96 protein-coding genes (1 of these 96 running past the window's edge) are annotated in these 115,343 nt (G+C 43.8%); 53 read left to right on the forward strand and 43 right to left on the reverse strand.

Going from position 1 to position 115,343, the window contains the following annotated elements; translation table 11 throughout:
• The first annotated feature begins 36 nt into the window (after positions 1–36).
• From R7093_RS16315 to R7093_RS16360, 10 genes are all read left to right on the forward strand, one after another.
• A complete protein-coding gene (locus tag R7093_RS16315; protein WP_318146736.1) occupies positions 37–7,419 on the forward strand; it encodes an Ig-like domain-containing protein in 7,383 nt (2,460 codons plus the stop codon).
• A complete protein-coding gene (locus tag R7093_RS16320; protein ID WP_318146737.1) occupies positions 7,416–9,587 on the forward strand; it encodes a type I secretion system permease/ATPase in 2,172 nt (723 codons plus the stop codon). The genes R7093_RS16315 and R7093_RS16320 overlap by 4 nt, the downstream gene beginning before the upstream one ends.
• Positions 9,584–10,897, forward strand: a complete 1,314-nt coding sequence (locus tag R7093_RS16325) for an HlyD family type I secretion periplasmic adaptor subunit (protein WP_047102180.1) — start codon at positions 9,584–9,586, stop codon at positions 10,895–10,897. Before R7093_RS16320 ends, R7093_RS16325 begins: the two co-directional genes overlap by 4 nt.
• Positions 10,898–10,912: 15 nt before the next feature.
• On the forward strand, positions 10,913–12,226 hold the full coding sequence (locus tag R7093_RS16330; protein ID WP_005377756.1) for a TolC family outer membrane protein: 1,314 nt from the start codon (positions 10,913–10,915) through the stop codon (positions 12,224–12,226).
• On the forward strand, positions 12,219–12,839 hold the full coding sequence (locus tag R7093_RS16335) for an OmpA family protein (protein WP_053303115.1): 621 nt from the start codon (positions 12,219–12,221) through the stop codon (positions 12,837–12,839). The genes R7093_RS16330 and R7093_RS16335 overlap by 8 nt, the downstream gene beginning before the upstream one ends.
• Entirely contained in the window at positions 12,829–13,671 is an 843-nt protein-coding gene (locus tag R7093_RS16340) for a phosphate ABC transporter substrate-binding protein (protein ID WP_248525161.1), read from the forward strand. The genes R7093_RS16335 and R7093_RS16340 overlap by 11 nt, the downstream gene beginning before the upstream one ends.
• Before the next feature lie 177 nt (positions 13,672–13,848).
• Positions 13,849–14,622: a DeoR/GlpR family DNA-binding transcription regulator gene (locus tag R7093_RS16345; RefSeq protein ID WP_053306490.1), complete on the forward strand. Its 774-nt coding sequence runs from the start codon at positions 13,849–13,851 to the stop codon at positions 14,620–14,622.
• Positions 14,623–14,633: 11 nt separating this feature from the next.
• Positions 14,634–15,674, forward strand: a complete 1,041-nt coding sequence (locus R7093_RS16350; RefSeq protein WP_005377752.1) for an oxidoreductase — start codon at positions 14,634–14,636, stop codon at positions 15,672–15,674.
• Entirely contained in the window at positions 15,671–16,141 is a 471-nt protein-coding gene (locus R7093_RS16355) for a heme-degrading domain-containing protein (RefSeq protein WP_248525162.1), read from the forward strand. Before R7093_RS16350 ends, R7093_RS16355 begins: the two co-directional genes overlap by 4 nt.
• Positions 16,142–16,326: 185 nt before the next feature.
• On the forward strand, positions 16,327–17,904 hold the full coding sequence (locus R7093_RS16360; protein WP_213877531.1) for a sensor domain-containing diguanylate cyclase: 1,578 nt from the start codon (positions 16,327–16,329) through the stop codon (positions 17,902–17,904).
• A 51-nt stretch (positions 17,905–17,955) separates the two neighbouring features.
• Here R7093_RS16360 and R7093_RS16365 read toward each other — a convergent pair whose 3' ends face one another.
• Positions 17,956–18,513: a DUF3750 domain-containing protein gene (locus R7093_RS16365; RefSeq protein WP_213893819.1), complete on the reverse strand. Its 558-nt coding sequence runs from the start codon at positions 18,511–18,513 to the stop codon at positions 17,956–17,958.
• A 480-nt stretch (positions 18,514–18,993) separates the two neighbouring features.
• Between R7093_RS16365 and R7093_RS16370 the strand changes: the two genes are divergently transcribed.
• The 5 genes from R7093_RS16370 (at position 18,994) to R7093_RS16390 (ending at position 23,324) form a co-directional block, all read left to right on the forward strand.
• Positions 18,994–19,356: a hypothetical protein gene (locus tag R7093_RS16370; RefSeq protein ID WP_025766707.1), complete on the forward strand. Its 363-nt coding sequence runs from the start codon at positions 18,994–18,996 to the stop codon at positions 19,354–19,356.
• 35 nt (positions 19,357–19,391) lie between these two features.
• On the forward strand, positions 19,392–19,856 hold the full coding sequence (locus R7093_RS16375; protein ID WP_064353881.1) for a GNAT family N-acetyltransferase: 465 nt from the start codon (positions 19,392–19,394) through the stop codon (positions 19,854–19,856).
• Between the two features lie 248 nt (positions 19,857–20,104).
• Positions 20,105–21,523 (forward strand): SLC13 family permease, encoded by a 1,419-nt coding sequence (locus R7093_RS16380; RefSeq protein ID WP_017634015.1) that lies wholly within the window; start codon positions 20,105–20,107, stop codon positions 21,521–21,523.
• A gap of 3 nt (positions 21,524–21,526) precedes the next feature.
• On the forward strand, positions 21,527–22,864 hold the full coding sequence (locus R7093_RS16385) for an ATP-binding protein (protein WP_005389108.1): 1,338 nt from the start codon (positions 21,527–21,529) through the stop codon (positions 22,862–22,864).
• Positions 22,851–23,324 carry a response regulator gene (locus R7093_RS16390; protein WP_005377744.1) on the forward strand — a complete coding sequence of 158 codons (474 nt, stop codon included), beginning with the start codon at positions 22,851–22,853 and terminating at the stop codon, positions 23,322–23,324. The genes R7093_RS16385 and R7093_RS16390 overlap by 14 nt, the downstream gene beginning before the upstream one ends.
• Before the next feature lie 107 nt (positions 23,325–23,431).
• Here the strand turns inward: R7093_RS16390 and R7093_RS16395 are convergent, their stop codons facing one another.
• Positions 23,432–25,135: a putative bifunctional diguanylate cyclase/phosphodiesterase gene (locus tag R7093_RS16395; RefSeq protein WP_248525171.1), complete on the reverse strand. Its 1,704-nt coding sequence runs from the start codon at positions 25,133–25,135 to the stop codon at positions 23,432–23,434.
• Between the two features lie 487 nt (positions 25,136–25,622).
• On the opposite strand from R7093_RS16395, the gene R7093_RS16400 reads away from it, so the two are divergent.
• From R7093_RS16400 to R7093_RS16415, 4 genes are all read left to right on the forward strand, one after another.
• On the forward strand, positions 25,623–26,840 hold the full coding sequence (locus R7093_RS16400; RefSeq protein WP_248525173.1) for an HD-GYP domain-containing protein: 1,218 nt from the start codon (positions 25,623–25,625) through the stop codon (positions 26,838–26,840).
• A gap of 202 nt (positions 26,841–27,042) precedes the next feature.
• Complete coding sequence (locus tag R7093_RS16405) at positions 27,043–27,666, forward strand: LysE family translocator (RefSeq protein ID WP_025766704.1); 624 nt, start codon at positions 27,043–27,045, stop codon at positions 27,664–27,666.
• A gap of 212 nt (positions 27,667–27,878) precedes the next feature.
• Positions 27,879–29,423, forward strand: a complete 1,545-nt coding sequence (locus R7093_RS16410) for a YjjI family glycine radical enzyme (protein ID WP_248525175.1) — start codon at positions 27,879–27,881, stop codon at positions 29,421–29,423.
• A gap of 22 nt (positions 29,424–29,445) precedes the next feature.
• On the forward strand, positions 29,446–30,327 hold the full coding sequence (locus R7093_RS16415) for a YjjW family glycine radical enzyme activase (protein ID WP_248525177.1): 882 nt from the start codon (positions 29,446–29,448) through the stop codon (positions 30,325–30,327).
• 19 nt (positions 30,328–30,346) lie between these two features.
• Here R7093_RS16415 and R7093_RS16420 read toward each other — a convergent pair whose 3' ends face one another.
• The gene (locus tag R7093_RS16420) at positions 30,347–31,285 is read right to left on the reverse strand and encodes a LysR family transcriptional regulator (RefSeq protein WP_005377737.1); all 939 of its coding nucleotides are present in this window, start codon (positions 31,283–31,285) and stop codon (positions 30,347–30,349) included.
• A 411-nt stretch (positions 31,286–31,696) separates the two neighbouring features.
• Between R7093_RS16420 and R7093_RS16425 the strand changes: the two genes are divergently transcribed.
• Complete coding sequence (locus R7093_RS16425) at positions 31,697–32,467, forward strand: TerC family protein (RefSeq protein ID WP_005377734.1); 771 nt, start codon at positions 31,697–31,699, stop codon at positions 32,465–32,467.
• A gap of 160 nt (positions 32,468–32,627) precedes the next feature.
• Positions 32,628–33,230, forward strand: coding sequence for a 2OG-Fe(II) oxygenase (locus R7093_RS16430; protein WP_005377733.1), 603 nt, complete (start codon positions 32,628–32,630; stop codon positions 33,228–33,230).
• A gap of 54 nt (positions 33,231–33,284) precedes the next feature.
• On the opposite strand, the gene R7093_RS16435 is transcribed toward R7093_RS16430, so the two are convergent.
• Entirely contained in the window at positions 33,285–34,550 is a 1,266-nt protein-coding gene (locus R7093_RS16435; protein WP_104979136.1) for an HD domain-containing phosphohydrolase, read from the reverse strand.
• A 629-nt stretch (positions 34,551–35,179) separates the two neighbouring features.
• Here R7093_RS16435 and R7093_RS16440 point away from each other — a divergent pair.
• The 8 genes from R7093_RS16440 (at position 35,180) to R7093_RS16475 (ending at position 45,826) form a co-directional block, all read left to right on the forward strand.
• Entirely contained in the window at positions 35,180–36,373 is a 1,194-nt protein-coding gene (locus tag R7093_RS16440; RefSeq protein WP_017634023.1) for an iron-containing alcohol dehydrogenase, read from the forward strand.
• Positions 36,374–36,534: 161 nt separating this feature from the next.
• On the forward strand, positions 36,535–37,740 hold the full coding sequence (locus R7093_RS16445) for an aromatic amino acid transport family protein (RefSeq protein ID WP_054701450.1): 1,206 nt from the start codon (positions 36,535–36,537) through the stop codon (positions 37,738–37,740).
• Between the two features lie 274 nt (positions 37,741–38,014).
• Positions 38,015–39,139, forward strand: coding sequence for an HD-GYP domain-containing protein (locus R7093_RS16450; RefSeq protein WP_115385952.1), 1,125 nt, complete (start codon positions 38,015–38,017; stop codon positions 39,137–39,139).
• 87 nt (positions 39,140–39,226) lie between these two features.
• Complete coding sequence (locus tag R7093_RS16455; RefSeq protein WP_005377723.1) at positions 39,227–39,445, forward strand: hypothetical protein; 219 nt, start codon at positions 39,227–39,229, stop codon at positions 39,443–39,445.
• A gap of 324 nt (positions 39,446–39,769) precedes the next feature.
• Positions 39,770–40,534: an ABC transporter ATP-binding protein gene (locus R7093_RS16460; RefSeq protein ID WP_005389081.1), complete on the forward strand. Its 765-nt coding sequence runs from the start codon at positions 39,770–39,772 to the stop codon at positions 40,532–40,534.
• A gap of 11 nt (positions 40,535–40,545) precedes the next feature.
• The gene (locus R7093_RS16465; RefSeq protein WP_047102208.1) at positions 40,546–41,430 is read left to right on the forward strand and encodes an iron-siderophore ABC transporter substrate-binding protein; all 885 of its coding nucleotides are present in this window, start codon (positions 40,546–40,548) and stop codon (positions 41,428–41,430) included.
• The gene (gene fhuB, locus R7093_RS16470; protein WP_176310947.1) at positions 41,427–43,403 is read left to right on the forward strand and encodes a Fe(3+)-hydroxamate ABC transporter permease FhuB; all 1,977 of its coding nucleotides are present in this window, start codon (positions 41,427–41,429) and stop codon (positions 43,401–43,403) included. The genes R7093_RS16465 and fhuB overlap by 4 nt, the downstream gene beginning before the upstream one ends.
• 200 nt (positions 43,404–43,603) lie before the next feature.
• Positions 43,604–45,826: a TonB-dependent siderophore receptor gene (locus tag R7093_RS16475; protein ID WP_171345384.1), complete on the forward strand. Its 2,223-nt coding sequence runs from the start codon at positions 43,604–43,606 to the stop codon at positions 45,824–45,826.
• A gap of 42 nt (positions 45,827–45,868) precedes the next feature.
• Here the strand turns inward: R7093_RS16475 and R7093_RS16480 are convergent, their stop codons facing one another.
• The 6 genes from R7093_RS16480 to R7093_RS16505 all read right to left on the reverse strand — a co-directional run bounded on the left by R7093_RS16480 (position 45,869) and on the right by R7093_RS16505 (position 53,801).
• Positions 45,869–46,417, reverse strand: a complete 549-nt coding sequence (locus R7093_RS16480) for a hypothetical protein (RefSeq protein WP_017820633.1) — start codon at positions 46,415–46,417, stop codon at positions 45,869–45,871.
• Between the two features lie 250 nt (positions 46,418–46,667).
• A complete protein-coding gene (locus R7093_RS16485) occupies positions 46,668–48,443 on the reverse strand; it encodes an ABC transporter transmembrane domain-containing protein (protein ID WP_318146738.1) in 1,776 nt (591 codons plus the stop codon).
• Between the two features lie 3 nt (positions 48,444–48,446).
• The gene (locus R7093_RS16490) at positions 48,447–50,186 is read right to left on the reverse strand and encodes an ABC transporter transmembrane domain-containing protein (RefSeq protein ID WP_318146739.1); all 1,740 of its coding nucleotides are present in this window, start codon (positions 50,184–50,186) and stop codon (positions 48,447–48,449) included.
• Positions 50,187–50,457: 271 nt separating this feature from the next.
• Positions 50,458–50,949: a type II secretion system protein gene (locus R7093_RS16495; RefSeq protein WP_005377704.1), complete on the reverse strand. Its 492-nt coding sequence runs from the start codon at positions 50,947–50,949 to the stop codon at positions 50,458–50,460.
• Between the two features lie 204 nt (positions 50,950–51,153).
• Positions 51,154–52,497 (reverse strand): sodium/glutamate symporter, encoded by a 1,344-nt coding sequence (locus R7093_RS16500; protein WP_042522897.1) that lies wholly within the window; start codon positions 52,495–52,497, stop codon positions 51,154–51,156.
• A 425-nt stretch (positions 52,498–52,922) separates the two neighbouring features.
• Complete coding sequence (locus R7093_RS16505) at positions 52,923–53,801, reverse strand: LysR family transcriptional regulator (RefSeq protein WP_005377700.1); 879 nt, start codon at positions 53,799–53,801, stop codon at positions 52,923–52,925.
• Positions 53,802–53,904: 103 nt separating this feature from the next.
• Between R7093_RS16505 and R7093_RS16510 the strand changes: the two genes are divergently transcribed.
• Positions 53,905–54,192, forward strand: coding sequence for a putative quinol monooxygenase (locus R7093_RS16510; protein ID WP_005377698.1), 288 nt, complete (start codon positions 53,905–53,907; stop codon positions 54,190–54,192).
• Positions 54,193–54,203: 11 nt separating this feature from the next.
• Positions 54,204–55,181, forward strand: a complete 978-nt coding sequence (locus R7093_RS16515) for a Gfo/Idh/MocA family oxidoreductase (RefSeq protein ID WP_318146740.1) — start codon at positions 54,204–54,206, stop codon at positions 55,179–55,181.
• Between the two features lie 86 nt (positions 55,182–55,267).
• Here the strand turns inward: R7093_RS16515 and R7093_RS16520 are convergent, their stop codons facing one another.
• The gene (locus R7093_RS16520; RefSeq protein ID WP_039842930.1) at positions 55,268–55,954 is read right to left on the reverse strand and encodes a DNA-3-methyladenine glycosylase I; all 687 of its coding nucleotides are present in this window, start codon (positions 55,952–55,954) and stop codon (positions 55,268–55,270) included.
• 86 nt (positions 55,955–56,040) lie between these two features.
• Here R7093_RS16520 and R7093_RS16525 point away from each other — a divergent pair, with 86 nt between their 5' ends.
• On the forward strand, positions 56,041–56,235 hold the full coding sequence (locus R7093_RS16525) for a hypothetical protein (protein ID WP_005377692.1): 195 nt from the start codon (positions 56,041–56,043) through the stop codon (positions 56,233–56,235).
• A gap of 85 nt (positions 56,236–56,320) precedes the next feature.
• Here the strand turns inward: R7093_RS16525 and R7093_RS16530 are convergent, their stop codons facing one another.
• The 3 genes from R7093_RS16530 to R7093_RS16540 are packed head-to-tail and all read right to left on the reverse strand — an operon-like array spanning position 56,321 to position 61,798.
• Entirely contained in the window at positions 56,321–59,146 is a 2,826-nt protein-coding gene (locus tag R7093_RS16530; protein ID WP_318146741.1) for an Hsp70 family protein, read from the reverse strand.
• 55 nt (positions 59,147–59,201) lie between these two features.
• On the reverse strand, positions 59,202–61,166 hold the full coding sequence (locus R7093_RS16535; RefSeq protein ID WP_238952326.1) for an Hsp70 family protein: 1,965 nt from the start codon (positions 61,164–61,166) through the stop codon (positions 59,202–59,204).
• Complete coding sequence (locus tag R7093_RS16540; RefSeq protein ID WP_017634945.1) at positions 61,166–61,798, reverse strand: DUF2760 domain-containing protein; 633 nt, start codon at positions 61,796–61,798, stop codon at positions 61,166–61,168. Before R7093_RS16540 ends, R7093_RS16535 begins: the two co-directional genes overlap by 1 nt.
• 291 nt (positions 61,799–62,089) lie before the next feature.
• On the opposite strand from R7093_RS16540, the gene R7093_RS16545 reads away from it, so the two are divergent.
• Together R7093_RS16545 and R7093_RS16550 are read left to right on the forward strand one after the other, a co-directional pair.
• Positions 62,090–63,631 carry a sensor domain-containing diguanylate cyclase gene (locus R7093_RS16545; RefSeq protein WP_005377686.1) on the forward strand — a complete coding sequence of 514 codons (1,542 nt, stop codon included), beginning with the start codon at positions 62,090–62,092 and terminating at the stop codon, positions 63,629–63,631.
• A gap of 83 nt (positions 63,632–63,714) precedes the next feature.
• Positions 63,715–64,245, forward strand: coding sequence for a 3'-5' exonuclease (locus R7093_RS16550; RefSeq protein ID WP_213891665.1), 531 nt, complete (start codon positions 63,715–63,717; stop codon positions 64,243–64,245).
• A gap of 241 nt (positions 64,246–64,486) precedes the next feature.
• Here R7093_RS16550 and R7093_RS16555 read toward each other — a convergent pair whose 3' ends face one another.
• The 3 genes from R7093_RS16555 to R7093_RS16565 form a co-directional block, all read right to left on the reverse strand.
• Positions 64,487–64,927: a TerB family tellurite resistance protein gene (locus R7093_RS16555; RefSeq protein ID WP_017820644.1), complete on the reverse strand. Its 441-nt coding sequence runs from the start codon at positions 64,925–64,927 to the stop codon at positions 64,487–64,489.
• Between the two features lie 189 nt (positions 64,928–65,116).
• Positions 65,117–67,057: an alkaline phosphatase D family protein gene (locus tag R7093_RS16560; protein ID WP_017634943.1), complete on the reverse strand. Its 1,941-nt coding sequence runs from the start codon at positions 67,055–67,057 to the stop codon at positions 65,117–65,119.
• A gap of 9 nt (positions 67,058–67,066) precedes the next feature.
• Positions 67,067–67,417 (reverse strand): hypothetical protein, encoded by a 351-nt coding sequence (locus R7093_RS16565; RefSeq protein ID WP_017634942.1) that lies wholly within the window; start codon positions 67,415–67,417, stop codon positions 67,067–67,069.
• 235 nt (positions 67,418–67,652) lie between these two features.
• Between R7093_RS16565 and R7093_RS16570 the strand changes: the two genes are divergently transcribed.
• On the forward strand, positions 67,653–68,957 hold the full coding sequence (locus tag R7093_RS16570; RefSeq protein WP_104980013.1) for a MipA/OmpV family protein: 1,305 nt from the start codon (positions 67,653–67,655) through the stop codon (positions 68,955–68,957).
• 164 nt (positions 68,958–69,121) lie between these two features.
• The gene (locus R7093_RS16575; protein ID WP_258495718.1) at positions 69,122–69,409 is read left to right on the forward strand and encodes a hypothetical protein; all 288 of its coding nucleotides are present in this window, start codon (positions 69,122–69,124) and stop codon (positions 69,407–69,409) included.
• A 94-nt stretch (positions 69,410–69,503) separates the two neighbouring features.
• Here R7093_RS16575 and R7093_RS16580 read toward each other — a convergent pair whose 3' ends face one another.
• Positions 69,504–70,088, reverse strand: a complete 585-nt coding sequence (locus R7093_RS16580; RefSeq protein WP_248525183.1) for an FMN-dependent NADH-azoreductase — start codon at positions 70,086–70,088, stop codon at positions 69,504–69,506.
• Between the two features lie 185 nt (positions 70,089–70,273).
• Between R7093_RS16580 and hrpA the strand changes: the two genes are divergently transcribed.
• The 5 genes from hrpA (at position 70,274) to R7093_RS16605 (ending at position 78,096) form a co-directional block, all read left to right on the forward strand.
• A complete protein-coding gene (gene hrpA, locus R7093_RS16585) occupies positions 70,274–74,260 on the forward strand; it encodes an ATP-dependent RNA helicase HrpA (RefSeq protein WP_171344686.1) in 3,987 nt (1,328 codons plus the stop codon).
• 182 nt (positions 74,261–74,442) lie between these two features.
• Positions 74,443–74,922 carry an outer membrane beta-barrel protein gene (locus R7093_RS16590; protein WP_021033871.1) on the forward strand — a complete coding sequence of 160 codons (480 nt, stop codon included), beginning with the start codon at positions 74,443–74,445 and terminating at the stop codon, positions 74,920–74,922.
• Between the two features lie 199 nt (positions 74,923–75,121).
• On the forward strand, positions 75,122–75,637 hold the full coding sequence (locus R7093_RS16595) for an outer membrane beta-barrel protein (protein ID WP_005377661.1): 516 nt from the start codon (positions 75,122–75,124) through the stop codon (positions 75,635–75,637).
• A 362-nt stretch (positions 75,638–75,999) separates the two neighbouring features.
• Complete coding sequence (locus R7093_RS16600) at positions 76,000–77,580, forward strand: BCCT family transporter (protein WP_005377659.1); 1,581 nt, start codon at positions 76,000–76,002, stop codon at positions 77,578–77,580.
• Positions 77,581–77,706: 126 nt separating this feature from the next.
• Positions 77,707–78,096 carry an AAA family ATPase gene (locus R7093_RS16605; protein ID WP_047102237.1) on the forward strand — a complete coding sequence of 130 codons (390 nt, stop codon included), beginning with the start codon at positions 77,707–77,709 and terminating at the stop codon, positions 78,094–78,096.
• A 19-nt stretch (positions 78,097–78,115) separates the two neighbouring features.
• On the opposite strand, the gene R7093_RS16610 is transcribed toward R7093_RS16605, so the two are convergent.
• The 16 genes from R7093_RS16610 to R7093_RS16685 all read right to left on the reverse strand — a co-directional run bounded on the left by R7093_RS16610 (position 78,116) and on the right by R7093_RS16685 (position 96,525).
• On the reverse strand, positions 78,116–78,754 hold the full coding sequence (locus R7093_RS16610) for a sugar transferase (protein ID WP_005377654.1): 639 nt from the start codon (positions 78,752–78,754) through the stop codon (positions 78,116–78,118).
• Between the two features lie 10 nt (positions 78,755–78,764).
• Positions 78,765–79,955 (reverse strand): glycosyltransferase family 2 protein, encoded by a 1,191-nt coding sequence (locus R7093_RS16615; protein WP_205390867.1) that lies wholly within the window; start codon positions 79,953–79,955, stop codon positions 78,765–78,767.
• Complete coding sequence (locus R7093_RS16620; protein WP_318146742.1) at positions 79,948–81,066, reverse strand: glycosyltransferase; 1,119 nt, start codon at positions 81,064–81,066, stop codon at positions 79,948–79,950. The genes R7093_RS16615 and R7093_RS16620 overlap by 8 nt, the downstream gene beginning before the upstream one ends.
• A gap of 221 nt (positions 81,067–81,287) precedes the next feature.
• On the reverse strand, positions 81,288–82,721 hold the full coding sequence (locus R7093_RS16625; protein WP_005377649.1) for a GumC family protein: 1,434 nt from the start codon (positions 82,719–82,721) through the stop codon (positions 81,288–81,290).
• The gene (locus R7093_RS16630) at positions 82,718–83,842 is read right to left on the reverse strand and encodes a glycosyltransferase family 1 protein (protein WP_047102245.1); all 1,125 of its coding nucleotides are present in this window, start codon (positions 83,840–83,842) and stop codon (positions 82,718–82,720) included. Before R7093_RS16630 ends, R7093_RS16625 begins: the two co-directional genes overlap by 4 nt.
• 115 nt (positions 83,843–83,957) lie before the next feature.
• A complete protein-coding gene (locus R7093_RS16635) occupies positions 83,958–85,322 on the reverse strand; it encodes an O-antigen ligase family protein (protein WP_318146743.1) in 1,365 nt (454 codons plus the stop codon).
• Positions 85,319–86,749 carry a lipopolysaccharide biosynthesis protein gene (locus R7093_RS16640; protein ID WP_017820656.1) on the reverse strand — a complete coding sequence of 477 codons (1,431 nt, stop codon included), beginning with the start codon at positions 86,747–86,749 and terminating at the stop codon, positions 85,319–85,321. Before R7093_RS16640 ends, R7093_RS16635 begins: the two co-directional genes overlap by 4 nt.
• A complete protein-coding gene (locus R7093_RS16645) occupies positions 86,742–87,914 on the reverse strand; it encodes a glycosyltransferase (RefSeq protein ID WP_017634933.1) in 1,173 nt (390 codons plus the stop codon). The genes R7093_RS16640 and R7093_RS16645 overlap by 8 nt, the downstream gene beginning before the upstream one ends.
• 11 nt (positions 87,915–87,925) lie before the next feature.
• Complete coding sequence (locus R7093_RS16650; protein ID WP_318146744.1) at positions 87,926–89,110, reverse strand: glycosyltransferase; 1,185 nt, start codon at positions 89,108–89,110, stop codon at positions 87,926–87,928.
• A gap of 144 nt (positions 89,111–89,254) precedes the next feature.
• The gene (locus R7093_RS16655; RefSeq protein WP_017820658.1) at positions 89,255–90,325 is read right to left on the reverse strand and encodes a glycosyltransferase family 4 protein; all 1,071 of its coding nucleotides are present in this window, start codon (positions 90,323–90,325) and stop codon (positions 89,255–89,257) included.
• Positions 90,300–91,826, reverse strand: a complete 1,527-nt coding sequence (locus R7093_RS16660; protein WP_085569876.1) for a sigma-54-dependent transcriptional regulator — start codon at positions 91,824–91,826, stop codon at positions 90,300–90,302. The genes R7093_RS16655 and R7093_RS16660 overlap by 26 nt, the downstream gene beginning before the upstream one ends.
• Before the next feature lie 308 nt (positions 91,827–92,134).
• Positions 92,135–92,515, reverse strand: a complete 381-nt coding sequence (locus R7093_RS16665; RefSeq protein WP_005377636.1) for an Hpt domain-containing protein — start codon at positions 92,513–92,515, stop codon at positions 92,135–92,137.
• Between the two features lie 11 nt (positions 92,516–92,526).
• Entirely contained in the window at positions 92,527–93,213 is a 687-nt protein-coding gene (locus tag R7093_RS16670; protein WP_005377635.1) for an AAA family ATPase, read from the reverse strand.
• Positions 93,213–95,315 (reverse strand): SLBB domain-containing protein, encoded by a 2,103-nt coding sequence (locus tag R7093_RS16675; RefSeq protein WP_033905259.1) that lies wholly within the window; start codon positions 95,313–95,315, stop codon positions 93,213–93,215. Before R7093_RS16675 ends, R7093_RS16670 begins: the two co-directional genes overlap by 1 nt.
• Positions 95,312–96,178: an OmpA family protein gene (locus R7093_RS16680; protein WP_033905260.1), complete on the reverse strand. Its 867-nt coding sequence runs from the start codon at positions 96,176–96,178 to the stop codon at positions 95,312–95,314. The genes R7093_RS16675 and R7093_RS16680 overlap by 4 nt, the downstream gene beginning before the upstream one ends.
• A 26-nt stretch (positions 96,179–96,204) precedes the next feature.
• Positions 96,205–96,525, reverse strand: coding sequence for an STAS domain-containing protein (locus R7093_RS16685; protein ID WP_017634929.1), 321 nt, complete (start codon positions 96,523–96,525; stop codon positions 96,205–96,207).
• A 423-nt stretch (positions 96,526–96,948) separates the two neighbouring features.
• Here R7093_RS16685 and R7093_RS16690 point away from each other — a divergent pair, with 423 nt between their 5' ends.
• On the forward strand, positions 96,949–97,794 hold the full coding sequence (locus tag R7093_RS16690; protein ID WP_017634928.1) for a DNA ligase: 846 nt from the start codon (positions 96,949–96,951) through the stop codon (positions 97,792–97,794).
• A 15-nt stretch (positions 97,795–97,809) separates the two neighbouring features.
• Here the strand turns inward: R7093_RS16690 and R7093_RS16695 are convergent, their stop codons facing one another.
• Together R7093_RS16695 and R7093_RS16700 are read right to left on the reverse strand one after the other, a co-directional pair.
• Positions 97,810–98,808, reverse strand: coding sequence for a DUF3080 domain-containing protein (locus R7093_RS16695; protein WP_047102254.1), 999 nt, complete (start codon positions 98,806–98,808; stop codon positions 97,810–97,812).
• Between the two features lie 134 nt (positions 98,809–98,942).
• Entirely contained in the window at positions 98,943–100,313 is a 1,371-nt protein-coding gene (locus R7093_RS16700) for an MATE family efflux transporter (protein WP_005377626.1), read from the reverse strand.
• A gap of 392 nt (positions 100,314–100,705) precedes the next feature.
• Here R7093_RS16700 and R7093_RS16705 point away from each other — a divergent pair, with 392 nt between their 5' ends.
• Positions 100,706–101,317, forward strand: coding sequence for a riboflavin synthase (locus R7093_RS16705; RefSeq protein WP_005377625.1), 612 nt, complete (start codon positions 100,706–100,708; stop codon positions 101,315–101,317).
• Positions 101,318–101,392: 75 nt separating this feature from the next.
• Here the strand turns inward: R7093_RS16705 and R7093_RS16710 are convergent, their stop codons facing one another.
• Both R7093_RS16710 and R7093_RS16715 read right to left on the reverse strand, forming a co-directional pair.
• Positions 101,393–101,587 carry a CPXCG motif-containing cysteine-rich protein gene (locus tag R7093_RS16710; protein ID WP_047102257.1) on the reverse strand — a complete coding sequence of 65 codons (195 nt, stop codon included), beginning with the start codon at positions 101,585–101,587 and terminating at the stop codon, positions 101,393–101,395.
• A gap of 253 nt (positions 101,588–101,840) precedes the next feature.
• The gene (locus R7093_RS16715) at positions 101,841–102,707 is read right to left on the reverse strand and encodes a fructosamine kinase family protein (protein ID WP_318146745.1); all 867 of its coding nucleotides are present in this window, start codon (positions 102,705–102,707) and stop codon (positions 101,841–101,843) included.
• Positions 102,708–102,931: 224 nt separating this feature from the next.
• Here R7093_RS16715 and R7093_RS16720 point away from each other — a divergent pair, with 224 nt between their 5' ends.
• The 3 genes from R7093_RS16720 (at position 102,932) to R7093_RS16730 (ending at position 105,403) form a co-directional block, all read left to right on the forward strand.
• On the forward strand, positions 102,932–103,906 hold the full coding sequence (locus R7093_RS16720; RefSeq protein WP_021033872.1) for a response regulator: 975 nt from the start codon (positions 102,932–102,934) through the stop codon (positions 103,904–103,906).
• Positions 103,906–104,868 carry a GGDEF domain-containing protein gene (locus tag R7093_RS16725; protein WP_047102261.1) on the forward strand — a complete coding sequence of 321 codons (963 nt, stop codon included), beginning with the start codon at positions 103,906–103,908 and terminating at the stop codon, positions 104,866–104,868. The genes R7093_RS16720 and R7093_RS16725 overlap by 1 nt, the downstream gene beginning before the upstream one ends.
• Positions 104,869–105,058: 190 nt before the next feature.
• Positions 105,059–105,403: a DUF3802 family protein gene (locus tag R7093_RS16730; RefSeq protein WP_169630891.1), complete on the forward strand. Its 345-nt coding sequence runs from the start codon at positions 105,059–105,061 to the stop codon at positions 105,401–105,403.
• 45 nt (positions 105,404–105,448) lie between these two features.
• Here R7093_RS16730 and R7093_RS16735 read toward each other — a convergent pair whose 3' ends face one another.
• Entirely contained in the window at positions 105,449–105,943 is a 495-nt protein-coding gene (locus R7093_RS16735) for an NlpC/P60 family protein (protein WP_025998640.1), read from the reverse strand.
• A 134-nt stretch (positions 105,944–106,077) separates the two neighbouring features.
• On the opposite strand from R7093_RS16735, the gene R7093_RS16740 reads away from it, so the two are divergent.
• The 5 genes from R7093_RS16740 (at position 106,078) to R7093_RS16760 (ending at position 109,985) form a co-directional block, all read left to right on the forward strand.
• On the forward strand, positions 106,078–108,096 hold the full coding sequence (locus tag R7093_RS16740; protein ID WP_005389543.1) for a methyl-accepting chemotaxis protein: 2,019 nt from the start codon (positions 106,078–106,080) through the stop codon (positions 108,094–108,096).
• 207 nt (positions 108,097–108,303) lie between these two features.
• On the forward strand, positions 108,304–108,723 hold the full coding sequence (locus R7093_RS16745) for an NUDIX domain-containing protein (protein WP_033905264.1): 420 nt from the start codon (positions 108,304–108,306) through the stop codon (positions 108,721–108,723).
• The gene (locus R7093_RS16750) at positions 108,713–109,126 is read left to right on the forward strand and encodes an NUDIX hydrolase (RefSeq protein ID WP_033905265.1); all 414 of its coding nucleotides are present in this window, start codon (positions 108,713–108,715) and stop codon (positions 109,124–109,126) included. Before R7093_RS16745 ends, R7093_RS16750 begins: the two co-directional genes overlap by 11 nt.
• Before the next feature lie 211 nt (positions 109,127–109,337).
• On the forward strand, positions 109,338–109,718 hold the full coding sequence (locus tag R7093_RS16755) for a hypothetical protein (protein WP_033905266.1): 381 nt from the start codon (positions 109,338–109,340) through the stop codon (positions 109,716–109,718).
• Between the two features lie 48 nt (positions 109,719–109,766).
• Positions 109,767–109,985, forward strand: a complete 219-nt coding sequence (locus R7093_RS16760) for a hypothetical protein (protein WP_033905267.1) — start codon at positions 109,767–109,769, stop codon at positions 109,983–109,985.
• 104 nt (positions 109,986–110,089) lie between these two features.
• Here the strand turns inward: R7093_RS16760 and R7093_RS16765 are convergent, their stop codons facing one another.
• Positions 110,090–110,905 (reverse strand): sterol desaturase family protein, encoded by an 816-nt coding sequence (locus tag R7093_RS16765; RefSeq protein ID WP_033905359.1) that lies wholly within the window; start codon positions 110,903–110,905, stop codon positions 110,090–110,092.
• Between the two features lie 140 nt (positions 110,906–111,045).
• Between R7093_RS16765 and R7093_RS16770 the strand changes: the two genes are divergently transcribed.
• Together R7093_RS16770 and nagK are read left to right on the forward strand one after the other, a co-directional pair.
• Positions 111,046–111,795, forward strand: a complete 750-nt coding sequence (locus R7093_RS16770; RefSeq protein ID WP_005389532.1) for a tRNA-uridine aminocarboxypropyltransferase — start codon at positions 111,046–111,048, stop codon at positions 111,793–111,795.
• Positions 111,796–111,970: 175 nt separating this feature from the next.
• Positions 111,971–112,879, forward strand: coding sequence for an N-acetylglucosamine kinase (gene nagK / locus R7093_RS16775; RefSeq protein WP_005377586.1), 909 nt, complete (start codon positions 111,971–111,973; stop codon positions 112,877–112,879).
• A gap of 219 nt (positions 112,880–113,098) precedes the next feature.
• Here nagK and R7093_RS16780 read toward each other — a convergent pair whose 3' ends face one another.
• From R7093_RS16780 to mobA, 3 genes are all read right to left on the reverse strand, one after another.
• Positions 113,099–113,365, reverse strand: a complete 267-nt coding sequence (locus R7093_RS16780) for a DUF2960 domain-containing protein (protein WP_005377584.1) — start codon at positions 113,363–113,365, stop codon at positions 113,099–113,101.
• 74 nt (positions 113,366–113,439) lie between these two features.
• Positions 113,440–115,218: a bifunctional molybdopterin-guanine dinucleotide biosynthesis adaptor protein MobB/molybdopterin molybdotransferase MoeA gene (locus R7093_RS16785; RefSeq protein ID WP_318146746.1), complete on the reverse strand. Its 1,779-nt coding sequence runs from the start codon at positions 115,216–115,218 to the stop codon at positions 113,440–113,442.
• Positions 115,215–115,343 carry the end of a molybdenum cofactor guanylyltransferase MobA gene (mobA, locus tag R7093_RS16790; RefSeq protein ID WP_005377572.1) on the reverse strand. The gene runs 459 nt beyond the window's last position, so the window shows 129 of its 588 coding nt (coding positions 460–588); its start codon lies off the right edge, out of view; it ends in the stop codon at positions 115,215–115,217. Before mobA ends, R7093_RS16785 begins: the two co-directional genes overlap by 4 nt.

Raw genomic sequence — 115,343 nt, forward strand, 5'->3', positions numbered from 1 at the left:
GAAGCGATTGATCATGGTGTAGGTCAAGATGAGCTGGTGACTAACGTATTGGTTGAAAGCACTCAAAGTGATGCTGATGGTACACAAGAGACGGTTGTGGCACCGTTAACGATTACTATTTATGACTCTGATCCGGTGATTAGAGATGACACATACTCAGTCGTAGAAGATCAAACAATTACGGGCAATGTACTTGAAAATGATATTGATCTTGATGGAACACTTTATGTGAAATTTGTAGAGGCTGGCGGGGAGCAGAAGTCAATTCTAGAGGGGGGATCCGTAAGTTTTAGTTTAGAAAAAGGCGAATTAACCGTATTTTCTGATGGCTCTTGGCAGTTTGATGCAGGTCGAAACCTAGATCATTCGGTCGAGCAAAGTGTTTCTTTCAGCTATTTAGCTGCAGATGACTCCCAAGACTATGGCTTGGCTAACGCGACGATTGATATTAGTGATGGACAAGCAGGTTACGTAGGCAATGCGACTATAGACGTAACAGAAGTCCCTTTGGATGGCCCGATATTGAACTCTGAAGGAACTGTTAATATTGTCGTGGGATCTGACAATCCGGATCCGAGTAGTTTGTATTTCGGTGGGTCATCTATTACTAAGTTAGAAGCATTAGGGCTTACAAGCTCAGTCTCTGATAATGAGCTTAGCTACACGTTAAGTTCCAGTGGAAAGCAAATCACAGCATTTGCCAATGGTGTCACTGTATTTACGTTAACATTGAGTGGCGTTGAGTCGGGTAGCGATGTATTAGCTTCAATTTCACTTACTCTTGAGCACCCTATCGATCAATTCAATAGCAGTGATACGGTAACCTTCCCGTTGACCATTGGTGGCGTAGATTTAGATGCCACACCGCTTGTAGAGAATGAAATTGACTATGTTCTAAAGGATGGCGCAGACCCAACTTTAAATAATTTGAATGGGGTAGAAGTAAAAGAATTTGATCTCGCAAATGGAAGTGTGTTGAGCTCAGGGAATTTTCAAGTTGAGGTTGGCAGTGATTACCTCGAATCTTTGTCGTTCATCGTCTCTGAACAACCCTTGTTGACGAGTGGTGAACAAGTTGTGCTTTATCAAGTCTCTGCGGATGGCAAAACACTTGATGGTTATATTCTTGACGAAGATGGGCAAACTCAGATTCCCATCTTTCAAGCTACCCTCAGTGCTTCATTACCTATTGATGCAAATAGCGACATTACCTACTCCTTTGAGCTTTTTCAGGCTCTCGACCAACAAGAAAATACTGATCCAAACGTACCTCTCGTTGTTACTGCAATGGACTCAGACCAAGATAACACGTCTGTCGTTTTAGACATTAATGTGATAGATAACGACAATGGACAAGCGTTAATCAATAGTGGCAATGTCGAGTTAACCGAAACACCTGTCGATACAAACATTGCTCCTGATGGGGTTTCAGCCATAGCGAATACGGATGTGATAGTTACGTCATCATTCGATCCGATTGTGTATCTGGGTGTTGACATAAATGATGGAGATACTGTCAAAACTACACTTGGTGATGCTGTTACTTATAACGGAGAGGCTGTCACTTGGTACGATAACAATGATGGAAGCTTTGACGCAATTTCTGACACTGGAGACGTTATATTTAGGGTCACGTTACCTAGTGACTTCTCTTTGCCATCAAATGATACGTCTACCGTTAATGTAACTGTAGAGCTTTATCACTCGCTTGACCATGTTTTAGGTGATGGGACGCAATTGTCGATCTCTATGCCCATCGTGGCGAGAGATTCTGATGGAAGCGAGATCTCTACGGAGTCCAACATACAGGTCTATGATGGCTTGTTTCCGGAACTAGTAATTACAGAGGGAATCACAGTCAATGAAAGCGGGTTGAATGATGATTCGCTTGATTCTGGCATCGAGGGCTCGTCACCATCCATTACGCTAGTACAAGGTTCAGACTCTATCGCCAGTGTGAGCGTGAATATCGATATGTTCAATGCGCTCGGCTATAAAACAAGTAGTGGCAGCCTGGTTGCGCTTGATTCACCGGACTCGAATGGTTGGTTATATGCAAGAGATGAAAGCGAGCAAGACGTCTTTAGAATTAGATTTAATACCGATGGGACTGTCGAGTTTGATCTATACCGTGCACTTGAACACGATGAACCTGACGGTGTTCCAGCGGACGAGAACACATTAGAACTCAGTTTTTCAATTTATGCCGTTGATAAGGATGGCGACCAGTCTGAAGCTGAGATATATACCGTTAGTGTAGTGGATGATATCCCCGAAGACACAAGCTCACCAATAGAAATTGAACTTACCGAGGGGGATGAGTTTTCGGGAAACTGGTTTAGCAATAATGCCGACTTAATCAGTTCAGATGGCACGTTGATTTCAAGTTTGACCTATGCAGGTGAAACATACGATACGGCGAGTTCGGTATTTAGCAATGATGCTTGGACCATCGATTTAATCAATAGTAGTGATGGTAACTTAAAATATGGAACGCTGACTATTGCTCAAGATGGGACATTTACGCTAACTACCGAGCTTATTGTTAATACGCCTGTAGGTGGTTTGCTTGATGATCTAACGATAACTGTGACGGATGCAGACGGTGACCAAGCAAGCAGTGAAGCTCAATTAATTCTTGATGATGCTAGGGGCTTTATTCGAACCGTTAATGTAGATACGTTAGAAGATAATGGCGCGAATAATAGTGGAGACCCTACGCCAGTCGCGTTACCGATTAGAGTTTCTCCTGGGGATACGGAGAATAATGAGCGTGTTGAAGCGATAAGGATCTCTGTTGAATCTCTACAAGGAGGGGCTCTGTTTTTAGACGGAGCGCGCCTTGAAGATGATGATAATGACGGATTTATTAGTCTTTCTGGTACAGAGCTAATGGGGGTGGGTATATTCACCGTTCCAAATGGTGATCTCACTTATCAACCAGCACTAAACCTGTCGGGCAACACTATCAAAGTTTCGTTAGCAGTGTCTGCATTAATCGTATCTGATGTCGAACCAGATGGTTTTGTATTACAAGGCAATAACACGTTAAATGTTAACGTTTTACCGGTTGCAGATTTGCCAGAGTGGTCTAATGATTCGGACTTTTCTTATCAAAGTGTTGAAGATTCCGCTGAATCACTTTCGCTCAATATTGTCGCTGAAAAGTTTGACCAAGACGGTTCTGAAACGCTCCACTACCAAATTTCGAATATTCCAGATGGACTTATATTAACACTTAACGGAAGTGCTATTGAGGAAGGGAAAGCGTACAGCCAATCCGAGTTAGATCAAATTGAAATCACATCTAACGAAAACTTAGCCGGAAGATTTACTTTTGATGTAACGGCAGTAACGACTGAGTCGGGTAGTGTGTTTGCCGATGAGCAAGATAAAACAGCGGAGATCACTGAGCAAGTTGTTATCGATATATCTCCAGATGCCGATGTGCCTACGCTGACCGTTAAAAACATTCAGGGGCTTGAAGACCAAGCGATTGACTTAAAAGATTACATCCTAGGGCGGCTCACTGACACAGATGGCTCGGAGTCTCTTTCTTATCGCATAGAAGTTCAAGATGGTTGGACATTGCCTGTTGGAGCTGGGATTACGCTTATCGGTATTAATACCTACCTAGTGACCTCCAATGCTCTAGCCAATTCAGAGGCGTTACTTCAACCAAAATCGGATATCAGCTCATTTACTGAATCTCTATCCCTTCAAGTAACCGCCATTTCAACAGAGTCGACTATTGATGGCTTAGCACCTATTAATGAAACCGCCGAGAGCCAATTTGCAACCATTGATATTAAGCTAAAAGGCGTGGTCGATGAACCAATTGTTCTAGATGGTGGACAGGGGAATTGGCAATATGATCAAGCGACTAAAGTAATTAGTAATCTCTCTACGTTAGACGAAGATAACCTGATACAACTGGATTTTATCATCCAGACATCAGACGACGACCTATCAGAAGAAATTAATATCTTGCTTCAGAACATCCCTTTGGGAACACAACTGACAGATGTAAATGGTGACCCTATTGTTCTTCCAATTGCTTACGTGGACCCAATAACGGGGCCAGTTTATCAGGTCTCAAACGCTGTTCTTGAAAACACTTACCTCAAAACAGAGCAAGATTTTAGTGGAACACTGAGCATGGATATTATCGTCGTTTCAACAGAGCCGGATGGTGATTCTGCTGAAACCCCTCTTAAAGTGGAAATGGAAATCTCACCTATTGTTGATCAAACTGACAGTCAAGAATTACAAAGCAATGGTATTGAGGACAATTTCATCACACTAAATCTTGAGCCTGTCGTTAATCAAGATATAGATTCTAGTGAGTCCTTGACAGGATACACCATTGTATCCATTCCAGATGGCTTAACGCTTTACTTTGATGGTAATGCAGTAGAGAAAAGTAACTTACCGTTAGAACTCAATGAACTACTTGATGGTAGCTCGGCAGCATTATCTGAGTTGTTAAACAGTGGACGAATCACTGTAAAAGCTAATGAAGACCTAAGTGGGACATTTAGCCTGAAAGTTCAGTACGAAGTGACAGACACGTCTCCGACGATGGAGACTGATGTAAAGGCAATCAATGGCTCTTTGAGCGTCGTGGTTTCTGGCAAAGTGGATATTGGTAATGAAGATATTGACAAAACACGTTTAGAAGGTGCGACTGAAGTATTCACAAGTACCGATGGGTCTGCTGTCGACGTGAGTGGAGGCATTACATTTACAGAAGCGGATATTGATGGTTCAGAGTATCTTGATTACATCGTTTTACAGATACCGCAGGGTCAAGACCTCATTGTTACTCATCCGAATGGTGCTTCTCAAGATGCCGATGGGAACTGGCTGATTCCAATGGAAGGAATCACAAGTGATAGCGTGTTGGAAACCGCTCAAGATTTGCTTGCTAGCGCATCGATTTATAGCCCATCTAATACAGAGATACTTGATGTGAATGTGTTAGCGTATGTTCGAGATGGAACGGATGCTCAATACATCACAGGTCAGTTCCAAATTCAAATTACTGGCCATGAAGGAGATGGAGACCAGTGTGCTGATCCTGGTGAACCAGGAAGCGTTCAAAGTGGGGATATTGTAGGTAAAGAAGGTGAAGATGTCTCAATTGGGGCGTTTTTAAACCCTGATGTAGCGAGTAGTGATGGTAACTTAGTTTCCTTCTTTGTCGCCGCAGATTCTTTACCTGAAGGAGTCGAGCTTACTGGCGAAGGTGTGATACCTGCTTATGATAATGCGGGCAATCTGTTGGGTTATTCAATTTCTAGCGCTGGATTGTCTTCCTTGACGCTTACTGGCGTGGATGAGGACTTTGCTGGTTGCATTACTTTCAATTTAGAAGTGACAGAAACGGCCCCATGCGATGGTGACTCGAAAACAACCTCTCAGACCATTACGGTACAAATCTCTCCTGTTGTCGATGATATCGCGATAGCACCAAGCCAAGTTACGGTTCAAGAAGATACTATAACCAACCTGAATCTTGCTCTTGTATTGGGCGATAGTGAAGGGCCAATGCAGTCCATTACTGGAGAAGGTGACGCAGCGACTGGCCTTGAAAGTGTCAATTGGGTTTCTTTATCGGTGTCTGACGAGAATGCGCGGTTTACTGCCGTGGACCCGAGCCTACTCATTGACAACGGTGATGGAACATGGGTGGTGACAGATGTTACGCGTCTAAACGAAATTCAGTTAATCCCACCTGAAAACTACAGTGGAGAGCTTGTTATTTCCGTTGACGCAAACATTACTGATGAAGTCACGGGAAGTTGTTTAAGTACTGACAGTGCGAAAGATACTCAAACTAAATCAACAGAAGTTACCGTTACCATTGCCCCAGTGGTTGATAAAGCGGTTCTGGAAACAGAAGACGTAGTTGGTAATGAAGATAATTATATTTATTTAGGAAACTTATCTGCATCATTAATCGATCAAGATGGTTCTGAGTCGATGTCTTTGGTCATGACAGGAGTGCCAGACGGAGCCGTGTTGGTTTGGGACAATAATGGGACGCTCGAATTACTCCCTGATAACGGTTCAACGGATGGTGAGAGCAAGGAGTGGCAGCTAACTCAAGCACAACTTGATAAGGTTTACTTTCTACCGCCACTAGATTTTAGTGGGGATATTTCATTAACACTGCAAGCTATTACCCAAGAGTCTGGATCAAACGACTATAACTATACCACTTCTCAGTTCAACGTCGGCGTAAAACCGATTGGCGATGATGTATCGTTGAATACAACCTCTAACACGTTCACTGGAGATGAAGGTGATTCCATTTCGATTGACTTTTTAGCGAGCGGTTTTGAAACAAATAGCAACGAATATATAGAAGTGTCGATGTTGATCAAAGCAAGCTCTGAACCCTCTGCATTGGAAGGCTTAGGTAGGATTCGTATTGGAACTCAATTCTCATCCTTTACCTTCGATGACGCGGGCAATGCCGTGGCGACGGTATTAGTGCGAGCAAATGAAGTGTCAGGTTTGGAGTTCATTCCGAAGGATGCATTTGGAACGATGGATGTTGCTCTCAATGTTAGAACGTTTGATCAAGCGATAGTGTCAGAGACACTCGAAACCGATTTTGGAGATGTGCAAACTACCGATCTAACCATTGTTGTTACCCCTGAAGCTGATGAGCCAACACTAACGGCCGATTATCAGTCTATTGTGTCTGAAGCGTCTGGGAGTATTCCTTTGGGGTTGAGCATGAATTTAGTCAATCCTGCACCCGAAGAGTTTGGAAGTGTGGAGATTCGCGGATTACCAACAGATCTAGAGTTGAGTCATGGTGAAAGATTGAACGGCATTTATACTGTTGATCAAGAGGATGTCGCTGATCTTTCCATCGTTGGCGGGTTTAGCGGTGCAAGTGATTTTACGTTGTCGATAAAACCGATTGCAACACTGGGTGCTACAGTCGCAGAAGGTGCTGCTCAGACAGTCAATGTTACCTTAGTGGAAGAAGGGGGCCAAACATTACTTGCGACAGATGCTAATGATTTGCTTATTGGAGGAAGTGGCAGCGATGTATTCCAGTTTGACAGTTCAGGGCTCGGTAACGAGTTAAAGCCCTCGTACGATGTGATCAACGACTTCCAAATATCCGTTATTGGTGATGATAATGACACAATTGATATCGCCTCGATAATCACCGCTACCTCGATAACAGAAGTCGATAATAAGCTCGATTTAACAGAGAATGATGATGGCGTAACGCTTCACATAAAACCAGAAGAGACGGGGACAAAACAACAGATTCTTATGCAGGGCGTCACTCTCGATCAGCTTTACAAAGGTGACTCGACTGGCGTAGCCGAAGAAAATGTCTTACAGAAGATGATTGATGACAACAACTTGCTAGTAGGTGGTATGTCATGAAGCATCACTCATCCTCATCAAGTGAGCTGACTAACGATCCTTGGGGGCATTCGTTAACTTGGTTGATGCGTTATTTTGAGGTTAGACACCATACAAAAAAGGTGCTTTCTGGATTACCTCTTGTTGAGGGTAGATTGGATGTTGACTTATTCATCAGAGCCGCTGAGCGAGCCGATCTTGAACTCACATTAATCGATTTAAAATCCACCGCAATGTTGAGCTTTCCATTGGTGGTAATCAATAGGAAGACGTTACAACCCGCTATTATATCTGAGCGACATAACAGCGATTATCAAGTCACGTTATTTAGTGAAGATCAAGGTGAAACGCAATACGTCACGAGCGAGGAACTGCATAATCGATTCCAGCCTCAAGCATGGCAAGTTTCTATGCGTCCAGAGCTGGACAAACGGATAAGTTCTATTCAAGCGGATTATAATGAACATTGGCTTTTCGCCGTAGTGAAAGAAATGTCTCCGTGGTATCGAGATCTTTTGATTGCCTCTTTCCTTATCAATACGCTAGCGCTAGTTATTCCGCTTTTCACTATGAACGTTTACGATCGTGTAGTGCCTAATCAAGCTTTCAGTACATTATGGGTTTTGGTCGCTGGTGTCTCCGTCATCATTATTTTTGATTGGCTATTGCGTAAAGCAAGGGGAGTTGTCACTGATACCGCGGGTAAGTACATCGATAACAAGCTTTCTTCGATACTTTTTTCTAAAGTTATGGGGATGAAACTTGAACACCGTCCTGCATCAGTCGGTGCATTCGCTCGACAACTACAAGATTTTGATAGTGTTCGCGATTTTTTTACTTCTGCATCTCTTGTGACCTTAGTTGATCTCCCATTTACGTTGTTATTTTTAGTCTTAATAGGTTGGCTAGGTGGGGCAATGATGTTCATACCTATTGCCGTCATGTTTACCCTGCTGATCCTTGGCTTTGCGGTAAAAGCAAAAATAGAACAATCACATACGGAAAGTGCTGCACTATCCATGAAGCGACAAGCTCACTTGTTTGATTCATTGTCCTCTTTAAAAGAGATTAAGCAAAATAACGCTACGGGAGAAGCACAAAAGCGTTGGGAGCAAACGGTATCCATGCTTTCTGATTGGCAAAATCAATCGCGAAACTATTCGAATATCGTTGCTTACTCCATTCAATCTAGCCAGCAGATAATTACCGTAATGTTACTTGTAACAGGCGTGTACAGAATTTCTGAGGGATTGCTCAGCATGGGGGGGCTCATTGCTATTGTCATGCTTAGCGGTCGTGCTGCAGGGGCGATTAACCAGTTAGCTATGCTGTTACTTCGCTATCAACAGACAAAAACAGCGGTTGAAGGCTTAAATTCTATCATGTCTTTACCTCAGGAGGCGCAACGCAGTCAGGTCATTACGTCTGCCGAATTTACAGGGAATATACGTTTAGAAAACGTGAGCTTCCAATACCCAGATGTTGATATGCCATGTTTGAGAGATATTAATCTTACTATCAAGCAAGGCGAACGCGTTGGCGTTATTGGTAGTGCAGGAGCAGGAAAGTCTACACTCCTTTCTATTATTACCAATCAACTCAGTGCCTTACAGGGTAGCGTTTATTTTGATGACATTGACAGTCAGCTTTGGCCCGCCGAATTGATAAGAGAGAAAACGGGTTGGGTTAGCCAAGATTCGCATCTTATATACGGCAGCATTATGGAAAACATAGTATTAGGACATCATGTTATTGATCAAGAACGATTACGCCGTGCGATAGAATTATCGGGTTTGAACCAGTACATGAGTCGCCTTCCTCATGGTCTAGAAACGCAAGTCGGAGAAGGAGGGCGTTATTTGTCGGGGGGGCAAAGGCAAGCTGTAGCGATTTCAAGAGCTTTTTATCGAAACCCAGCAGCATTAATTTTAGACGAGCCAACCAGTTCCTTAGACCAGCCAGCTGAGAATGCGTTGTTTAATGCTCTTAAATCGTTGCCGCACTCGACGACGATGATTATTAGCTCTCATAAACATTCCTTATTATCGCTTTGTGATCGAATTGTTGTGCTTGATAAAGGCACAATTTTGAGGGAAGGAGCGCCCCAAGAAATTTTTGCTAAACAACAGTCTAACGCGAAAACGAACAGAGTACGCGCAGTATCAATTGTACGCGAAGGAGGTCAATGATGAGCACAGTTCGTTGGAGTAATGCTCATTTAGCAAACCGTTCGAGAACGTTGATTTGGTTGTCTGCCGCGTTAGTGCTAAGTGTGATTATTTGGGCCTCGTGGGCGAGGTTAGACGAAGTGGTTGTCGGCGAAGGAAAGGTTGTTCCTACTTTGTCTGTTCAGACGATTCAGAGCTTAGAGGGAGGTATTCTAAAGGAGTTACTTGTCATGCCTGGTGAAAGCGTCACTAAGGGGCAAACCATCGCTATTCTGGATGATACAAGGTTTAAGTCGACCTATTCGGAGACCTCTGAACAAGTTGAATCTTTGCTCGCCAGAAAGCAGAGGCTTCAAATTGAATTAGAAACGGTAAAAGTGAATAGCCTCCAACTGGATTGGAAACAACAAGTGAGTATCGAGCCTCAGACATTTGATATTTCGATGACCGGCCACTCTGCCTATCTGAATGCCAAAGCAAACTATCTTGAGCGGTTGAGCCAACTGGAGTCTGAGCTGGAGGAGGCTAAATTGCGAATTGAGCAACAATCGCAAGCTTATCTAGATACCTTGAATACCATTCAAACACTAAAAAGCAGTCTGGTTATTGTCTCGAAAGAGCGAGATATGCTGAGAGAGGTGGTTTCTAGTGGCGCGGTAGCTGAAGTGGAATTATTAAAACTGAATAGAGACGTTATAAAGCTCAAAGGAGACATCGCGAGTTCACAAGCTGCTGCCCAAAAGCAAAGGGCTGTGTATTCTGAATCCATCGCAGATTATCGTGGTACTGCGCTTGCTTTTAGGGCAGAGGCACAAGGGCAGCTCAATGAAGTTGTGACGCAACTAGCGCAGCTCAATGAAAGTCGTCAGGCGATTGCGGATCAGTTGAATCGAACGCAGTTACTTTCTCCGGTCGATGGAACCATCAAAGATGTTTTTGTCAGAACCATCGGAGGTGTGGTTAAGCCGGGTGAGCCTATTTTAGAAATAGTCCCTCGTAATAGCACGTTAATCGTTGAAGCGAGAATTTCTCCTCAGAATATCGCCTTCATAAGGCCTGGCCTGCCGGCAACGGTAAAGTTGTCTGCCTATGACTTTGTCATTTACGGAGGCCTAGAAGGAGAAGTGACCTACGTAAGCGCCGATGCACTTCAAAATGAAGAGGGCAATGCCTACTACCGTGCCAACGTTACTTTCAAGGTTGATGATAAGTTTACGATCATCCCGGGAATGCAGGTTGTGGTAGACATTCTTACAGGAGAAAAAACAGTACTGAATTATTGGTTAAAACCTATATTACGTGCGAAAGAGAATTCGCTCAGAGAAAGATAGACATAAGGATATAAGATGCGGCTTAAATCAACGTTATTGGTCTTGTTTGCAGTATCATCGTCGCCAAACGCTTTGACTTTAGAAGAGTCAGTTACGTTATCTCTCGATAGCTCCCCCAGTTTGCTTGCTCGCTATTCTCGCTATGAGTCGATGGTACGAGACCGAAATGCCATAAATGGTTCATTTCTTCCTCAGGTTAATTTGTATGCAGCAGCAGGGTACGAAGGTACTCGATATAACAACGGAAACTACATCGACAGTGAAGATAGAACATTAGAAAGAACGGAGATGGGCGTAAGAATCTCCCAACTGTTATTTGATGGATTTAAAACAAGTGCTGATGTTGATCGCCTATCTTACGAGGCTGAAGCTGAACGCTTGGACTTATTGGCATCTGCGGAAAATGTTGCATTAGATACTGTCAGAGCGTATGTGGATGTTTTACATGCCCGAGAGTTGATGAAACTGACAGAAAGAAACCTAAATGAACACCAAGAGATCTACCGTTTCATTCTAGATAAAAAAGAAAAAGGTTTAACCAGCAACTCCGACTTAGCGCAGGTTTCTTCGCGTGTCGCGACAACACAGTCCTCATTGATTGCCGCCCAAAACAATCTTTCCGATGCTAGAACAAGATTTGTACGTTTGGTTGGTCGAGCGCCGCAAAACTTAGTTGAACCTGTTTACCCGCAGGAGTTGCTTCCGAATAAGCTTGACGAAGCACTCAAACAAGCGGTTAGGTTGCACCCATCCATACAGTCAGCGATGAAAGATTTAGAGGCGGCTCGACATGAAGTAAAAAGAGAAAAGGGGGATTACTACCCAGAGCTCAAGCTTGAGCTGTCAGCCAACAAAACAGACAACGTGGATAATATTGAAGGCATTAACGAAGATGCAAAGGTTATGCTGACGGTCAACTACGATCTTTTTAACGGCTTTTCTACAGACTCCCGAGTGGAGTCATCTGCCTGGCGAGTAGAGGAGGCGAGGGCTATTCGAGCAAATGCAGAACTAGATGCGAATGAAGGTGTAAGGCTGGCATGGGACGCACATACATTGCTTCAACAGCAAATGGAGTTTTTAAAAGTCAACGTTGATGCGGCGAAAGTAACTGAATTAGGGTACATCCAGCAGTTCAATGTAGGGCGACGCAGTTTGTTAGATGTATTAGATGCCAAAGTTGAAACGTTTGTTGCGAGACGGAACTACACCCGAACAAAGTACGATCATTTGGTTGCCACTTACCGTTTATTCAACTCGATGGGGATTCTGACTTATGCGTTGCGAGTTGAGTATCCAGAGAACTGGAAGGAGAACAATAATGGATAAATTCGCAGTGACGAGTCTTCTAGTTTTCATGTTAGCAGGCTGTGCTGAATCACCGAATACGACGTTGACCACTTACCAGTACAACGACCTTAAAGACAATGATAGTGATGGCGTGATAAACCAACGAGATAACTGCGCAGATACGCCAAAAGGTGTGGTTGTTGACAGTGAAGGCTGTGCGAATTGGGTCAACGACTCGCAGACACACCTGATCAGCTTTTTCTTTGCGATGGATGAGCATCAGGTAACGCCATCTCATGATATGCCGCTAAGCGAGTTGAAAGCACTGCTTCAGAGTAACCCAAATGCGCAAGTCATACTGATAGGAGACACAAGCCCTGAAGCGTCACTCGAATACAACAAAGCGTTGGCAAAGAAAAGGACGGCAGCTATACGAGAATTGCTAGTGAGAAACGGCATTCAAGATAATCGAATTGAAGAGCAAGAGTTTTATCAGAATACGGCATTGACGGTACAACTAAAAAAACGGGAAAGGCGCACAATTGCTGTTGTAAACACGAAAGCTGAAAGTACTGAACAAGCGTGGACTATATTTAGTTCGGACAGCGAGTTGACACCTAATTCGAAGTTGGAGCTGAATTATGAAAATTAAAGTCTTGCCTTTCCTTGCTCTAACTTCATGTTTGATTTCACCGCTGGCATTTTCTGACTCTGAGGCTCGAACATCGATTTTTGTCGAACCAGAAATACTAGAAACGATAGAAACATTGATAGATGAGCCAAGTGTAAATGTAGCGCTTGCATCTCAGTCTGGTGGTTTTAACGACATGCTAAATGACGGAGCCTCTATTGCGATCACATCTAAGAAATGGTCAGATGAAAACATCTCCCGATTTCAACGAGAAAGAGGCCACAGGCCTACACGTTTGTTTTTAATGGCAAACGCTATTGTCGTAATCAATAGTCAAAAGAGTACGGTAGATAGTGTTTCCGTTAGTGAATTGAAACGCTGTGATGCAAATACGTATGCTTTCGGGGAGATGCGTTTAAGTAACCCAGATGTGAGCTCTAATGGTTGTCAATCATCGATTCAAATGCTTGATGAAGACCGATTGAAACGGGCTTTAAGCGACGACTTGTCAGCCAAAGCTTATATGCGATACTCCGATTTTAAATACTCAGAACAGTGGTCGAGCTACAAGGCTCTCTCTGTTCATCATAACGATGACTCATGCTCTTTGAGCACAGATTGCATCTATTCTCTTCGCTATCCATTTTCCGTGGTCTATTACGTTTATATAAATAAACAATTCGACACTAATCAGAAGATCAAAAAATCAAAGCTATTTGAACTCCTTACAACCGACAACAATACACAACAGGTACGAAATGCTGGGTTTATTCCACTACCAAAAGCGCTTATTAAAATAAATAGGGTGAAGTTAGGGCTAGATGAGCCAGTTGTTTTAAACGGGTATAAATAAACTTCATACGCCTAACTATGTGGGCTTGAGTGAACGTACCGCTCTAGGAAGTTTGCCTTGCTGCTCATTTATCTTTGGTTAACCTTTGGTCAATTGAGTTGGTTGTAAGTGGTTTTGTTGGTAATTTTTCTATCATTGTGGCAAGTTTACTTAAAACTACTTAAGTGAATTTAAGTTATGACACAAGAAGAAAGACTCGTAGCACTCAGAGCGAAGCTGGAGCAGCAAAACAAAGTAACGTTGTCTGAAGTTTGTGAGTACTTTGGTATCTCGCGAGATTCAGCTCGCCGAGACTTAGTTAAGTTGAGTCAGCAACCTGGGTTACAAAGAATACGAGGTGGTGTCATGCTTGCGCCGATCTCTTCCCATACCGAGGCATACGCGAGTCGACCCGTGAGTGACGTTAAACATCGACTGGCTCAATCTGCCGCAGCGTTGTTGGATGAGCGCGACCATCTTGTTATTGATACCAGCACCATTTTATCTCTGCTCCCACTCTATGCAGGAAAAGCGCGTTGTGGAGAAAACAAGCTCAACGTCGTTACTAACAGCATTGATGTGCTGACCGCTGCTGAGACAAACGACACAATGGACGTTTATTTCTTAGGCGGACACTTTGACCCTTATGCCAGAGCAGTTTTAGGGGCGCAAGCAGAGCAGCAAATGCAGCATTATCACGTGAACAAAGCGTTCATTGGCGTGTGTGCGTTGTCATCCCGAGGGCTGACAACAAATAGTTTGTTAGAAGCAACAATGAAACAAGCGATGATTGCTCAAGCTCAGCAGGTCATCGTCGTTTGTGAATCCCGAAAAATTGGTAGCGACAATTTCCACCACGTATGTGATTTGTCAAAGATCGACATCATTATTACAGACCATCCCCCTCAATCAGATTTTCAACAACTCCTCGATCACAATGATATTGAATGTATTGTTGTATCACCGAAATAAGGAATCTTACAATGGCTTACGATCCCGTAAAAACCGCTGTGATTGGTTACGGATATTCAGCAAAAACGTTTCATTTACCCTTCATTAAAGCGCTACCAAATTTAACGCTGAGCGCGATAAGCTCTCGTCAACAGGAGGCGGTTCAAAATGATTGGCCAGATGCTAAGTGGTTTTCTGATGCGAATACTTTACTCGATGATAGTGATGCAGAGCTTGTAATCATTACTGCGCCAAATGACGTACATTACGAACTTGCAAAGCGTGCGTTGAACAATGGGAAACACGTCATCGTCGAGAAACCGTTTGTTACTCGTATAGAAGACGGTAATGAACTTATCGCCTTGGCGGAAGAGAAAGGTCTGGTGCTGAGCGTTTTTCACAATAGACGTTGGGATGGAGATTTTCTCACGGTTAAATCTCTTATCGAACAAGGTAAGTTAGGTGATATAAAGCTATTCGAGTCACACTTTGACCGTTACCGCCCTGAAGTTCGTCAACGCTGGCGAGAGCTAGCCCAAGATGGTGGTGGTATTCTATTCGACCTTGCTCCTCATCTTCTCGATCAAGCATTGGTGTTGTTTGGCTTGCCAGATGCGATAGACGCACAATGTCGAATGATGCGCCCGGGTGCGACAACGATTGATTATTACAACTTGATACTTCATTACCCTGAGCATATTGTGCACTTGCATTCAAACTTGTATAGCCCAGAGCCGAATCTCCGCTACAAAGTATTGGGTACGGAAGCTAAATATGAAAAGTTCGGATTAGATCCTCAAGAGGGCTACTTAAAAGAAGGCCGTTTGCCGGAAAACGATGCTTGGTCGGAAGAAGATGAGGCGTTATACGGCGTCCGTTACGACGAAGACGGTGCGCAAACTATCAAAACGGAGAGAGGCGCGTACCAAGCTTACTTTGTTGGTGTGGCAGACGCCATTCGTTTGGGCACTGATAACCCGGTTCCTGCCGCTCAAGCAGTACAGAATATCGCTCTGATTGAGATGGCATTGGAAAGCAGTAAAACGGGTAAAACGATTCAGGTGAAACCATGAGTTTGACGCTTGAACTCGTGGCCCTGCAAGAGCATGAACTTCAGTTGGCGGAATTTAATCACCATATTGCGTTGTCTATCGGCCTCGCTCTAAAAGAAGAGGCTGAAGCTCGCGGCGCGGCTGTTGCTATTGAGGTTTACGGCTTTGGACAAACGCTATTTCAATACGCGATGGCAGGAACCTGCGCTGATCATGTAGATTGGGTCCGTAGGAAGCGAAACTCAGTATTGAGGTATGGCCACAGCTCTTACTATCTTTCTCTGTACAACAAGCAAAAGCAACGTGATTTCGAAAATCAGCCTCATCTCGATGCTCGTGAGTACTGCGCTCATGGTGGCGCGTTCCCAATTCGGCTTTCTGGGTCTGGTTTGGTTGGGGTTGTGACGGTATCGGGTTTACCGCAGTTAGATGATCATCAGCTAGTTGTGGATATATTAAAAACGATGACAGAGACCAAACCCTCTTAAACGCCAAATATGAAAGTAGCACGGTTTCTTTATCGTGCTACTGAATTCTCTTTTTAGCTCATAAAGTGTTCTTTAATGTGAGCAAATATTAACATTGATCCCAACTTACTACCTGAAAATCAAATCAATTTCATATAACCTATACGCTCATTCATATAGAAAGCCTTCAAAGTTGGCCATTGGCAATGTCTTTTAGAAGAAAAGAAAAACTCAATCTTAGAAATCTTATTGTCACCCTATGTGTGTTCAGTGTGCTTGTCACTTTGATCAACGCATTCTACTCGATTTATCGTGTTCAAAGGGATCTCATCATCAATAACACGTTAGAATCAAACCGTGTTTACGCCCAAAAAATGTCTGAAATGACAGACTCTTTCATAGAAAGCTCAATGTCGCAGCTAAAATACAGTGCGAACGTGCTAAAAGACAAGATGCATGACGCTCAGCTTCTTGATAAAGAGGCAGAGAGATTAAGAACGCAAACCAAATCATTTAACTCTGTGGTTGTCGTTAATGCAAAAGGGGTTATTATTTCTGTATCCCCTGAAACACTTCAGGTGAAAGGTGTAAGGTTAGTGGGTGAAAGAAAACGCCAATCTTTAAACGCTCAAGCACCAGTTGTTACTGAACCATTTATATCGCCCGCTGGAAATTACTTGTTAACCATCTCATACCCTATATTTTCTCAATCTAATGAATATTTAGGTTATATCGGCGGCACTATTTATCTAGAAAAAGAAAATATTCTCGCAGAGTTACTCAGCCAGCACGCATACAAAGATGGTTCTTTCCTTTACGTTGTCGATGAGAGTAACACTCTGATTTATCACCCAGATCAATCGAGAGTTGGTGAAGTAATCGACGATAATGAGGCAATCAAAGCGGTGACGATGGGGCAGAGCGGTAACAAAGAAATTGTTAACTCTCGCGGCGTCGAAATGCTTGCTGGTTATGCACCAGTAAAGTCATCAGGATGGGGAATTGTTGCTCAGCGCCCGAAATCGATGACGTTATCTGTGCTAGATGAACAGATGTGGAATGTTTTCCTTAAGTCGATTCCAATTGGTTTATTAACTTTGTTGCTAATTTGGTTCTTGTCCCTTCTTATTTCTAGACCACTTTGGCAGTTAGCGGGTGCTGTGCGAGGTGTCGAAGAACATTCATCATCTATCGATGATCTCAAACTGGTTAAGTCTTGGTATTTTGAGGTCTCACATTTGAAGCTTAGCTTTCTTAAAGCATTTGGTATCGTGTCAAAAACCATTGATAAGCTGCAACTGGATACATTAACAGATTCGATGACTGGATTATTGAATCGACGTGGATTAGATAAAGTGCTTGGTTTGTTTAAGCAGGAAAATACCGCGTTCTCTGTTTTGGCGCTAGATATTGACCACTTTAAGAGCGTAAACGATAACTATGGCCATGACGTGGGTGACAATTTACTTAGAGAGTTTGCGCAGTTAATGAAAGACCAAGCTCGCTCTAATGATCACCTGTGTCGTTCTGGCGGTGAAGAGTTTATGATGTTTTTGGAAAAAACAGACGTAAACCACGCTATGGATGTTGCAGAGCGTATTAGACACAACGTGGAAAAACATGACTTCCAAGTCGTTGGTAAGGTCACGGTTTCGTTGGGCGTTTCTCACTGGAAAGGCAATGACACACCAATTGAAGCGGTAATGAAAGACGCCGATAATGCACTGTATAAAGCGAAACATAATGGAAGAAATAGAACGGAGTTGGGTGACGACGCACAATAGATATTGCGCTTTATGCTGAACATAAAACGAGCCAGTGACTAATCTTTGCTGTTAATCGCTGGCGTAACCGCTACCAATTGCGCGAAACGGCAAGTTCAGCTCTAATTCTGGAATTTGTTTACCCACCCAAGCCGGGAATGTATTGCTATTTGGCCCTGGAAACAGCGTATATTCTTCAGCCCAAGGGTATTGGCTAATAACACTTTGTATTTTAGGGATAAGCTGGCGGGCCTTTTCACCTTGTATGGAGAGGATCTTTTCTGGTTTTGCACCATACCAATATCGATCTGGCGTCCCAGTTTGGTACTGATATAGAGCGGGTTGTCCGCGATTCACTCTCCAGCCGACTACTTCATACACTGTATATTCGTTCGCATTTTCAGGCTTTATTGCAAACCATGTATGAACGGCAAACCAGCCTCGCCAACCAAACGCGTCTGCGGCGTAAAACTCAATCACAGCATGCTTAACATTAGAAGGGTCGGGTGCGATACCCGCAGGTTCTCTGCTTGCGGTACGCCAATCTCCTTGAGTGCATCCACCCAGCATAACCGCGATTGACATGAGCCAAATTTTTACAAGGTGAGTAAAGTTGAGAGGGTCTTTCATTTATTGCTCCTAGACCAACCGATGCTGGTAACGCTCTATTGATTTTAGCTATAAAAACGTGGCAAGTCTGATTGTTGAAATCCTCTCCTTATTAAAAGAGAGAGGGAAGTTAGTGCCATAATTCCAGTTCATACGTAATAATAAGGTAAGCCGATTTGTAACATGTGGCATAGACGATGCCGTATTTCTCGAACGATTCGTCTAGTTGCGTATGAAAAAGTAAGAGGTTGTATGTATTCCTTACACGGCCACATGAATTAAAAACATTAAAAAAACAGAGATTTACAGTGGGTTTTGACTGATTGAGTGAGTTTGGGACCCTCACATTGTCTCGCATTTGCTTGTTTTGGGCGGAATTTTCATCGCTCATCTTTTTGCGCGTTTAGAGTCAGCGTTCAGCTATGGCACAATAGGCGCTCACAGAACAAGTGCTGTTTGGTCATGCAAATAGCAGAAAAATAACTAGAAATAGAATAATTAATGTTTAAATCAAAAAGTATACTCGCATTAAGCATGTTCGCATTTGGCTGTTTTGCCAATCAAGATAGCGAACCAACGTCCGTTGTGCTGAACTATGGTGACTCCTCCATCAGTACTGATATTCAAGCCAATCGAAAATTTCATGTTGTCCGAGACAATGAAAGTGAGCACGTAGAATTTTCCGGCGGAATCATAAAGGAGTATTCCGATTATATTGTGAATGTTCATATCATAAGAAAAAGCAAAATACGCAGATCAAGCCGAGAGCTGAATACAACCGTACTGATGAACAGTGATCAGATTGGGAAGCCTTTAGTGATTGGCATTGAAAATGATGAGTTCACTAGTATCACTTTGCGTTAATGCTGAGTATTTATTGAATAGGAATGAGGAAATTGATGCTCTCAATACGCTGCTATCGCACCGAGGATGCCCCAACACTGTGGGCACTCTTTTACCATACTGTGCGAGTCATTAATCGTCGCGATTACACTGAATCACAAGTTTCCGCTTGGGCACCATCAGATTTTGACCTCGATGTGTGGCAACGCAAAATGGACGATATTCAACCCTACGTCGCGGAGATAGAAGGGCAGGTCGTTGGCTATTGTGATTTGCAAGGTGACGGTTTGATTGATCATTTCTTTTGCCATCATGAATACCAAGGACAAGGTGTTGGTCGTGATTTGATGTCTTTTCTTTGTTCACAGGCAAAAGTACAGGGGATAAAACGACTGTATTCTGAAGTGAGTATTACCGCCCGACCTTTTTACGAGAAAATGGGTTTCACAGTTAAGTCTCGACAACGTGTTGAGGTTAGGGGAGAAACCTTAACTAACTTTATGATGGAAAAGTATATTTAACTTAAATAGTGAGCATTTAGTGAGCTTGAACACAGATATAAAATGTTTTCCAATGTGAAAACGAGTTCATTGATCTCGCACCAACGTTTTGTTTGAAAACAGTGTACATAATCTTCTCTGGAACGCCATTACCGCATTTCGTCTCTGAAGGCTTAAAAACAGTCTGAAAGTTTTGGTTTTGCGGCGGGTAATAGCGTTCCAAACGCCAAATGTGTCTGGCTAACCATCTCAGGAAGAGAAGTAGTACTATGCGTCCTTATCTCAAATACGTTGTTCCAACATTGATACCATTGCTTGTTTGGTTAATGCCTCTCTCTGCGTTCCCATTTGATGGCATTACTATCGTCCAGCAAAGAGTGATTGCAATCTTCTTGCTTGCCGCACTTTGCTGGGTATTCGAGCCAATTCCAATCTACGCCACTTCGGTTGTGATCATTGTCCTAGAGCTATTGCTTGTATCAAATAAAGGTATTGTGCTCTTTCGTTTGCAAGAAGGGCAGCCACATTTTGGTGAGCTATTACAATACAACGAGATAATGGCGACCTTCGCTAGTCCGATTATCATGCTCTTCCTCGGCGGTTTCTTTTTGGCTATGGCGGCGACAAAGTACAGGTTAGATGTCAACTTAGCCCGAGTGTTACTCAAACCATTTGGACAAAAACCAAAGTTCGTTATGCTGGGGTTGATGCTGATCACCGCTGTTTTTTCCATGTTTATGTCAAACACCGCAACAACAGCGATGATGTTGTCCATTTTAACCCCTGTGATAGCAGTTTTCGGGCCTAAAGACCCAGGTCGAATTGCATTCGCTTTGTGTATTCCTGTTGCGGCCAACATTGGTGGCATTGGTACTCCAATCGGCACGCCACCGAATGCCATCGCCCTAAAATATTTGGTTGGTGACAACTTAATTACGTTTGGTGAATGGATGGTATTTGGTGTGCCATTCGTTATTGTGATGATGGCGTTAGCCTGGTTTCTGATTGGCTTTTTGTATAAAGCCGAACAAACCACCATCGATCTGAACATTAAAAGCAAGTTTTTGAAAACACCCAAAGCAATAATGGTTTACGTCACCTTTGCCGGCACGATTATTCTTTGGTTGATGGGTTCTGCACATGGAATGAATTCTTACACAGTAGCATTAATTCCGGTCGCAGTGTTCTCATTGACGGGCATCATCAACAAAGAAGACTTGAAGAAAATCTCTTGGGATGTGCTTTGGTTGGTGTCAGGCGGTATTGCTCTGGGCCTTGCTCTAGATAAAACCGGGCTTGCGAAGCTGGTGGTACACAGCATACCGTTTGATCAGTTCTCGCCATATGTTGTCTTGTTTGGTGCGGCTTTCTTGTGCTTGTTAATGGCAAACTTTATGTCGCATACAGCCACCGCAAACTTGCTGATGCCGATTATGGCTGCGCTGGGTACTTCTATGGCTTCGCTAACGCCTCTCGGCGGTGAAGTTACTCTAATCTTGGTCGTGACATTTGCCGCTTCACTCGGTATGTCGTTACCAATCAGTACGCCACCAAACGCGTTAGCTCATGCAACAGGGCATGTCGAGAGCGGCCAAATGGCTCGTATCGGTGCCGTGCTAGGCGTGATTGGCGTATTACTCAGTTTTGTGATGGTGTGGATTTTACATACTGTTGGGCATATTGGATAACCCATGTACGAAACGAAGTTAGACGCGTTAGTACAACGCTACTTTAATCACCTTGAACGCCGATTAACGGTTTTATCCGGGTCGGTGCTTATTGAGCAAGCAGGCTACAACGATCGCTTGTACTATGTGCTTTCGGGAGAGCTGGCGGGCTATTACGCGGAAGATGACAAGAAACCGATCCAGGTATTTTCTGCGTCTCAAGGTGCGTTTATTGGCGTACACAGTTTCTTTTCTGGTACGTGGACTGCCTCTTCGACAGTGATTGCTCAAACCGATGTTGAATTGGCTTGGATACAGCGCGATACGCCCGCCGTGGAAGAGGCGACATACGGACCATTGACGACACAATTTATGCCTGTGATGGTTAACGAATTATCTCGTCGTCAACGGCGCGCAATGCAAGAGGCATTGGCTAAAGAAAAAGCACTACAAAAGCTTCATACCGCAGAGCAAATGACAACGTTGGGGCAGCTTGCAGCGGGTATTGCTCATGAGTTGAACAATGCGATAGGCGTTGTAAGCAGTAAATCAGAACGGCTAGAGACAGTTATCATGGAACTGCTTGAAGAAGTTCATCCGGAAGCGAGTCAATTTTTTGATTTTGGTTTAATGCAAGGGCAGAAAGTCTCTTCTAGCGAAGCGAGAAAGCGGGGGCGCCACTTCGAAAAATACTACGGTTTAACCAAGGAGGTTGCTCGTGATCTTGCACGTGCCGTTCCAAATAATTTCCTTTCGGAACATTGGCTAAAAAGACCAGAAGAAGCGATACGTTTCTGGCAAATGGGGCGAGATCTCCATGACTTACGCATCGCTTCTAAACATACCGTTGGCATTGTGCGATCCGTAAAACAATTGGGGCGCACGGATATCGACTTGGATGAAGCGATTAACATCAATGATTCAATCAATCGCGCCTTGGCTCTATTGCAAAGTGACTTAAGACGAGTGAGTGTTCGTTTTAGCCCTGCGGATTTACCTGCTTTTATTGGTTCTCAAACCGAACTCGTCCAAGTTTGGGTAAATATATTAAAGAATGCGTGCGATGCACTTGGTGAAACGGAGAAACCCGGTATCGAAATACATACTCGGGAGAGTAAGGGTAAAATTTTGGTCACGATTGCTAACAATGGACCAGAAATTGATGAAGCGACACGTAGAAAAATTTTCCGGCCAAACTTCACCACTAAAAAGGGGGGATTGTCGTTTGGTTTAGGGTTAGGTCTGTCGATTGTGAAGCGCATTATCGCCGGATATAACGGCTCTATTGTGGTAAAGAGCGACAGTGAAAAAACGATTTTTAGAATCAAGTTACCAGTAGAGGGTGAACATGGAGAAGCTTAATGTAATTTGCGTTGATGACCAACGAGAGGTACTAAGCGCGGTTCTACAAGATTTAGAGCCGTTAAATCAATGGTTGAATGTCGAAGACTGCGAATCAGCAGGTGAGGCTCTAGAACTGATGGATGAATTTGATGCAGAAGGCGAGATGATCGCATTGATTATTTCCGATCATGTGATGCCAGGTAAAACGGGAGTAGAACTGCTGACCGATGTATCAAAAGACGGTCGTTTTGGCTTTACGAGGAAAGTGCTTCTTACCGGGCAAGCGACGCACACCGATACGATTAATGCGATCAACTCCGCAGGTATTGATCGCTACTTTGAGAAGCCATGGCAAGCGAGCCAATTGATTGAGTGCGTTAGAAACTTGGTGACCCAATATATCTTTGATGTTGGCTTAGATTACACTCAGTATCACGAACATTTAGATCAGAGTGTGGTGTTTGAACGTCTACGTTAATCGGGAGACATTAAGCTTGTTTTCGTCACGGCCAGTTAGTGTCTGAAATCTATAGTGAATAGTTCAGCATGTTTAACGTGGCCGTGCGGAATATTGCTCTAGTATGCTTAACTCAACGAATAGCGGCTTGCACTGGCAACAGAAAGTGGCTTAGAGAACCAATAACCTTGCAGATAATCGACGCCCATTTCGGTAAAAAATTCACACATTTTGGCGTCTTCAATTCCCTCAATCACTACTTCAATATTATTTTCCTGGCACATAGTGATAAGAAACTTCAGATATTCTTGTGAAGAGCGGTTGGTTAGTGTTTTCCACGCCATCGACCTATCAATTTTGATTTGTGTCATCGGGAGGTCGAAGAAGCTATTTAATGAACTGTAACCAGATCCAAAGTCATCCAGAGAGAGTGCAAATCCTAGTTCCCTGAGGGTATTCAGAGGGGCAATGGCTGTCTGATTATTATCCAAAATAAACGTTTCTGTTAGTTCCAACACAATAGACTCAGGATCGACACCAACCTCATCCGACATGGCTTTAATTCGCGCAGGGAATTCACTATTCATTAACTGGAGTACAGAAACATTCACGTTGACACGAACTTGGTTTTGGTAACGCTCACGGTAGTTTTTGATAAATTCACACGCTTTGGCAAAGACTTGATATCCGAGTTCGACAATCAAACCTTTGTTTTCTGCGACGGGGATGAATTCGTCTGGATAAATTTCGCCAAACTCTTTGCTACGCCAGCGAACCAGAGATTCGAAGCTCACTACTTTTGAGCTTTTGGCGTCAATAATTGGCTGAAACTTAACGCTTAATGTCTGTTTTTCAAGTGCACTTTTTAGACCTTGCTCAATAAAGAAATAACGGTCTACGGCATGCTGAGTTTTCTCACTGTAAACCGCAACACGGTCTTTATTCTGCTCGCTTGCGTACTGACAAGTTCGTGCTGCTTTACGTAATATTTCCTCTGCTGAGTGACTTGGATCTATGCAAGGATACAAACCAATACTAATGTTACTTCCTAAGTATTGGCCCTCTTCAATCACTGCCTCGTGGTAGGTTTCCTTTAAACTTTCGGCATAACTTTGCAGCGTTTCTACCGAGCATTCATCGTGAATCAAAATCGCAAAGTCATCATCATGTACGCGATATACAGAACTATTTGGAGAAGGTAGGTGACTGAGAGTTTGTAGCAATTTTTCCACTAACCCATCGACCAACTCGCTGCCATATTGATTTAAGTAAGATTTAATCTCTTCTATCTGAATGTAACAGATAGATGCACAAGAATCAGTGGCTCGCACACTATCTTCAATATCCAGCAAGAGATGGGCGCGATTAGCCATACCTGACGCATTGTCATGAAATGCGACTTGATGAATGTAGCTTTCCATCAGCTTGCGTTCAGAAATATCACGGTGGCTACCAACCATATAATGACCATGTTCTGTTTCTTTGGTCATGGCTACGCCTTCAATCCAGACGTACTGTCCATTGGGTTTACGCACGCGGTAGGTCGTTGTGACCCTCGTGTTGTTGGTAATGATGTGAGCATCGACCCGAGTGGAGAGTCTTTCTCGATCGAGAGGGTGAACAAGGTCTAACCATTGCTCTAAGCTGATTCGACCAGCGTTGATACCAAGCTGCTCATAAAAGCCCTTGTTATAAAATACCATGGTGCCAAACTCATCCATGTAAAAGAGGCCTTCGTTAAATACATCGAAGATATGAATGAATCGTTCTTCGACAATTTTTAGGAACTCTCGGTCACTATCTGAGACTTGTTGGTCAAATATGGTGGTCAAGATATTTCCTCCTCGAGCCTTTTAGCATCAGAGATGAGTGTTGGGGTTGATAACATAGAGTTGATCTGCTGGCGTACATTACAATCACAAAAGTGTCAGTTCAAATTGTTTGGCTATCATTTTATGCGCTACTAGGTTAATAACATACTAAGATTAGGCGGCTAATCATCGACATTTATAAAAAATAGTCAACAGTAAAAATCATTTATAAAATACAGTTATTGATGCCGTCCGCAATCTATAAATATTTATGAATAATTATCCTAAAGTTATTTTCAGTTGTGTCGGTATCAATGTGCTGTTTTCTAACGTCATTTGTATATATGTTATCTTGGATAAAACCATAATAACAAAAAGGACTTAATGAGCGCGACCGATTATTAATTGACAGGATGCTCATTAATTGTAATCAATTCAAATTTATTATCACGCCAAGTAATCAAATCTCTTATAATGCGGACGTTAATATCGAGTAAGCCTTCTTTATATGCAGTACGATCCGAAAAATTCAATCAAAATTGCGCTCGCTGATATCGGCGTTGGTATGTTTGTTACCGCGATAGAGCACAACAAGCGCGTCAATTTAGCCAATGCAGGGCGGATATCTAGCCCTGAAGGCATTAAGAAGCTTGCTACAAGTGGCGTAAAGTATGTTTGGGTAGATCAAACATTATCTTCGCAGCAGTGTGTCTTCAAGCCTGTAGATGAATCAACTGATGCCACTAAAGAGACGCGAGAGCAGAAACACTTCGATTTTAAGAGGGGTCAACGAACTTATCGTTCGAGAGACATCCAACACAAGCGAGCCAAAAAGCTGATCGCCGAAGCAAAAGATTTGGCGCAGAAACTATTGAATCAAACTTTTGAAGGAAAAATCATTGAAGTTGATGAAGTAGAAGCTTGGGCTGACGATGTCATTGAAAGTGTTTTGATTGACTCAGATGCGTTGCAGTGTGTCTCTGCACTCCGAAAAAAAGACTCTTACTTATTGGAACACTCCGTCAATGTCGCTTGTCTTTTAGTGTCATTCGGTAAGTACTTGGGCTTGGATAAGCCAACGCTAAAACAGCTTGCTGTAGGTGGCATTATTCATGATGTAGGTAAAATTAAAGTCGATGATAAGATCTTGCACAAGCCAGCGAAGCTAACGCCTGAAGAATTTGAACATATGAAGCTACATCAAGTGTTCGCAGGTGAGATAATCCTTCACGTAAAAGGACTTAGTGACGTAAGCCGTGATGTTTGTTTGATGCACCACGAGAAGTTAGATGGCAATGGTTATCCTAGAGGCTTGAAGGGGGAGGAGATTCCAATTCACGGCCGTATGAGCTGTATTGTAGATATCTACGATGCGCTAACGGCTGATCGCTGTTACAAAAAAGGCATGAGTTCGGCGGAAGCGTTTAAAATCTTGTTGAGTCTAACGCCATTTCATTTAGACGCCGACTTAGTTTACAAATTCATTAATTGCATTGGGATGTACCCCGTCGGCTCCATTGTCGAGTTGAACGATGGGCGTGTTGGTATTGTTTGGTCTTCAAATGAATCTCAAGCATTAAAGCCAGAAGTGAAATGTTTCTACTCCCGCAAGTATAAACGATACATTGATGTCACGATGGTGGATTTAAAAACGAGTGCGTACAAAATTGAAAGAGCGATCGCGCCTTCATCGTTAGAGATCGATCCTAAGCCTTTTTATGATTAAGAGAAATAGATAAGCTTATACAACAGGCTTTACATCCTTGCATGTAGATCGTATTTTATTTGCATAACTATCTATTAATTTTTTCTAAGTTGTTTAGATGCAAGATGGTTATTAAGACCTCGGCTTCATGGATAGAAACCGGGCGATAAAATAGTTCTATACACAATGGGCTATAAACCTCATTTTGCTGGAAGGGATGCCAATGCAAATAGATACATGGATTTTTTACACTCTTGCTATTCTCGTGCTCACAGCTTCACCAGGACCAAGCTCACTGTTGTGTTTAAGTAAAGGAGTGAGTAGTGGGTTTCGTATTGCTTTCATGACTGCGCTTGGCAGTTTGTCTGCGATTACGATCATCCTTACGCTCTCATTTACCGGGCTGGGAGTTGTCATTGCTTCATCTGAGTTAGTTTTTAATATTATCAAATGGTGTGGCGCCGCTTATTTAATCTGGTTAGGTATTCAAGCGTTGCGCTCATCTCAGACAGATTTTAATAAAACGGCAACGACTCAAAGTTCCGCGACAGCGTTTAGCGCGTTCACTAGTGGTTTCATTGTTGGCGCTAGTAATCCCAAAGCGATAGTCTTTTTCACCGCTTTGTTTCCTCAATTCATAGAACCTTCCGCACCGCTACTGTCTCAATACGCGATTTTCGCGTCTACATTTGTGGTTTTTGAGCTTAGCTGGCTAACATTTTATGCATTGTTAGGGGTAAAAGCCTCCGATTGGTTGTTTGTCGCTGGAAGAGCGAAGTTGTTTAATCGTTTGACTGGGGGAGTATTTATTGGTGCAGGCGTGATGTTGTCGACGGCAAACCGATAAATAAGACAGACTTCGGTACGCAGTTAGGTTTTCCCATATAGTAAGTTGGAATGCGCTAATTTAGCTTTGTCTTATTTCCAGAATGGAAATAGACGTTTTGTTTATTTTCATTAGTGGCAACAGCCAAGCAGGAGTAAAATCACGTTACTCTTTAGGGGTAGAGCTCGTATTTTGTCTTGTGGGCTTGTGGTTACTTTGTAGGAATATCTTAGATGACAAGCCTTTCTAAACTACAACAACGTTTTCTAGATATCGCGACCGACGTCCGTCTTTCTCCAAAACAGAAGTCGAGTTTTTTAGCTTTAGAGGCTGAAGCGTGCATTCCTTACATGACCGTATCTCCATCACTGAGACAAGCAATGGATGAAGGCATCATCTGCGATATGTTTGAAGGTCATGCACCGTTTAAACCTCGCTATGTGTTGCCTGATTACGCTAAATTTCTATCGCAAGGCTCAGACTATTTAGAGTTGTCTCCGGCTGATGATTTCGATGATGCGTTGAACATGCTGACCATCATTTACCATCATGTTCCTTCGGTAACGAACATTCCGGTTTACTTAGGCCAGTTAGATGATGTCTTGTTGCCTTACATAGGCGACCTAACAGAGAGCCAGATTTACAAAAAGTTAAAACATTTTTGGATCATGCTGGATCGCACATTGCCAGATGCGTTTATGCATGTGAATGTCGGACCGACAGACAACATTATTTGTCGCACTGTTTTAAAAGTAGATGCGGAGCTCAAGCAGATCGCACCGAATCTCACCTTTATGTACGACGAGACAGTTACACCTGATGATTTACTTCGTCAAGGGACACAGAACATTTGTGAATGCAGTAAACCGCATATCGCCAATTACCCAATGCACACGAAAGCCTACAACGGCTCACGCTTTGGTATTGTAAGTTGCTACAACTCGCTTCCATTAGCAGGTGGCTCGAACACATTGGTGCGAATGAATTTAAAAGAAGTTGCAAAACGAGCATCAGACTGTAACGACTTCTTAAACAGTGCGTTGCCTTCTTACCATCGATTAATGGTCGAGCTCATAAACGCAAGAAGCACGCACTTGCATGAAAAATCGAACTTCTTTCAAGGCTTTTTGACGCAAGAAGGGTTGATAAAAGAGTCCTATTTCGCGCCAATGTATGGCGTTTACGGCATGGCCGAAGCGGTAAACCTTCTATTTGAAAAAGAAGGGCAAATAGGGCGATACGGAAAAAATGATCGAGCAAATACTTTTGCTCATGATGTTTCAGCAACACTGGCTAAACTGGTGGACTCAACCCCGGTGAAATATGGTTTAGATGGCAAAGCGCTCTTACATGCACAAGGCGGCATTAGCTTAGATCATGATGTTACGCCAGGTGTACGTCTGCCTTATGGTGCAGAGCCAGACCCTGTCACTTATGTACAAGCAACGGCGAAGCATCATCAGTATTATCGTGCGGGTATCAGCGATATTTTGACGATTGATGAAACGGTGAAATCTAACCCAGAAGCGATGTTCAATTTATGTAAAGGGGCACTAAATGCTGGTTATCGTGAGTTTACCGCGAATGTCACTTCAAATGACTTAATTCGCGTGACAGGCTACATGATCAAACTTTCAGATGTCGCGAAATATGATAAAGAAGGTTCGAGAACCAACACGACGTTTCTAGGTGCAGAAGCAGCAAAAAATACCAAAATTTTAGAACGCTCGCCACGTGTGGTGAGTCATGAAGTAACACCGACTTACACGCAGGCATAAGTTCGGTTTAGGAAAGAACAAGATGTCTAGACGAAGTGGAAGCCTTTTGGCAAAAGTCACTCGTATCCTTCCTTTCTCTTGTGTTGATGGGCCAGGAAATCGTCTAGTCATCTTTCTACAGGGTTGTAACTATCAGTGTTTGAACTGCCACAATCCTCACACGATAAACCATTGTAATCATTGTGGTGAGTGTGTGAGTGAATGTTCAGCAGGCGCATTGAAGTTCGACGAAAACAACAACGTTGTTTGGCTTAAAGAGGAGTGCACCCACTGCGATCATTGTATAGAGATATGTCAGAACCAATCTAATCCAAAAATTACTGACTACTCTGTAGTAACAATGCTCGATTTGATACGCAAACATCGCTTTTTCATCAGTGGTGTTACTGTATCCGGTGGGGAATCTACCTTACAACTTCCTTTCATTATTGAGCTGTTTAAAGAGATAAAACAAGATCCTGAATTACGGCACCTCTCTTGTTTCATCGACAGTAACGGTTCTTTAGCGGTTGCTGGTTGGCAGCGTATTCTACCTTTTCTGGATGGCGCAATGATCGATTTGAAAGCGTGGCAGACGGAGACGCATCAGTGGCTAACTGGGCGTGATAATCATCGTGTATTTAAAACCCTTCAGTACCTTGTTGAGCACGAAAAATTGTACGAGGTCCGCTTACTGCATATTCCCCAAAAAAGTGATTTAGATATAGAAATCGTAGCAATTGGACGTTACTTGAGTACTCTTCCTGAATCGGTGATTATACGTTTAAATGCCTTTCAGCATCACGGAGTAGTGGGGGAGGCGTTAACTTGGGATATGTGCTCTCATCATGATATCGAACGCTTAAAATCAGAGCTTCGATGCTACGTGAGTAACCCTATCACAGTGCCGACAGTACTCACGTAGTACCGTTGTTTATCTATGCTTACGCATCACAGGCATCTAACATGGCGCAGGCGTCGAGTAATTGTTGCTGCAACCATTTTAAAGCGGGATCGTTTAAGCTCGCTTTGTTCCAAACGAGGCTGTAGGCTACCTGTCCGTAATCGAATGGAAGAGCTTGTTCAACCAAACCTTTTGCTTGCATTGCCGCTCTTGCCCAAAGCTTGGAGCATGTGAACAAGTAATCCGAGTGCTGACACATCACCGCAGCTGAACCAAAGTCGGCTACACGCATGGCCAAGTTTCGTTTTGAATGCCTTTGGGTGAGATTTTGCTCAAAATAAGGTTGTGACAGATCTTTATCATGAATACCGATGTGTCTTGCACAAAGGTAACTTTCAACAGATAAGGGTTGCTCAGCGAGTGGGTTCGATGCTCTCATTAAGCAAACCATTTCGTCTTTCAAAATGGTTTTCCAGACCAAGTCTTTATTTTGTGTGGGTGGTTGGCTGAGATCGTGAGGAAGCAACAAAAAATCTACTTGACCTCTTGCTAATGCATCGAAGCTCATTTCCTCTTTCGCATGGACATTCAAGTGCGCGTGATTGCTCAGTTGTTGGGACAAGTGCTGTAGAACTGGCGCAAAGAGCTCAAACGAACTTTCACGCATTGCTAATGAAAAACTACCTTGATAGTAAGCCGGATTAAAAGAGCCTTGATGTAATAACCCATTCATACTGGAGAGTATGCCATGGATTGACGGGCCTATATGCAGCGCAAATGCTGTCGGCACTAAGCGAGTGCCATCACGGTAAAAAAGGTCATCCTTTAGCGTTTCGCGCAACTGTCCGAGCGTTTTACTGACGCTCGATGGTGTTACACACAAGCGTTCTGCCGCAAGTGTGACGCTGTGAGTGGTTAACAACATATGTAAAACAGTTAGATGTTTAAGGCTTATACGCGAAAGAGCAATGTAGTCCATAAATAGCATGGTTTCTTATGATTTTTGGCAGTATATCAGCATGAAACAAATTTTTACTATTGTTTATCTCGGAAATACGCCTGTTTCTCTTTGAGCTCAATGCATTTAATGGGTTGCATAAGGATTGATGGTGCTTATAAGTCTAGAAATTTATCTTAGTTTTGTTGGACTTTAATGCTTTCATTTATTCAATTCTAAAGCTTCTATGTAATTTTAATCAATTTGGAGGAGTTGATTGATTTGTACACGAATTAAACTTGTTCCTTGTTAATTAAAATAGATATTGTTTTGTTGATTGTTTGGTGATTTACTCATGATCCCTCAGTAACAAAGGTATAAATAATTAATGGACGACCCCTTTAGTCGGCAAAACCCTTCACCATATGTCTTCTTATTATTGGAGACATGCTCATGCTAGAACTTTTTATGCAACCAGAAGCTTGGGCTATTTTCGCCACTTTGTTTGCGCTTGAAGTTGTCTTAGGCGTTGATAACGTCGTTTTTATCTCTGTCTTATGTGAAAGACTGCCGCTGCACCAACGCAAGCTGGCAAGAAACCTTGGTATTGGTCTTGCTGTTATTGCTCGTATTGGTTTAGTGTTTTCAATCTCTTGGATCATGCAACTGACTCAACCGCTATTTTCTTTGGCGAACCAAGCGTTTACCGGAAGAGACGTCATCATGATTGCGGGTGGTGCATTCCTCTTGGCTAAAAGCCTGAAAGAGTTGTGGAGTTGGTTAAATCACAACGAGTCGGCTCACTCAACTCACGCCCGTACTGGTTTAGCGGTAGTTCTGTTGCAGATTGTTGCCGTGGATGCTGTATTCTCGATGGACTCGGTGATAACCGCCGTTGGTTTGACAAGTGATGTCCCACTTATGGTCGCAGCGATTGTTTCGTCTGCTATCGTGATGGTCATGACAGCCGAAAAAATCAATAACCTGGTGTCGTGTTACCCTGGTTTTAAGACACTTGCTTTGTTATTCCTCGTTTTGTTAGGTGGTTTATTGATGGCAGAAGGCTTCGAAATTCATATCAACAAAGGTTATGTGTACTTTGCGATGGCATTCGGCTTAATTCTGGAACTTTGTCATATCCAGTTAAAAAACAAACAACGCCCGACTATTAAACGTCTTAGTCCGTTGCGAGTTCATCCAACCAGATTAGAAGCTCGTCAATAATAAAAGATATTGCCGCTCATATGAGCGGCATTTTTATATTCGTCATCACCTATTTTTACTCTCTTTTTATTTTGTTGTCGTTTCGACAAAAAATCGCATTTGTTGTGGGGTTGAAGATTTTTTATATAGACCGCCCAACTAATATGAGTGAACGACAATAATGGATAAAATGATCGATGCGTTAGCAACCCATGGCTACTACATCTGGGATGATTTTCTTTCTGAACAAGAAGTGGCTCAATTACGAGACTGCATTCCAAGTAACTGGAAAAAAGCGCGTATTGGTCGTAATGACGATGTGACACGTATTGAGTCAATTCGAAGTGACAAAATTCAATGGTTATCGCCCAATATGGGGCACGCGGTTACTTCTTACTTAGATAAGATGGAAGAAATACGCCAAGAAGTGAACCGTCACTTGTTTCTGGGGCTTTTTGAGTATGAAGCTCACTTTGCCAAGTACGAGGAAGGGGATTTCTACCAAAAGCATCTAGATTGTTTTAAGGGCAATGAAAACCGTCGATTGACAACCGTTTTTTACATGAACGAATCTTGGACGGAAAAGGATGCAGGTGAATTGGTGGTTTACGATCTAAACGATAATAAGATAGCAACCATCCCTCCTCAATCAGGACGCTTACTTTTATTCTTATCTGAGCAATTCCCGCATGAGGTTTTACCGACCAACGCAGAGCGGTTCAGCATTGCAGGTTGGTTCAGAATCAATGGTGTGCGAGACAATGTACTTGATATTGCAAAATGATTGGTTTGCAACCAGCATAAAATCAGCAAAGGGCGTAGATACGCCCTTTATCGATTAAACATTAGTTGATAGCTCGTAACACTCGGTCATGTTTCGCTCTAGTACTTCATAGACGTCAGGACAAAGTTCTTGTTTAGCGACTTGCTCACCCATAATCGCGGCGATTTGTGCTTGAGCCATTCGTCCGCGGTAGGGACGGTCCTGAGACAGAGCTTGAAAAACATCGGCAACCGCGACAATACGCGATGGTACATCGAGTTCGTCTCCTGTTTTATGATAAGGATAGCCAGAACCGTCCAAACGCTCGTGATGATTAGAGGCCCACTCCGCTATTTTAGCGTTGGGAAACACTTTGTGTAATGCGAGCTGAGTATCAATTGTATGGCGTTTAATACGCGTATACTCTTGTTTATTAAGAGAGCCTTCTTTATGAAGAATCTCATCTGGTGTTTTTAACTTTCCGATATCATGCACCAACCCAGCAATAAATAACATCTCTTGGTCGTGCTCACAGAACCCAAGCTTGATGGCTAGATACCGAGATAACTCCGCCACTTTTTGCGAATGTTGATAAGTAAATGGGCTTTTTGCGTCAACAATTCGAGCGATAAACATTCCCAAACTATTCATATCTTGGATGGTGAGCTGTTTTTGAAGCCAATCAATGCTTTTAAAGTTTAATCCGATGGTTTCTATATTTTCAGACTCCATCGCGAACCAAAATGCGTCGGTCATAACGAGCTTAACCATTGCCTTAGCCATGTCTGGATTAAACAAAGTTCCAGCGTTTGCCATGATGCATTCTGCAATTAGTTCTTCATGAAGTGTGACAATGTCACAGTGGCAGTTCATGACGTATTTGGAGCGCATAAAATCGAGACGATCGGCTAAATAGAGTAGGGCAGCGACCTGTTTTTCAAAAGGCGGTAAATCAAGATATTTTAGTTCACTCCAATGTGTATGGTGGTAAAGAACAGGTGTAGCAAACTGACGCAACAAACGACACTGCTTGAGGCTTCGGTATCCTCTTAAGCAATGTGTTTTTACATCTTGTGGCACCAACTCCTCAAGTAACATTTTATGTTCTTGTGTTTCGGAGACCCCACAATCGTGGATCATCCCTGCGAAGTAGCAAAACTCCGCTTTTTCTGGTTCCCAGTTCATGACCCGAGCACATTGGTAAGCGATGTAAGCGACACGATGGCTATGGTGCGTATCATCAACACCGACATAGTCGAGTGCTCGAGCAACCCAGATAAGTGCTTGTTTCAGATCGACTTCAAAGCCCATGTCCGTATGGGAATGGCAAGAATGATTCATGGTTTATACCGACATTGCTAATTAGCCCACGCTAAACCCAAATCAGAAGGTGATAGGAAAAATTGGGTACGACAGCGAATAGACCCCAAAAAGGTGGGCGTTTAGACATAGTTTTGATTATGGGCGGGATAATAATCCTAGTTGCATAATAATATCACCTGAAGCTCATGGTTAAGAGTCAGATATTTGAACTAAGTATAAGTTTTGAAAGATTATTGTTGCTCTTGTTGACTTATTTGAAAACGACAATAAATCATGATGTAACGCATTCTTATTTTTATTTTTGTAAATCGTGCTCGGGCTCAACCAGAGACACACGGTATTGATGTGTGATTAACAGAATTCATATTGTTGCTTTTGAAGGCAAAAAATAAGAAGACTTCTTCGAGGCTCGCTCTGTAACTAACAGAGTAATAGGGAAAGAAGCTTGTTAACTACATGACAATAGAGCGTCGTTGAAAACATTTTCTCTGTAGCTCATGTCGTTGAGGAAAGATAATAAAATGGTACGGTTTCCCAGCGATGCTAGCCCTTTTAGTGAGATAAGTTTATTGAAAATGTGTGATTGCAAAGTAAGCATAGGTAGTAAAAGTAGCTAGAATGATAGCTCTAAATGAAAAGGATTTCGTATGTTGAAGCATCGTTTATACCGGAGTTACACCGCTGGGTTAAAAATTGCAGCCCATATCCTTCCTATGCCGAGACCAACCTTGTTTTCCGGCCCTGGTTCGATGAATGAGCTATTAGAATCGATGACCGAGCTGGGATTTAAACGCGTTTTGTTAGTTACCGACGAAGGGTTAGTCCAAGTCGGTATTGTAGATAAGGTGCTTGAGGCAGCAGCACAACTCGATTTACAGTTAGATGTTTTCTCGCAAGTTAAGCCCGATCCTACCTATGATCAGGTTGAGAGCGGTCTAGAGGCTTATCATCGTTTTCATTGTGAGGGCATATTAGCTTTGGGTGGCGGCTCTGCAATGGATTGTGCAAAAGTCATCGCTGCGAAAGTTACCAATAAACGGCCAATAAAAAAATTAGCTGGACTATTGAAGGTATGGCGAATGCCAGCGCCGCTTTTTGCTATTCCAACAACGGCTGGAACCGGAAGTGAAGTTACTATCGCTGCGGTCGTGTCAGATCCCTCCTCACACATTAAAACCCCTTTAATGGATCCAAAGTTGGTGCCACTAATGGCAGCTTTAGATGCGAATTTAATGATTGGTTTACCTCCTAAGATCACGGCTGATACTGGCGTTGATGCATTAACCCACGCTATTGAGGCCTATGTATCGAAAAACGCTACTCAAGAAACGATGGCTTATTCGGTTGCCGCTATTAAACTCATTTTTAAATATCTTCCTAGGGCTGTGATGCAAGGGGATGATGTCGAAGCTCGTCATAAAATGGCTATGGCATCCTATTACGCGGGTTTAGCATTTACCAAAGCGAGTTTGGGTTATGTTCATGCCTTTGCTCACACATTCGGTGCGAGATATGGAATACCTCATGGTATGGCAAACGGATTAGCCTTGTTGCCTGTGCTGCGCTTTTCATTATCAGAGATTGAGCCTCAACTAAGAAAGCTCGATGAGTTGACGGCCGAGGGGCAGTTAGGTAACGCAAGTGCTCAGCATTTTTTGGCGAATCTGGAGTCCTTGTTTTCAACTATTGATATTGAGCAAACCAGTGCGCTCATTCAACGTGAAGATGCTGATGCGCTTGTTGATTTAATTCTGAAAGAGGCGCACTGGAATTACCCTGTTCCCAAGTTCATGAACAGGGAAGAATGCACACAGTTATTGTTAAATATCAGTAAAGTGTAAGTTATAGTTTACATGTGTGGTTTTTTATCCTTACACTTTGCTTGATCTTCTGCTAAAGATCCTACAATATCGACGGCAATACAAATATGGTGTTGGTTTCGGTCCGCCGTTGCCCGATCTAATACTGATAATTTCTAATAAAGTGTAAAGATTAATATACAATGAGTCGTTCTAAAGTATTCGGTAGTACGCTAATTATTGCGGGCACTACAATAGGCGCTGGTATGCTAGCGCTTCCACTTGCCTCTGCCGGCATTGGTTTTTCAACTTCTATTATCATCATGCTAGGTTTATGGGCTCTGATGGCTTTCACTGCCTTGCTTATGCTTGAGCTTCATCAACATGCGGAGAGTAGTGCTACACTTCATACTTTGGCGAAACAGATCCTAGGTCAAAAAGGCAAGTGGGTGGCAAGTTTTGCGATGTTGTTTCTTTTCTACTCATTATGTGCAGCGTATATCGCTGGCGGTGGTGCTCAGTTCGGAGACCGCCTTGCACAATGGTTTGACCTCGATATTTCAGGGCCTACATCAACGATAATCTTTACCTTGATTGTGACTTTAGTTGTGACAGTGGGTACCGGTACGGTCGATAAAGTAAACCGAGTTCTGTTCGCGATGAAGCTCATTGCAATGGTTGCGGTGCTTTCTTTTCTTGCTCCAAACGTTACGGAATCTTACTTGTTAAGTATGCCAATCGAACAAGGCCTTGTTGTAGCGGCGATTCCGGTGATCTTTACTTCGTTTGGTTTCCACGGAAGTATACCTGCAATTGTGAGTTACTTAGACGGTGACACTTCTTCTTTACGCAAAGCCGTTATTATTGGTTCGACGATTCCACTCGTTATTTATATCTTTTGGCAAATCGTGACGTTGGGTGTGGTTAGCCAAAGTACGCTTGTTGAGAACGGAGGGTTGAGCGCACTGATTGGTCAACTATCTCAGACAGTACACCAATCAAATTTGGGTAGCATTGTTGGTGTGTTTGCTGACTTGGCATTGTTGACATCGTTCCTTGGCGTGAGTTTGGGTCTATTCGAATTTTTGGGTGATACCATCAAAGGAAGTAACGATAAGCCTAATCGTTTGATTGCGGCACTAGTGACGTTTACTCCACCGCTAGGCTTCGCACTTTTCTATCCTCAAGGCTTTATTATGGCTTTGGGCTATGCAGCGATTGCCTTAGCGATTTTAGCCATCTTTTTGCCTTTGGTTATGGTGATCAAGGTTCGTAAATCGGATGATTTTACTGGGGAGTACCGCGTCGCAGGTGGTCAAGGTGCGTTAGTGATAACGGGCATCGCTGGCACTGGCATCGTATTCGCTCAGGTGTTAATTACGCTGGGTGTGCTTCCTGCTCTAGGCTAGTTGTTTAGAACGTTCTTTGAATAACTTCTAGTTACTGAGTCCATCGTAATCAATCAGTATTGTTAGGCCAACGAGTTTCGCTCGTTGGCTTTTTTAATCTGGATCAAATTACCGTAAGATATCCGGTGAAAAAATTGGTAGAAATGTGCTTTTATTTCGTACACTTAAGTTGTGGTATATCGATAATTTAAGTGGAGAAAACCGCTCAAAATACCATTGAATTTGCAACACAATGAGCTTTTCTTGTTTCTCTGCTTTGGTGTGGAGGTGAAGCATGGCGCACCGGAGTTTTTACCCGTTTGCAAAACCGCTTAACGAGCAACTGCAAACGCTAAAAGGCAGGATGCAGGCGCACTTGCCATGTATTGATAGGGTGTCATTTGCAAAATATCACCCAGACCAAGATGTGCTCAAATCATTTGCAGAAAGTGAGTTCGACACTTGGTGTTTAGCCCATCACGAATCAGCATTCCGTAAACTCCACCACCTCAATATTGCCTCTAAAAACGCGGTTCCTCGTATCGTCGAAGACCTTCATGATATTAATCACTGTCCTCGGGTTCAAATTTTACTCAAACACGGATATCAGTCGTCGGCTGCTATTCCTTGTTATGACAATAAAGCTTTTACTGGTTTTGTATTTTTGAACTCCACTCAACGTGATGCGTTTAGTTTAGAAGCGCTGAATGGTCTTAAACCTTATTTCGAAATGATTCGATTTGCGGTTGAATCAGAAACTCAAGTAGTCAATGCGATAGAAACGCTAGCGAACCGAATGCAATGTATGATGCCAGGCTATTCACCTGAGTATTACGCGCATACCAAACGCATGAAGTACTACAGTCAAATTATCGCAACGCAGTTAGCGGATCGTTATCACCTGAATGACGAAATGGTCGAAGATATTGGTATTTTTGCTCAGTTCCATGCGCTCGGTGATAGTCAGCTGCCAGTTGAAATTGCTAGCCGCCGAACAAATTACTCTCAAGAACAAGAGGCGATATTGATTCAACATATTGAGCGTTGTATCGATTCAGCGGATGACATAGTTGCCCGTATCGGAAATCCGGTTCACCCGAGTGTGACTTTGTTTTTGCAGATGATTATTTATCAGTACGAAAATTTAAATGGCACTGGTTATCCTTATGGTTTAACCAATGATGATATACCAATAGTCGCCCAAATTACGGCTGCCGCGAATGCCTTTGATTTTATGACAACGCACCATCCGTATAGACAAGCGTGGTCCATCCCATACGCATTGTTAGAACTTGAAAAATGGGTATATCAGGGGTGGTTATCTCGAGAATGTGTTGATGCTCTGCGAGAGCATCAAGGTTATATAAAGCAAATCATCCACAAATATCCCGAGCACTATACAGGCTTGGGGTTAATGTGAAGAGCAGTAACAAAGTTGAAATGTTGACGAGGAGGAATATTTAAACAATACTGTTTTTATATACAGTAATAAGTTTGGAGGTGAAGTATGTTGTGGGAAACCCTTGAAAGAGTAAACCGCTTACGCCAACAAGCACTTGCAAATCCTGAGTTTGTTGAGTCAGCAAAAGAGCACGAACAAGCACTTCAGGAGCAAGAATACCATTATCAAACTAAGAAAAAGCGTTCAGCCAAAGACAAACAAGGTAAAAAGTCGCTGGCCGATATCTATAAAGAAGTAGAGTTTGGCGCTGACGCTCGTCATTAATGTATTCACTGCGGCATTTTTCATTTCTTCATACGCTGCAGTATTCGTTCAAATTTATGCGAGAGCAGTGGGAGACCGCTGCTCTCGTTGACCTGCCTATAATTTACTAATGAAGTTCAGCAGAGCAAATTATCACTAACACTTAGCAATTCTCTCAATGATCTTGTTTATGTAATGATAATGACAACGGTTTGCATTTGTATCTTTGTTGTTATATAAAACCTCCCTTATTAATCGTTCTGTTGAATAAGAACGGCAAACGTGATCAACGAATGAGAGCTTTGAATAACTGTTATTCGTAAATGGCTATTAGGTGAAGTAGGGATGTTGGAAGCTAAAGCACTCCAGTTTGAGATTGAAGGCAAGTCATTGCTAAAAGCGTTTGATGTGACATTTGAACCCGGAAAAACATACGCCCTTGTTGGACACAATGGTTCAGGAAAATCCACATTGTTAAAGTTGCTGGCACAGCAACAGCAATACACAGCTGGTGACGTGGTTCTGCATGGAACGAGCATTAACGATCTCTCAGCGAAAAAATTCGCCCAACATATTGCCTACTTGCCTCAGCATCTTCCGGTGACCGACAGTATTTTAGGTCGAGATTTAGTCGGTTTTGGTCGTTATCCATGGCATGGTTTACTTGGACGTTTGAGTAAGAAAGATCACGACATTGTTGAAGAAGCAATGGCGATGACAGGCACACTAAAATACGCAGATCGCTTAGTGGACACGTTATCTGGAGGAGAGCGTCAACGTGTGTGGCTAGCTATGCTGTTAGCCCAAAAAACCGAGTATTTGCTTCTTGATGAGCCTTTGTCTGCGCTAGATATCAGCCATCAAGTAGATATGTTGAAGCTTATCTCTAAACTCAGTCAAGAACTGGGTTTGGGCGTTATTATCGTATTACACGATATCAACTTGGCTGCACGATTTTGCGACTACATCGTTGCATTACATCAAGGTGATTTGATTGCACAAGGCAATGTTGAACAGGTGTTTACTGAACCTAAGTTGAGGGACATATATGGGATAGAGATGATGATCTCTGACCACCCTGCGGGTTATCCGGTGGCGATGCCAAGCTAAAGGTTGGAATAATGAGCAGTACAAACACTCGACTTAAACATTTCTCTTTCGCTCTCTCACTTAGTGCGCTTTTGGTCAGTTCTTTTCAAGCACTAGCTGACGCATCACCTCGGGTGATGTCGGTTGATTGGACACAAACTGAAACGATGTTGGCTTTAGGGGTCGTACCTGTAGGCGTTGCTCAAGGGCAAGATTACGATGCTTGGGTAAAGTCACCACCGTTACCACCTCAAACAAAGGATGTAGGGTTAAGGACTCAACCCAATATAGAGCGCATTTACGAGCTCAGACCTGATCGTATTTTTATTGCCCCGTACTTCTCCTCAATGAAGCATCACTTAGTTGATATCGCCCCGGTTACCACCATTGACTTATATGAAAGCGGGATTACAGATTGGTCGGTACTTACCAGTTTCACTCGGAGGTTTGGTGAAGAGCTGGGAAGAGAGGCGGAAGCAGAGGCGCTTATCCAACAATATGAAAAACGTTTTACTTTATTAAAACAGCGTATAAATAAAGGCCAGCCGCCACTACTAATGATTCAGTTTATGGATACAAAGCACGTACGTGTTTTTGGTCAAAATAGTCTTTACTCTCAGGCTATCGAAAAGATTGGGCTGAGTAATGCATGGAATGAAAAGACGAATAGCTGGGGCTTTAGCCTAGTTGGCATCGACAAGTTAGCTGGCATAAAAGCTCAAATTGTTATCGTAGAGCCATTACCTTACGGTGGAGCGGAGCAGCTCTCTCAAGACCCATTTTGGCAATATGTTGTTCAACAATCTGGTGAAAAGGTCATGCAAGTCGCGCCCGTTTGGAGTTTTGGTTCTATGCCTTCAGCCCTCCGTTTCGCAGAGTTAGTTACGGCGAGTAAGGTCGAGGAGTTAACACAATGAAAACGATGCCTTTAAGCTTTGTGGTGTTACTTTCGGCATTTACCTTTTCTATTGGTGCTTTCCAATTGTACCAAGTAAGCTCATTTTCGTTAGCTCTAAGCAGTTTATGGGAGCCTAACTTTCAATTTATAGATTCGGTTTTACTTCACTTTAGCTGGTGGCCTCGAGTCTTCACCACGATTATATCTGGTGCTGGATTAGCGGTTGCTGGGGTATTGATGCAGCAAGTGCTGCGTAACCCTCTCGCTTCACCCACGACACTTGGTGTGGCGAGCGGTTCAAGTTTTGCTTTGATGTTAGCTACGCTATTCGCACCTTGGATGTTGGATATCGCGCCTAATTTGGTTGCTCTCATCGGCGGTGTGATATCGATGGGGTTGGTGATGCTGTTGTCATGGCGACGAGCGTTATCTCCAACGGTTGTCGTTGTTTCTGGGTTAGTGATAAACCTGTACTTTGCATCATTAAGTACGGTTATTCTGATGATGAATACCGAAAAGCTGAATGGCTTAATGATATGGGGAGCCGGTTCGCTTGTTCAGAGTGGATGGGGAGATTTCTCGTATCTTGCCCCTCGAATCGCACTTGCTACGATCATTGCATTTGTGATTGCAAAGCCGTTAAGTCTGTTGGAACTCTCCGAGCAAGGTGCCAAGAGTTTAGGTGTCTCGCTGGCTAAGTTGCGTTTTGTCTGTCTTGGGCTTGCGGTGTTAATCACTTCTTGGGTGGTTTCTGCCGTAGGAATCATCGGTTTCATCGGGTTAGCGGCGCCAGCGATTACTCGATTGATAGGTATCAATAAAATCCAGCATAAGCTTTGGGTATCAATGCTGATTGGTGCCATGTTATTGACTTTAACCGATTTGGTTATTCAGCAACTGCCAGGGCTAATGGCGAGTTTTATACCAACGGGAGCAGCAACGGCTGCATTGGGCGCTCCGTTACTGTTATGGCTGTTACCTCGTTTATCACAAAAGACGCAGGGCCATACTCAAACAGTGTTAACTCGACACCGTCAACATGTTTACAAGCTAAACCCTAAAGCGATCTCATTGGCGTTGATCGGTACGTTAATTTCCGTTGTCCTTTTTGCCACGGTTGCTGTGCAAAATGAAGGGTGGACAAACTTATTTGCTAGCCAAAATTGGATTTTTTTGGAATGGCGCGCACCTAGATTATTTGCAGCAGCAATTGCGGGGGCAATGTTGGCGATTGCTGGAACCATGATTCAACGCCTAAGTGGAAACCCAATGGCAAGTCCTGAAGTGATCGGTATCAGTTCAGGGACAGCGATGGGATTGATCATCGCGATGTTTACTGGGTTTGGTTCGTCAATTTTCACTCTTTCTCTAGGCGGGCTCGTAGGCGCATTAGCGACGGTATTAGTCATTGTGCTGCTAAACCGTAAGTCAGGCTTTCAGCCGGAGCGTATTTTGTTGACTGGTATTGCGATAACCGCACTGATGAATGCAATACAGAGCTTTATTCTAGCCACTGGTGACCCAAGAAGTTATCAAGCATTGGCTTGGTTGTCTGGGTCTACCTACTATGTCTCGGTTGAAACGTTACTCCCATTGTCTTTATCTGCGCTTGTCTTTATAGGGTTGAGTTTTCTCTGCGTAAGATGGCTAGATATTCTTCCTGTCGGTGCCGCTTCCTCTAAAGCACTTGGAATTCGAGTTGATCGTTCACGCGCAATACTGCTTCTTTTAGTTGCTTGTCTCACGGTCAGTGCGACATTGGTTGTTGGCCCGATTAGCTTTGTTGGGTTGTTGGCTCCGCATTTAGCTCGCTTATTTGGTTTTAACAAAGCGTCACAACACATGTTATGCGCCGCGATACTGGGGGCAGGGGTGATGTTGTTGGCTGATTGGTTGGGACGACAGGTCCTTTACCCGCAAGAAATACCAACAGGACTTATGGCGTCTCTCATTGGCGGTTTGTATTTAATGTGGGGTTTACGCCGTTTATAGAGATGAGTTAAGCCTCAACCAAGAAAGTACTTATACAAATAAGCACTCGTAGTGGCATTCGTAACCTATGCGAGTGCTTTATGCAAAACCTCTGGTTTGTCTTTTACGGAAACAACTGGCGATGCCGTAACTCGCTTTTCTTTCAGCGGTCGCTGAAGTCATGAAGGGTTGGTTTGGCTGCCGACAAAAAGGAGAAGAATATGACTCGGCAGTTTATGCTGACACCAACGTCGATGGCGGTTGTATTAGCTTTATCAACGCCAAATGTCTTGGCTCAGGAAGATGAAAATATAGTTGTGATTGGACAGCAGCAAGACAGTGCAGTTGGTCCGGATTTTAGTTATCTCGGAGCGAAGAGTCGGGCAGCGACGAAAACTGATATTGCTATCAATGAGACTCCAAGAGCGGTGTCTGTTGTTACGCGAGAGCAAATGGATGATCGTGCCTCTATTAGCATTTCTGACGCGCTACAGTACACACCAAGCATTCAAACCAATTATTTTGGCGAAGATAACAAGCAAGATTGGTTTATTATTCGTGGTTTTAAACAGGCGAACAGTGGGTTGTATCAAGATGGTACCCGTTTATATTCTTCTGGCTTCTATAGTTGGCAAATAGATCCGTTTGCGTTAGAGAGGGTTGAAGTTTTACGTGGTGCAGCGTCTGTTCTTTATGGGCAAAACCCTCCAGGTGGGGTTATCAATCTTGTCAGTAAGAGACCTCAATTTGATGGGGGGTCAGGACTTGTATCTTTGGAGTACGGTTCTGAAGACCGTAAACAACTTTCTCTTGACGTAAACTCTGAGGTGAGTGAGCAGCTAGCTTTTCGCTTTCAAGGGTTAGCGAGAAAAAATGGGACGAGAATTAGTGGTGTAGAAGCAGAGCGCATTCTTCTCTCTCCATCGATGACGTACAAATTTAATGAGACGTCTGAAATTACCTTTCTAACGAGCTATCAAAAAGACGACTCAGATCCTTATCTGCAATTTTTGCCAGTTGAAGGAACGTTAACGCCAAACAAAAATGGAAAGATCAGTGATAGTTTAGCGATAGGCAATCCTAACTGGGAGACGTTTGAGCGTGAGCAGGTGTCTTTAGGCTATGAGTTTTCTCATGCATTTAATGATACCACTTCATTTGCTCAAGCAGCTCGTTACAGCGAAATGGATGTTAAGCTAAGACAAATGTATTCGTACGTTTACTCGGCTGACGTGCCTGCGTTGGGGCCGGTTTTGGACCCATCAAATGAACGCAAAACCATACTTCGGGGTGCTTCAACAGAAGATGGGTCATCTGATGCTTTTAATATCGATAATCGTTTGATGCACCAAGTAAATTGGCGAAGTGTTGAGCATAACTTGATGTTGGGCATAGATTTTCAAATGATCAGTATCGATGGTAAAGATTTTGCCAATGACCCTATCGTTGCTAATGGTAATGCATTATTAAACACACCAATGGGAGCTTTGCCCGATCCTAGGTTTAATGTATTTAATCCTACTTATTCGGATAACATAATGTTACTCGATCCGAATACGCTACAACCATTGAGCGAAACCGATAAACAAAGAACGAAAATCGATAATCAGCAGCTCGGCGTCTACTTTCAAGATCATATGCTGATCAACGATAAATGGGCGATGTTATTGGGCGCACGTTACGACGATACAAGTAATGAAGTACATAATGTTACCACGGGTGCTCGCACGAAAGTCGATCATGGAGAGTGGACGTTTAGCGTGGGAACCGCTTATATTTCTAATTCTGGCTTCACGCCATACTTTAGTTACTCTCAGTACTTTGATCCAATTATTCAAGAAGACAGCAATGGTAAGCCAGCGAAGCCTGAAAGCGGTGATCAATTTGAAATCGGTATGAAATACCAACCGGATTCATTTGATGGCTATTTCAATATTGCAACGTATCGGGCAACAAAAGAAAACTTGGCTCGTATCTACTTGAGTGAATTAACGCAAATAGGAAAAATAGAAAATAACGGCGTTGAGTTTGAAGCTGTAGCTAATGTGACACCATCCTTAACATTGATCGGGAACATTGCGTACGTTGATGCAGAGATAAAAGAAGACATCAATAAGGCATGGGTTGGCAAAACACCTTCCCAAGTGGCGAATACCGTATCATCAGCTTGGGCACATTATCGTTTCTTTGATGGACCTCTTGATGGCTTTGCTGTTGGCTTAGGCGCGCGCTATACAGGTGAGTCATACGGAGACAATGAAGAGAGACTAAAAGTACCAAGTTATTTCTTAATGGATGCGACGGTCAGTTATCGAATCGGCGATTACAAGCTACAAGTCGCAGCTAAAAACATCGCGGATAAAAAGTACATAGCGACATGTGATGGTTTTTGTTGGTATGGCGACCGACAAAATGTTATTGCAAGTTTAACTTACGACTGGTGAGTTAACGTATAAATAAACACCCCTAACTTTAGGGGTGTTTATTTAGAAATCGGCTTTACGGACAAAGTGCGGGTTTTTGTACTTTTTCTGCGGACCAAACGATGATACGACAAGTTTGTTCCATAATGTTTTGTCAAACTCACCCTTTGGAATCGAAGGGTAGAGGGTTTCCTCTTCTTCTCTTGCAAAGTTCATATATTGTTTCTTTTTAATTTGATTGTACTTTTTGGCGATCTGGTTATGTTTTCTTACCCACTCCAGCTTGTAATTGTGGAGCACTTTTTCACCATCTTCGAGACTCATTCGAGATAGGAACAGTCGCTTGTATGAGACCTTTCTGTCCAGCATTGTGCGCATAACGGTTTGGATATATTTACCGTGATGCGTAATGGTAATGTCGTTTTCATCAACAGGAGTGACACACCAGCCTTTAGGTAAAAAGTCTGGCTTCTTAAATTGCTTATTACGCTCCATTAGCGCCTGATGTAAAACTAAATCAGAGGTGCCGCGGAACGTCTTTTGCCATTTACCGATACGAATTTGAATCGAACCAGGCAAGCGATAGATGTTAGTAAACTTATCTTTGTCCATGGACTTGTGTCATGAGATTAATGTGCATAATTAGAAAGCGGAATTCAGCCCAATGCCACAGGCAGTAGACTTAAGTACCGTACGATTTTACAACGACCTCGCGGATAATAGCGAGGGGTTATGTCAATAATAGGTAAGAAATAGAAAATTAGTTCACATTATGAAGAAATTGGAAGCTTACAAGGCTAAATTTTGAAGTTACACCAATTATGCTCATGCCGACTAAATAAAAGAAGGCACGGGCATAAAATCACACCGCTTCCTCGAGTTGCTTGGTGTCTTCTTCAATCTGTTGTAGATGTCGGTTTGCTTGCTGTAACTGATACATTTGAGCATAACGACCATTTTGCGTTAAGAGTGCTTTGTGTGTGCCTTTCTCGACTAACTCCCCATGATGAAGAACAATGATTTGGTCTGCATCTAGGATAGTTGAAAGCCGATGAGCAATAACAACGAGCGTCATGTCTTGTCTGAGTACCGCCAAGCTCTTTTGGATTAAAGCCTCTGTTCCTGAGTCAATATTTGCGGTTGCTTCATCTAATATCAATATCTTAGGTTTTACCACAAGCACACGTGCTAACGCCAAAAGCTGTTTCTGACCCGCAGATAAATTAGTTTCGCCTTGACCTAACTGCGTGTCTAGCCCGTTAGGGTAACGATGAATTTGTTCTGCCAAACCTATCTTGTCTAACGCATCCCATATTTGATTGTCATCAACCGCCCGACTGAGAGAGATGTTTTCTCTGACTGAAGCAGGGAGAATATGTGGATCTTGTTGGACCATTGCCACATCTTTGCGAAGTACGTCTTTCCCTAATGTTTTAAGTGGACGACCATCTATGAGCAGTTCACCACATTGCGTTGGATAAAAGCCCATTAACAGTGACGCTAATGTGCTTTTACCGCTTCCTGTATGCCCGACAAGCGCGATAAAGTCTTGGTGGTTGGCCTTCAACGAAATGTCTTTTAATACGTCCTGTTTACCATCGTAGCTAAATGTGAGGTCTTTAAGTTCGATAGCACCTGACCTTAATGGTTGATGATCGTCCCCGTAAGTTTGTTCTTTCGCATCAATCAATTCAAAAACACGTTCGCTTGATACTAACGCCTGCTGAAGTAGAGCAAGTTGCTGAGTCATCTCAATTAGTGGTTCAGTAACTCGCGCAAGATAACTGATAAATGCATACAGTACCCCCACACCAATCAACTCAATACCATTAAAACCAAAGATCGCAACCAAGCAAAGCAACGCAAGACCAGCGAGCAAGTCCATTAATGGTCTTAGCAGATAGCCGTTTAGCCGAATCACTCGTTTAGATGCCACCAGATGCTCTGCGGTTAGCTCGTTGAACTGTTTATTAAAACGCTTTTCTTGTTGCATTAATTGGATGACACTCATCCCTTGAATGGATTCACTCAGATTCGCATTTATATCGGTCAATAGGTCACGCATCTTTCGGTAGCTTTCTGTACTTAGCTGCTTAAACAAGTACATAAAGCCGATGACGATCGGCAGCAATACAAGCACAACGAGTGTGAGCTTCCAACTCATGAAAAACATAACTCCAAGCATTACGACAATCATGACCACGTTTTTCACCACGGTCGCGATCAAAAGCTCATAAAATTGCTGTAAAGATTCCGTATCGTTGGTGATTCGCGACACCAATTTTCCAGCAGGAGTGTAATCAAACGCAGATAACGGCTGCTTAATCACGCCAGAAAATACTTGCTTACGAATCGCTTTGATCGTGTTAGCCGCGACAATGCTAAATTGCAATGACTGAAAATACTGGAATGTTGCCGATACGATCTGAAGAGCGATATAACCTACTGCTAGCGAAATCAGAACATTTTGTGAATAGTCACCTTTAGCGATGTGCTCATCAATGAAATATTGAATCAACCAAGGGCCGCCGGCGCTGGCTAACGCAGCAATAAACAGCAAGGCGAGTCCTTTAATCATTGGCTTTGGTTGAGATAATGGGTAAGACATTAACCGTTTAAACGTGCTGGTCTGGTTCATTCATTATTCCTCCATCGCCTGCTCTAGTTTCTGATACTCGAACATCTCGGCGTACCAGCCTTGATGCGCTAATAAAGCGCTATGTTGCCCACGTTCAGTAATGTGTCCGTGATTCAATACAATGATCTCGTCTGCTGCTTCCAAAGCGGTGAGGCGGTGCGCAATAACGATTAGGGCTTGATCACGGTAGTGTGTTTCCAAATTCTTAAGGATTTGATGTTCGGTCCGTCCATCAACAGCGGAAAGTGCATCGTCCAAAACCAACACTTGGGCATTCAGCAGCATAGCGCGTGCTATCGCAATACGTTGTTTTTGCCCGCCGGAGAGTGTAATGCCTTTTTCACCAACTTCTGTTTGGTAGCCTTCAGGAAACTTTTCAATATCGTCATGTATACAGGCTAACTTTGCTGCTCTATAGACTTCTTCTTTCTCTGCATTAGGGTTGCCTAAGGCAATATTTTCGAAGATAGATTTGGAGAATAGAAACGGACTTTGGTTAACGACAGCAAAACGGTTGCGCCACTGCGGTAGTAGGGCATCCTTGATCTCGACATCCCCGAATTTAATTGAGCCGTTTTCTAAATCATGTTGACGCAAAAGTAGTGTTAACAGGGTCGATTTTCCGCTTCCTACCGGCCCTGCAACTCCCAACATTTTTCCGGGTTCCAGTTCGATGTTTACTTCCGTCAAAGCGGGCGGTAAATCACTAGACCAATGGAAATCGTCGATTTCAATTTTTAACGGAAGTGGTTTATTTTCTATTGGCTTATTGCCACTGATAATTTCTGGCTTTTCATCAAAGATCTCTTGTAATCGGTTCCATGCAGCAGAGCCTCTTTCTAAAATGTTAAATAGGAATGCGAATGCCAGCATCGGCCATATCATCAACCCTAAATACATCGTAAATGCGGTCAGATCACCAAGCGTGATCTCACCTTTATCAACAAGGTAAGCACCAGCAGCGACACTAAGAAGGAAAGAAAGACCGATGGTTAACTGAATTGCCGGGTCAAATCTAGCATCGACTCTTGCGACAGCGATGTTCTTTTCGCCAGTATCATCCACAACCTCTTCAAAACGTTGCTGCTCTTGGTTTTCTAATCCGAAAGCACGCAGCATTCGCACGCCATTAAGTGACTCTTGTGTCATGTCTGACATGGTAGAAAAGGCTTCCTGAGCGACACGAAAGCGTTGATGTAGGATACGCACAATAAAGAAGATGATGATGGCAAGAAATGGCATTGGAAGAAGCGCCATTACGGTGAGCTTCCAGCTTACTTGCGTTACCATAATGATTAAAACCGCAATACCAGTGATCAAAGAGTCTGCGGCGGTTAAAACCCCTTCGCCGGCAGTCATAACGATATTACGCACATCATTAGTGCCACGAGCCATCAGATCCCCCGTCTTGTAACGTTCAAAAAAACGAGGTGGCTGTGTCGATAAATGCCTATATAGACGGTTACGTAGAATGGTCCCGAGCTCCCAGCTTGCGCCGAAAAGCCAAATTCGCCATAAGATGCGACACCCATAAATAGTAAAGATCAGTACAGTTAACCCTGAGAGCCATAGAATCAGCGTATTTGTATCTAAAGTGTTGTCTACGACGCCATCAACTATGATGCCAACTGCTTTGGGCGGAACAAGCTGTAGTGCTGATATCACAGCGAAAAGCAGAATGGATCCGACATAGTGCCTCCACTTTTGTTGGAAATACCAACGTAGCTGCCAGAATATTCTCATTACGCCTCCCGCTTTAAATTATTGAATTTGTTATAGAACTATTATTGAGCGAAATGATGAGTTTACAAGCACAAGTTATAGGCGGGTTTAAAAACGATAGATTGTTTCAATTATAACCATGTGTCGGCGCAAATTACTGGTTTTATCTCTATGAGCTAACTGTGCGACGACATTATGTGAAATAGTTGTTAATGGTGGTTTTGGAGCCATGACCTTGCAATAACGATGAAGACACCAAAAGTAAAAGTGTTACTGCCACTCTCTATGGGAATTAGCAATCGTCAGTTTGTATTTTGTATTTCACTTGGCCACCAGGAGTTTCTGGGTAGTAAACTTCGACATAACACATATGTTCTGGACCAACAGGCTTGTTTGCAAAACCAATAAGGAAGTAGGGTTCGTCTGGGCTGTCTACCCCATACCAAGTGTTGATAGTGAGTTGCGGATCAAAGCCTGCTAGCTCTTTTGCTGGAATAACATTTTTGATAAATCCAAAGTAACCAATTAGGTCGTTATGGCCGTCATTATCTAGATCAATGTTATATTGTATGCCGCCATCTACTGTCTCTTGAGATTGAATCACTGCTTTGGTGTAGACAAAGTTGTTGGCGGTCATGAGTGCTTCTCTGGCTCCATATAGAACCGCAACTCTGGCATCTTTTTGTAAGCCAAGAAATTTAGGAAATGCAACGACGCTTACAATACCAAGAATGATGATGCACACAATGAGTTCAATAAGAGTAAATCCTTGAGAGCGACGCACAGCCTTTCTCCATGTTTTAGAAACGAATAGGCGGCTATTCTGATATAGAAACTTTCAGGTCAAGTATTAAAAAAGAATGATAGTAAGAGATCGGGATTGCAAATCTCAAATATAAAACAGGTTGCTTATCTTCGAGATGAGGAGTGATTTTGATAAAAACCAAGGAATGAACTCGAGAGGATAAAATCCTCCCGAGTAAAGCGACTAAGATTCGTGTGTCAGAGCACTGCGGTTACGTTTAAAAATGAATCGCCAAATAAATAAGACAATTGCGATGTAACCTAATCCTACACCAAGCGCTTGCCAGTGCATGCCGTTATACATCGCGATTGGCATCAAAGAGATGATGAAGATGTCAGTGATTGAGCCAGGGACATAAGCGATAGCGTAATCATCAAGCACCTTGCTACGCATTTTTGGATCAACAATACGAAGCAACGCAATACCCATGGCAACCGTACCGGTTAACCAACCCCAAGAGAAAATGCCTTTCTCGAACCAATCTTCTCCCATGATACGTGGGGCAACCCAGAAGATTAGCCATAGTGTGAAGGCGATACCGCCGATTGCAAGCACTACCATCGGCATTAAATACTGGGCTAAGACGGTAATCTTGATGGCTGAGATACCAAAGATAATCAAATAATCGGTACTGATGCCCGCAGCGTGTTTGAATGCACCGTCACAAAGATAGCGTGAAGCTTTGGTTTGTTTTGCGACGATTCGCACGAGCATGCCGCCAAGGAAGCCAGTTACGAACGTAGGGATTTGTACCTTATCGTGGAAAGAAGATAAGTAGTTAGCCGCTACATACGAGAAAGCTGTTACCACTACAACCAACGCCGCGTGAATCGCAAAAGAATCAACCGACAGGGAAGACATGGTGTCTTTCATTACCGGTTCTTGATCAACAGGCTTAACAAGGCCCTTGCGTTCGTGTTCGTCCATGCTGTCGAAGGTCGTAAAGCTACGAATCCAACCCATCTTCAATGCGAATTGCAGCATGAGCATGCCGACAGAAATTGAAATGAAAATACCCACGGTTGCGAACGTTAAGCCAAGTGTGAAGCCATCTTCCCAGCCAAGCCCCGTGAAGATTTCACCAACAACAGAGGCTGAACCGTGTCCGCCCATAAAGCCCGCAGACATTGTCACACCAAAGCCGGGATTAATCTCTGGCCAGAAGAAGGTTGTGAGAACTAGACCAAACATTGCCGCAAACAACCACTGAGAAACAGAAGCGATTTGGTTAAACGCCCACAATGAGCCAGCACGCTGTGCGACGGTTTTAGGTGATGGAACATCCGTTGCCAGACCTAACGCAGAAAAAAGTGCAGCAGTTAATAGGCTTGCGTTAGCGGTAAACGTATCGGTCCAAGGCAGTACGTCTAACAGGGCTGGTCCAAAAATTAGACCGAATAATCCTGCGAGAACCGCCGATGGAATGTACATACGCTGTAGTAATGGCGCGTGAACGCGAATGACTTTTGCCAAAATCAATAGTAAGCCAGCGATGGCTAAGTCAGTCAGCATTAGACCTTTAGGCATCTTATCCTCCAGTAAATGCAGTCAAGGGGTAGCGTCCTTGTGACCTACCTTGAATAAAAATCTCCCTCAAGCCAAAAAGCCACATATGTGACTAGAAGCGTTGAGAAATCAATGTCGTTTTCATAAGCAAAGGAATGTGCTTATGCAATTTGAAATGAGTGTAAATGTTGTGATTGCACACGAACAGGAAGAGAAATTAGATTAAATTTCTCGATATTTTTTGATAGTTCACTCAGGAAAGGCGGCAATCCTAGTCACTTTGTCAGAGCAATGCAATTGGTGTGAATCAATAAATTATGCCTAGTTAATGGGTGTCTCTGACTAACAACATGAAAAATAAAGACAATTAACAAGCAATAATATTTGTCATATCGACAATAAAAGTTAATTAAATGGTTAAATTGTCGCCGCTTTATGGGGTGACGTTATGGATTCACATGAGAAAGAATAAAATCGACCAAGGTACGGTTTTTAAGGGAAAGCTGTTTTGAACGGTAAAGCAGGTGGATCGGTTTTGGCTTGGGAGCATGTTGCTGCAGAATTTCTACCAAGGCACCAGATTGGATTTCCTGCTCAACTAAGATCTTTGGTTGCATAAGAACACCAGAGCTTTTTAACGCGGCGAACTTAAGTACATCGCCATTGTTAGACGTTAATCGGGTGTTGCTGTTTCCAAAGGTATTAGATGGCATGTTCACCACTTGTTGGCTTTCTCCTTGGTGATACTGAAACCCCAAACAATGATGGTGTGCTAAGTCATCAAGTGATTGGATAGGGGCATGTTGCTCAAGGTAAGAGGGTGAGGCGCAGTAAGTCATGTGGTATTCACCCAATTTTCTCGCGACTAACGACGAATCGACCAACTCACCGATTCGAATAATCACGTCAGCTTCGCTTCGATATGGGTCAATCAAATTGTTGTCCAACATTAGCTCAACGTTCAAATCGGGAAATTCAGCTAAGAAGTCAGCCACGATAGGAGCAATGACCTTTTTGCCATACGTGACAGGGCAGTTAACTTTTACAGTTCCGGTTGGACGGTTGATCAGCGTCTGGATCAGGTTCTCTGCGTTGGTGATGTCTTCAATAATGCGGTGGCACTCTTGGTAGTAGAGTCTGCCAGCTTCGGTCAGGGACTGTTTGCGCGTGGTGCGATGAATTAGCTGTGTACCTAAGCTTTGCTCAAGAAAGCTCACGTGCTTGCCAACCATGGTCGGTGAAATATCAAAGTGGTGTGCTGCATTACGAAAGCTGCCGTGTTCGACCACGTAAGCGAAAACCTTCATGCTTGTTAATTTATCCATTACACACCCAGAGTTGATAAAGAAATAACTAAAGCAGAGTTTATCAATCAAATGAGGTTAATTACAGTGGACGTATGATTAAGAATGGAGAAAGAGAGCCATCATGAGCGAGACGATTTTTGTTACCGCCGAACTGAAAATGAATGCCGATAAGCCAAGACAACAAGTGGTTGAAGCCATTGAACAATTTTGCCTTGATATGCAAAGCGAAGCGGGGTGCTTGCAAGCGAATGCGACCTACGATTCTACAGAACCACAACGTGTGATTCTTTGGGAGCGATATGAAAACCGCACCGCGATTGAAGCGCATTTTGCTATGCCGCATACACAAGCGTTTATTGCTGCTGAAGTGGCAGAGTTAGTCCAAGCATTCGAAACCCAAGCGCAATAGGAGAGGCGAACATGAAATGGGGCATTTTAGGCACAAGCTTTATCTCAGGTGTCATGGCTGAAGCAATCCAAGGCGATGACAAGAGTGAACTGTACGCGGTTGCTGGGCGTTCGGAGCAGAACTTAAAGACATTCGCTGAGCAATATGGCATCGAGAATACGTTCAACGATTCCGATGCATTGATTGCCGATGAGCAAGTCGACATTATTTACATCGCATTGCCAAATCACCTTCATCATGACTTTATCGTTAAAGCGGCAGAGCAGGGAAAAGCGATCTTGTGTGAAAAGTCACTTTCGGTAGATATGGAAAAAACCGAGCTGGCACTTCAAGCAGTAGAAGCGCACAAGGTGTTCTTTGCTGAAGGCTTAATGTACTTGCATCACCCGTTGATCAGCGAGTTGGTTTCGGTGCTTAAATCGGGAGAGATTGGTGAACTTCGCTCGATGCATACTTCTTACATTGCATCGATTGCGCACTTTGTGAATCCAGACAGTAAAGGTGCTTTGTATAACTTAGGTTGTTACCCAATGTCATTGGTGCATTTGGTGGTGAAAACCATGTTGGGTGAACAAACCTTTGAGAATCGTTCAATGACGGCGATCGGTCGACGAGGTAGCGATGGGAATATCTGTGAATCGAGTTTGATGATGCAATTCGGTGAGCAGCAAACGGCGAGCGTACACACTGCCGAAGATCACGGATTGAAACACCAATTCACCATTCTGGGTAGCAAAGGCTGTATTACGTTAGATTCAAACCCATGGCTACCAACGCAAGAAAACCAGTTTAGTGTGGAAATTTACGAGACGTCGAAGCGTGAAGTGTCTGTTCCAGCGGCAGGGGACGCTTTCTTCTATCAAGTGCGCAATATTCGCCAAGCGGTTGAAGCAGGGCGTACCTCGTTAGAAAACCCTTGTGCAACATGGGACGATTCTCATCGTATTATGCAGCTACTGACTGAGTGGGAATCACTGGCTTCAAAGTAAGTCTGTACTTTGAACCAATGAACATAAAAACGGCGCACTAAATACAATATTTGGTGCGCCGTTTTTTATTTTGTGTTCAGTCTGGATTAAATGCGATTATCGCCGGTGCTGAACGCAATGATTTGGCTGATCTCAGACAGGCTTCGACCACTTTCTTGTTGCCATTGAACAAACGCTTTGTTGGCTGCATCGAGCGATTTTTTCGTATCTTTGCCACCTTCAATGATTTTGCAATTGCGCAGGTATGCCTCGACGTCACTAGACAAGATAAAGGTATCAACGCCCATTTGACGCAGTGTGTAAGGACCGGTATTGCCACCTAGGCGATTACCGCGTTTCTTCAAATATGCCCATAGGTCGGTGATTTTCTCTTGCGGCCAATCGGCAACCATTTTGCCAAACGAGCCGTATTCGATTTTTGCTTCGTGGATCATACGTGCGTTGGCAGGGATCGACATGACTTTAGTGAGGTGGCGAATAATGCGTTTATCTGTTGCTTTGGTTTCCCATTGCTCATCTGACAGCATCAATAGCGGCTCAATCTTAAACCCAAAGAACACTTCTTCGAAGTTCGGCCACTTGTTGCGAACCACGCTCCACGAAATCCCACTTTGGAATACTTTCATCGAAAAAGCGGCCAGCCAACGGTCGTCGGGAATCGCTGCCAGCTCTTCTTTGCTTAGTGGATGAGACAAAAGCGCTTCAAGTTGATCTTCACCACCTTTACGCTCGGCAGCGCGCTGATAAATCGCGTCAAATTTTTCGATACTCATAAAAGAAGTTAGTCCTAGTTTATGTCGATATTTGCGAAACATACTACGCTTAAGTGGCTGAATCGTAAATTGATGGAGTGTCACAAATGAAGAAGGTCACATTAACGTTTGTCGGAGAAGGTTCGGATCGTATTGCGGAAAAATTCTATGCGTGGATGACGGACGGTGGGTTAGAAGACAGCATGATTGAGAATTTATCTGACCGTGAAATCTCAGTTGTTGGCATCAGTGATATGGATAATGAAACGCGTGATGTGGTGATCAATACGGAAATGAACTAACGAGTCGTCTTTCGTCAGCTATTAGAATCAGATAAAACAAAGCCCTTCACGAGAAGGGCTTTGTTGCGTTTATAAGCGTGAGAGCCTAGTTATTTACCAGTGTCAGACCGCTTGGGAGTGCATCACCGAAGATACGTTTCGATTCGCTCTCAGATAGCTCTTTGACTTCTTCAACCAGTGATACCCAAGATTCAGGTACCTTGCTTTGCTTCAACTTAGCCAGTACCTGATCACGGTAGTCGTCTGAGATATCGAATAGGCGGTCGCCCGTCTTACGACAAATCATTACGGCTGCGAAAGCGATCATTGGCTCTTTCTGCCAGTTCTGCTCTAGCAGCTTAGGCAACCACTGTTCCGCTTGTTCACGAGGAACGACGTTATGCTGACTGCCATATAAAGGCGTACGTGATGCCAAGCGACCCATTGCCCACCAGTGTGCTTGTTCGAACTGGTTATGGTTGATGGCTTTGCTCAAGAACCACGTTGCCAATAGAACTTTGTCTTCGACTTCTAAATGCTCCAGAGAGGCAGACAAGCGCACCATCGACTCGTAACCCATATCTTGTGCCGCTTTGGCGGATTGTGGGTTTTTCATCGCACCAGGATGTAGGTATTTCGCGATGTCCGCCAAGATGGTCTCTTGTTGCTCTTGGCTTAAACCACCGGCAATACGACGCCAGAACACCCACCAGTCGGTCCAACCTTGATGGTTCTTAAACTGAATGTTTTGTTGGTAGAGACCCCAAACTTGCTCAATACGCCATGAGTCGGTTGGATCGCCAAAGCCCGGACGCAGTGCAAAGCCAGCCAAACGAAGCCAGTTTTTCTCGTGTTGTTCTGAACGGCGGCGACGCTTACGACCTTGTGCAAAGGTATCGAACAGTTGACGTAGGGTCGTGAAATCCCATTCATCGCGTTTGCCAAGTTTCTTCTCAAGATCTTTGGCTAAGGTTTTGATCTCTTTGCTTTCCGCGCTTTTCTTATTACCGCTGTAAAGGCGAGCGATCAGCTCCTTACATTCGTTCAACTTAGGGTGAAGTTTAACTTGCTCGCTGTCATCGGTTTGCTTGTTACGAACTTCGAATTCTAGCTCCCAACGTTTGTTGTCGTCTTCTGCGCTGACACATTCCATCTTAAGCGTGCCGACTTCAGTCAACTGACACGCCAGTTGTACTTCTACGCGCTCTTTTTGGTTGGCTTGCAGTTCGGCACCTTCACCTTCAAGGGTGGTGATATAAGGTGGCAGAGGAGCAAATAAGTCGGGGTCAACGTCAACCATCACGCCGTTTTGAATAGCGGTGTTATTGGTTAAGGTGTCGTGGGTAGAAGTCAGCAGGTTAAAGCGAACAGGTTCACCTAGGGTAAGCGAGAAACGACGACCACTTAAGCGGATCTCGTGACCTTCTTCTGTCCCTTTTGCAAGCAAACAGAGCGCTTTGCCCATCTTGTTCTTTTCTTGAAGATGCAAGAAGTAAGAACGCGCTGCACCACCACCAATTTTTAGCTGTGCACCACGACGTGCTTTACCAAACGCAACAGCACCTAGTGCAACAGACCAATCTGGATGTGGGTTATCTAATACCGTAACCGGAGCGCCGCGCCAATCGGACAGTAGGGTAGTGACTCGCTCAGTCACAAGTTCACTATTGAACACACCACCGTTAAGTAGCAAACCTACCGGAATTGCATTTTGTTTGTCGTCTTTAATGCCGAGAGCGGCACGAGCAACTTGTTGGTGCTGAGTTAAGAACTCGGCAACGTGTTTGCTCACAGCTGGGTCAGCAACGTATGGAAGACCAAACTCGACGACGGCGCTGCGGCGCTTGTCCGGCACTTCACTGAAATCAGAAAGCGGGAAGAAGCCATCTAAAGCGATTTGGTGCACTTCTTGTTTGCTCAGCCCAATACTCTTTGTTCCGCCAAGAAGTTTCGAGCCGCTGCCCAGCATGGTGATCTTCACTTCTTCAGGTGCACTCGCTGAAAGCAAGTTTTCTTTCGCTTTGCGAGTTTGCTGAATCAGCTTAGTCAGGCTTGCAGCAGTGAGCTTCTTACTTTGTTCCCCTTTATTTTGAGAAAGGCGGCTCTCCGCAAGGTGCGCTAATGCTAAGTCGAGGTTGTCACCGCCCAGCATTAAGTGTTCGCCAACACCAATACGATCAAGGGCTAGTTCATCTTGAGAAGAGAAACTGGCTTCAATCAAGCTCAAGTCGGTAGTACCACCGCCCACATCACACACCAGAATCAGCGGTAACTCTTTGAGTTCATCAGCTGCGGTTTGCTGGTGGCGTGCGTACCAGTCGTAACATACGGCTTGTGGTTCTTCGAGCAGGACGATTTTCTTTAAACCAGCCAGCTGTGCAGCTTCAAGCGTGAGTTTACGAGCGGTTTCATCGAACGAAGCTGGAACGGTCACAACCACATCTTGGTCTTCTAGCTTATTGCTAGGGTGACGGTAGTTCCATGCTTGACGAATGTGGTTGAGGTAGCTTGCGCTGGCAATAACGGGTGAGACTTTATCTACGTCTTGCGCGCCCGCCCAAGGAAGAATGTCTGAACTACGATCCACTGCTTGGTGCGATAGCCAGCTTTTAGCACTGGATACCTGACGTCCTTCCACCTTCGCGCCTAATTCACGAGCCCATTCACCCACGATCACATTACTAATGTCGCCAGAGACAGGCTCGTTTTCCCAAGGGAGTGTTAGGTCAGAAGGGGAGATTTGACCAACCGCAGGGTGATAGCGGAAAGAGGGCAGCAATGGCTTACGAACCACTTCACCCGGGCCAATCAATTGATCGATGTCGAATAGGGATACTTCGGATTGTTCAAGGTTGTCGGTGATTTCACAGTACGCCACAACAGTGTTTGTGGTGCCAAGGTCAATACCAACAAGAAAACGAGGAGATGCCATACAAACCTTCGTGTATTTAAAAACGGCACCCGATTGGATGCCGTTTGATTTCTATTTATTCTTCTTCGTCTGAGTTGCTTTTCGCGTCTTCGCGCACATCGAACTCAACATGCCATTTTTGACCGTTATCAGCGGCAATGGCTTCTAAGTAAAGCGTACCAAGCTCTGTGACGCGAGAGGCTAGGGTTACTGGAACCACTTCACCTTCACGACGACCTTCAGATACAGGCAGCGTTACTTGGATTTCTGGAAGCTCTTCAAGCTCTTCTGGTGCCCAGTAGTCTAGGTGAGTACCTGCTAGGTCATCACGACGAACCGTTGAGCCGAAGAATTGGAAGTTAACTGGCTGGCCGATGATCAAACCAAACTCTTGGCTTGGTACGTCAACGCTTGAGCCTTCTTCCATACCAAATGGTGCAACACAAAGTGCTTCCATTGGCGGCGCCATGCCCGGAATAGCTGGCATCGCACTTTCGATACCCACGTAGTACGCCGAAGCAATACCACCACGGATACGAACGCCCTGACCACGACGCACAGAGCCGTAGTAAGCCGCACCGCTAGCAACTGCAAGGTCTAGATCCACACCTGTTAGGCGTTTTGCCATTTCTGCATCTGCTTCAATTAGCCATTCGTTGATCGTGTCTTCTAGACGAGTTGCTAGAAGTTTCGATTTCAGAACACCACCGTTGAATAGGATTGCGGTTGGCTTGATGAAGTCAGCTGACTGCGCTGCATCCGAACCTGGCATACCAGGCATGTTAGCGAATGGGTTGAAATCTTGAGCTGCTGCTTCTGCGCCATTTCCTGAAGTAGAAAGAGCATTGGCTTGCTTAGACAAGAACGCTGCAATGTGACGAGTAATGCCTGCATCTTGTGCGTAAGGCAGACCCATTTGCGTTAGTGCTCCACGGTTACGTTGAACAGGGTGGTCAGTAATTGCAACTTGAGGGAAGAAGCCATCAACCAGTGTTTGTTGTACTTCTTCTTGAGTCAGTTCTGTTTTCAGCGTTGCGCCAAGCAGTTTAGAACCACGGCTTGGTACTACGATTGGCACTGACTGAAGTTCGCTGTCGTTCAATAACGCTTCTTTCGCGTCACGACATGCGTGTGTCATTGCCTGAACTTGCCATGGCTGTAGCTCTTTGCCTTCTTGCGCTAGCTTCATTTTCAAGCGGTACGCAAGTGCAAGATCCATGTTGTCACCGCCAAGTAGGATGTGTTCACCTACCGCGATGCGGTTCAGAGTTAGGTTGCCGTCGTCTTCAGTTACTTCAACCAAAGAAAGGTCGGTTGTACCACCACCGATATCGACCACAAGCACGATGTCGCCAACTTCAACTTCGTCGCGCCATTTGTCGTTGCTGTTATCAATCCAGTTGTAAAGCGCAGCTTGTGGCTCTTCTAGAAGCGTTAGGTGCACAAAACCAACGTTGCGTGCAGCTTCTGCAGTTAGATCGCGAGCAGCAGGATCAAAAGAAGCAGGAACCGTAATAGTTACGTCTTGATCGGCAAGGTTGTGATTTGGATTCGCGTGATTCCAAGCGTCTTTTAGATGCTCTAGGTAAAGCTCTGTCGCGCGAAGAGGGGATACTTTTTCCACTTCTTCTGGGCTACCTGCTGGCAGGAAAGCATCACGACGGTTTACACCAGCGTGGCAAAGCCAAGATTTCGCACTTGCAACAAGACGAATTGGCGTTTTCGAACCTAGGTTACGTGCAATCGCACCAACCAGAGCTTTTGGCTCGCTCGACCACGGAAGAACGCGTGATTGCGGGTTCATTTCGTGTTCGTGTGGTTGGTAAAGGAAAGAGCCTAATTGGCTACGAGTCTCTACCGTACCCGGCGCAGTTAACTGCGGGATTGGCATCACTTCAACGCGAGCGTCTTCGTTGTGTGTATCAACAAAAGACATGACACAGTGTGTTGTACCTAAGTCGATACCAACACTGAATTTAGGTGTCTGTTGAGTTTCAACAGACGCTTCTTGAGAATGGTTTTCTTGGTTCATGTGTTCCATTACAGCTCAACCTCAGCTGGAGCGATCACAGATGCATCGTAGTTCTCAGCCAGTTTAGGCAACGTCATTGATGTTGCTTTCCAACCTTTGTGAACTAGCGTGCCGTTGAATGGCGCGCTGCCTGTTACGTTGCCAGTTAGGCGGATTTCTTGTGGGTTGAAGCCTTCTTCAACCGTAATGCGAGTTTCTTCGTCTTCGTTACGAACGTGCGCTAGCGTCACGTAGTCGTTCAGTACTTTCTGACCGCCAGTGTGGATTACGCGAGCGGCTGCGCCTACTTCTTCATCAGAGAATGACGTTAGGTCTTCTTTTAGGAAGTCAATCAGACGTGCTTCTTGTTGCATGATAGAAAGCAGCTGCATTGCAGAGTCCGTTGATGCGGTTGCAAGTTTTGATTCAACTTCTACAACACGCTCTACGACTTTCTCTACTTCCACTACTTTTTCTACTTCAACGATCTTCTCAACTGGTTTCTCAACCTCGACGATTTTCTCGACTGGTTTTTCTACCACTTTCTCGACCACTTTTGATTTGCGCGACACTGCAACTAGAAGAAGCAAAACGCTCGATGCGGTTAGGCCTGCGTGAAGCATATCGAACGTTTGAGGAATTAGGTTCAAATCAATGTTCATGACGTTTTTTCTCTTTCTATTGATTTATTGGTGCTCAGTATTGGCTCATATTTGTTCACTAAAACGATCGTCTTTGCGATCTTGCACCAAGTTTAGACATTAAAATGATGACGGATGGTAGCATATTCAAGGCTTAAGGCTGTAATAATTCGTGACTATACCGTACGAACAGAGTGAAAAATCGACGATCAGACTCCCCAATATAGGTTGTTGCTTGATGTTTGTGCATTGCTAACGCAGTATTTCAATAGATCCCGAAGTTTAACTTACGGAAGTATCAAAAATTACGATATGACACAAAGCACCGCTCATAAGAGCTTTATAAAACGACATTCAGACTCTATTTTAGCTTTTTTGGCGACTTTATGTGTCACTGCTGGTGTAGTCGGTGCTGCTTATACAATGCAGCAACGGTATACACAGACGACGTTTGATACTTTAGCCGACCGACAAGCAGAATCACTTAAAGCAAACGTCGAGAATGATCTAAAGTTCATTGGTGCGGGCGCAAACTTTTTCCATTCGATTGAGCGAAGCTATTGGCCATCGTTTCCCATGTATGCGGAACAAGTGATTAATAGCTCGCGAAGTCTCATTGGACTTCAATGGATGCAAAAGGTCGAATTTGAAGATCTTGATGAACATATTTTAAAGACCCGTCAAAAATTTCCAAACTTCCAACCGTTTACCGTTCCTAAAGATGGTCCCAAAACCTACGGGTACATTTTTGAACACAATGAGCCAATTTTCATCGCGTCGGATATCTACCCAAGAACACCGGAAAACCTTTCTCTATTGGGTTTCTATTTTTCGCGCAAACGCTTCGATTTAATCTTGGATGATATTTCCGAAAATGGGCGAGCGAATGTCTCGGATAAAGTTCGCTTACTGCAAGATGGTTATGACAAGTCCATACCTAAGACTGGGTTGCTGGTGTTCCATCCAGTGTTCGACTTCGAGAACAAATATTTATTAGGAGTAGTGACCGGTGTTATCCGAAGTACGGTTTACTTTGAGGATTTGATTACGAAAACCGCGACGGAGCTCGATATGTCGGTGCGCGTAGAAGATTTGGGATTCGACGCAGCAGATGACCCTGTTCTCTTTCAAAGTGCGAGCTGGGACAACATTCGAGGAACGGTTATAAGCCGGACCATTCAACTGCCTAACCGTGAATGGCGTATTGACTTTAAGCTTTCTGACGCAGTCTCAGCTTGGGAGCGTTCTATTTTAGCGGGCACGACACTAGCCGGATTGGTAATCGCCTTTTTGATCAGTTGGATTGTGAATTTACAGTCTCGAGAAAAAGAGCGCTTAGCGGTCATGTTGGAGCTCAAAACCGTTGAATTAAAAAGAATGGCAGAGCGAGACCCTCTAACTCAACTACTGAATCGCCGAGCATTCAACGATCATTTGCTTAATCAGATAAACAAAGGTGTTAACTTCGCCTTGGTTGGTTTTGATATCGACCACTTCAAAGTGATTAATGACAAACACGGCCATTTAGGTGGAGATGAAGCGTTACAACATGTCACTAAGCTGGTCAGTGCTAATTTAAAACCGGGAGATAAGTTTTACCGAGCTGGTGGTGACGAGTTTTGTATTATTTCTAAAGTCATTGATAGAGCAGTGCTAGAAGCTTACCTAGAAAAATTACGGAGTGTTGTGGCAAGTACGGCTTTTGATTATGGTGATGCGTCAATTATCTGTACGTTGAGTATCGGTGCGGTTATCCATAAAGAAGAAGATCCTGAGAGCTTGTATCACAAAATGGATAGTCAACTCTATTTGAGTAAAAAAAACGGCCGTAATAATGTGTCGATCGGCGATTAAATGGGCGCACAAATTCGAGTTTTACGCCGTGTTACGATAGAATCGCACGCTTTAAATTTTTATGTTAGGAACCAAGGCAAACTATGAACCATAACCGTATTGTATGCTTCGATTTAGAAATGTGTTGCTGGAACGAAAATGGCGTCGGCAGCACGGGTGAAATTATCGAAGTGGGGTTAGCTGAAATAGATTTGTCTAAAGGTGAGATAGTCAAGCGTGCTCAATACTACGTGAAACCAGAACACGATGAAGTCTCTCTATTTTGCGCTGAGTTAACGGGCATCACACCACGTAAGATTGAAAAACAAGGACGCCCACTAGAAGAAGTGCTTAAATCCATGGTTAAGAACTTCGGTGGTCGCAACAAAATCTTTGCATCTTGGGGGCGAGATGACGTCATTCTTCTAGAAGAGTGTAAGCAAAAAGGTATTGAAGCACCGTTCACAGAGTTCATCAACTTAGCGACACTCTACCGTATTCAAAATCGTCTTAAAGATAAACGTATAGGCCATCGAGCCGCTCAAGAAGCAAAAGGAATAGACTGGGAAGGGCGTCAACACTCTGGCTATGTAGATGCATATAACTTAGCTAAGCTTGCTTTGACCATGTTTTAGTTATTCGAACCTAGCTAGCTTGTAATTAAATAATCATCCAACCATTGTTGTTTTGTCATGCAGTCTGTTTAGTGTGGAAAGAGCTAAACACATACCTTGACCAGTATTTTAATAACAATGTCGTTGGCTTATTGAAAAACGCGCAGAGTGCGCGTTTTTTTATGGCTACAGAAGCGATATCTGTTGTCATTATAGGGGGAGCTTAGAGTTAGCCAGCGACTTATATACTCATCTCGTCACTTTACTGAGACTGTAACTTCGCTCGAATGAACTCGCTGTGATCAACATAGAGTAGCTCTGCTGTTTTACGGATCACCGCGTCTTCTAGCGGGTCAATTTCGCCGTCTGCGTAAGCGACTTCCCACATGCTTTTGATTAAGTTGTAACGAGTTTCTTGAGTCAGTTCTCTTAGTTGAGAGGTAAAGTCGTACAGCGAAGCGGAATCTTTTATTTTCTGTTGCGCTTGCTCTAACAAAGTATTTGATTCTTCTTCATTTAACGAAAGCAGTTTCATCAATAAAGAGCGCTTTGTTTCTTGTTCTCTATCATCGACACTATGGTCTGCGCCAGAAACTTCACAAAGCAAACACGCGATAGCCATGTTAGGGGAAAGTGTGTTGGTTTGGCTTAAATCAGAGCCATCAATGAGTTGTTTAAATAATGATGTGAGAGAATTAAACATAATGAACACCGAGCTATTGTTTATTTGGTTAACATGGTAATAAATACGGAAGATCTCAAGGTGCGATACCAAATTTAGCACGCCGTTGACATTTAAGCATGGCCACTTTCTCACCAAAAAACCTAAACTCCTGAGTTAGTTCAAGGTGACTTGCCTCTTACAAAGGGCAAGTCATTTGGGGATTGATACTCAGCTTTCAGCACGTGTCGGTGGAAAATGAACTTCGTCACCATCACTCGTCAGAATACTAATTTGACTTGGTTTGCCTTCATCATCAAGGCGTAGCTCACCAATGGCACTATGGTTAACCAAGCGATAAAAGTTGTGCGTACTTGGTGCGCGTTTGTAAATCTTGAGTCGTTTACGTTTTGTGAACCAGTTTAAAGGTGAGCGAGGGCTGTATAGCAGTCTATCTAGGCCATCACAAATATTGAGCAGTTGTGTAGGGAACTGATTTTTAATTCCACTACAGGTGATTTGATAGATATTCGGACTGTTTTTTCGATAGCGGAGCTTAATATCGTATGCAAAAGAGTAGTGTACGTCGCCAGAGAGAATAACAAAGTTAGTTGGTGTCTTTGTGTGTGTGAAAATACTAATAAGAGTATTCGCACTTCCGGGGTGAGCCATCCAGTTTTCAGCATCAACCATCAATGGTTTACCAAGCATGGTCACTACACGTTGTAGTGCTTCGATAAATTTCACACCAAACATTGGCGCGGCAGAAACAATAACAACTTTGTCTTGGTGCACGAGCTCTTGGTGGAACTCAATCATCGCTTCCCAGTCCATTAAGCCAGAAGGTTTGTTCATTTTAGACTCAGAACGCCAGCGTCTGGTTCGTGTATCTAGCACGACAACTTTTGGTGTCGTAGGAATGGTGTAGTGCCAATTCTCAAAGCGATACAAATATTGAATAAATGCATCTTGGGTTTGCGAGGTTCGCTCATCGATAAAGCGTTGAGCGAGGCTCATAAATTCATCATTGAATTTTTCTGGCGCATTTCCCCAACCTTGGCAAAGCCAGTAAGCAATCAAGCTATTACCGATAATGCGTTTTGCAAACGTGTTGCTGTATGCGGCTTGTTCCCAGCCTATGGTGAGATTCCAATCGTCGGTGACATCGTGATCATCAAAAATCATATAGGTTGGAATGTGAGCGAGTAAGCGTTGAACCTTGTCCAGACCTGCGACGAATTTATCAATTTGTTTTTTTTCTTCGCGCCATTGCTGCTGCCATTTGGGTTCAAGAACTTCTCCGCCGACAGTAAATTCGTTTTCTAATAAACGATCCGTTCGAACAAGCTTCCACAAGGTCGGAGACCAAACCAATAAGTACATTGCAAAGCACTCAGCAAAGCTTATTAGGTGATTCTCACACTCTTTGGCGCTGAATATTGGTGTCCCTCGGTGTGGAAAAAACTTACTTAGTAAACTGTCATCACTCACATAATGAGGCAACAATTTATCTCGACCATAATAGCAAGCAGGGTGTTGGTAGAGGTCATTGGTATTTTTTATCGGAGCTTGATCGAATTCTTCGCCTGGCAAACCCAATAAAGCTATGACTTGCTCAATGGCATCGAGAGTGGGGCCTGCAACATGGTCTGCATAGATTTGATCACCACTCATGATGAGCATATCCGGTCTTTCTTCAATGGATTGAGACGCGATTTTATGATCCGCAGCGACCAATGTATCATCACTGAAGTGATGGGGATTACGGCAAGAGCCATGTAGGAGATAATCCGCTTTTTCACTAACGAGGAACTCAATACCCAAGTTTGGCGTATTATCTCGCTCATAAGTCAGGTGAGGGAGCAGTTCCGTCACTAATCCATATTGCGTTTTTATTTGATAGCGTAACGCTTGATGGGTTGGAAACTCGCCTTCTAATTTAAGTAAGCAACACCACGCATTGAGGCCGATTTGAAGCTGTTCTTTTTGTTCACTTAAAGGGGCTTGATAAAGGATGGAGGCATTTTCATCCGTAATTTGCACCATACCCTCCAAGCGTTGGGTGGTGACTAGCCAAATATTGATTTCAGTTGCGGTCACTTTACGTAGGATCGGACCTGCAACGACAAGAGGAAGTGAAGAAATTTCAGTCGTGTTCATCAATGCTGGCAAAACGGCTCCTTATGTGTCAGCTTCTTCTTCTAATATTTCGATAACTTGCGAGCTACTAAGTTCATGTCCCATAAGGAACAAACCAAGCATCGCATCGGCTTTTGACGCGTTATTACTGTCTTCATCCAAAATTTGCTGAAGCCGAGTTCTAATTAGGTCGATTTCGTGTTCGACGAAGCCACGCCCTTCTTCGTCACCTTGACCATCTTCTGGTGCATTATCAAAGTGCAAAAACAACATGTCACCATCGAGTTGAGTCCCTATCAACCTCTCTGGCAGCCATGCTTCTCCCATCACAATGTCTGGGTCTGTGTCTGCGGGTAAATGATTCAAGGTAGAGATGAGTTCTGATGCTTTCACTTTTTACTTCATTATGTTTGATTTAGAACTAAGCTAGAGTTTAAGCGCTTGTTGTAATGGTAAAATATTCGCAAACAAGCTCACCTAGTCGTGCAATATTAATATGATCTTGGGACTCAAACTGTCACGAGGATGACAACATTTGCCATTGTAACGGCTATCATCAGCAGAACATAAGCTTTTAATGGCAAATCATTGATGTTTGCCTGCTTCTCAACCAACATTTTTCGAACTCATGAAGAGATTAATTCTAACAACACTCGCTTTACCTTTAGCTGCGGCAGTTTCTTCTGCGCATGGTGCAGAAGAACAAACGTGGGGGATTGCTGCGATGTATCGCACAGCATCGATTCCGTTTTATACCGCCGATAATGACTCTACGGTGAGTACATTTGTACCAATGATGTTCTTTGAAAACCAACATGTGTATATCAATGGCATTGAAGGTGGCGCTTTTTTGTATAACGAGAGTGATTCCGACTGGCGCGCGAGCGCACTCATGCGATTGAGATTTGTCGATATTCCCATGTCGCTACAAAATGCTAATGAAGGGGACAGAGTCGATTTCGGTGGGCAAGTGCGTTATAGCATTAACGACAATTGGCGCGCAGAAGTAGAGTTGATGACGGACGACGAACTCCAGTTTCACTCTAATTACCGCCTTGCAGCCAATTATGTATTTGGGGATTGGGAATTAGAGCCATCGATTACGATTCGATACAAAGACGCTGATTTCAATAGTGAATATTATTCCTTTAAGGATATTACTGGCGAGAGAATTGGAGCTGGGCTTGACACCAATCTTGGTATTAAAGCGCGTTACCATGTAACTTCAAATTTGTATTTATTGGGTGAGACGAGTGTTACTCGCTTAGATGATAACGCCTACAACAGTCAGCTTGTAGAAGATCGATATCAGGGAGAAGTGTTTGTCGGTTTTGGCTTTTTCAACGATAAAAGCAAAGTTCCGAAACCGACACTGAGCAATAAAGCATATCTACGTATTGCGCATGGTTGGGCGACGCCTTCGAACATCGGTGAAATATTTAGCTTTGAGAGAGAAAAAGACCCATACGACAATCAACTTACTTCATTGTTTTATGGGCATCCATTAACGGATGAGCTGTTTGGTTTTCCTCTTGATATTTATTTAACGCCAGGGTTGGTTCATCACTGGTCGTCCAGTGTTCAGTCTGCGAGCACAGAATACGTCATGGCGATTAAGGCTTATTATACGGTTAATTGGCCTACGACTTGGCGATTTGGTGTAGCGGAAGGTGTGTCATATATTGATAGCATTACCTATATTGAAGGCACAGAAATGGAAGACAAGGGTTATACACCAAGCAAGTTGCTCAACTACCTAGATTTCTCGTTTGATGTCAATGTAGGCGATCTCTTCAACCAAAAGAGCTGGAACAATATGTGGGTGGGCTATTCATTGCATCACCGCTCGGCGATTTTTGAAAGCGCTTCCCAGTTTGGGCGAATTAAAGGTGGGAGCAACTACAATACTATTTATTTCCAGTTCGAGTTTTAGCGCATCGCGAGATGCATATAGGTCGGATTTGCAACTGACTTATTTATCGCCCATTATGAGTAATGATGAATAATACTATGCTGCTTTCAACGAGAAATTTCGTATATCGTGCCAGAGTTAAGGCTGTTTGTGATGCATCTGATGAATCGGATGGGATGAGCACCATGAGTGTCGACTCCTCATTCAATCTTCAAATTGAAGCGATAAATTGTACCAACGCTGAATTTGCCAAACGCTTTTTTGCCATTCACGGAGAAGGGCACTTGGAGGGGGATGAATGGTTGGTGTTGTACGTCAACTCTCTTGACGTTAAGGCGGGAGACAATATAGAAATCCGTAGCGATGTCGCGTTTAATGCGATGATCGAGAATATGATAAGCGAAGCTGAGCGGTCTTTAGAAAAAGTCTACCTCGATGCAATACGCAACTTGGAGAAAGTGAATCGTTTTTGACGATGTAAGAGACCCTATAAATACGATCAAGGCATCTTGATCCAAAAAGGGATTGGCGCGAACCAATCCCTTTTGTATTCTGGTTTATTCTAACTTACGCCATTGTTGCAAGTTGGCTTTGCGCTTCTGAAATGCCTTTTGCAGCCGCATCTTCACCCATGTTTAGCGCTTCTGCGTAAACAAATTCCACATCAGTGATTCCGACAAAACCCAGCACAGTGCGTAGGTATGGCGTAACGTTGTCAGTTGGTGAATCTTTATGAATACCACCACGAGTCGTTACTACAATCGCCTTTTTACCTTCAATCAAACCTTGAACGCCGCTCTCTGTGTACTTGAATGTCACGCCTGCACGAGCAATCAAATCAATCCAGTTTTTAAGCTGAGTCGGAATGGTGAAGTTGTACATTGGAGCGGCAATAACCAAAGTGTCTGCGGCCTTTACTTCTTCAATAAGGGTGTCAGACAAGTCGACCACCGCTTGCTGTTCTTGTGAAAGATCTTCCGTAGCGCGCAGTGCAGTCGCAACGGCGAAGTCCAAAACAGGTAGCGGGTTTGCAGCCAAATCACGAACAGTAAGCTTGTCTTGGTCTACATTTTTGATGAAGTCTTCAACCAGTTTGTTTGATTGAGAGTAATCGCCAAGGATGCTTGATTTTAGAGCTAGTACACGAGACATAATGGTTATTCCTTAAATAAGTGCTTTCGACTATGGGAGCCATTATAAGCAACGTAAGTGAGTTCAAAAGCCTAGCGATTCGCTGAACATGTTCGAAAAAATTGAATGAGCTTTCGGTTATCTTGTTACAGATCTTGTGTGATACAATCCGCGCAGTTTTTGTAATGAAAAGAATAGGAAACGCTTTGACTTCGTCACAGCCCCCAAAAAAGAATCTAGCTGAAGAGCAAGCGACACCGTCAAATGGTGCGCAAAAAGCGACAGCGAAACAAGCTCAAACACCTCAGGCTCAAGTGAATAGTGCTGCATCTCTGCGTAAAGCGCTGAATCAGTGCATGATGCGCGACCGTTTCCGCTTGAGTAAACGTATTTCTGGTGCAAGCAAAATTAAGAAGGACGCAGCGCGTAATGCTGTGTTCGACGAAATCGCATTAGACATCGCAAAATCCATGATGGTTGCAGAGCAGCGCAGCAACTACAAACCAACGATTGAATACCCAGAAATCCTGCCTGTAAGCCAAAAACGCGACGATATTGCGAAAGCGATCGAAGAAAACCAAGTGGTTATCGTCGCGGGTGAAACCGGTTCTGGTAAAACCACTCAGCTACCAAAAATCTGTGCTGAGCTTGGTCGCGGTAAATTTGGTCTGATTGGTCATACTCAGCCTCGTCGTCTTGCAGCGCGTTCGGTTGCTAACCGCATTGCCGAAGAGATGGAAACCAAGCTTGGTGAGTTTGTTGGTTACAAGGTTCGATTCAACGATCAGATCTCTGAAAATACCCAAATCAAATTGATGACGGACGGTATCTTGTTGGCTGAAATTCAGCATGACCGTTTCTTGAATCAATACGACACCATCATTATCGATGAAGCGCACGAGCGCAGCCTCAACATCGATTTCATCTTGGGTTACTTGAAAGAGTTGCTGCCACGTCGTCCTGATTTGAAAGTGATCATCACGTCAGCAACCATCGACCCAGAACGCTTCTCAAAACACTTCAACAATGCACCAATCATAGAAGTATCGGGTCGTACTTACCCAGTAGAAACACGTTACCGCCCACTAAGCGGTGATGACGACAATGATCGTGACCAGCTTGAAGGCATCTTCGAAGCGGTAGATGAACTGTGTGATGAAGGTTTAGGTGACATCCTGATTTTCATGAACGGTGAACGTGAAATCCGTGATACCGCAGATGCATTGTCCAAACGTAATCTGAAGAGCACGGAAATTGTGCCGCTTTACGCGCGTTTGTCGGCAGGTGAGCAGAATAAGATTTTCCAACCTCACACTGGTCGCCGAATTGTACTGGCAACCAACGTGGCAGAAACCTCGCTAACTGTTCCGGGCATTAAATACGTTATCGACCCGGGTACGGCGCGTATCAGTCGATACAGTTACCGTACTAAGGTTCAGCGTCTTCCAATCGAGCCAGTTTCTCAGGCGAGTGCGAACCAGCGTAAAGGTCGTTGTGGTCGTGTGGAAGAGGGTATCTGTATTCGTCTGTACTCAGAGGAAGATTTTGAGTCACGCCCAGAGTTTACTGATCCTGAAATCCTACGTACCAATCTAGCGTCGGTTATCTTGCAAATGACGGCACTTGGTTTGGGTGATATTCAAGCGTTTCCGTTTGTGGAAGCACCGGATAAACGTAACATCCAAGACGGCGTGCGTTTGCTGGAAGAGCTTGGTGCGATTAACTCTGAGGTAAAAGATCCGAAAAAACGCCTGACTTCCGTTGGTCGCCAATTAGCGCGTTTGCCAATCGATCCGCGCTTGGCGCGTATGGTATTGGAAGCGCCAAAATATGGTGCGCTTAAAGAAGTGATGATCATCGCAGCTGCCTTGTCGATTCAAGATCCACGCGAACGTCCTTCAGACAAACAACAATCGTCAGACGATAAACATCGTCGCTTCTTCCATGAAGATTCGGACTTCCTGACATTTGTGAATTTGTGGGAATACATCCAAAAGCAGCAAAAAGCCTTGTCTAGCAATCAGTTCCGCAAACAGTGTAAGCAAGACTATTTGAACTACTTGCGCGTTCGCGAGTGGCAAGATGTGTACTTCCAAATTCATCAGTCGATGCGTGAGATGGAATTCAAGCTTAACGATGAGCCCGCTTCTTACCATGGCGTACACAGTGCCATTTTGGTTGGTTTGCTGTCGCACATCGGCATGAAAGACCAAGAAAAGAATGAATATCAAGGCGCGCGTAATGCTCGTTTCCATATCTTCCCTGCATCAGGTCTATTCAAGAAACAGCCTAAGTGGATCATGTCTGCTGAGTTGGTGGAAACCTCAAAACTTTGGGGTCGTATCATCGCAAAGATTCAGCCAGAATGGATTGAGCCGTTAGCTAAACACCTTATTAAACGCAGTTACAGCGAACCACATTGGTCGAAGAAACGTGCTGCGGTGATGGCGCACGAAAAAGTGATGCTTTACGGCGTACCAATCGTACCGAAACGCTTGGTCAACTACGGCAGTATCGATTCGACCGTAAGTCGCGAAATCTTCATTCGTAGTGCATTGGTTGAGGGTGAATGGGAAACCAAACACGCGTTCTTTAAGCAAAACCGTAAGCTTCTGCAAGAAGTGGAAGAGCTTGAACACAAATCTCGTCGTCGTGACATCTTGGTGGATGATGATGAGCTGTTTGATTTCTATGACCAACGCGTTGGCACCGAAGTGGTGTCTGGTAAGCATTTCGATACGTGGTGGAAAAAAGCATCTAAAGAAAACCCGGAACTGCTGAACTTTGAAAAAGAGATGCTGTTCAAGGGTGATGCTAGCCATGTGACCGATTTGGATTACCCGAACTTCTGGCATCAAAATGGTTTGAAGCTCAAATTGAGTTACCAATTTGAACCAGGCGATGATAGTGACGGTGTCACAGTGCATTTGCCGTTGCCGATTTTAAACCAAGTTGAACCAGCGGGCTTTGATTGGCAGATCCCAGGTTTACGCCATGAGCTTGTGGTTAGCTTGATTAAATCGTTGCCAAAGACAATTCGTAAGAACTTTGTGCCTGCGCCAAACTATGCCGATGCATTCTTAGCACGTGTCACGCCAATGGAAGCGCCGCTGCTAGATTCATTAGAGAAAGAGTTGCGACGCATGACGGGCGTAGAGGTACTGCGTGAAGACTGGAACTTGGAACAAGTACCTGAGCACTTGAAAGTCACGTTCCGCGCGGTTGATCATCGAAATCGTAAACTAAAGGAACATAAAGACCTTCATGAACTGAAAGAAAGTTTGAAAGACAAAGTTCAAGAAACGCTTTCCAAAGTTGCGGATGACGATATCGAACAGCAAGGTCTGCATACGTGGAGTTTTGGCGAATTGCCGAAAGTGTATCAACAAAAACGTGGCGGCTACGATGTAAAAGCGTATCCGGCACTTGTTGATAGCAAAGACAGCGTTGAAATCAAACTCTACGAAACGGAGTACGAGCAGAACACCGCAATGCGCGCTGGCCAGCGTCGTTTGATTTTGTTGAATGTACCGTCTCCAATTAAATATTTGCACGCTAACTTACCGAACAAATCGAAGTTGGGGTTGTATTTTAACCCTTACGGCAAAGTGCTTGATCTGATAGATGACTGCATTGCCTGCGGTGTCGATAAGCTTATTGAAGAGCAGGGTGGTTTAGTTTGGGAGCCAGAGAAGTTCGAAGCATTGAAAGAACACGTTCGTGCTGAATTGGGTGACACCGTTGTAGAGATCGCTCAACAGGTTGAGACTATTCTGACCACGGCGTTTAGCATCAATAAGAAGCTAAAAGGCAAGATCGACTTCACAATGGCGTTTGCTCTGTCCGATATCAAAGCACAAATTGAAGGCTTGATCTTCAAAGGCTTTGCAACGGAATGTGGCTGGAAACGCTTGCCGGATATTCTTCGCTACATGCGCGCGATAGAGCGTCGTATGGAGAAGTTGCCAATCGATCCAAACAAAGATCGTTTACATATGCTGAAGATTGAATCTGTGACTCAAGACTATAAAGAGTTGCTGAACAAGATCCCGAAAGGTGTGGCCATTCCTGAAAATGTAAAAGAAGTGCGTTGGATGATTGAAGAGCTTCGCGTGAGTTACTTTGCTCAACAATTAGGCACTCCTTATCCTGTTTCTGATAAACGAGTCAAAAACGCGATTGATGCTTGCTAATCAACCAGTAAAATAGTGTCAGATTTGTAATTATCGCTTAAGAAGTTGCTGGTACACTAATTGCTAGTAACTCAATAAGCATTATTTTTTAGTTCTGGGAGGCAATAGTTCGCCTCCCTTTATTTGTAGTACCAACGACTGAGTTATGCAGACGTGGGAATAATAAAGAGTAAAGGTAGATGATGAAAAAAACTCTATTAGCAGTGGCGCTACTTGGCGCATCTTCTGCGGCAATGGCGGATTCTTGGATTTACGGTGGTGCAACAGTAGGTCAGTCTGACTACAAAGGTGAAACGGACACATCATACTCTGTTCACGTTGGTACAGGCATTCTACCTATCATTGGTGTTGAAGCTGGTGTAACACAGCACGGTGAGTTCAACGTAAATGGTCAAGACACTAAGCTAACTTCTTACTACGCAGCACTTAAGCCAAGTATCGACTTCGGTCCGCTACACGTGTACGCAAAAGGTGGTTTCCATCAGTGGGACAAAAAAGTGAAAGGCGGCAAAGACGATGACGATTTGGACCTAATGTACGGTGTGGGTGCTGAGTACTTCATTTTTGGCCCAATGTCTGTTGGTGCTAGCTACATGAACTACACTGCTGGTAAAGACGATATCAGCACGTTCTCTGTTAACGCAACACTACATTTCTTATAAGCGTCAAGCTTTCTAACACCATATGAAACACACCGGCTTTATGTCGGTGTTTTTTTGTCTGGAAGTCACAAAACAAAAGTTGAACATAAATTATTCACTTTTAGAGTCTTAAAATGCCTATGCTTTCCAATATATAGTGGCGATTAAATGCGCATATTTGCGTAATTTTTCGCTTAGGAATCGATCAGGAAGGGATAGTATGAAAAAAACACTCTCGTTATTCGCTCTAACGTTGTGCTCAACGTCAGCAATGGCTGACTCTTGGATTTACGCTGGTGGCCAAATTGGTCAGTCCGATATCGACAGCGAAAATGATACAACTTATGGTATTCATGTCGGTACTGGTATTTTGCCATTCATTGGCATTGAGGCAGGCTACTTTAACCACGGCAAAGTGGATTTATCTTTGAGTGGCAGCAGGGGTAGTGCTGATTTTGATTCATTCTATTTAGCGGCGAAACCTAGTATCGACTTCGGCCCGTTACACGTTTACGCAAAAGGCGGCATCAATGCATTCAACGTTGATTATGACGGTGGACTTAGAAACTTAGACAAAGATGATGGCGTCTCTTATATGTATGGTGTTGGTGCCGAATACTTCTTGCTTGACAATGTGTCTGTGGGCGCGAGTTATCAAGCGTTTGGCGTGGATATTGAAGGCGATAGCGATACCGTTAGCAGCGTAACAGGGAACATCACCTTCCATTTCTTATAACGCTCGCTGGATGAAAGGTTTGCTGATTTGGTTTCGTCGTTAATTGTGAAACCAAATCAGCGCAGGTCTTCTCTATTTGCGCAGTGACTGGCTATGAACTTAAGTATTTCTTGTGTCTTTTCTAGTCTACAACCTACGACAAAATCAATCGTTAGACCTCATAATTTTTGTGTTGATATTATCTCCCCTTCATCTGTCTCGAATTGAGCTTAAAATGCAATAAATCACGACTTTTTGCAAAAATATGTGATTGCTGCTAAAATTTGTCCCGCTTTAAAACTTTAGAGTTCAAATTAATGGAGGGCGGTATTGGAGTTCTTCTCACCTGAGGGGCGTTTCAAATTCACGTTAAATTTGTATTTATGGATAATGCATTTAAAAAATATAGTATTGATACAACCGATTATCAGGTTGGACAGGATAACGTTCAAAAGTGGGGATTCGATATACATAACCCGGTTTTTGGCATTAGTGCGGGGCTCGTTGTTTTCTGTCTGATTTCACTTCTTCTTGTTGAGCCAACCACTGCTCGTGACGTATTAAACGGTCTAAAAAACGGAATTATCGAACAGTTTGATGCGTTCTTTATGTGGTCGACAAACTTCTTCTTATTGTTCGCCGTTGCTCTTCTGTTTTCTCCGCTAGGTAAAATCCGCTTAGGAGGCAAAGAAGCAACGCCGGATCATTCAACCGTTTCTTGGTTGTCGATGCTTTTCGCCGCGGGTATGGGTATTGGTCTTCTGTTCTGGAGTGTGGCTGAGCCGACCGCGTATTTCACTGATTGGTGGGGAATGCCACTTAACGCAGTACCATACACCGAAGAAGCAAAATCCCTTGCGATGGGTGCCACTATGTTCCACTGGGGTGTACATGGTTGGAGTATTTACGCACTCGTTGCACTAGCATTAGCGTTTTTTGCCTTTAACAAAGGTTTACCACTTTCATTGCGCGCGGCGTTCTATCCAATTTTTGGTGACCGTGCATGGGGTTGGTTAGGTCACGTTATTGATATCCTTGCCGTTTTGTCGACGCTATTTGGTCTTGCAACGTCGCTAGGTCTAGGTGCTCAGCAGGCGACCAGTGGTATTAACCATGTCTTTGGTCTAGAAGGCGGCATTGGTACACAAATGATTGTGATCACCTTCGTTACCTTTATCGCGGTGCTATCAGTGATTCGTGGTATTGATGGTGGTGTTAAGCTACTGAGTAACGTCAATATGGTGGTTGCGTTTGCGCTGCTTATTTTCATTACCTTCATCACGTTTGATACGGCGTGGAGCTCGCTACGCGACACAACAATGGCTTACATTGAAAATATTATTCCATTGAGTAACCCTCACGGTCGTGAAGATGAAACTTGGATGCACGGCTGGACGGTATTCTACTGGGCTTGGTGGGTATCTTGGTCACCGTTTGTTGGTATGTTTATCGCGCGTGTGTCTAAAGGTCGTACGGTTCGAGAATTCTTATTCGCAGTCATCGTTATTCCTACAGTTGTTACTTTGATTTGGATGTCTGTGTTTGGTGGTATCGCGCTTGACCAAGTGGTGAATAAAGTTGGTGAGCTAGGTGCAAATGGCCTAACTGATATTTCATTGACTCTGTTCCATGTTTACGATGCGCTTCCGTATAGCTCAGTGATTTCAATGCTTTCTATCGTGCTGATTCTGGTATTCTTTATTACATCGTCAGACTCTGGCTCGCTGGTTATCGATAGTATTACCGCCGGTGGTAAGATTGATGCACCAGTACCGCAACGCATTTTCTGGGCGTGTATTGAAGGTGCAATTGCAGCCGTAATGCTTTGGGTTGGTGGTAAAGAAGCCCTGCAAGCATTGCAATCAGGCGTTGTTGCAACAGGATTACCGTTTACTTTTGTTCTGCTGTTGATGTGCGTAAGTTTGGTGAAAGGGTTAAGAACAGAACTGCCAGCTTACAAATAAATACAACACGATCCATGATTGAGTTTAAATGCCGAGCCTAATGTGCTCGGCATTTTTTATTTCTACTTTTCTTTTCCAATAATTTCGTTACAGTTTAGGCTTATTCCCACCTCATTAAACTGTATTATGTCACTGGCTAAACTCATTCTTATTCGTGGACTTCCGGGTTCAGGTAAAACAACCTTAGCAAAACAATTGGCAATAGTTCTTGGTGCTAAGCATTTTGAAGCTGACATGTATTTTGAAAATGATGAAGGTGATTATCACTTTGAACTGGTTCAATTACCTCAAGCGCATGAATGGTGTTTTCAGCAAACTAGAAAGTGGTTGAACAAAGGGAGAGTCGTGATTGTGAGCAATACGTTTGTTCGACATTGGGAGATGAAGCGTTACATGGACTACTGCATGAAGAAGCGCATCGAGGTGGAAATTAAAGTGTGCCACGGAGCGTATCAAAGCATTCATGATGTGCCACCAGCGACGATAGAAAAGATGCGCCGCCAGTGGCAAGAGTGACCGTTACCAGAACCGGAAGTTATTGACCTCGTCCGTCAATCATCACAACGAATGTTTTGCTCATGATTGAAAGGTCCATTGAAATCCAAGAGTAAAACGAACCTAAGCTTAGTGCGTAACTGTGGTCAAACCCAACTTTGCGTCTTACATCTTCAATGCATGCATCATAGCCTTGGTTAACCTGAGCTAAGCCTGTGATACCCGGTAACACGCCATATGTGCGCTCTACAAAATAGGGGATTTCATCTTCTAATTTCTGGTAGAAAGCTGGGCGTTCTGGGCGCGGCCCAATCATCGACATTTCACCTCTCAACACATTAAACAGTTGAGGTAGTTCATCTAAACGCGTTTTGCGTAAAAAGCGTCCTACTGGCGTGATGCGGGGATCATTTTCAGTTGCCCATACTGCGCCAGAGCGTTGCTCTGCATCAATATACATGGTGCGAAACTTCATGATTTGAAAAAGATCCATTTTTTCTGGTGTGCAGCGTCCTACTCGCAATTGGCGATAAATCACAGGGCCTTTCGATGTGGTTTTGATCGCTAGCGCGATAAATGGGAATAGTGGTGCAGTGACGACCAAAATAAGCATTGCAACCAGTACATCAAACGTTCTTTTTGCGTGGCATACATTTGAATCGTAGCGTGAGTTTTTCATGATGCTTTCCTTATTGGTTGACGCGTTTCCAACGTCCATTTTCCATTCCGAGCAAATACTTCATACCGCCGATAAAGTTGGCGAGATGACCAATGACGATGTAGCTAATCAGCTTAAAAGGTTTAATAGTGTTAAGTGCTGGCATCAAGTAAGTGATAAGCGCGATGCTATAAATACCAACTTGTGCGAACAGCATTACTTGAAACAGCGGATTGTGTGCCAGTAGTAGTGAGCAAATAAAGCAAACAATCATCAAATAGGGTGTTGCTAAGCGCAGGACCTTTCCCGATAGAAATGCAAAGGCAGTGCCACGATAGCGAGGTAGCAGTAATTTCTTTAATTGCATGAGCTGCTGCATGTTACCTGCTGAAATTCTTAGGCGTCGTTTGAAATCTGCGTCATCTGAGCTTTGTTCGAGCTCAAGCGCCAGCATGTTTGGCTCGTAAATAGCGCTATAGCCTCGCAAAACGATTCTCATAGGGAGAATAAAGTCGTCATTAATGGTGCTAACTTCCAGTGGTTCAAATAAGTGAGTTCTGAAAGTGTAAAACGCACCGTGGGAACCAATCGTTGAACCTAACAAGGATTCTTGGTGCTTTACTCGAGACTGGTATTGCCAATACGCCGCTTCACCTTGGTTATCAGTACTCATTATTTGATATGTTGCGTTAACCACTCCAACGTTCTCATTTTGATAATGCTGACTAGCTAGCAACAGAGAATCGCAAGAAATCAATGCCGACGTGTCACTCAGTGCGGTAATGTCCGAGCTAACATGACGCATTTCTTCGTTGAGTAGGGCAACTTTACCGCGATTGACTTGGTGATCATTAATAATGAACAGAGTATCAGAGCAGATTGCTTCTTGAATTGTCGCTTGCGCAATCTCGGCTGTGTTATCTGTGCAGCCATCACATGCGATCACTACCCTTAATTTATCCCTCGGGTAATCTAGGCTCGCAAGGTTACGGATCTTCTCTGCTATCCATTGTTCTTCATTGTAGGCGGGCACGATGACAGTAATAGAGGGTAGCTGGTTATCTGTTTTGGAGGCTTTGTAAGCTCGCTCTACAAATGGTGCTTTGGTTTCGGCTTGCCGTTTTAAAGGAAGCCATTTAAGGAGCAGTGGGTACCCAACGTGATGATAGACAATCAAAAATGCGGATAAACCAAACCCTATAATCCAAAGTAAATCATTCATAGCTAGCCTCCTTGGCCAAACGTGAGTAGCGACTCACCATGTCTCTGATATCAAAGTGTTTGAGAATAAAAGTTCGAGGAGAACGGTGTGATGATTCCAGTTGTTGTGATAACGCTTCGGCCAACAAAAACACGCGATTTGCTTCAACCAGTGTGCTGTTGTTCGGACAGAGCGTCTCTTTCACGCCGCCAACATCCGTCGCGACGCAAGGAATGTCACATGCTTGAGCCTCGAGGGTTGAGAGAGGAAAGCCCTCTTGAAGTGATGGTAAGCAAAACAAGTCTAGGCTTTGGTAAAAGCTGGGCATATCGTCCACCAAACCTAAAAAGGTTACTCGATCTTCAAGTTTTAACGTTCTAACTTGTGCTTCCAATTGAGTTCGCTGAGAACCATCACCGGCTATTGCTAGGTGTGTGTTTGGCGCAAGATGAGAGAAGGCTTCGATAAGCACTTTATGGCCTTTAACTGCTTCTAGACGCCCGGCAACGCCAATCACGATTTTGTCGGTTGGAAGTTCAAACAAGTGTCTTGTTGCCGTTTGGTCACCGCTTTTAAACTTCTGACAGTCAATCCCGTTATGGATAGTACAAATTTTGCGATACTTTAACTTAGTCTGTATTTGATGGGCGACAAAGTTAGCATCGGCAACTACTTGCGGGCGAATCATCGTTAGCAAAAGGGACTGTAGTCGAGCTGATTTTTTGTTATTAAGGTGCCATGCGTCGTGCTCGGTATGAATCACTACAGGTACGTGCGCTAAACGTGCAGCAATACCACCATACAGAAGTGGGCCGATATGATGGGTGTGGACCACGTCAGGCTTAAGTCCTTTGAGCATGGAAGTCAGCGTACTGATGGTTTTTCCGCTGAATCCAGGTTTCTTATTAAGAAAGTGCAGTTGGCCTTGGTAGGGCAATAGTTTTTGCCAGCCTTGTAGTGCATGTTCTTTGCTTCCTTCTAAGCTCACGACAAAAACGGAATGGTTTGGCTGCGCAAAACAAAGCATTTCTAGTACGAGCGTTTCTAAACCACCAGGAGCTAAGTGTTGCACGACGTGTAATATCACTTTTTTGCTGTGCTTAGTGTTATTGTGTTTTTGTCTGAATTCCATTTTCAAACCCTCGTTGAGTTCTTTGTTTATTTAGGAATTGCAGACTGCGTGCCAAAAAATTAATCATTTAAAAACAATAAGTTAATGTTGATGTTTGTGAGGCTTTATGTTTATTCTCAATTTGAGATTCATATTAGTGGACATGCTATGAGGCTGTATAAGGCAGTAGTAAAAGAAAAGCACTCGCCGACCGAGTGCTTGTAAATGAGTTCTTATGGCGGTTAGTTTCCGTACACTACGTTAGGTAAAGTGGTGATGACAGGAACACCAAGGTGTTTTTCTAATGCTCTTTTAGAGCGGATAGAGTTATCGGCTAACTCTAGTATCGTCGCTAATCCAATGCCTAAACCAGCGCCACCAATAAATCCTAAAATGACAAATACAAAACTAGGTAAGTTAGTTGGAATTGTTGGCGTGAACGGTTCATCAATGATTTTTACGCGCTTATTCTCTTCAAACTCTCCCAAAGAACCCGTTAGTTGGGCCATCTCATAGCGTTCGACGAGTTCATCATACATTTCTCTCTTCACTGCGACGTCACGAGCTAAGCGGTTTATTTCTGTTGCTGTGCTCCCAAATTGGTGCGCATTTCGCTCTAATTCTTGGATCATGTCTCGCAAGCTGTTGGTTTCTTCCGTAAGTGCTTCAAAACGTCCGCGCATCATTTGTAATTGATGTAGTTGGGAGACAAGTAGAGGCTGTGCTTCGCCAAGACTGTTTACTGTGGTATTGCTCGCGATATCCCATAGTTGAGCACTGTTTAGTTCTGGTTGTTTAGAGTTCAAGAGTACCGAGCGTTCCTGCTCCAACCGGTTTAATTCTCGCAACTTACCTTGCACTAAACTATGCGCCTCTGTGTATTTAGCGCGAAGCAGGGTAAGTTCACTACGAATGTCGATGATTTGCTCTTCCAGTTTACCGATAACCGGGTTCGTTTTGGATAGTTGTTGATCCAAACTGCCTAGACTTCGTGAAACACCAGCAAGCTCCGCCTCCTTTTCGGCTAGCGTTTGTTTGAGGCTAGCAAGGCGAGTAAGGCTTTGAGCTTGCATTTCGGGCGTCGCGTCTGAGTAAGTATTTTTATATTCTGCAAAGGCTTGTTCAGCCTTGTCTAGTTCTTCCCTGCGTTTGTTGATATGGATAGTCAAAAAATGGCTCGAATCTTTAATCGAAGAACGCTCAGGAGCCAAAAGCTGTTCGACAAAATGCTCTCTGACAGACAGCAGCATCGACTCCATTCCTTCTGATTTACCACTTTGCAATTGAATTTGAATGAAGTCTTTACCGAGTGGCTGAACAGACAGGCGCGACGCAAGATCTTTTATGATGAACTCTTGCTCTTTTGCACTCATCTCGTCATTGATCAGCGATTGTTCTTTTGCGACAGAATACAAAACGTGTCGGCTTTTTAGCAGAGTACTGAGTGCGCTCAATCGGTCTTTAAGCATTGTTGAGACGGCAAGGTCTTGAAGGAACGGGTTCATTTTCGCTGTCTCTTGAATAAGCATGCTGGTGTGAGCAACATAAGTCGTCGGAACCAGCTTACTTACGATGAAACCCAGCACCGGCAAGACAAGCATAGGGATAACGATCATGTAACGACGTCGCCAAGCGCCATGTAGTAATACACTAAGGTTTTCTCTTAAATCGTTCATAGCGCCCTCACTAATTTATCAACTTGGTTGGCTCTTGCTTCCCAGCTTTGCTGTTGAACGTATTGCTTTGAGTTTGCCGGGGGTGGGATCAGGTGATCGAGACTGGCGCATACATCTTCGACATTTTGAACTATGTGGAGCATATGCTTGTACGGCATTAATGCGGGAAAGGGTGTGCTGATAACAGAGGTTCCTGTTGCCAAGTACTCAAGAAGTTTAAGCGGATTACACGCTTTGATTTGAGCGTTATCAACAAAGGGCAACCAACTGGCATCCCAGTGTTGAGAGTAACGTGGCAGAGTGTGATGCGCTCTCGGGCCCAGGTAGTATATGTTGCTTCTTTGTGGAAGTGGATTGTCACTGAACTCGTTGGGGCCGATGAACACGAGATCCCAGTCAGGCGCTTGGTCTGCGACTTGGGCAATTAAGTCGTAGTCTAACCATTCAGACAAACTGCCATAAAAGCCCAGCACTTTGCGACCATTATTAGGAAAATCTTCAGCCTTAGGTGCTGGCTCAGAGAACAAACTAAAGTCGACACCGTGAGGTAAAGTGACGGTTTTATGTGATGGAAACTTGGTGGAGAGCGTATCGCTTGCCGTAAAGATAACGTTGGCCGCATTAACAAGAGTACGTTCGTGCTTTGTTACCGTGTCGTGGTCAACACCAGCTAAAGCGCTAAAGTCATCGCCACAATAGTAAATCAGTCCACGTGGGTTCATTTCTGCACAAACATCGGCAGCAGTCGGGAGCGACGTCCAAAATACAGGCTTATCAAAACCAAGAGCTTGTAATTGTTTGTTGAGTTGGTGTTTCATCATCTTAGCGGCCACTTTTCTTGCTAATGCAGAACTAGGGGCAGGAATCGTGAGCAAGTTGATGATGTGAATGTTTGGGTTTGTTTCAGAGTCCAATGTTGGCTTGTGTGAGCCTACGTTATGAAATACACGAGTGAGTTTGTTTAACGCACGTTGTATGTCTTTAGAATCCAGCTTAGGTTGACGAAGGCCAATGGAGTTCACCCAAAGGATTCGATGGTTCGCTGCTAGTCGCTTGACAATATGCTGAGTGGAAGAGGGTAACCCACCAAAATCTTCTCCAAATACTACGATGTCCGTCATGTGGCTCTCCTTGAGTCTTAGTTATTTGATTACTAATTAAGTGAGTAATCACAATGCGTGCCAAGGAATTAGCCATTTTAAAACAGTGAGTTATGGGTTTTGTTTATGTTTGAAACTAGTATTTCTCATTTTGACAGTCACTTTGAACAATTCGGCTAACGACAACTGTTAATGCCGTTAGAATGTAAATTGGCCAGGTGAAACCTTGAGTCAGAAAAGTGCCTGATACGATGGTACCGATAAGCCCACTTAACACGGCGTTTGCTCCTACAGAGAGGGTGTAATCTGATTTTGGTGTCAACAATGAGATGGAATGCAAAGAGGTGCGGATCAATGACACAATTAAAGTAATGAACACCGCGAGCCCGACAAAACCCGTTTCTGCTAACACGCCAAACCAAGTACTATGGACCGCGTGGTTGATACCATCCCAGTGTGGGCTGTAGAAATAGTAATTAAAGTAAAAGTTATCTAGACCTACGCCAGTCAACGGATGATGCAGCGCCATTTTAAATGCCGCTTCCCACGCATAAAGTCGCCCCATCGCAGAGGCATCTATACCATCCTCAGCGGCTCCCCCCGATTCTCGTCCTGAAATACCAGCGAATGCGTAGAGTACGATCGCTGCGATAGCGCCTAATACCAAGACTAATGTTTTGCTTTTGATGTGTTTAAAAGCAAAGTAGGCAAATACAGACAGTGAACCTAGTAACCCCCCGCGGCTCTGCGTCTCAATGATCGCAAAGAACAAAACCAAACAGGTGATAAGGGCAAAGAGCCTGAGATGCTTGGGGGAATGCTTCTCCATCAATTGACTAACGGTAAAGGCAAGGGGAAACATCAGCACTAGTGCCAAATCGTTAGGATCGCCAAGTACTGAACCTATGGATCGTCCTATCGACACGCGCGTCCCTTCAACCAAATCAATGCCATTCGCAGCGTTTTGTAATGCCACTAAGCCAATCAATAATCCGGCGAAAATAATTGCTTTTGACATCTGTGCGAGCTGTGAAGGTTTAGTAATAAGCCAGGTGATGGCCAACGTCATAATGATGATTTTCCAATAGGTGTTTTTGAACACCGTTATTGCGATATCACGACTGGAAGCGAATATGATTCCGATGATCACCAGACCCCAAAATATACACAGCCACTTTAATGAAGGGTGCCAAAAAGCTGTAATCTGGCGGCTTATAAGAAGGTGAAAAGCGAGTGCGGCGAGTGCCCCCAATGATAACAGTAATGGGATCTTGAAGTTATAGATAACAGGAAAGGCTTCGTGAATACGAAAGAATGAAAAAATAACGAACAGTGTGACAAGCCAAAACGTTTGATTGAGAACAAACAGTAACGCGAGTGGTGCGAAACACAACGCAACAATCAAAATGGGATGAGGCATAACAACCCAAAGCAGGCCGATACCGACAGTGATCGTCAGTGCTGCGATGGACTGTTTTGTTCTCACCTTGGTTTCATTCATAACGAGTATCTCTTCACCTGTCCACGCCGTTTCACTATGTATCGAGTGAGAGCATTGAGCGTCTCTTTACTCATGTAGCGAGTGGCTATCCCTGCCAGCAAACTGCATGTCAAAATGCAAATTGCGATGGCGATTCCTATTGATTGTGAAGAGTGAAGCAGGAACAGTGCCACACCGGATATAATCTGTAATAAAACCATCAGACTTAGGTGAAAAGGCAACGTCATACATTGTTGGCCTACTACATAAGTCAGGCCCAGCTTACACAGTTGTGCGTAATAAAGCGCAATGAACACACCATAAATACCCAGAGAAGATAAGCCAAACAGCAAAGCAATCGCAACGCACGCAGAGACGACATTTATACCCAGTAGCCAGCGAGTACGACGCTTGTACAAAATGGAGATGTTAATCAACTCACTCCATTCTTTTAACATGGCGATAGGTAGCAAGAATAAGCTGAATAGTACCGCCTCATGATAGGTTTCTGGCAGTAAGTAGGTGATCATCACCATTGCTAATGTGCCGACCACTACACTCAAACCTGTAATGTAAATCATACCTAAGTGTGTGATGCGCACTGCTTCAGTGCTCTTGCGCCCTTCTAAGTAGTTAAATCGACGTGGCATCCACCACATGCCAAACGGCTGCACTAAAATACACATGCCCACTGCAAATTTTACCGCTATCGCGTAAATCCCTAACGTCGCAAGAGAAGTGTTGGCACCAATGAACCAGCGTTCAGCGCCATTGAGACAAAATGCTACTAAACCGGCCATCATCATTGGTAGGCAGTAGTTTAGGTATTGTTTTGCCAATGTCAGCTTAGGAAGGGTGACATTGTAACGGTTAACGATGTGCAGCCAAACAAATTGAGTAATAGCAGCCAACAAGCCCCCCCACAAAACAGAAATAACATGGGGATGAACAGACAGCGCCGCGACGATAAAAATGACCTGAAAAATGGTGGTAGTGACCATGACGTTAAGCAGTGTTCTTGCTTTGTCGTCTTGTGTTCTTAACCAGGCAGTGCCGATTGCAATACTGCCTTCTAGAACGATGGCAAACATAACAATAGCAAATTCGACTCGCGTAAAAGGCGCGGGAATGGGGGCGATTAAAATGATAGTGAGCAAGCTAAGAGCGACGACGCCAGCGATGAGTAAAGCAAGTGAGTACAGCTGGTTTAGTAGGCTTGTGCGCGTATTTTGATCCTTTTCAACGCCGACGAATCGATAAAGCGCTTCATGCAAAGCGAAACTGACAAACAAGGTCGTAACAACACCAAAGGTTGTTAGAAGCTCAAGCTTGCCCATTTGTTCTGGTGAGAGAAAGTGGGGCAATACAGGCAGCATGATTAGGCTGATGCTTTTATTGATCACTAAGGCGATAGCAAATAGCGTCATGTTGGTCATTGCTTTAGACATGATCATATCCTTTGATGTCTCGCGGTGTCTTGAGTGTGCAATCATTGTTGGTAGCAATTTCGGCAGCAAGGTGCTGGGCGATTGGCAAATAACAACGTTCGGCTGTGTATAGTTGAGAAACATTGAGTGCTTCGATACCCATCGTTACTTTCATCCACGGCGATTCATTCAAAAGGCGAATTGCGTTGTGTAGCGAAGCCACATTGTTAGGCGTGTATTTAATACAATTTCGGCCGTGAGTTAACACGCGGTCCCAATAACTATCATCATGTGGAATGACGACACACATACCTGCAGCGAGAGCCTCCAAAATAGATAACCCAAAAGGTTCGTTGATACTGGTGGAAACAAACACACCACACTGTGAACGCAATTCATCTAAGTTGTTTGGGCACTCATGCCATTCAACACCTTGTGTGTTGAAGTCCGGTGTTGAATATTCCACACCTGCCACGTTAGGTTTGATGTAACACACGGTGGATTTGATCTTTTTCGACTCATCAAGTGTTAAAGCATCAAGCAAAAGATCGATGTTCTTCCATTTTAGTAAGCTAGCTGCCCAGAAAACGCGGCTTGAAATCGGATTCGCTTGTTTTGGCCAGCGATCTTTCGATAATCCATTAACAAACGTAGATGTATTCAAACCACACCAATAGCGTTCGGTGGCTGGCTTCTCTGTTTTGAGGTAGGCCTGTAATGCTTCTACCATTGATTCGCGGGTGTTTGCCAAGTAGTAAATTGCCGATGCTTTTACTAAGCAGTAGCCAGCAGATCTCGATCGTCCAATAGGGCCATGAACCATCTGTACCACAGGCTTTTTGCTAATTAATCGTAGTAAGTACAAAGGCATATCATTACTTGGGCAAGATAGGCCCAAAAAGCTATCTATTTTTGGCAGCTTCATGCACGCGTAGAGAAGTTGGAGAAAGTAGTAAGCGTTCATCAACCAGTAGGTCAGTCCATGAGTCGAGTTAAATGGTGATGGTTTTATTTTTATAACTTGCACACGCGGTGTATCACTAAGCAGTGACGCCCAATGCTCTGGATTTGTAGTGAGTAGATAACCAATCACGTTCAGCTTATCGCACTGCTTAAGGAGCTCTGCATTCGCGATTTTGGATCCACCTTGCATTGGGATGGCGTCGAACATCAATACACGTTTCATGACCGGGCTCCTCAATTGATGCTCAACCAGCGTGAAAGAGGCTTGATGCAGTGAGTCATCGGCATTGGTGTAATGGCGTTATTATTAAGTTCACCTTCGTAAATACGTTCAATAGCGTTGATAGATGCAGTCGTCGTTAAGTGCTGGCTAGCATGTAGGTAAGCGTTTTCCGCCAGCTTGTTTCTTAATGCCGCGTCTTGCATGACTTGTTGAATCGCGTTTAACAGGCTCGCCATTCCACTGTTCTGGTACAGCAATGCAGAGTGATTATGCTCGAACAACTCAGGAATGCCTCCCGTTTTAGGAGCCACGATAGGCAGTTGAGCTAAAGCCGCTTCCCCGAGCACGAGACCAAAGGCCTCTTCATAGGCGCCGCTAATAAAAGCGTCTGCATTACCACACATCCACTCTCCGGCATTGTGTTGCTCCCCGACAAAGTGCACTCGCTCTTGGATACCAAGATCCGCGGCAAGCTGTTGCAATGCTTCTCTTTCTTCGCCGTCACCAACAATAACAAGGTGAGGGTTGTGGTGGTGGTAGTTGTGCATGCGCATTGCGCGAATAAGGCGGTCGAACCCTTTGCGCTTAATCAGCGAACCCACCGACAGAAAGGTAAAGGCCTGTGATGGGATTCCGAGTCGATCTTTAATGTCGATGGGTGTATCCACGCCTTGAAGTGACACGCCGTTGTGTACGACATGAAGTTGGTTTTGCGGGTAGCCGTCCTGAAGAATTTCGCGTCCAACATCTTTGCTAACGCAAATCAATTTTGGAGAGAGGTGAAGTCCGAGAGAGAAGCGATCGCGCAATTTATAATGGCAATGAAGTTGCGTGACAAGTGGTATATGATTCATGCGAGCAGCCAAACACATCCATTGACAAGGGCCGCCGCTATTGACGTGTACCAAGTCGATGCTGTGCTTTTCGATCAAAGCTGAGCCTTGTTTGATAAGGCTATTCCACCCGCTAATATCCCAGCGTGGAGCGCTCCAACCACCAACCAAATTGAAGGATGAATGTTCCGCTTCAATTCCGAGCGATTGGCACTTATCGATTAATGGTTGGCAGTTGGACCATACGAATGGCTCAAACTTATCGCGGTCGATTCCTGAAATGAGATCCAGAAGCACCACTTCACTGCCGCGAATCCAATTATCACCATAATGAACATATAGAATGCGTTTTGGCGTAGTCATAAGTCACCTCTGTCTCATCATTAATCTGCGTTAACTGCTGAGCTGCAATAGAGATGCCAAAATATGCCATTAGTTTATGTGATTGAATCTTATATGATATTTATGTTTGGAACTCATCATTCTCATATTGAGAACCAATATGGATTAGTGATCCGTTTCAATTTGATATTTTTGTAGCAATACGGGAATCACACTTTGCGCTGAGAAATCATCAATGATGGTTTGTCGAGCATTCTGGCGAATGAGTGATTGTTGCGCTTCACCAATCGACATCCAGTCATGAAGACATTTAGCAAGAGAGGGAATGTCTTCGACGATAAAACCATTTTTACCCGTTTGGATAATATCTGGAAGACGACCTACACGTAAGCTCATCACGGCAATGCCTCTCGACATGGCTTCAAGCGCCGCCATTGGAAGACCCTCATAACGAGAAGAAATGATAAGTACACTGATATTTTCCCAAACACCTTCCATATCGGTTTGATGGCCGAGGAAAGTCACGTTTGAAGGGGCAGTTTGATTAAGCGACTCTTTTTCTGGGCCATCACCGTACACACTAAACTGTAATGTTGGACAGAGCCTCGCTACCTCAATAAATTGATCGGCGCCTTTTTCCTGACTCAATCGGCCGACAAAAGCGATCTCCTGATAGTTGAGTTGACTGTTGGGAATCGAAACAAAGTTATTCAGCAGTTCTGAAGAACAAAAAACTTTGCGCTGAATACTTGGACTGACAGCAAAGCAATGGTCAGATAGGCTGCCTGAGCTTCTATCAAGCCAATCGTATAGCCATAGTTTCCCTGAGGAAGACTCACCAGCATGATAAGTTGAAATCAAACGAGGAAACGTACGGGTGAGCAGTTTGGCGCAGCGCGACAAAATCGACGCTTTATAACCATGGGAGTGAACCACTGAGGGTTGGTGATTGGCGACGGCGCTTGTTAGGTGTTTAATTTTTAAAGCTTTATTGGGCTCGCCAGACAAATAGTTTAAGTAACTCACAGGGATCGCGGCTTCTTTTGCCTTCTGTACAATCTGAGCAGCTGGTGAATACTCAGTGGTTAGCACAACTCGAGCTTTGTGTCCAAAGGCTATTAATCCCCGAGCTAGCTCGATAACGTGACTTTCAATGCCACCGAATAGACGGCTATCAAGCAAGATCCAAATTTCACCAATGGCAGGTTTATCAAGATTGTTCGAGATTAATTTCATCCGCTTCCCACGCTTGTTTTTTTCGGTAAACCGTAGATGGGCTTAACTCCAGCATGACAGCGGCGTTGAGGACGTTGCCATCACAGTACGCAATTGCGTTTTGAATTGCTTCACGCTCTACTTGCCACATAGGGCGAATGGTTCCATCAGAGTTAAAGTACGGTGAGGTAGCAGCAGAGGACGGTGTACCAGGCAGCTCCGCTGCGGTAATCGACGGTTCGACCGCAGAAGGTGAAGGTTCCTCAGTATAAACAGGTGGTGGTGTGATTGGTGCAATGTTTGCTGACTCTTGAGCAACATGCGCAGGTGTCGTTGTTTTCGTAACTTTTGACTTTTTAGTGAGTTGAGCGGGTAGGTGGCTCACCGTGACTTTTTCGTCGTTATTAAGCACCACAATGTTACGTATGATGTTTTGTAGTTGCCTTACATTACCCGGCCATTCGTAATGCTTGATGATATGTTGAGCTTCGCTGTCGATTGTTGAGAATTTCTTTTTGTCCTGTTTGGCGTAAGTGGTCAAGAAGTGCTTGGCAAGCGTGACGATGTCACTTCCTCGTTCACGTAATGGGGGCATATCGATAGGTATAACGTGCACACGGTAGTATAAGTCTTCACGAAAACGACCTTCTTCTACTTCTGTTAATGGATCTCGGTTGGTGGCACAAATGATTCTCACATCCACTTTCATTTCTCGAGTGCCACCAAGAGGGGTGTAAGTGCCCGTTTGTAGAAAGCGGAGCAACTTCTTTTGCATCTCAAGTTCCATTTCACACAGCTCATCAAGAAAAAGCGTGCCACCATGTGCCAGCGTCGCCGCACCTTTTCGATCTGTTGTTGCTCCAGTAAAGGCCCCTTTAACGTGACCAAAAATCTCACTTTCCATCAAATCTCGTGGAATAGCCCCACAGTTAATTGCAATAAAAGGCTTGTCTTTACGGTCGCTCTGGCGGTGGACGGCTTCAGCACAAACTTCTTTACCTGTGCCGCTTTCTCCCACAATAAACACACTGGCAGAAGTTGGCGCAACAGCATCAATGGTCTTGTATACCGCCTGCATCGGGAGGCTTGAACCGATGAATCCGTGATAGTTGTGGCGATCAAACTTGGACTGAATATTTTCCACCAAATCTTCCAATTTGGCGCGTTTGAGGTGCAATGCGACTGATGTTTTTAGGCGATCAGCGTTTATGGGCTTTTCTAAGAAATCTTCCGCACCTTTTTGAATTAGATTAACGGCTAAGTCGACGCTGCCGTGTGCCGTAGCAATAATAACGGACGTAGGAATGTCATTCTGGTTGATCCAATCCAACACGTCTTCGCCAGACATGTCGGGCAGTTTCAAATCGAGAATGATGAGCTGAGGTTTGCTTCTTTCAATAAATTGAATCGCTTCGCGACCTGTCTCGACATGAAAAATGTCATAAGGTTCGTCTTTCACATACTGCTTATAAAGTATGGCTAGTGAAGTAGAGTCCTCTACCAGTAACACCCTTGGTCTCATAGTCCCATCCCAACGTAGTTTGTTTCATTTTTTATGATTTTTGTCAGCACTACTATTTGGCATTGTGAGTGGTTTATAGCTCTCTAGTGCTGAAAATTCTCAATTTGAGAAAAGCGTTATTTAAGTATTAGCACAAGGTAGGAAATTTGCGAAAAATCCATACTTTTTAATTGATTAAGTTATACCCAAATAATTTCAAGGTGTGTGGCTTGGCGAGGGTGACTGAATTTGGAGCCTAAATTTCTGAGATGATGTCGGCATCGCGCTTTATCAAACGCGATGCTTCGCTAGGGAGTAAGACACTGATACTACTCAAACCCTTGAGCTTTTCGCTTTTCTAACGCATCAAACGATTCATTGGCGAGTTGAGGAAGTGTTTCACAAAGCTCCAATGCTTTTGGTATTTTTCCTTCGACACAGTACTTCTCAATCATTCTTGCTTGTCTTGAAAGCGTTCGATTGCCTAGAGCGAGAGCAGAACTGCCCAGTGTGTGAACCTCGAACTCTAATGTTTGAAGGTCTTTTGTGCTTAATGCTTGCTCTATTTTCTCCATGCGATCGCGTGACTCTTCGACATAGTGATCAATCAAGGTAGGGATGATTTCGGCGCACGTATCTTTGATCATTTGCTGAAGAATATGCTCATCCACTAATTCTTGCTCGATAGTCAATGTGTTATTTATCGTCATAATAGCGCTCCCTATAACATAAACAGTTCGCTTTTTTTAATTTGCTGAGACAGTTTTTCTTTCCACTTTTTTGGTAAGAAACGCAGCTTGGAAACTTGGCGGATTAACTCATCTTTCAGGCTTGGAGTGTGCTTCATGTTCAGTACAGAACCAATCAAGTTCGCATCGCTAGCATCGAGTAGCTTTTTGGCTTGCTCGAGCTGGGTTGCAGTCGTAGAGCCATAATGCGCTACTAACAAAGTAGCATCACATACGCCAGCAATCACTTGAGGCGCAATATTGCTTCGGTTGACACTAAGAAGTGGTGATGTATCTATCACGACGCGCTCGTACTGCGTTAACCATTGTGCAATGTTTTGTTTCAGCGTTGTTGGGTCTCGGTACGCTAACTGAGTACTGGCGAGAGATGGAGCTGGGAGGCCGACTAAAGTTTGATGTGTATTCTCTCGTGTGATCAAATGGCCAACCTTCTCGTCATCATCAAATTCGTGAACAGTGTGATAAGCGGGTTTGAATAAGTTGAGGTCTACATACAAAGTATTGTGGCCTGCTAAAACCAAGCGCTCTGCAAGAGATGAAGCCACGGAAGTGACACCATCTTCAGATTTACAACCCACAACACAAATCGTTTTGTGGCCTTTCTGTTCACTCTGAAGATAAATTTGTTCAATCTCAGCGTGAGTTGCAGGAATAGTCATTACAACGCTCCTATTAACACGATGGTTGTGGTGATTTGTAAAATATCTCTTAATCCGGCCCTCGCTTTTTCAACAAAGCTTTCGTCTTTATGGGGAATGTAAATCGTGTCGCCTGCGCGAATGACTGGCAGCTCATAAATGTTGGCTGTTTTACTAAAGTTCACCAAATCAAATGTTCGGGCTTGGCCCTGGCAGCAAGACATATTGACCACACTGATCTTTTCAAGGTAGGCATTGTCAGTTGGTCCTCCTGCTTCCGCTAACAGATCAAGCACAGTCATGTTGTCATTGAATACGTATCGCCCTGGGTCTCTTACTTCACCTAATACGCGTACCGTGGACTCTTTTGAACGATCTAACCAGTTTTTGTTTTTTTCTGGAATGTAAATGGTATCACCAGGACGAACGTGGGGCAGAATTGATTCATCACCTGTTTCAAAGTACATCGATAAATTCAATTTACTCACTTTGGCATAACCTAGGCCTCGGTGTGTGACACGGATGTTGTGAATATCTGCATCCATTGTCGGTCCATCGGCGGCAGACAAAATATCCAGAAAATGCATATCTTCAGTGAAACGATAGCGCCCAGGTGCATTGATTTGCCCGAAAACGTATATCGATGCGTCAGAGCTTTGGCTTACCCATTGCGATTTATTATCGGATGGGTCGTCAGGCAATGCATGTACCCTTACGACTGTACCAGCGGAAACTTGAGGTAGGCTTGATGTTGGTGAGCCATCCAGAATGTATTGGTCTAAGTCAAATTGTGTCATTTGACCGTTATTGGCGACTTCAATTTTGGTGGTATCAGCTCGTCGAGTTGGGCCTCCAACGTGTGCAAGCAGATCAATCAAATCCATTTCGTCTGACCACTCGATGCGTCCAGGGCGAACAACTTCTCCCATCACTGCGACCGCTCGACTAGGTGCTACTTTTAACCAAGACTTCTCATTGAAATCGGTTTTCTCCGGCACGAAAATCGCGTCTCCTGGTCCAACATTTGGTGGTCTGGCTGAAGATAGTCCTTCTGTATGCGCGGTAAGATCGAATTTGATGACTTTGCCATCGGATTTTATAACGCGAATTTGGCGAGATTCTGCGTAGCGAGTGGGCCCGCCAGCGTTGGCGAGGATATCCATGAAGCTAGCGCCTTGCTTGCCTTCGTATGCCCCAGGATGGGCGACTTCACCCATCACGTAAACCACATTTGCACCTGCTTTGATTTCTTCTTCCTGTTTTGGGACAAAGATGGTGGCACCTGGCAGGATCTCCGGCAGTAGGCTTTGGTCTCCAGTATCAAGGTACTTTTTCAGGTTAAACATGGTTGGGTTATTGTTTGTTATCACGCGAATTTGCTCAACACTGGCATATCGTGTCACGCCGCCAGCTCGCATTACGACATCAACTAGCGTGGTGTTTGGCTTGTATGAGAACGAGCCAGGTGCGTTGACTTCACCAAAGACTTTGATTGCACGAGCGGAATCTGCGCTGTCACCTGAATTCGCGAGTTTTGCTGCATCAAACTCTTGCTCAATATTCCCTACGAGTGGGGAAGCGGGGACAAATAAGACATCCAGTGATTCTAGTTTTGGCAGTTGGCTATTGTCACCCGTATCAAGGAAGCGTTTGTAGTCAAATTCAATGTTTTTATTTCCACGTTTCACGATCATTTTATCAAGCTGAGCCCCAGCGCGCAGGCCGCCAGCTTCGTACACAAACATTTGAATGTTGGACCCAGAAGGTAAGGTATATTCACCGGGTTTGACCACGTAGCCTTGAACGGACACTAACAACTGTTGCTGTTTAATAAAAACTCGAGCGTTGTTAACGTCACGATACACGGTCTTTAGCCTGTCGATAATCACGTCTTGGAGTTGTTTTTCATTGTAGCCGGCCACTAATACAGGGCCGACTTCTGGTAAATTAATTCGTCCACGACGATCAACCTGAAACCCTTGGTTTAACGACGCCTCTCCAGGTAAGTTAATCTGTATTAAATCACCGACCTTAACAGTATTGCTCTCATCCGCTATGGAAGAAGGTACCCACGCGACCAGACACAACAACATTAAGAGGATAAATGGTTTCATCGTGTTCATAGCGCGCCTCCTGCCGTTGGGTTGCGGTTTATTGAGCTATCGCTATCTGAATTAGGGCTAATAACCTCGATGCTTACTCGACGATTAGTTAAACGCACGGCGGATGTTTCACCTTCATAGAGTGGCAGGTTATCTCCGACAGATTTGGTAGTGACTCTCTCTGAAGTGATACCAAATACGGTTAGGTAACGCTTTACTTGTTCCGCACGCGCTTGAGCAAGTTTCTGGTTGTAATCGGGTGTTCCAGTTGCATCCGCATGCCCCGTTACTACAAGAGATAGGTTGGGGTGGTCACGTAAAATGTAGGCTGCTTCTGCCAAATGTCCCATGTACTTCGGGTTGATTTCTGCTGAATCGACAGCAAACTGGTTGTCGATATTAAGTAGTGCATAGATATCCGAGACTATGTTTAGGTCGCTACGTAGAGCTTCAATATCATCGGGCGGTGTGCAAGTGGTTTGGCTCAGTACGTAGTCGAGTTGTTGTTCGAGCTGGTTTAAGCGTCGACGCTGAATCACAAGGTCGTTAGCAGCGTCGAGTAAAAGCCCACCTTCTAACTCGCGCGCAATTCTATTTTGTTTTTCAAGGGCCTGAACAACTGCCGCAGGAAAACACCAGCGCGCGCCCTCTTGGATTAGTGCGTCTAGATGTAACTTGGTCAGTTGCCAATCAAACCTTAACCCATGTTCTGGACCTAAAGGCTCGTCAGGCATCACTGGGGAAAACTGATAATTCTCGATCGAGATATCTTGATAGCTTTCCGCCAAGCCACCTTTCCCGTGTTCTGGGTAGTCAAACGACGAACAACCAAACATGCCGACAACAAGACCGCTTACTGCATATCGTCGTAAAAGATTTACCATGCCAACCTCCGTTTAAACCGGTATTTTTAGTGTCCTTTTGAGTTAACGGGAATGGCATGGTTGATACGAAGCAAGCTCATGATTTCTAAAGGTTGGCCTGATACGTTTTCAATACTCATGCTTCTTTCACGTTCAACTAGACGCTTATATAAGTAAACAATGGCACCAATCCCTGAAGAATCAAGAAATTGGACGTGCTGTAGGTTAATTTCGACTTCTTTGTGATGATTGTTGTGAATTACTTCATCAATGTGATGTTGTGCTTGTCGACAGCCACTTGCGTCTAAGTCACCAAAAAACTCAATGGCTAACTTGTCTTGATTGATTTCTAGTTTGCGTAATTCCATGACTCTGTCTCCGTTTGTTTTTCTAATTGGATATAGAGCAGGTAACGTGCCAATTTGAAATTAATTAAAAATCAAATAGTTAAATATTGTTAATGATATTGTTCAATTTGAGAAAGGACTGATTCTCAAATTGAGAATCAAAAACGCACAGAGAAATGGTTTGCTTATAAGAGGTTTTGAGCCGAAAGAAGTCGTTAGACCGGGGGAGGCACGTCATGATTAGATTCCAACTCGATTGACGAACCATCCGCCATACGAGAATAATGTGTAACGACTAAATGCAAAACCTGTCTAAAGTTTATGATTATCTTTGCAAATTATTACTAATGTTGATTGTTATGAGTCGAAGAATAACTAGTAATAAATAGGTCATCGAGAGGACTTACGTTTCAATAAAGGCGATTTTTTGTACAAGGTCTTCTTATGCCATTAAAAATGACATTAATTGCGCTGGCTGTTATGGCAGCGTCTTCACAGCCTCAAGCGGATACGTCTCTCGCACCACCAGTTTCTCTTGCACAAAGCTATCAGGATGGCATTGATGTGTCTGAATATTGGTATAGCGAAAAACTTGATGGTGTTCGCGCTTATTGGACTGGGCAACATCTCGTGACGAGAAATGGTAATCGAATCTACGCCCCAGACTGGTTTACAGGACCTTTGCCTGATTATCCGTTGGACGGTGAACTTTGGGCTGGGAGAGGTAACTTCCATCTTGTTCAGCAAACGGTATTAGATAAAACTCCTGTAGAGTCTGCTTGGCGACACATCGACTTTATGATCTTTGATATGCCATATTCCGCTGGTGATTATCGGAAGCGTTATTACAACATCAAAGATTTAGTGCTTGAAGTCGACCAGCCTCATATCAAATATGTCGAGCACCGAGCGATTCAAAATGAAGCTCATCTGTTTACACAGTTGGATAAAATTTCAATATCCGACGGTGAAGGGGTGATGTTGCGGAAGGTATCAAGCCGCTATCAGGCTGGACGCGGTAGTGATTTGCTTAAACTAAAACGATACGCAGATGATGAAGCGTTAGTTGTGGGTTATAAGCCAGGAACAGGGCGCTTATTAGGTATGATGGGAGCAATGTTAGTTCGCTTACCAAATGGCATTGAGTTTTACATCGGTAGCGGATTTACCGATGAAGTGCGTCGCCAGCCTCCGAAAATTGGTTCAACCATTACATTTAGATATAACGGTTTTACACATACTGGTAAACCGCGTTTTGCTCGATTCTTGCGTGAAAGGTTGAAGGAATAGAACGCTCTGCACTTACTAGTTGCCAACGGTTACGCCACATCGTTTGAAGAGACCCTGCCAAAACTGAACGTGGTTTAGGGTTTCTTGCCTAAATGTCCTATGTGCCTCAATTATGCCATACTGGTGACCATGGAGTTGCATACGGTTCTCCACCAAAGTGGCACCATCATTAAGTTGTTGATAGGTACTGTCTAAATAAGCCAAATAAGGTTGCACTTCTTCAACGTAAATGGATTGAAAGACATTTCTTAAGTAGCGGAACTGAGTGGTGTCTCTGTTCGGCCCGCACAATACATTGCTCTGGTTCTGCTCAAGTAGCTGAGTTGTCGCTTTTAACCAAAGGGATGTATTTACCATTGAATAGTAAAGTCGTCCGAGTAAACGAGATTTCTCTAACTCTTCTTGATATTGCGTAACTTCTACATCGGGTAGACGTGAGACGGCGCGGTGGGGTAAATCATACATTTCGCTGAAAATACGATAGACATCGTTAATGCGTGCAATATCATTCGTCGTATTTTGAGATAGCCAATCAGAGGCAGTTAGTTGCTTTTGCATGGCGTCACTTACGAGTAGTAAGTTGTCGAGATGAATGTCTAAATGTTGCCACTTGGTTGCGTAAAGCTCTGCCAATGTCGCGCGTTCTTCATCGCTAAGTGGAAATTCGGATAAACATCGATTCATGACTCTTAAAAGGGCAGTTTGATAATCAAAATCATGAAAGGCATCCTGCACCTTGCCAAGTTGTGAGTTTTTCTCGGCAAGTAAATTAAAGAGTCCGCACTGTCGTAATTGATAGCTCTCTAGCAGGCCAATAGATAGCCTTGGCAATGGCTCGAACAAAACGCGTTTCGCAGGAATCGTTACCGTAGACTGTAGTGTTATTGGAATAGCAGGAACGTCCAATACATTGGCTACACGTTGATGATACTTATCAAACATGGCGTTCTCTGGATTGAACCAGTTATCACAACCATTAAGAATCAAGATTAAGAACAATAAAATAGACCGCACAAATATCCTTTTTTCTAACTTCGTATCCGTTGTCTAGAGAGCAAAATCAACCGCTTTGTAATCTTGTTATAAGTATACTCAACCGTGTGATTATTCGATCAAAAAAGCCAGCGGATGCTGGCTTTTTTTACTTTTTATTGAACTGAAAAGTTCAATTGCACTTCTGGCTCTTGGCGATGCATCCAACGCATTCTGACGCCTAACATAAAGGCCGCTGAAGATAGGCCGATGATAAAACCAAGCCAGAAGCCTTGTGCTCCCATTGGCTCGACAATCCAGTCTGTACGGCCAAGGACGTAACCAATTGGCAGCCCAAGAATCCAATAAGCAATAAAAGTACGGTTGAAGATAGCTCGCATGTCTTTATAGCCGCGTAATGCACCAGCTGCGATCACTTGAACCGCATCCGTACATTGATAAACAGCGGCAAACACGAGCAGGTGCATCGCTAGAGTGATTACCTCTGGGTTGCTAGTGTAAAGCTCGGCGATCCACTCACGAGACAAGACGGTTAAAATCGCTGTGAGAACGGACAAAGCTAGACCAACCATAATGCCGACTCGTGACGCTACGCGCGCGCCATCTACGTTTTCTTCACCAAGTCGATGGCCGACACGAATGCTTACTGCTGCACCAATACTCATTGGTAGCATAAATACCAACGAGGAGAAGTTAATCGCGACTTGATGCGCTGCCACAATGATAGGACCCAGTGGTGAAACGAGCAGTGCAACAACAGCAAACAGTGTCACTTCAAAAAACAGCGCTGCTGCAACAGGAAAGCCGAGCTTGAATAGACGAACTTGCGCTTTCCATTGTGGGCGATGCCATTCTCCAAATAGGTTGATGCTTTTCAATCGCTCTGATGTCATCACATACAGCAATAGCATGGCAAACATGACCCAGTAAACAATCGTGGTTGCGACACCACAGCCAACACCGCCTAATTCAGGTGCACCAAACTTGCCGTACACGAAAATCCAGTTTAGAGGAATGTTGAGCAGCAAACCGATAAAGCCAATAACCATTGCCGGTTTCGTCAATGACATACCATCCGTAAAGCTTCTAAGCGTTTGGAAAAGTAAAAAAGCGGGTACTGCTAATATAACGGCATGAATGTATCCCACCGTTTTTTCAGCCATCAGTGCTTCAACATCCATCAGCCCGAGAATAAACTGGGTTTGAAGCAGGACTGCAATTATCGGCACACTGATCAGCAATGCCAAAACGACGCCTTGCTGAATTTCAAACGGGATTTTCACTCGACGACCAGAGCCATTTAACTGTGCGACAACAGGGACCAATGCCATTAATAAACCCACCCCAAACAAAATGGATGGTAGCCAAATACTTGAAGCGACAGAAACCGCAGCCATGTCGGTGGCGCTAACGCCGCCAGCCATTACGGTATCAACAAACCCCATACCAGTTTGAGCGACAGATGCGATCAATACCGGGGTCGCCAATTTGATAAGACTTGATGCTTCTTCTTTATAGCGATGCACGAAAAATACTCCAGAGCGGAACAATAAGTTGAAAGAATGAGAGTACTCGAGGGCAAAAGATGTGGTGAACGGATCTGATGGTTGATTTTAGTCACGATAAGGTGAAAAAATGCCTCGGAGAAACTCCGCGCAAATGATAAACAATTGTATGTTCATATTCCATAGCTAGGTAGCGAATAGTCGATAACACTGACTGGACGCTCTCCACGCTAAGGATACGCTTTTACTGAGAACAGCAGCGAATCATGGTAATGTTGAAGCATGCATGAGAACAAACCAGTGTTCATTAAGCCATGGCTTTATCGTCTGCGGTCTTTATTTCCGACCTGTAGCGCAGTGTTTAGGGCTTAGTCTTCGACTACAGTTGGTATTAAATCAATAGGTAAAAAGAAATGTTTACAGGAATAGTTCAGGGTACGGCGAAGGTCGTTAAAATTGATAAAAAAGAACGCTTTCAAACGCACGTTGTCGAGTTAAGCGATGAACTTTGTAAAGGGTTAGAAATTGGTGCATCCGTTGCACACAACGGATGTTGTCTAACTGTGACTAAGATCGAAGGCAACCTTATCAGTTTTGATTTAATGCAAGCGACATTGGCTCTTACTAATTTAGGTCGGCTGGTGGAAGGGGATAGCGTAAACATTGAGCGCGCGGCTAAGTTTGGTGACGAAATAGGCGGGCATAGCATGTCTGGTCATATTAGTTTAACGGCAGATATTGTCGATATCATCGATACGCCCAATAACCGCACGATTTGGTTCCAACTGCCGCAAGAATCAATGAAATATGTATTAGCGAAAGGTTACATTGGTTTGGATGGCTGCTCGCTAACTATTGGTGAAGTTGAAGCGTGTCGTTTTTCGGTACACCTAATTCCAGAAACCTTGCAGCGAACGCTTTTCGGAGTGAGACAAGTAGGGGAGCGTGTTAATATTGAGTTTGATCCTCAGACTCAAGCAATTGTTGATACTGTTGAGCGCGTTCTTGCAGCAAAACAGCTTTAGAATGAGAAAAAGGAGCCGAGTGCTCCTTTTTCATTTAAGCGTTTTTATATTTCTGATGTTCACATGCTCGAGCTGCTATTCGTAATTGTCATCGATAAATAGTTCGACCTTGTCTTGTAGCTCATCCACTCGCATATTTAGGTGGATAGCGTGGCAACAAGCTGGGCAATCATCATAAAATTCTTGGTCACCATTACTTGCATCTAATGTAATGCTGATAGAATGTCCGCAATGCGGGCACTTTACATACCTTTCGGTATAATTTTTCATACAACAACTCCTAATCTCGCAGGGCTTTTAAACACACTATTCATCAAGGAAGTACAGCCCTTTACTTACTTTGCCTACAAGGAAAATAGGCACAATCCAAAGTTAAGTCTCCTTTGATATTAGGTCGAGTTGTTGCTAATTGAGTCGAAATAAGTACAAAACTTGACCCCAAACTCAACCTTGAGCTTAGGGTGATTTTCTGTAGTGATGTGCCTCGAGATTTTACATCTTGAAATATGCAGTGGCTTCCAAATTAATAAGAAATGATTTTATTAATAACCAGTTGAGCCTGTTCCAAGTAATGGCCGCCAAACAAATTACAATGGTTGAGAACATGGTAAAGGTTATAGATATCTTTACGCTCTTCATAGCTTGAAGAAAGTGGTATAACCGATTCGTAGCCTTGATAAAATTCTGGTTGAAATCCACCAAAAAGCTCTGTCATCGCAATATCACACTCCCTGTCCCCCCAATAGCATGCAGGATCGTAACAGATAGGACCGAATGCAGTGAGTGCCGCATTTCCATTCCATAAATCGCCATGCAACAAAGAAGGTTCCGGAGCATGGTTTGCTAGCCGCTGTTTTACGACGTCGATAAAGTCATCGATATCAACCAAGGTGACGCCTTTTTCTTTAAGGAGCTGTAATTGCCATCCTATGCGTTGCTCAGTAAAGAATACACACCATTTCTTGTGCCATTTGTTGGGCTGTAGAGTCGAACCGAGATAGTTGTCGGTATCAAAACCAAACTCTTTTTGCTCGCCCCACTGGTGTAGGTGAGCTAATTGCTGCCCAAATTTAAAGCTGTTGGGACCATCTTCTAATGGTTTCGTTGGAAGGTAGTTAAGAATTAGGAATGAGGCATTTTTGGTTTTACCAACCAATACCACCTCAGGTACAAATAGGGTGGATGTTTCACGCAAAAGATGCAGGCTTTCAGCTTCTACCTCAAATTTAGACAAAAACTCGCGATCGTTAATTTTCACAAAATAACGTTGCTCGCCATCATTGATCATGTAGCTTTCACTGATATCCCCACCAGACAGCCTTACTTTTTCCGTGATCTGGTAATCGAACAATAAAGTATCAGAAAGCTGTTGCGATATTGCTTGCCACATACAAAACCTCGCGAATCTATTTGACCACCAATAGTTTAGGATAAATAGCAGGGAGTTGGCGCTATGTTGAGCATACTTAGTAAAGAAACCTTCCTCTTAGTGTAGTCAATTTGTATAAATGTGAATCAAATCGCTTATAAGCCTCTGATTTGTTGGCTTAGCATATGGAGATGAACGTTTACAACAGGTATTATGATTTTTTTGACGTTAGTTCCATTGGTGGCATGAAAATACTGATATGTGATGACTCAGCTGTTGCAAGAAAGCTTATTGCGCGTTCTATCGTACAAGATACATCATTGCATCTTATTGAAGCGCAAGATGGTTATGAGGCGCTTAATATTCTTGCTGAGCAAAATATCGATATTTTGTTTCTCGATTTAACGATGCCCATAATGGATGGTTTTGAGGTCCTCGAATCATTACCTGTTAGTCAGTACCCGACCAAAATCGTCATTATTTCTGGAGATGTTCAACAAGAGGCAAAACAGCGCTGTCTCGATCTTGGTGCTCAAGCTTTTATCGCTAAGCCTCTGACAGAAGAGCAGGTGCTCCCACTATACGAACAATTAGGGCTGCATTATGCGTTCAAACCTAGTCATTCGGTTGATTCTAAAAACCAGGGTTGCGAAGAGCTTTCCTTACTAGCCAAATTCCGTGAAATTGCGAACATTGCCCTTGGTAAAGGGGCTGCGATTATGGCCGACCATTTACATGAGTTCATCCAACTTCCTGTTCCTCATGTTGGACCTTTGTCCTACGGCGAGCTTCATATGACACTGGTTGATGTGGTTGGGCGTGACAGTTCCGTTGCGGTAGCGCAGAGGTTTGTCGGTGGTGGTATTCACGGAGAGGCACTGGTGTGCTTACGTGGTAGGGATATCAATCAGATTGGGGAAAAATTAGGTTACCTCCTTGAGTTTACGCCTCATAATGAAATCATCTTGAATATCTCTAACCTACTGGTTTCGTCATTTCTCACATCATTGGGCGATCAACTCGACAAGCAGTTCTCACTTCGTCAGCCAGGCATTGTGGATACCTTAACACCTTATTGTGAAGAGCAAGGCGAGTTGGGTGAGCTCTTTACTATCGAATACACCTACATGGCAGAAGCGCTCGATTTCGAGTGCGAGGTACTGTTTTTAATTGATAAGCCATCCGTAGAAATAATCTATGAAATCATGGAGCTAATCTAATGTCCGATATCACGCTGGACATAGCAGACTTTCATTGGGTCACACAAATTCTCGATACGATGGATTCAGGGCTTATTGTTTTGGATCAAGAGTATAAAGTGTGTGTGTGGAACAGTTTTATGCAGTCATACAGTGGCATTCTATCACAAGAAATTCTTGGTGAATGTTTATTTGAGCATTTCAAAGAGCTGCCAAGAACTTGGCTAGAAACCAAGATAAAAGCTGCCGCCGATCTGGAAACTCGTTCTTTTTCTAGCTGGGAAAACCGACCGTACCTTTTTAAGTTCAACAATTTTTCTCCGGTTTCAAACAGCAGTGATTTTATGTATCAAGATATCGTGATCACGCCGTTAATTGGGCTTTCAGGAGAGGTCAGCCACATAGCGATTCAAGTCAATGATGTTTCTGAAACTGCGAGAAATCGCATTCATTTGAAAGAAACAAATCAACATTTGTCGGAAATCAGTCGCAAAGATGGTTTAACAGGTTTATTTAATCGCGCTTATTGGGAGCAATCATTGAAAGATGAGTTTGCTCACTTAAAAGTTATCGACGGACCATGCTCATTAGTAATATTCGATATCGACCACTTTAAGAAGGTGAATGATACTTATGGTCACCCGACAGGGGACGAAGTCATTCGTCGAACCTCTGCCTTGTTGAGAAAAACAGCAAGAAGCAGTGACATCTGCGGTCGTTTTGGTGGTGAAGAGTTTACGGTACTACTTCCTCACACAAACCAGGAGCAAGCTTGCTATTTCGCAGAGCGTTTGCGCAAAAGAATTGAGCAAGAGATCGTGAAAGTGGAAGATTTTTTGATTAATTACACGATAAGTATTGGTGTTTGCGAGTATAAGCCTTATTTTGAAACTCACACTCAATGGTTAAAGAGTGCCGATGCTGCGCTGTATCGTGCAAAAGAAAATGGTCGTAACCAAACCTGTTTGCATGAAAATGACTGAAATATAAAAAGGTTTGAAGAAACCCTGTATCCGAATTCAGTGAAGCAAAGCTCAATTGTTTGAAAATCATCCAGTTGGTTCGTGAATGTTTGTTAATATGAAATAAGTTAATGAAATTTTCTCGGCATGTCTTACTATTGAAACTATTCTGCTTTCAGCTTCGAAGGCTTGCAATAAACGGAGAAAAACAGTGGTTTTAGAAACCGATGGATATCTCGCTCTTATCGAGCACTTGTCTCTAAATCTAGATATTTTTACGACCGAAATTGGCGACACTGGATCCGAAAGCATCGAAGATGTTGTCACCGATATGGTGGCTTCAAACATCATGGCGATTTTTGAGCAAAATCCAGAACTTCACTCGAGCGTACGCTTCAAATTGTTGAAAGAGGCTGATGTAGTTGTTGAAGATCTTGGTGAGATATTGGCTGGGGTATGGCATAAAAAAGCGACCAATGAACAGATCACGTTCCTTGATGAATACATCGCTCTGGTCAAAAATCTGTTCGATAATGCTGTTGCGACTTACGACTGATATTGTTTTAACTTACAGCAATGTCCGGTTAAAGAGTGAGAGGAGTTACATTGTAACTCTTCTTATTTGCCAAAACTTAGATGCCCAGTATGGGTTGTCGATTCTTGAAATAATCACACCTCTAGACGTCGATGCATGCATGAACTGCTTGTTACCCAAGTAAATTCCGACATGATAAGTTGTTCGTCTTGTTTTAAAAAACACTAGATCCCCTTGCTTGGCATCCGTCCAACTTAACTCCACACCTTGCTTTGATTGCTGCTTCGTTGTCCTTGGTAACGAGAGCTGATAAGCCTCAATAAACGCTTTTTGTACAAATGCTGAGCAATCAATTCCAGATTTCTGTGTCCCGCCTAAGCGATAAGGCGTGCCGTGCCACTCTGTGTAAAAGTCGAACAAGTCTGGGTTGTCCGACAATAGCTGATTTGTAGGTGTTGTCACCTGTGCTTGCTCACTAGGCTCAGGCCCAGAAGAGCAGGCGCTTAGTAGCACACTGATTATCAAAGGAAAATATACTCGACGCAAATCACCACCTGTCATCTCTATGACTCACAACTGAAATATTAGTGTCATAACCAATCCATAGTATGGGCTGCAAATCACGGTTTTGTCTCACAAATGTGACGGAATCACTGCAGAACCGATTCAACCTTAAGAAAGAATAAAAATTGATTATGGCAAAGCGAAAACGCTCACGCACATCACTTTCACTGATTCAGGCTGTCAGTGCAACATTTTTAACTATCATTGCTCTTGTTATAGCCCTTTCTGTCTCAAGTTTCAAAGGAATGGAACAGGTAGGGGAACAATTTGAAGACTTGTCGCAAAAAGCGTTACCAATCGCGATGGCAAACGCAAAGTTAACCAGGAATGTATTGGAGATGGTTAAGCTACTCAACCATGGTATGCAGATTACTGAGCCGAAAGAGTTGCCTCTCATAAAAGAGCAAATCGACTCTCTTGCAACTCAAAGCACGACTTTGGTTGTGGAAGCGTCTGGTGTAGCTCAGCAACTCTCGGAGGAGTTAGACACCAAACTAGCGCGTTTACATAACATCACGCAGTCCATTTTGTTGAAGCAATCTTCGGTGATACAAATTCAAATGGATATTGATGCCGCTGTTGGTGGTTTTCGCTATGGGCTTAGCTCTATCGGTCCGGAAATGAATCGAATCAGTTCATTCCTTAGTGCTGATAATCCTGAGTCGAGCGATGCCGCTAACCGTTTCATTGCTTCTGCAAGCTCAATGGAAAGTACGTTCTTAGTCATGATGATGCACTCAGAATTAAACAAAGCCGAAAAAGAATACCGAGAAATGCGAAATCGCATAGCAGGTATTAAACTCGCCTATGAAGACTTCCAATCTTTTCATCCTGAAGTAAGTGAATATGCAAGCTTAACCGCACCATATGAGATGGTGAAACAAGGCTTTAGTGAAAAGGGCGTGCTGCGTTTGATCCTCGCCAAACTAGAACAAGGGGAATTGCAACGTTCAGAGTTTAAACAGGCTTCGATGCTTGCGGATGAAACCATGCGGTTACTTGATCAAATCTCCCAAACCGCTGGTCAGTTGATCGATGAAAAAGAGCGGGTGGTCAACGAGACCATTGAATCGGTGAGCGTTGTGCTCGTGTTTGCGGCGTGTGTGATTTCTTTTATTATTCTGGTTACTTGGTTTAGTCTCAAGTCATGGACAAACCGAGGGTTAAGGAATGTACTAACGCGTCTTTCAGCACTTACCGAACATGATTTTCGTGACAAGGCAGAAGAAGTCGGCCCTTATGAGCTGAAAGAAGTAGCACGAAAGTTGAATCAAGTAATCGATTCCACACACGACTCCATTCAAACGGTGACGCGCAATTGTGAAACGCTTTATCAGACGGCAGAAGTAAGTCACAGTGCAGCCGAACAAACAAGTGATGGGTTGGCAACACAAAATGAAGCGTTGTCTAGTATGATCACGACCATAACGCAGCTTGAAGCCTCTATTCGTGAAATAGCAATGGTGACAAATGCATCTTCACAGGACTCGCTCCTTGCAACCCAGCACACTGAAAAAGGGGTTCAAGTCGTGGAACAAAACCGCGAACGTTTGGAGTCATTAGAAAGCTCTTTGGATGTAAATGAACAGTCAATGTTAGAGCTAGACCAGCGTGTAAAACAGATTCGTGAAATGGTCGATATGATCAGTGGGATCGCGGACAACACCAACTTACTTGCTCTCAACGCAGCAATAGAGGCTGCCCGTGCTGGTGAGCAAGGGCGTGGATTTGCGGTTGTCGCTGATGAAGTTCGCAAACTTGCAAGTGATACCTCTCAACAAACTACGAACATCCGAGAAATGATGAGCGAGCTTATTACTGCCGCAGAGCGTTCGCGCCAAGCAGTTAATGATTCAAGAGAAGAAATGACCCACGCGCTACAGTCCAGCAATGAAGTGAAATCGACATTTTCTGATATCAACCTCGCGGTTAAGCACATTCAAGAACGTGTTGAGCAAATCTCAGTTGCTACAGAAGAACAAGAACGAGCGACGGCAGATGTATCTCAATCCATCACGCATATTTCTGATCTTGGCGAACGCACAAAGCTGCAGCTTGAGTCTATGGTTGAGAGTTCTGAGCAAGTGGCGGAAATTGCCGGGCACCAGCAAGCAATGCTGCACAAGTATGAGCTTCATCAGACCAAGTAAATGAGATGTTTCCACCGACTAAAAGCAGAACCTCGGTTCTGCTTTTTTGTTACGGCTACCCATTCAATGGCTCCTATTTGCATTGCAAGAGTGAGTTACATCTCATCTCGTTCATTTCTAAAGGGTTTAGTTATCACAACGTGATGTTAATGCTTTGTTCGAGGGACTCGTTGACTAGAATGTCGCCAGAATTCAAAGGAACGAATCATGCAGTTATCACAAAGAGCCAGCCTCATACTAGTTAATCATCACCAAGAGCTTTTGCTTATCCACCGCGTTCGAAACGACAGACAGTATTGGGTTTTCCCTGGCGGCAGTGTTGAAGCAGGTGAGAAACCTTTTGAAGCTGCTAAAAGAGAAGCGCTGGAAGAAACCTCAATAGAACTTGGCTCGGTTAAGAAAGTTTTGGAACTCGAAAATCAAGGTCGCTTAGAAACCTATTTTCTTTCTTATGTAGGGAACTTAAAAGTGAAACTTGGGAGTGGGCCAGAGCAAATCAGAAAATCAGATGTTAATCAGTACCATTTGAAGTGGGTGCGTGTAGAGCAACTTCACTCGATTTCTTTATATCCAGAGAAAGCTAAAGCCTTTTGCTTGAAGCATAAGGAGTGGTTTTGTGATCGATAAAGTTTGCCCCGTTGTTCTACGTAATCAAAATCAAGAGATCCTACTTTTTAAACATCCGTTGGCGGGTGTTCAGCTCGTCAAGGGCACTGTTGAAGTGTTTGATGAAAGTTACATCATAGCAGCCAAGCGGGAGCTCGCTGAGGAGTCTGGTATCACACATGTTCGTTCCGCACGATATTTATGCTCATGGGACAGTGGCTTTCAAAATCAAGTATGGCATTTTGTTTTGTGTGAGTGTGCTGGCCTCGCTAATTCATGGCTGTTTCATACACAAGACGATGGCGGACATGATTTTGCGTTTTTTTGGCACGATATAGGGAGCGATATTTCCTCACAGGCGCATACTGTTTTTCAGCACGGACTGGAAAAAGTTCGAAAACTGATAGACCAAGGCGTGATTTAAAGGAGGATTCTGTCATTGCATTGGCGGATTTGGGCGAAACGCCAAAGCAAACACTATGCTTCTACTAGAAGCAAATAAAGAAGGTAGAGTAGCCGTTACTGTTCTCATCGTGTTGATAATGGCACTGTCGATCTCAAAAATGGCGATGAGATTACAAATGTTTAAGTGACTTCTATATGCTTTGCTCATTCATTCAGATAAGGAAACGGTAATGGATAAATTCGTCGTGTTTCTCTTATGCCTTTTTATGACAGTTGGCGGAGTGGTTCATCTTTATGACAACATTGTTGGTGGCTTTTTACCTTACGATTTTGCGCCACGCTGGTTGAATATGTATTGGAGCGCTTTGGGACTATTGGACTTATTAGCAGCGTATCTATTGGTCAAGCATCGCCGCTCTGGCCTAGTCGTTATGTTATTGATTCTTATAACCAATGTTATCTTTAGTTCCCACGCTCACTATACATTAGAAATATTAGATAACAACGTCGCCCTACAAATGAAGACACTGTTTTTAGGGTTCTCATTTGGGGTATCTATCTGGTTATGGAATGCGCGAAAACATAGTCAATCGCGCAAAATATTTCGTTAATTATTATTTTCACAACACTCGATTAAGGATTGTAAACAGGGACTCGTTATGAACGATTTTAAAGACTTGGCCAGTTTTGCTGGTTTCAGCGTACTGACAGGTTTGAGCTTTGCCACCACTTTCTTCAGCCTTGCTTTTCTATACAGCTCAATAGAGGTACAGCAAGTAATGAACACCAATGCTTTGGCATGTGCAGTGCTTGGTGTTGTTGGTTTATTTGTTGGTATTACTCAGTTAAACAAAAAGCGTCAGCTAGCAGAAAACTAATCTGTTCTTACACATCATGAGGATGAAGTAGTGTTTAACAGGGGTTTAGGCTTGGTCTATTCGTTTTGTTGACATACTTCATCCAACAATATTTTTTTCAACCATTACTTCTTCTCTTTATTGTAGCGAAAGGGCTGCGTTAAAAGCTTATCTAATCTTTGCTCTTCTTCGTCTCTAATTTCCGGCACACCAATAACAACATCATCATGACCCAACTTAGGCTGAGCTCGGTATGTCCCAAAAAAGCGGTCCCAAACTGAAAGGAAAAAACCAAAGTTTGAGTGGGTCTCTTTTACTATCACTGAATGGTGCACGCGATGCATGTCTGGTGTAACGATGACGTTTCGCAGTTTTTGGTCTATGGATAAAGCCAGTTTTGCATTACTGTGATTAAACATCGCGCTCGCATTAAGCACAATTTCAAATACCACAATTCCGATAGGTGAAACACCTAAGATAAACACGGCTGCAATTTTTACTCCCATTGAAATGATTATTTCGAAGGGATGAAAGCGTGCGCCTGTAGTGACGTCTATGTCGAGATCGGCGTGATGCATTCGGTGAATCTTCCACAGCGGTTTTACATGATGAAAGACAACATGCTGAGCGTAAATGACGAAATCAAGCAAAATGACGATTAGGAAAATGTTTAACCAATCGGGGAGGGACAGAATATTCAGCAGCCCCCATTGTTGCTCCTGAGCTATGACCGCAGCTTGAAAGGCGGCGATAGGCATGATTAAAGCAATAACTAGGCTGTTAAAAGCAACCAATGACAAGTTATTGACCCAGCGAAACCTGCGCGAAGCGGTCAGTGTTTTTCTAGGCAATTTGTTCTCCCAAATGGCACAAAGCAATAATACGCCAAGGAAAAAGCCTAATCTGAGCCATGAGGGTTCTTGAAATGTCGTTTCTGTCACTGTCATTCCCTTATTTATTTCTTTATCTATGACCGAGATAAGTGTGAAATTATTTCAACACACTGCTGATGGGCTTATCTTGAGGCGAAACCATAATATCAGTAGAATCGCGCTCTACTTTTTACTTGGCATTACTTACCATGAGAATTCACGCTTTCCACCGTTTATATCAGTACCGACAATCTATCTCAACCAAGCCTTTCAACGCGCGTGGATGTAAAGTGGTTCGTTGCCAATATTGCCAGGTTTCTGAGCAACACTGTTTGTGCGACCTTCAGCCAAACATTAAGGCTAATATTGCATGTATGTTGATTGTTTCTGAAAACGAAGTATTTAAGCCAAGTAATACCGGTCGTCTAATCGCTGATACGATTCAAGAGACTTACGTGTATCAATGGAACCGAACAGAACCGTCTGAAGAGATGCTAGCGCTACTACAGGATGACAGTTACCAACCGGTGATTGTATTTCCTGCAGACTATGTGGATGATCCCTCTCGTTTAATTGAAGATCTAGAGCCAGGGCGATTGGTAAAAGAAGATGTCGAGAACAAAAAATGGTTGCTGATCTTTATTGATGGTAGCTGGCGTGAGGCACGAAAGATATTCCGTCGTTCTGATTTTCTTAAATCTTTGCCTGTGCTTTCCATTGAGCCGGAATCTCTGTCTGAATACATCATGCGCCGCTCCGAGAATGATCAGCATCTTTCAACCGCCGAAGTCGCGACATTAGTTTTAAAACAAGCTGGTGAGCCTAAAGCTGCGGAATGCCTTCAATTGTGGTTTGAAGCCTTCAGAGAAACTTACATGCTGAGCAAGACTCGAGTCAAAAGCGACCCTAACCAGCCACACTTGAAACGTTTCAAAGAGTGGATGAAAACCGAGAGCTGACTCTAAGGAATGAGCTTTTGTTGATGGTATGTTGTTCAACTGGCTTCGGTGAGGGGATAAATCTGCATTCGGTCACGGTTTGCAGGCGTACAGATATGGATAATGCCATCAGTTTATACTTTTGACTCTAGCCATTTTTGAGAGTCGTTTGAAGCATTTTTTAGGAGAGAAATACATGTATTACGGCTTTGATGTCGGTGGCACTAAAATTGAATTTGGTGCATTTAACGAGAAGCTTGAGCGTGTAGCGACGGAACGTGTACCTACACCAACAGACAACTACGAGCTGCTGGTTGATACCATTGCGGAATTGGTGAATAAATACGATACAGAGTTTGGCTGCGAAGGTACGATTGGTCTTGGCCTACCAGGTATGGAAGACGCCGATGATGCAACGGTACTAACAGTTAACGTTCCTGCGGCAAAAGGCAAACCACTTCGTGCTGATCTAGAAGCTAAAATCGGTCGCAGCGTAAAAATTGAAAACGATGCAAACTGTTTCGCGCTTTCTGAAGCCTGGGATGAAGATCTTCAAGATGAACCATCTGTACTAGGTTTGATCCTTGGTACTGGTTTTGGTGGCGGCTTTATCTACGAAGGCAAAGTATTCTCTGGCCGCAACCACGTAGCGGGTGAGGTGGGTCATACACGTCTTCCTATCGACGCATGGTTCCACCTGGGCGAAAACGCACCATTACTTGGCTGTGGCTGTGGCAACAAAGGCTGTTTAGATAGTTACCTATCTGGTCGTGGTTTCGAGCTTCTTTACGCGCATTACTACGGCGAAGAGAAGAAAGCGATCGACATTATTAAAGCGCACGCAGAGGGTGAAGAGAAAGCAGTAGAGCACGTCGAGCGCTTTATGGAGCTGCTAGCGATCTGCTTTGCAAACCTGTTTACTGCAACAGACCCACACACCGTTGTACTTGGTGGCGGCTTATCTAACTTCGAATTGATTTACGAAGAGATGCCAAAACGCATCCCTAAACACTTATTGTCTGTGGCTAAGTGTCCTAAGATCATCAAAGCAAAACACGGTGATTCAGGTGGTGTACGCGGCGCTGCGTTCTTAAACATCAAGTAATGACTTAAACCTTACTCGATATAAAGTAAGAAGAAATTTAAAGCCCCGTTTAGACTTTCAAGGTTAAACGGGGCTTTTACTTATATACCGAAGTAACTTGTATACCCAAGTAACTCATATACCTAAGTAATTTCGGTATGCTCGGGTATGGATCATGAACAAAAGTAGCATGCATAAAAAACTCACGACGAATCGTGAGTTTTCTGTTTGCAGCTAAGCTTATTTGTTCTTTTTGCCTACGCCCAGGTTTTCTTTTTGAGCTAGGGTGATTTTGCTAAAGCCTAATTTTCTGAAGTAGTTGTCGCGGTAGTTTCGCACCGCTTTAGTGTCAGACACTGCTTCGATTTGTTGCTCCATCTTTAGGAACTCAGTGATATCGATACCTTCGGCTTCTGCAACTGCTTCTTGAATGTTGCGGTGCTGCTGGTATGAGAACGTCAGTTCTTTGTCTTGGTCTTTGTAAGTGTAAAGAATGGTGCGAGCCATAGCTGTCTCTCTGAAAAGGTTTCTGTATTAAACAAAAAGGCCAGACTCGCTGACCTTTGAATTTCTAGTTTGAGCTAGATTCTGCCTTGAAGTGGGATAATTGTCACGCTTTCTCCCGCTTTTACTGTATCAATAGCTGGGGAGATTTCGATCAAACAGTTCGCCTCACTCATTGAGCGTAAAATACCAGAGCCTTGCTTGCCTGTTGTACGAACGGTTAAACGGCCAGTTTCATCCAGCTCATAGACGCCACGGCTAAACTCGGTACGACCTTGGCGAGAGCGAAGATTCTCAGTCGCGATGGCATTCACTTTCAGAGGCTTCCAGCCTTGTTCGCCTTGCATCTTACGCAGTGCAGGCTCAACAAAGTTGATGAATGAAACCATCACTGCCACAGGGTTGCCCGGCAGACCAAAGAACGGCTTGTTGTTGATTTGACCAAACGCTAATGGACGTCCCGGACGCATGTTGATTCGCCAAAAATCTATTTGACCAAGTTTATCCAAGGCAAGTTTGATGTAATCCGCATCACCAACAGATACGCCACCAGAAGTCATAACCACGTCCGCTTGCGCCGATGCGTTTTCCAACGCTTCAATCATTAACTGTTTGTTGTCTTCCAGAATACCGAAGTCCAAGATCTCGCAGCCGAGCTTTTCAAGCATGCCCATGATGGTAAAACGGTTGGAATCGTAGATAGAATTCGCTTTTTGCTCTGTTCCCGGCGCTTGTACTTCGTCACCGGTGGAGAACACGGCAACTTTCACTTTGCGGAACACATTCGCTTCACCAAAACCAAGCGAAGCGATCATGCCCATTTCTGGAGAGGCTAGGCGAGTGCCTGCGGTAAAGACGTCACTGCCGATAGCGAGATCTTCACCTGCTTGACGAACGTTTTGGCCTGCTTTGATATTCGCACCGTTAAAGGTGACCTTGTCACCTTCTTGAGAGGCTTGCTCACGCATGACCACTGTGTCGCCGTTACGTGGTGTTGGTGCGCCAGTCATGATCTTCACCGCTTGACCAACGTCCAGAGGTTGATCGTAAGCATGGCCCGCCATCACTTCAGCAACCACTTGGTAGCTATCGCGCTCAACATCATCACTGCGGATGGCATAACCGTCCATCGCGGAGTTGGTGTATTGCGGCACATTTACTGGTGAAACGATATGTTCCGCAAGAACGCGCCCGTAAGCATTTTCAATCTTGCATGCTTCTATTTCCGAAACCGTGTTCACCAAAGAAAGGATTTTCTCTTGGCCTTGAACCACAGAAAGGAAAGCTGGAGAAAGAGTGTCGCAACATGCGGCGTCTTTCTCTTTAGATTTTGGTGCTTTTGCATCTTGAACGTATTGAAGAACAAATTGAGCGATGGCATCCAAATCATTGATGTTCATTTGAGGGAGCTCAGAATCTAACCCCGCAGTGTTTGAAGCGATAGCGATGATGTTTTCATCGTTTGGATAAAGCCAAGGCTTGCCGACTTCTTCACGGTGCAATTCGATTTTAGGAAACGCGATGTTTTTGCAGCCTTCGACCAAAACCACATCAAGCATGTCTTCATCAAAACGTGTTAATAGGTATTCAAACTCCGCTTCGGCTTCTGGCGTTTCTGTCATTAACGCAAAACGGTTGCGAGAAGCAATCAGCATTTGAGATGCGCCAGCTTTGCGTAAACGGTAGCTGTCTTTACCCGGCTTATCGACATCGAAGTTGTGATGAGCATGTTTTAGCATGCCAATGCGCAGGCCCGCTTCAGTTAGCTTTGGCAATAGAGCTTCAAGTAGTGTGGTTTTGCCTGTGCCTGAATAAGCCGCAAAACCAAGAATAGGAATGTTTAGCGTGTGTTTCATGATTCTAATTGTCCAAATTGCGCCAGTTCTTCCGGAGTGTTCAAGTTGACGAAACAGTTTGGTGAGTCGCTAAAGTCAACGTAACTGGTATTGCACTCTTTGTAGAGTAGAATGATTTTGCGGTC

The sequence above is a fragment of the Vibrio sp. 1580 genome (assembly GCF_033340055.1).

Excerpts from the sequence above, each read along its gene's own strand:
- R7093_RS16320 (WP_318146737.1), top strand. The coding sequence starts at position 7,416 with ATGAAGCATCACTCATCCTCATCAAGTGAGCTGACTAACGATCCTTGG.
- R7093_RS16325 (WP_047102180.1), top strand. The coding sequence starts at position 9,584 with ATGATGAGCACAGTTCGTTGGAGTAATGCTCATTTAGCAAACCGTTCG.
- R7093_RS16330 (WP_005377756.1), top strand. The coding sequence starts at position 10,913 with ATGCGGCTTAAATCAACGTTATTGGTCTTGTTTGCAGTATCATCGTCG.
- R7093_RS16335 (WP_053303115.1), top strand. The coding sequence starts at position 12,219 with ATGGATAAATTCGCAGTGACGAGTCTTCTAGTTTTCATGTTAGCAGGC.
- R7093_RS16340 (WP_248525161.1), top strand. The coding sequence starts at position 12,829 with ATGAAAATTAAAGTCTTGCCTTTCCTTGCTCTAACTTCATGTTTGATT.
- R7093_RS16345 (WP_053306490.1), top strand. The coding sequence starts at position 13,849 with ATGACACAAGAAGAAAGACTCGTAGCACTCAGAGCGAAGCTGGAGCAG.
- R7093_RS16350 (WP_005377752.1), top strand. The coding sequence starts at position 14,634 with ATGGCTTACGATCCCGTAAAAACCGCTGTGATTGGTTACGGATATTCA.
- R7093_RS16355 (WP_248525162.1), top strand. The coding sequence starts at position 15,671 with ATGAGTTTGACGCTTGAACTCGTGGCCCTGCAAGAGCATGAACTTCAG.
- R7093_RS16360 (WP_213877531.1), top strand. The coding sequence starts at position 16,327 with ATGTCTTTTAGAAGAAAAGAAAAACTCAATCTTAGAAATCTTATTGTC.
- R7093_RS16365 (WP_213893819.1), bottom strand. The coding sequence starts at position 18,513 with ATGAAAGACCCTCTCAACTTTACTCACCTTGTAAAAATTTGGCTCATG.
- R7093_RS16370 (WP_025766707.1), top strand. The coding sequence starts at position 18,994 with ATGTTTAAATCAAAAAGTATACTCGCATTAAGCATGTTCGCATTTGGC.
- R7093_RS16375 (WP_064353881.1), top strand. The coding sequence starts at position 19,392 with ATGCTCTCAATACGCTGCTATCGCACCGAGGATGCCCCAACACTGTGG.
- R7093_RS16380 (WP_017634015.1), top strand. The coding sequence starts at position 20,105 with ATGCGTCCTTATCTCAAATACGTTGTTCCAACATTGATACCATTGCTT.
- R7093_RS16385 (WP_005389108.1), top strand. The coding sequence starts at position 21,527 with ATGTACGAAACGAAGTTAGACGCGTTAGTACAACGCTACTTTAATCAC.
- R7093_RS16390 (WP_005377744.1), top strand. The coding sequence starts at position 22,851 with ATGGAGAAGCTTAATGTAATTTGCGTTGATGACCAACGAGAGGTACTA.
- R7093_RS16400 (WP_248525173.1), top strand. The coding sequence starts at position 25,623 with ATGCAGTACGATCCGAAAAATTCAATCAAAATTGCGCTCGCTGATATC.
- R7093_RS16405 (WP_025766704.1), top strand. The coding sequence starts at position 27,043 with ATGCAAATAGATACATGGATTTTTTACACTCTTGCTATTCTCGTGCTC.
- R7093_RS16410 (WP_248525175.1), top strand. The coding sequence starts at position 27,879 with ATGACAAGCCTTTCTAAACTACAACAACGTTTTCTAGATATCGCGACC.
- R7093_RS16415 (WP_248525177.1), top strand. The coding sequence starts at position 29,446 with ATGTCTAGACGAAGTGGAAGCCTTTTGGCAAAAGTCACTCGTATCCTT.
- R7093_RS16420 (WP_005377737.1), bottom strand. The coding sequence starts at position 31,285 with ATGGACTACATTGCTCTTTCGCGTATAAGCCTTAAACATCTAACTGTT.
- R7093_RS16425 (WP_005377734.1), top strand. The coding sequence starts at position 31,697 with ATGCTAGAACTTTTTATGCAACCAGAAGCTTGGGCTATTTTCGCCACT.
- R7093_RS16430 (WP_005377733.1), top strand. The coding sequence starts at position 32,628 with ATGGATAAAATGATCGATGCGTTAGCAACCCATGGCTACTACATCTGG.
- R7093_RS16435 (WP_104979136.1), bottom strand. The coding sequence starts at position 34,550 with ATGAATCATTCTTGCCATTCCCATACGGACATGGGCTTTGAAGTCGAT.
- R7093_RS16440 (WP_017634023.1), top strand. The coding sequence starts at position 35,180 with ATGTTGAAGCATCGTTTATACCGGAGTTACACCGCTGGGTTAAAAATT.
- R7093_RS16445 (WP_054701450.1), top strand. The coding sequence starts at position 36,535 with ATGAGTCGTTCTAAAGTATTCGGTAGTACGCTAATTATTGCGGGCACT.
- R7093_RS16450 (WP_115385952.1), top strand. The coding sequence starts at position 38,015 with ATGGCGCACCGGAGTTTTTACCCGTTTGCAAAACCGCTTAACGAGCAA.
- R7093_RS16455 (WP_005377723.1), top strand. The coding sequence starts at position 39,227 with ATGTTGTGGGAAACCCTTGAAAGAGTAAACCGCTTACGCCAACAAGCA.
- R7093_RS16460 (WP_005389081.1), top strand. The coding sequence starts at position 39,770 with ATGTTGGAAGCTAAAGCACTCCAGTTTGAGATTGAAGGCAAGTCATTG.
- R7093_RS16465 (WP_047102208.1), top strand. The coding sequence starts at position 40,546 with ATGAGCAGTACAAACACTCGACTTAAACATTTCTCTTTCGCTCTCTCA.
- fhuB (WP_176310947.1), top strand. The coding sequence starts at position 41,427 with ATGAAAACGATGCCTTTAAGCTTTGTGGTGTTACTTTCGGCATTTACC.
- R7093_RS16475 (WP_171345384.1), top strand. The coding sequence starts at position 43,604 with ATGACTCGGCAGTTTATGCTGACACCAACGTCGATGGCGGTTGTATTA.
- R7093_RS16480 (WP_017820633.1), bottom strand. The coding sequence starts at position 46,417 with ATGGACAAAGATAAGTTTACTAACATCTATCGCTTGCCTGGTTCGATT.
- R7093_RS16485 (WP_318146738.1), bottom strand. The coding sequence starts at position 48,443 with ATGAACCAGACCAGCACGTTTAAACGGTTAATGTCTTACCCATTATCT.
- R7093_RS16490 (WP_318146739.1), bottom strand. The coding sequence starts at position 50,186 with ATGAGAATATTCTGGCAGCTACGTTGGTATTTCCAACAAAAGTGGAGG.
- R7093_RS16500 (WP_042522897.1), bottom strand. The coding sequence starts at position 52,497 with ATGCCTAAAGGTCTAATGCTGACTGACTTAGCCATCGCTGGCTTACTA.
- R7093_RS16505 (WP_005377700.1), bottom strand. The coding sequence starts at position 53,801 with ATGGATAAATTAACAAGCATGAAGGTTTTCGCTTACGTGGTCGAACAC.
- R7093_RS16510 (WP_005377698.1), top strand. The coding sequence starts at position 53,905 with ATGAGCGAGACGATTTTTGTTACCGCCGAACTGAAAATGAATGCCGAT.
- R7093_RS16515 (WP_318146740.1), top strand. The coding sequence starts at position 54,204 with ATGAAATGGGGCATTTTAGGCACAAGCTTTATCTCAGGTGTCATGGCT.
- R7093_RS16520 (WP_039842930.1), bottom strand. The coding sequence starts at position 55,954 with ATGAGTATCGAAAAATTTGACGCGATTTATCAGCGCGCTGCCGAGCGT.
- R7093_RS16525 (WP_005377692.1), top strand. The coding sequence starts at position 56,041 with ATGAAGAAGGTCACATTAACGTTTGTCGGAGAAGGTTCGGATCGTATT.
- R7093_RS16530 (WP_318146741.1), bottom strand. The coding sequence starts at position 59,146 with ATGGCATCTCCTCGTTTTCTTGTTGGTATTGACCTTGGCACCACAAAC.
- R7093_RS16535 (WP_238952326.1), bottom strand. The coding sequence starts at position 61,166 with ATGGAACACATGAACCAAGAAAACCATTCTCAAGAAGCGTCTGTTGAA.
- R7093_RS16540 (WP_017634945.1), bottom strand. The coding sequence starts at position 61,798 with ATGAACATTGATTTGAACCTAATTCCTCAAACGTTCGATATGCTTCAC.
- R7093_RS16545 (WP_005377686.1), top strand. The coding sequence starts at position 62,090 with ATGACACAAAGCACCGCTCATAAGAGCTTTATAAAACGACATTCAGAC.
- R7093_RS16550 (WP_213891665.1), top strand. The coding sequence starts at position 63,715 with ATGAACCATAACCGTATTGTATGCTTCGATTTAGAAATGTGTTGCTGG.
- R7093_RS16555 (WP_017820644.1), bottom strand. The coding sequence starts at position 64,927 with ATGTTTAATTCTCTCACATCATTATTTAAACAACTCATTGATGGCTCT.
- R7093_RS16570 (WP_104980013.1), top strand. The coding sequence starts at position 67,653 with ATGAAGAGATTAATTCTAACAACACTCGCTTTACCTTTAGCTGCGGCA.
- R7093_RS16575 (WP_258495718.1), top strand. The coding sequence starts at position 69,122 with ATGAGTGTCGACTCCTCATTCAATCTTCAAATTGAAGCGATAAATTGT.
- R7093_RS16580 (WP_248525183.1), bottom strand. The coding sequence starts at position 70,088 with ATGTCTCGTGTACTAGCTCTAAAATCAAGCATCCTTGGCGATTACTCT.
- R7093_RS16590 (WP_021033871.1), top strand. The coding sequence starts at position 74,443 with ATGAAAAAAACTCTATTAGCAGTGGCGCTACTTGGCGCATCTTCTGCG.
- R7093_RS16595 (WP_005377661.1), top strand. The coding sequence starts at position 75,122 with ATGAAAAAAACACTCTCGTTATTCGCTCTAACGTTGTGCTCAACGTCA.
- R7093_RS16600 (WP_005377659.1), top strand. The coding sequence starts at position 76,000 with ATGGATAATGCATTTAAAAAATATAGTATTGATACAACCGATTATCAG.
- R7093_RS16605 (WP_047102237.1), top strand. The coding sequence starts at position 77,707 with ATGTCACTGGCTAAACTCATTCTTATTCGTGGACTTCCGGGTTCAGGT.
- R7093_RS16610 (WP_005377654.1), bottom strand. The coding sequence starts at position 78,754 with ATGAAAAACTCACGCTACGATTCAAATGTATGCCACGCAAAAAGAACG.
- R7093_RS16615 (WP_205390867.1), bottom strand. The coding sequence starts at position 79,955 with ATGAATGATTTACTTTGGATTATAGGGTTTGGTTTATCCGCATTTTTG.
- R7093_RS16620 (WP_318146742.1), bottom strand. The coding sequence starts at position 81,066 with ATGGAATTCAGACAAAAACACAATAACACTAAGCACAGCAAAAAAGTG.
- R7093_RS16625 (WP_005377649.1), bottom strand. The coding sequence starts at position 82,721 with ATGAACGATTTAAGAGAAAACCTTAGTGTATTACTACATGGCGCTTGG.
- R7093_RS16630 (WP_047102245.1), bottom strand. The coding sequence starts at position 83,842 with ATGACGGACATCGTAGTATTTGGAGAAGATTTTGGTGGGTTACCCTCT.
- R7093_RS16635 (WP_318146743.1), bottom strand. The coding sequence starts at position 85,322 with ATGAATGAAACCAAGGTGAGAACAAAACAGTCCATCGCAGCACTGACG.
- R7093_RS16640 (WP_017820656.1), bottom strand. The coding sequence starts at position 86,749 with ATGTCTAAAGCAATGACCAACATGACGCTATTTGCTATCGCCTTAGTG.
- R7093_RS16645 (WP_017634933.1), bottom strand. The coding sequence starts at position 87,914 with ATGAAACGTGTATTGATGTTCGACGCCATCCCAATGCAAGGTGGATCC.
- R7093_RS16650 (WP_318146744.1), bottom strand. The coding sequence starts at position 89,110 with ATGACTACGCCAAAACGCATTCTATATGTTCATTATGGTGATAATTGG.
- R7093_RS16655 (WP_017820658.1), bottom strand. The coding sequence starts at position 90,325 with ATGAAATTAATCTCGAACAATCTTGATAAACCTGCCATTGGTGAAATT.
- R7093_RS16660 (WP_085569876.1), bottom strand. The coding sequence starts at position 91,826 with ATGAGACCAAGGGTGTTACTGGTAGAGGACTCTACTTCACTAGCCATA.
- R7093_RS16665 (WP_005377636.1), bottom strand. The coding sequence starts at position 92,515 with ATGACGATAAATAACACATTGACTATCGAGCAAGAATTAGTGGATGAG.
- R7093_RS16670 (WP_005377635.1), bottom strand. The coding sequence starts at position 93,213 with ATGACTATTCCTGCAACTCACGCTGAGATTGAACAAATTTATCTTCAG.
- R7093_RS16675 (WP_033905259.1), bottom strand. The coding sequence starts at position 95,315 with ATGAACACGATGAAACCATTTATCCTCTTAATGTTGTTGTGTCTGGTC.
- R7093_RS16680 (WP_033905260.1), bottom strand. The coding sequence starts at position 96,178 with ATGGTAAATCTTTTACGACGATATGCAGTAAGCGGTCTTGTTGTCGGC.
- R7093_RS16685 (WP_017634929.1), bottom strand. The coding sequence starts at position 96,525 with ATGGAATTACGCAAACTAGAAATCAATCAAGACAAGTTAGCCATTGAG.
- R7093_RS16690 (WP_017634928.1), top strand. The coding sequence starts at position 96,949 with ATGCCATTAAAAATGACATTAATTGCGCTGGCTGTTATGGCAGCGTCT.
- R7093_RS16705 (WP_005377625.1), top strand. The coding sequence starts at position 100,706 with ATGTTTACAGGAATAGTTCAGGGTACGGCGAAGGTCGTTAAAATTGAT.
- R7093_RS16710 (WP_047102257.1), bottom strand. The coding sequence starts at position 101,587 with ATGAAAAATTATACCGAAAGGTATGTAAAGTGCCCGCATTGCGGACAT.
- R7093_RS16715 (WP_318146745.1), bottom strand. The coding sequence starts at position 102,707 with ATGTGGCAAGCAATATCGCAACAGCTTTCTGATACTTTATTGTTCGAT.
- R7093_RS16720 (WP_021033872.1), top strand. The coding sequence starts at position 102,932 with ATGAAAATACTGATATGTGATGACTCAGCTGTTGCAAGAAAGCTTATT.
- R7093_RS16725 (WP_047102261.1), top strand. The coding sequence starts at position 103,906 with ATGTCCGATATCACGCTGGACATAGCAGACTTTCATTGGGTCACACAA.
- R7093_RS16735 (WP_025998640.1), bottom strand. The coding sequence starts at position 105,943 with ATGACAGGTGGTGATTTGCGTCGAGTATATTTTCCTTTGATAATCAGT.
- R7093_RS16740 (WP_005389543.1), top strand. The coding sequence starts at position 106,078 with ATGGCAAAGCGAAAACGCTCACGCACATCACTTTCACTGATTCAGGCT.
- R7093_RS16745 (WP_033905264.1), top strand. The coding sequence starts at position 108,304 with ATGCAGTTATCACAAAGAGCCAGCCTCATACTAGTTAATCATCACCAA.
- R7093_RS16755 (WP_033905266.1), top strand. The coding sequence starts at position 109,338 with ATGGATAAATTCGTCGTGTTTCTCTTATGCCTTTTTATGACAGTTGGC.
- R7093_RS16760 (WP_033905267.1), top strand. The coding sequence starts at position 109,767 with ATGAACGATTTTAAAGACTTGGCCAGTTTTGCTGGTTTCAGCGTACTG.
- R7093_RS16770 (WP_005389532.1), top strand. The coding sequence starts at position 111,046 with ATGAGAATTCACGCTTTCCACCGTTTATATCAGTACCGACAATCTATC.
- nagK (WP_005377586.1), top strand. The coding sequence starts at position 111,971 with ATGTATTACGGCTTTGATGTCGGTGGCACTAAAATTGAATTTGGTGCA.
- R7093_RS16780 (WP_005377584.1), bottom strand. The coding sequence starts at position 113,365 with ATGGCTCGCACCATTCTTTACACTTACAAAGACCAAGACAAAGAACTG.
- R7093_RS16785 (WP_318146746.1), bottom strand. The coding sequence starts at position 115,218 with ATGAAACACACGCTAAACATTCCTATTCTTGGTTTTGCGGCTTATTCA.